At 73.0% G+C, this 115,343-nt stretch carries 99 protein-coding genes and 1 pseudogene (1 of these 100 running past the window's edge); 53 read left to right on the forward strand and 47 right to left on the reverse strand.

Going from position 1 to position 115,343, the window contains the following annotated elements; genetic code table 11:
- Positions 1-308, reverse strand: a pseudogene (locus L6E12_RS19740) (hypothetical protein); the annotation flags it as partial.
- Positions 309-544: 236 nt separating this feature from the next.
- On the opposite strand from L6E12_RS19740, the gene L6E12_RS19745 reads away from it, so the two are divergent.
- The 3 genes from L6E12_RS19745 to dapF are packed head-to-tail and all read left to right on the forward strand — an operon-like array spanning position 545 to position 3,009.
- Positions 545-1,270, forward strand: a complete 726-nt coding sequence (locus L6E12_RS19745; protein ID WP_236229405.1) for a hypothetical protein — start codon at positions 545-547, stop codon at positions 1,268-1,270.
- Complete coding sequence (gene miaA, locus L6E12_RS19750; protein WP_236229406.1) at positions 1,267-2,169, forward strand: tRNA (adenosine(37)-N6)-dimethylallyltransferase MiaA; 903 nt, start codon at positions 1,267-1,269, stop codon at positions 2,167-2,169. Before L6E12_RS19745 ends, miaA begins: the two co-directional genes overlap by 4 nt.
- 9 nt (positions 2,170-2,178) lie before the next feature.
- Positions 2,179-3,009, forward strand: coding sequence for a diaminopimelate epimerase (gene dapF, locus L6E12_RS19755; protein ID WP_236229407.1), 831 nt, complete (start codon positions 2,179-2,181; stop codon positions 3,007-3,009).
- Positions 3,010-3,094: 85 nt separating this feature from the next.
- On the opposite strand, the gene L6E12_RS19760 is transcribed toward dapF, so the two are convergent.
- Positions 3,095-4,330: an MFS transporter gene (locus L6E12_RS19760; protein WP_236229408.1), complete on the reverse strand. Its 1,236-nt coding sequence runs from the start codon at positions 4,328-4,330 to the stop codon at positions 3,095-3,097.
- 106 nt (positions 4,331-4,436) lie between these two features.
- On the opposite strand from L6E12_RS19760, the gene L6E12_RS19765 reads away from it, so the two are divergent.
- The 3 genes from L6E12_RS19765 (at position 4,437) to L6E12_RS19775 (ending at position 7,522) form a co-directional block, all read left to right on the forward strand.
- Positions 4,437-4,904, forward strand: coding sequence for a transcriptional regulator (locus tag L6E12_RS19765; protein ID WP_236229485.1), 468 nt, complete (start codon positions 4,437-4,439; stop codon positions 4,902-4,904).
- 93 nt (positions 4,905-4,997) lie between these two features.
- Positions 4,998-6,449: a GTPase HflX gene (gene hflX / locus L6E12_RS19770; RefSeq protein ID WP_374201910.1), complete on the forward strand. Its 1,452-nt coding sequence runs from the start codon at positions 4,998-5,000 to the stop codon at positions 6,447-6,449.
- Positions 6,450-6,457: 8 nt separating this feature from the next.
- Entirely contained in the window at positions 6,458-7,522 is a 1,065-nt protein-coding gene (locus L6E12_RS19775) for a hypothetical protein (RefSeq protein ID WP_374201911.1), read from the forward strand.
- A 73-nt stretch (positions 7,523-7,595) separates the two neighbouring features.
- Here the strand turns inward: L6E12_RS19775 and lexA are convergent, their stop codons facing one another.
- Positions 7,596-8,309 (reverse strand): transcriptional repressor LexA, encoded by a 714-nt coding sequence (lexA, locus tag L6E12_RS19780; protein WP_374201912.1) that lies wholly within the window; start codon positions 8,307-8,309, stop codon positions 7,596-7,598.
- A 279-nt stretch (positions 8,310-8,588) separates the two neighbouring features.
- On the opposite strand from lexA, the gene L6E12_RS19785 reads away from it, so the two are divergent.
- From L6E12_RS19785 to L6E12_RS19810, 6 genes are all read left to right on the forward strand, one after another.
- On the forward strand, positions 8,589-9,071 hold the full coding sequence (locus L6E12_RS19785; protein ID WP_236229409.1) for a LysM peptidoglycan-binding domain-containing protein: 483 nt from the start codon (positions 8,589-8,591) through the stop codon (positions 9,069-9,071).
- Between the two features lie 453 nt (positions 9,072-9,524).
- Positions 9,525-10,001, forward strand: a complete 477-nt coding sequence (nrdR, locus tag L6E12_RS19790; protein ID WP_236229410.1) for a transcriptional regulator NrdR — start codon at positions 9,525-9,527, stop codon at positions 9,999-10,001.
- Positions 10,002-10,152: 151 nt separating this feature from the next.
- Positions 10,153-12,954: a vitamin B12-dependent ribonucleotide reductase gene (locus L6E12_RS19795; RefSeq protein WP_236229411.1), complete on the forward strand. Its 2,802-nt coding sequence runs from the start codon at positions 10,153-10,155 to the stop codon at positions 12,952-12,954.
- 90 nt (positions 12,955-13,044) lie between these two features.
- Positions 13,045-13,614: a hypothetical protein gene (locus tag L6E12_RS19800; RefSeq protein WP_236229412.1), complete on the forward strand. Its 570-nt coding sequence runs from the start codon at positions 13,045-13,047 to the stop codon at positions 13,612-13,614.
- 132 nt (positions 13,615-13,746) lie between these two features.
- Positions 13,747-14,109, forward strand: a complete 363-nt coding sequence (locus L6E12_RS19805; protein ID WP_236229413.1) for a VOC family protein — start codon at positions 13,747-13,749, stop codon at positions 14,107-14,109.
- Positions 14,110-14,154: 45 nt separating this feature from the next.
- Complete coding sequence (locus L6E12_RS19810) at positions 14,155-15,036, forward strand: neutral zinc metallopeptidase (RefSeq protein ID WP_236229414.1); 882 nt, start codon at positions 14,155-14,157, stop codon at positions 15,034-15,036.
- 514 nt (positions 15,037-15,550) lie between these two features.
- On the opposite strand, the gene L6E12_RS19815 is transcribed toward L6E12_RS19810, so the two are convergent.
- From L6E12_RS19815 to L6E12_RS19845, 7 genes are all read right to left on the reverse strand, one after another.
- A complete protein-coding gene (locus tag L6E12_RS19815) occupies positions 15,551-16,588 on the reverse strand; it encodes a DUF2293 domain-containing protein (RefSeq protein WP_236229415.1) in 1,038 nt (345 codons plus the stop codon).
- Entirely contained in the window at positions 16,585-17,412 is an 828-nt protein-coding gene (locus tag L6E12_RS19820) for an SWIM zinc finger family protein (RefSeq protein ID WP_236229416.1), read from the reverse strand. The genes L6E12_RS19815 and L6E12_RS19820 overlap by 4 nt, the downstream gene beginning before the upstream one ends.
- A complete protein-coding gene (locus L6E12_RS19825) occupies positions 17,405-20,131 on the reverse strand; it encodes a DEAD/DEAH box helicase (RefSeq protein WP_308075063.1) in 2,727 nt (908 codons plus the stop codon). The genes L6E12_RS19820 and L6E12_RS19825 overlap by 8 nt, the downstream gene beginning before the upstream one ends.
- A gap of 1,108 nt (positions 20,132-21,239) precedes the next feature.
- The gene (locus L6E12_RS19830; protein ID WP_236229418.1) at positions 21,240-23,288 is read right to left on the reverse strand and encodes a prolyl oligopeptidase family protein; all 2,049 of its coding nucleotides are present in this window, start codon (positions 23,286-23,288) and stop codon (positions 21,240-21,242) included.
- A gap of 25 nt (positions 23,289-23,313) precedes the next feature.
- Positions 23,314-23,586 carry a hypothetical protein gene (locus L6E12_RS19835; protein WP_236229419.1) on the reverse strand — a complete coding sequence of 91 codons (273 nt, stop codon included), beginning with the start codon at positions 23,584-23,586 and terminating at the stop codon, positions 23,314-23,316.
- 36 nt (positions 23,587-23,622) lie between these two features.
- Positions 23,623-23,883 carry a 3'-5' exonuclease gene (locus tag L6E12_RS19840; protein ID WP_236229420.1) on the reverse strand — a complete coding sequence of 87 codons (261 nt, stop codon included), beginning with the start codon at positions 23,881-23,883 and terminating at the stop codon, positions 23,623-23,625.
- On the reverse strand, positions 23,883-25,439 hold the full coding sequence (locus L6E12_RS19845) for a mucoidy inhibitor MuiA family protein (RefSeq protein WP_236229421.1): 1,557 nt from the start codon (positions 25,437-25,439) through the stop codon (positions 23,883-23,885). Before L6E12_RS19845 ends, L6E12_RS19840 begins: the two co-directional genes overlap by 1 nt.
- Before the next feature lie 175 nt (positions 25,440-25,614).
- Between L6E12_RS19845 and L6E12_RS19850 the strand changes: the two genes are divergently transcribed.
- The gene (locus tag L6E12_RS19850; RefSeq protein WP_236229422.1) at positions 25,615-26,469 is read left to right on the forward strand and encodes a M23 family metallopeptidase; all 855 of its coding nucleotides are present in this window, start codon (positions 25,615-25,617) and stop codon (positions 26,467-26,469) included.
- Between the two features lie 170 nt (positions 26,470-26,639).
- Positions 26,640-27,632: a DUF4192 domain-containing protein gene (locus tag L6E12_RS19855; RefSeq protein WP_236229423.1), complete on the forward strand. Its 993-nt coding sequence runs from the start codon at positions 26,640-26,642 to the stop codon at positions 27,630-27,632.
- 68 nt (positions 27,633-27,700) lie between these two features.
- On the opposite strand, the gene galE is transcribed toward L6E12_RS19855, so the two are convergent.
- The 3 genes from galE to L6E12_RS19870 form a co-directional block, all read right to left on the reverse strand.
- Entirely contained in the window at positions 27,701-28,657 is a 957-nt protein-coding gene (gene galE / locus L6E12_RS19860; protein WP_236229424.1) for a UDP-glucose 4-epimerase GalE, read from the reverse strand.
- Positions 28,658-28,748: 91 nt separating this feature from the next.
- Positions 28,749-29,927, reverse strand: a complete 1,179-nt coding sequence (gene galK / locus L6E12_RS19865; RefSeq protein ID WP_236229425.1) for a galactokinase — start codon at positions 29,925-29,927, stop codon at positions 28,749-28,751.
- The gene (locus L6E12_RS19870) at positions 29,924-30,619 is read right to left on the reverse strand and encodes a metal-dependent transcriptional regulator (RefSeq protein WP_236229426.1); all 696 of its coding nucleotides are present in this window, start codon (positions 30,617-30,619) and stop codon (positions 29,924-29,926) included. Before L6E12_RS19870 ends, galK begins: the two co-directional genes overlap by 4 nt.
- Before the next feature lie 105 nt (positions 30,620-30,724).
- Between L6E12_RS19870 and L6E12_RS19875 the strand changes: the two genes are divergently transcribed.
- From L6E12_RS19875 to L6E12_RS19885, 3 genes are all read left to right on the forward strand, one after another.
- A complete protein-coding gene (locus tag L6E12_RS19875; protein ID WP_374201913.1) occupies positions 30,725-31,600 on the forward strand; it encodes a sulfurtransferase in 876 nt (291 codons plus the stop codon).
- Between the two features lie 648 nt (positions 31,601-32,248).
- A complete protein-coding gene (locus L6E12_RS19880; RefSeq protein ID WP_236229428.1) occupies positions 32,249-33,427 on the forward strand; it encodes an acetoin utilization protein AcuC in 1,179 nt (392 codons plus the stop codon).
- A gap of 1 nt (position 33,428) precedes the next feature.
- Positions 33,429-36,212, forward strand: a complete 2,784-nt coding sequence (locus L6E12_RS19885; RefSeq protein ID WP_236229429.1) for a bifunctional GNAT family N-acetyltransferase/acetate--CoA ligase family protein — start codon at positions 33,429-33,431, stop codon at positions 36,210-36,212.
- Positions 36,213-36,424: 212 nt separating this feature from the next.
- On the opposite strand, the gene L6E12_RS19890 is transcribed toward L6E12_RS19885, so the two are convergent.
- Both L6E12_RS19890 and L6E12_RS19895 read right to left on the reverse strand, forming a co-directional pair.
- Entirely contained in the window at positions 36,425-36,973 is a 549-nt protein-coding gene (locus L6E12_RS19890; protein ID WP_035280083.1) for a DUF6801 domain-containing protein, read from the reverse strand.
- A 304-nt stretch (positions 36,974-37,277) separates the two neighbouring features.
- Positions 37,278-38,456 (reverse strand): acetyl-CoA C-acyltransferase, encoded by a 1,179-nt coding sequence (locus L6E12_RS19895; protein WP_236229430.1) that lies wholly within the window; start codon positions 38,454-38,456, stop codon positions 37,278-37,280.
- A gap of 93 nt (positions 38,457-38,549) precedes the next feature.
- Between L6E12_RS19895 and L6E12_RS19900 the strand changes: the two genes are divergently transcribed.
- The 5 genes from L6E12_RS19900 (at position 38,550) to L6E12_RS19920 (ending at position 42,307) form a co-directional block, all read left to right on the forward strand.
- Positions 38,550-38,690 carry a hypothetical protein gene (locus tag L6E12_RS19900; protein WP_236229431.1) on the forward strand — a complete coding sequence of 47 codons (141 nt, stop codon included), beginning with the start codon at positions 38,550-38,552 and terminating at the stop codon, positions 38,688-38,690.
- A gap of 2 nt (positions 38,691-38,692) precedes the next feature.
- Positions 38,693-40,219: a carotenoid oxygenase family protein gene (locus L6E12_RS19905; RefSeq protein WP_236229432.1), complete on the forward strand. Its 1,527-nt coding sequence runs from the start codon at positions 38,693-38,695 to the stop codon at positions 40,217-40,219.
- Positions 40,219-41,157 (forward strand): helix-turn-helix domain-containing protein, encoded by a 939-nt coding sequence (locus L6E12_RS19910; protein WP_236229433.1) that lies wholly within the window; start codon positions 40,219-40,221, stop codon positions 41,155-41,157. The genes L6E12_RS19905 and L6E12_RS19910 overlap by 1 nt, the downstream gene beginning before the upstream one ends.
- A gap of 44 nt (positions 41,158-41,201) precedes the next feature.
- A complete protein-coding gene (locus L6E12_RS19915; RefSeq protein ID WP_236229434.1) occupies positions 41,202-41,687 on the forward strand; it encodes a hypothetical protein in 486 nt (161 codons plus the stop codon).
- Between the two features lie 92 nt (positions 41,688-41,779).
- Positions 41,780-42,307, forward strand: a complete 528-nt coding sequence (locus L6E12_RS19920; RefSeq protein ID WP_236229435.1) for a hypothetical protein — start codon at positions 41,780-41,782, stop codon at positions 42,305-42,307.
- A 10-nt stretch (positions 42,308-42,317) separates the two neighbouring features.
- Here the strand turns inward: L6E12_RS19920 and L6E12_RS19925 are convergent, their stop codons facing one another.
- The 6 genes from L6E12_RS19925 to L6E12_RS19950 form a co-directional block, all read right to left on the reverse strand.
- Complete coding sequence (locus L6E12_RS19925) at positions 42,318-42,698, reverse strand: VOC family protein (RefSeq protein WP_236229436.1); 381 nt, start codon at positions 42,696-42,698, stop codon at positions 42,318-42,320.
- A 134-nt stretch (positions 42,699-42,832) separates the two neighbouring features.
- The gene (locus L6E12_RS19930) at positions 42,833-44,494 is read right to left on the reverse strand and encodes a fumarate hydratase (protein WP_236229437.1); all 1,662 of its coding nucleotides are present in this window, start codon (positions 44,492-44,494) and stop codon (positions 42,833-42,835) included.
- A 501-nt stretch (positions 44,495-44,995) separates the two neighbouring features.
- Positions 44,996-45,970 carry a sigma-70 family RNA polymerase sigma factor gene (locus L6E12_RS19935; protein WP_035280058.1) on the reverse strand — a complete coding sequence of 325 codons (975 nt, stop codon included), beginning with the start codon at positions 45,968-45,970 and terminating at the stop codon, positions 44,996-44,998.
- A gap of 235 nt (positions 45,971-46,205) precedes the next feature.
- A complete protein-coding gene (dtd, locus tag L6E12_RS19940; protein ID WP_236229438.1) occupies positions 46,206-46,631 on the reverse strand; it encodes a D-aminoacyl-tRNA deacylase in 426 nt (141 codons plus the stop codon).
- Positions 46,628-48,112, reverse strand: coding sequence for a methyltransferase (locus tag L6E12_RS19945; protein WP_236229439.1), 1,485 nt, complete (start codon positions 48,110-48,112; stop codon positions 46,628-46,630). Before L6E12_RS19945 ends, dtd begins: the two co-directional genes overlap by 4 nt.
- Before the next feature lie 48 nt (positions 48,113-48,160).
- Complete coding sequence (locus tag L6E12_RS19950; protein ID WP_236229440.1) at positions 48,161-48,877, reverse strand: bifunctional 2-polyprenyl-6-hydroxyphenol methylase/3-demethylubiquinol 3-O-methyltransferase UbiG; 717 nt, start codon at positions 48,875-48,877, stop codon at positions 48,161-48,163.
- A 126-nt stretch (positions 48,878-49,003) separates the two neighbouring features.
- Between L6E12_RS19950 and L6E12_RS19955 the strand changes: the two genes are divergently transcribed.
- Positions 49,004-49,318: a DUF3099 domain-containing protein gene (locus tag L6E12_RS19955; RefSeq protein WP_035280055.1), complete on the forward strand. Its 315-nt coding sequence runs from the start codon at positions 49,004-49,006 to the stop codon at positions 49,316-49,318.
- On the opposite strand, the gene L6E12_RS19960 is transcribed toward L6E12_RS19955, so the two are convergent.
- Entirely contained in the window at positions 49,319-50,209 is an 891-nt protein-coding gene (locus tag L6E12_RS19960) for a carbohydrate kinase family protein (RefSeq protein ID WP_236229441.1), read from the reverse strand. It abuts the gene before it with no gap.
- 123 nt (positions 50,210-50,332) lie between these two features.
- Here L6E12_RS19960 and L6E12_RS19965 point away from each other — a divergent pair, with 123 nt between their 5' ends.
- From L6E12_RS19965 to L6E12_RS19975, 3 genes are read left to right on the forward strand one after another with little or no spacing between them, the layout of a single operon-like run.
- Positions 50,333-51,130: an ABC-2 family transporter protein gene (locus L6E12_RS19965; protein ID WP_236229442.1), complete on the forward strand. Its 798-nt coding sequence runs from the start codon at positions 50,333-50,335 to the stop codon at positions 51,128-51,130.
- Positions 51,123-51,923, forward strand: a complete 801-nt coding sequence (locus L6E12_RS19970) for an ABC transporter permease (protein ID WP_236229443.1) — start codon at positions 51,123-51,125, stop codon at positions 51,921-51,923. The genes L6E12_RS19965 and L6E12_RS19970 overlap by 8 nt, the downstream gene beginning before the upstream one ends.
- Complete coding sequence (locus tag L6E12_RS19975; RefSeq protein WP_236229444.1) at positions 51,920-52,870, forward strand: ATP-binding cassette domain-containing protein; 951 nt, start codon at positions 51,920-51,922, stop codon at positions 52,868-52,870. Before L6E12_RS19970 ends, L6E12_RS19975 begins: the two co-directional genes overlap by 4 nt.
- Here L6E12_RS19975 and L6E12_RS19980 read toward each other — a convergent pair.
- Positions 52,858-53,793, reverse strand: coding sequence for a pseudouridine-5'-phosphate glycosidase (locus L6E12_RS19980; RefSeq protein ID WP_236229445.1), 936 nt, complete (start codon positions 53,791-53,793; stop codon positions 52,858-52,860). The two genes, L6E12_RS19975 and L6E12_RS19980, sit on opposite strands and share 13 nt — an antisense overlap.
- A gap of 54 nt (positions 53,794-53,847) precedes the next feature.
- A complete protein-coding gene (locus L6E12_RS19985) occupies positions 53,848-54,645 on the reverse strand; it encodes a sporulation protein (protein ID WP_236229446.1) in 798 nt (265 codons plus the stop codon).
- 68 nt (positions 54,646-54,713) lie between these two features.
- Between L6E12_RS19985 and L6E12_RS19990 the strand changes: the two genes are divergently transcribed.
- Positions 54,714-54,956: a DUF3039 domain-containing protein gene (locus tag L6E12_RS19990; RefSeq protein ID WP_236229447.1), complete on the forward strand. Its 243-nt coding sequence runs from the start codon at positions 54,714-54,716 to the stop codon at positions 54,954-54,956.
- 98 nt (positions 54,957-55,054) lie between these two features.
- Here the strand turns inward: L6E12_RS19990 and L6E12_RS19995 are convergent, their stop codons facing one another.
- Both L6E12_RS19995 and L6E12_RS20000 read right to left on the reverse strand, forming a co-directional pair.
- The gene (locus L6E12_RS19995; RefSeq protein ID WP_236229448.1) at positions 55,055-58,171 is read right to left on the reverse strand and encodes an efflux RND transporter permease subunit; all 3,117 of its coding nucleotides are present in this window, start codon (positions 58,169-58,171) and stop codon (positions 55,055-55,057) included.
- Between the two features lie 120 nt (positions 58,172-58,291).
- Complete coding sequence (locus L6E12_RS20000) at positions 58,292-59,449, reverse strand: YihY/virulence factor BrkB family protein (RefSeq protein ID WP_236229449.1); 1,158 nt, start codon at positions 59,447-59,449, stop codon at positions 58,292-58,294.
- Between the two features lie 212 nt (positions 59,450-59,661).
- Between L6E12_RS20000 and L6E12_RS20005 the strand changes: the two genes are divergently transcribed.
- From L6E12_RS20005 to L6E12_RS20025, 5 genes are all read left to right on the forward strand, one after another.
- On the forward strand, positions 59,662-61,410 hold the full coding sequence (locus L6E12_RS20005) for a DEAD/DEAH box helicase (RefSeq protein WP_236229450.1): 1,749 nt from the start codon (positions 59,662-59,664) through the stop codon (positions 61,408-61,410).
- A gap of 328 nt (positions 61,411-61,738) precedes the next feature.
- Entirely contained in the window at positions 61,739-62,863 is a 1,125-nt protein-coding gene (locus L6E12_RS20010) for a sugar ABC transporter substrate-binding protein (protein ID WP_236229451.1), read from the forward strand.
- An 82-nt stretch (positions 62,864-62,945) separates the two neighbouring features.
- Positions 62,946-63,719 carry an ATP-binding cassette domain-containing protein gene (locus L6E12_RS20015; protein WP_035280042.1) on the forward strand — a complete coding sequence of 258 codons (774 nt, stop codon included), beginning with the start codon at positions 62,946-62,948 and terminating at the stop codon, positions 63,717-63,719.
- A 16-nt stretch (positions 63,720-63,735) separates the two neighbouring features.
- The gene (locus tag L6E12_RS20020) at positions 63,736-65,163 is read left to right on the forward strand and encodes a sugar ABC transporter permease (RefSeq protein WP_236229452.1); all 1,428 of its coding nucleotides are present in this window, start codon (positions 63,736-63,738) and stop codon (positions 65,161-65,163) included.
- A gap of 16 nt (positions 65,164-65,179) precedes the next feature.
- Positions 65,180-66,352 (forward strand): ROK family protein, encoded by a 1,173-nt coding sequence (locus tag L6E12_RS20025; RefSeq protein ID WP_236229453.1) that lies wholly within the window; start codon positions 65,180-65,182, stop codon positions 66,350-66,352.
- A gap of 135 nt (positions 66,353-66,487) precedes the next feature.
- On the opposite strand, the gene L6E12_RS20030 is transcribed toward L6E12_RS20025, so the two are convergent.
- From L6E12_RS20030 to ppgK, 3 genes are all read right to left on the reverse strand, one after another.
- Positions 66,488-66,673 carry a hypothetical protein gene (locus L6E12_RS20030; RefSeq protein WP_035280038.1) on the reverse strand — a complete coding sequence of 62 codons (186 nt, stop codon included), beginning with the start codon at positions 66,671-66,673 and terminating at the stop codon, positions 66,488-66,490.
- Between the two features lie 524 nt (positions 66,674-67,197).
- A complete protein-coding gene (locus L6E12_RS20035; RefSeq protein WP_308075079.1) occupies positions 67,198-68,520 on the reverse strand; it encodes an RNA polymerase sigma factor in 1,323 nt (440 codons plus the stop codon).
- Positions 68,521-68,707: 187 nt separating this feature from the next.
- On the reverse strand, positions 68,708-69,469 hold the full coding sequence (gene ppgK / locus L6E12_RS20040; protein ID WP_236229455.1) for a polyphosphate--glucose phosphotransferase: 762 nt from the start codon (positions 69,467-69,469) through the stop codon (positions 68,708-68,710).
- Positions 69,470-69,551: 82 nt separating this feature from the next.
- Here ppgK and L6E12_RS20045 point away from each other — a divergent pair, with 82 nt between their 5' ends.
- Complete coding sequence (locus L6E12_RS20045; protein WP_308075080.1) at positions 69,552-70,352, forward strand: inositol monophosphatase family protein; 801 nt, start codon at positions 69,552-69,554, stop codon at positions 70,350-70,352.
- Positions 70,353-70,716: 364 nt separating this feature from the next.
- Here the strand turns inward: L6E12_RS20045 and cei are convergent, their stop codons facing one another.
- On the reverse strand, positions 70,717-71,415 hold the full coding sequence (cei, locus tag L6E12_RS20050; protein WP_236229456.1) for an envelope integrity protein Cei: 699 nt from the start codon (positions 71,413-71,415) through the stop codon (positions 70,717-70,719).
- A gap of 501 nt (positions 71,416-71,916) precedes the next feature.
- Here cei and L6E12_RS20055 point away from each other — a divergent pair.
- Positions 71,917-72,225 carry a DUF4193 domain-containing protein gene (locus tag L6E12_RS20055; protein WP_035283018.1) on the forward strand — a complete coding sequence of 103 codons (309 nt, stop codon included), beginning with the start codon at positions 71,917-71,919 and terminating at the stop codon, positions 72,223-72,225.
- Between the two features lie 111 nt (positions 72,226-72,336).
- On the opposite strand, the gene L6E12_RS20060 is transcribed toward L6E12_RS20055, so the two are convergent.
- Complete coding sequence (locus L6E12_RS20060) at positions 72,337-72,816, reverse strand: DUF3093 domain-containing protein (protein ID WP_236229457.1); 480 nt, start codon at positions 72,814-72,816, stop codon at positions 72,337-72,339.
- 122 nt (positions 72,817-72,938) lie between these two features.
- On the opposite strand from L6E12_RS20060, the gene L6E12_RS20065 reads away from it, so the two are divergent.
- Positions 72,939-73,589: a DUF3710 domain-containing protein gene (locus tag L6E12_RS20065; RefSeq protein WP_236229458.1), complete on the forward strand. Its 651-nt coding sequence runs from the start codon at positions 72,939-72,941 to the stop codon at positions 73,587-73,589.
- A 22-nt stretch (positions 73,590-73,611) separates the two neighbouring features.
- Here the strand turns inward: L6E12_RS20065 and L6E12_RS20070 are convergent, their stop codons facing one another.
- The gene (locus tag L6E12_RS20070) at positions 73,612-74,331 is read right to left on the reverse strand and encodes an alpha/beta fold hydrolase (protein WP_236229459.1); all 720 of its coding nucleotides are present in this window, start codon (positions 74,329-74,331) and stop codon (positions 73,612-73,614) included.
- Positions 74,332-74,425: 94 nt separating this feature from the next.
- Here L6E12_RS20070 and L6E12_RS20075 point away from each other — a divergent pair, with 94 nt between their 5' ends.
- From L6E12_RS20075 to L6E12_RS20090, 4 genes are all read left to right on the forward strand, one after another.
- Positions 74,426-74,809, forward strand: a complete 384-nt coding sequence (locus L6E12_RS20075) for an OB-fold nucleic acid binding domain-containing protein (RefSeq protein ID WP_236229490.1) — start codon at positions 74,426-74,428, stop codon at positions 74,807-74,809.
- Positions 74,810-74,828: 19 nt separating this feature from the next.
- A complete protein-coding gene (locus tag L6E12_RS20080; RefSeq protein ID WP_374201914.1) occupies positions 74,829-75,593 on the forward strand; it encodes a DUF3159 domain-containing protein in 765 nt (254 codons plus the stop codon).
- Positions 75,594-75,742: 149 nt separating this feature from the next.
- On the forward strand, positions 75,743-76,681 hold the full coding sequence (locus tag L6E12_RS20085; RefSeq protein WP_236229460.1) for an acyl-CoA desaturase: 939 nt from the start codon (positions 75,743-75,745) through the stop codon (positions 76,679-76,681).
- 181 nt (positions 76,682-76,862) lie between these two features.
- Complete coding sequence (locus tag L6E12_RS20090) at positions 76,863-77,063, forward strand: hypothetical protein (RefSeq protein WP_236229461.1); 201 nt, start codon at positions 76,863-76,865, stop codon at positions 77,061-77,063.
- A 91-nt stretch (positions 77,064-77,154) separates the two neighbouring features.
- Here L6E12_RS20090 and L6E12_RS20095 read toward each other — a convergent pair whose 3' ends face one another.
- Both L6E12_RS20095 and L6E12_RS20100 read right to left on the reverse strand, forming a co-directional pair.
- Complete coding sequence (locus tag L6E12_RS20095) at positions 77,155-77,811, reverse strand: TrkA family potassium uptake protein (RefSeq protein WP_236229462.1); 657 nt, start codon at positions 77,809-77,811, stop codon at positions 77,155-77,157.
- Entirely contained in the window at positions 77,811-78,476 is a 666-nt protein-coding gene (locus L6E12_RS20100) for a TrkA family potassium uptake protein (protein ID WP_236229463.1), read from the reverse strand. The genes L6E12_RS20095 and L6E12_RS20100 overlap by 1 nt, the downstream gene beginning before the upstream one ends.
- Before the next feature lie 110 nt (positions 78,477-78,586).
- Here L6E12_RS20100 and L6E12_RS20105 point away from each other — a divergent pair, with 110 nt between their 5' ends.
- Both L6E12_RS20105 and L6E12_RS20110 read left to right on the forward strand, forming a co-directional pair.
- The gene (locus tag L6E12_RS20105; RefSeq protein ID WP_236229464.1) at positions 78,587-80,596 is read left to right on the forward strand and encodes an APC family permease; all 2,010 of its coding nucleotides are present in this window, start codon (positions 78,587-78,589) and stop codon (positions 80,594-80,596) included.
- A complete protein-coding gene (locus L6E12_RS20110) occupies positions 80,593-81,810 on the forward strand; it encodes a class I SAM-dependent RNA methyltransferase (protein WP_236229465.1) in 1,218 nt (405 codons plus the stop codon). The genes L6E12_RS20105 and L6E12_RS20110 overlap by 4 nt, the downstream gene beginning before the upstream one ends.
- Before the next feature lie 19 nt (positions 81,811-81,829).
- On the opposite strand, the gene L6E12_RS20115 is transcribed toward L6E12_RS20110, so the two are convergent.
- Both L6E12_RS20115 and L6E12_RS35135 read right to left on the reverse strand, forming a co-directional pair.
- Positions 81,830-83,452, reverse strand: a complete 1,623-nt coding sequence (locus L6E12_RS20115; protein WP_236229466.1) for a hypothetical protein — start codon at positions 83,450-83,452, stop codon at positions 81,830-81,832.
- Between the two features lie 41 nt (positions 83,453-83,493).
- Entirely contained in the window at positions 83,494-86,787 is a 3,294-nt protein-coding gene (locus L6E12_RS35135) for a hypothetical protein (protein WP_304523899.1), read from the reverse strand.
- A 3,132-nt stretch (positions 86,788-89,919) separates the two neighbouring features.
- Here L6E12_RS35135 and L6E12_RS20125 point away from each other — a divergent pair.
- The 3 genes from L6E12_RS20125 to L6E12_RS20135 all read left to right on the forward strand — a co-directional run bounded on the left by L6E12_RS20125 (position 89,920) and on the right by L6E12_RS20135 (position 92,754).
- Entirely contained in the window at positions 89,920-90,270 is a 351-nt protein-coding gene (locus L6E12_RS20125; RefSeq protein WP_236229467.1) for a hypothetical protein, read from the forward strand.
- Between the two features lie 219 nt (positions 90,271-90,489).
- Positions 90,490-92,409, forward strand: coding sequence for a 1-deoxy-D-xylulose-5-phosphate synthase (gene dxs, locus L6E12_RS20130; protein ID WP_236229468.1), 1,920 nt, complete (start codon positions 90,490-90,492; stop codon positions 92,407-92,409).
- Positions 92,410-92,493: 84 nt separating this feature from the next.
- On the forward strand, positions 92,494-92,754 hold the full coding sequence (locus tag L6E12_RS20135) for a hypothetical protein (RefSeq protein WP_236229469.1): 261 nt from the start codon (positions 92,494-92,496) through the stop codon (positions 92,752-92,754).
- 58 nt (positions 92,755-92,812) lie between these two features.
- Here L6E12_RS20135 and L6E12_RS20140 read toward each other — a convergent pair whose 3' ends face one another.
- Positions 92,813-93,475 (reverse strand): class II aldolase/adducin family protein, encoded by a 663-nt coding sequence (locus L6E12_RS20140; RefSeq protein WP_236229470.1) that lies wholly within the window; start codon positions 93,473-93,475, stop codon positions 92,813-92,815.
- 44 nt (positions 93,476-93,519) lie between these two features.
- Here L6E12_RS20140 and L6E12_RS20145 point away from each other — a divergent pair, with 44 nt between their 5' ends.
- Together L6E12_RS20145 and L6E12_RS20150 are read left to right on the forward strand one after the other, a co-directional pair.
- Positions 93,520-94,200, forward strand: coding sequence for a response regulator transcription factor (locus tag L6E12_RS20145; RefSeq protein ID WP_035283000.1), 681 nt, complete (start codon positions 93,520-93,522; stop codon positions 94,198-94,200).
- Positions 94,197-95,324: a HAMP domain-containing sensor histidine kinase gene (locus tag L6E12_RS20150; protein ID WP_236229471.1), complete on the forward strand. Its 1,128-nt coding sequence runs from the start codon at positions 94,197-94,199 to the stop codon at positions 95,322-95,324. The genes L6E12_RS20145 and L6E12_RS20150 overlap by 4 nt, the downstream gene beginning before the upstream one ends.
- Positions 95,325-95,327: 3 nt before the next feature.
- Here L6E12_RS20150 and L6E12_RS20155 read toward each other — a convergent pair whose 3' ends face one another.
- From L6E12_RS20155 to L6E12_RS20165, 3 genes are read right to left on the reverse strand one after another with little or no spacing between them, the layout of a single operon-like run.
- Positions 95,328-95,702, reverse strand: coding sequence for an HNH endonuclease (locus L6E12_RS20155; protein WP_236229472.1), 375 nt, complete (start codon positions 95,700-95,702; stop codon positions 95,328-95,330).
- A gap of 9 nt (positions 95,703-95,711) precedes the next feature.
- Positions 95,712-96,578, reverse strand: coding sequence for a DUF72 domain-containing protein (locus L6E12_RS20160; RefSeq protein WP_236229473.1), 867 nt, complete (start codon positions 96,576-96,578; stop codon positions 95,712-95,714).
- Between the two features lie 54 nt (positions 96,579-96,632).
- Positions 96,633-97,235 carry a TetR/AcrR family transcriptional regulator gene (locus L6E12_RS20165; RefSeq protein ID WP_236229474.1) on the reverse strand — a complete coding sequence of 201 codons (603 nt, stop codon included), beginning with the start codon at positions 97,233-97,235 and terminating at the stop codon, positions 96,633-96,635.
- 79 nt (positions 97,236-97,314) lie between these two features.
- Here L6E12_RS20165 and L6E12_RS20170 point away from each other — a divergent pair, with 79 nt between their 5' ends.
- Positions 97,315-98,160, forward strand: a complete 846-nt coding sequence (locus tag L6E12_RS20170; RefSeq protein WP_236229475.1) for an alpha/beta fold hydrolase — start codon at positions 97,315-97,317, stop codon at positions 98,158-98,160.
- A 70-nt stretch (positions 98,161-98,230) separates the two neighbouring features.
- On the opposite strand, the gene L6E12_RS20175 is transcribed toward L6E12_RS20170, so the two are convergent.
- The 3 genes from L6E12_RS20175 to L6E12_RS20185 all read right to left on the reverse strand — a co-directional run bounded on the left by L6E12_RS20175 (position 98,231) and on the right by L6E12_RS20185 (position 102,341).
- Entirely contained in the window at positions 98,231-100,339 is a 2,109-nt protein-coding gene (locus L6E12_RS20175) for a 3-hydroxyacyl-CoA dehydrogenase NAD-binding domain-containing protein (protein ID WP_374201915.1), read from the reverse strand.
- Complete coding sequence (locus L6E12_RS20180; RefSeq protein WP_236229476.1) at positions 100,339-101,568, reverse strand: thiolase family protein; 1,230 nt, start codon at positions 101,566-101,568, stop codon at positions 100,339-100,341. Before L6E12_RS20180 ends, L6E12_RS20175 begins: the two co-directional genes overlap by 1 nt.
- A 71-nt stretch (positions 101,569-101,639) precedes the next feature.
- Positions 101,640-102,341 carry a TetR/AcrR family transcriptional regulator gene (locus L6E12_RS20185; RefSeq protein WP_236229477.1) on the reverse strand — a complete coding sequence of 234 codons (702 nt, stop codon included), beginning with the start codon at positions 102,339-102,341 and terminating at the stop codon, positions 101,640-101,642.
- Positions 102,342-102,469: 128 nt separating this feature from the next.
- Between L6E12_RS20185 and L6E12_RS20190 the strand changes: the two genes are divergently transcribed.
- Positions 102,470-102,943, forward strand: coding sequence for a nitroreductase family deazaflavin-dependent oxidoreductase (locus L6E12_RS20190; RefSeq protein ID WP_236229478.1), 474 nt, complete (start codon positions 102,470-102,472; stop codon positions 102,941-102,943).
- A gap of 22 nt (positions 102,944-102,965) precedes the next feature.
- Here L6E12_RS20190 and L6E12_RS20195 read toward each other — a convergent pair whose 3' ends face one another.
- The 3 genes from L6E12_RS20195 to L6E12_RS20205 all read right to left on the reverse strand — a co-directional run bounded on the left by L6E12_RS20195 (position 102,966) and on the right by L6E12_RS20205 (position 106,272).
- The gene (locus L6E12_RS20195; protein WP_236229479.1) at positions 102,966-104,141 is read right to left on the reverse strand and encodes a cytochrome P450; all 1,176 of its coding nucleotides are present in this window, start codon (positions 104,139-104,141) and stop codon (positions 102,966-102,968) included.
- A 4-nt stretch (positions 104,142-104,145) separates the two neighbouring features.
- Positions 104,146-105,390, reverse strand: a complete 1,245-nt coding sequence (locus L6E12_RS20200; RefSeq protein WP_236229480.1) for a ribonuclease D — start codon at positions 105,388-105,390, stop codon at positions 104,146-104,148.
- Between the two features lie 165 nt (positions 105,391-105,555).
- Positions 105,556-106,272: a response regulator transcription factor gene (locus L6E12_RS20205; RefSeq protein ID WP_035282988.1), complete on the reverse strand. Its 717-nt coding sequence runs from the start codon at positions 106,270-106,272 to the stop codon at positions 105,556-105,558.
- Positions 106,273-106,514: 242 nt separating this feature from the next.
- On the opposite strand from L6E12_RS20205, the gene L6E12_RS20210 reads away from it, so the two are divergent.
- The 3 genes from L6E12_RS20210 to L6E12_RS20220 all read left to right on the forward strand — a co-directional run bounded on the left by L6E12_RS20210 (position 106,515) and on the right by L6E12_RS20220 (position 111,459).
- Positions 106,515-107,681 carry a dipeptidase gene (locus L6E12_RS20210; protein ID WP_236229481.1) on the forward strand — a complete coding sequence of 389 codons (1,167 nt, stop codon included), beginning with the start codon at positions 106,515-106,517 and terminating at the stop codon, positions 107,679-107,681.
- Positions 107,682-107,901: 220 nt separating this feature from the next.
- Positions 107,902-110,331, forward strand: coding sequence for a M14 family zinc carboxypeptidase (locus L6E12_RS20215; protein ID WP_374201916.1), 2,430 nt, complete (start codon positions 107,902-107,904; stop codon positions 110,329-110,331).
- 114 nt (positions 110,332-110,445) lie between these two features.
- Positions 110,446-111,459 carry an asparaginase domain-containing protein gene (locus L6E12_RS20220; protein WP_236229482.1) on the forward strand — a complete coding sequence of 338 codons (1,014 nt, stop codon included), beginning with the start codon at positions 110,446-110,448 and terminating at the stop codon, positions 111,457-111,459.
- Positions 111,460-112,054: 595 nt separating this feature from the next.
- Here L6E12_RS20220 and L6E12_RS20225 read toward each other — a convergent pair.
- Positions 112,055-112,618 (reverse strand): DUF3000 domain-containing protein, encoded by a 564-nt coding sequence (locus L6E12_RS20225; protein ID WP_035282985.1) that lies wholly within the window; start codon positions 112,616-112,618, stop codon positions 112,055-112,057.
- Between the two features lie 276 nt (positions 112,619-112,894).
- Between L6E12_RS20225 and hemE the strand changes: the two genes are divergently transcribed.
- Positions 112,895-113,989, forward strand: coding sequence for a uroporphyrinogen decarboxylase (hemE, locus tag L6E12_RS20230; protein ID WP_236229483.1), 1,095 nt, complete (start codon positions 112,895-112,897; stop codon positions 113,987-113,989).
- A 4-nt stretch (positions 113,990-113,993) separates the two neighbouring features.
- Positions 113,994-115,343: the 5' portion of a protoporphyrinogen oxidase gene (gene hemG, locus L6E12_RS20235; protein WP_236229484.1), read on the forward strand. The gene runs 123 nt beyond the window's last position; 1,350 of the gene's 1,473 nt are visible here — the first part of the coding sequence; its start codon is at positions 113,994-113,996; the stop codon falls past the right edge of the window.

A 115,343-nucleotide genomic window follows, 5' to 3' on the forward strand; every position in this document is an offset into this window, starting at 1 on the left:
GTCGCGGGGGTCGCCGAGGCCGGGCTGATCGAGGCCGGGCTCACCGGCGCCGGGCTCGGCGCGGTGGCGGGCGGCTCGCTCGCGGCCGCCTCGTCGGCCGGGGCCGCGTCCGGCGTCGCGTCGCCCGCTGCCGTGTCGTCGGTCGTGTCGTCCGCGGTCGCCTCGGGGGCGGTCTCGGCGGGTGCCCCGGCCGGGGCCGTCGTCTCGGTGGCGGTGGTGTCGACCGGCGCGGCGGCGGGGGCCGCGTCCGGGGTCGCGGTGGTGCCGTCCTCGGCCGCCACCTCGGCGCTCTCGTTGTTGTCGATCATACCCGGCTCCTCCCGCCTGCGTTGCCCGCGTACCCCGCGGGCGCCCCGCTCGCGCGGGGCCCAGCACTGTGCGTACGGCCCACGGGCCGTGCGGCTCTGGCGTACCCGGGCGCATTCAAACAGGTCAGGACGCGCCAGGGTACTTCGAGAGCCGCTGTGGTCATCATGGTGCCGTAAATCGTCCATCCGTGGGCTGCGGCGGCCAAGATAGTTCGACGGACAGTAACCTCGCCACCGTGATCTCGTGTGTCGCGGTGCTGCCGCAGCCGCCCCTCGTCGTCCCGGAACTGGTCGGTGGGGACGACCCGCGGGCGGCCGTCGTGCGCGCGGCGTGCGTCGAGGCGGCGAAGGCGCTGGCCGACAGCTCACCGCACTGGCTCGCCGTCGGCGCGCACCCCACCGCCGCGTGCTTCGACGCGGGGGTGTCGGGCACCTTCCGCGGTTTCGGCGTCGACGTCCCGGTCTCCCTCTCCCGGGTGAACCACACCGCGCCGGACCCGGAGCTGCCGCTGCCGGTCCTGGTCGCGGCCTGGCTGCGCGGCCAAGCGGACGCCGAGGACGTCGGCGTGCGGCTGGTCGCCGCCGACCTGGACCCCGCCCGCTGCGCCCACGACGGCGCCGCGCTGGCGGGAGACCTGGCCGGACCCGACCCGGTGGGCCTGCTGGTCCTCGGCGACGGCTCGCACCGCCACGGCGACCACGCGGTCGGCAGGCCGGACGAGCGGGCCGCCGACTTCGACGCCGCGGTCTCCCGCGCCTTGGCCGCGGCCGACCTCGACGCCCTCGACCGGCTCGACGCGCGGCTGGCCACCGAGCTGGGCGCGGTCGGCCGCGCCCCGTGGCAGGTGCTGGCCGCCGCCGTGCGCGCCGACGGCAGGCGCTGGCGCGGCACCCACTCGCGCACCCTCGTGCCCTTCGGGGTCGCCTACCACGTGGCCGTCTGGGCGCCGGTGACCGGATGAGCACCGCCCTGGCCCTGGTCGGACCGACCGCCACCGGCAAGTCCGACCTGGGTGTCGAGCTGGCCGAGCGCCTCGGCGGCGAGGTGGTCAACGCCGACGCCATGCAGCTCTACCGCGGCCTGGACATCGGCACCGCCAAGATCACCCCGGCCGAGCGGCGCGGGGTGCCGCACCACCAGCTCGACGTCCTCGACGTCACCGAGACCGCGTCCGTGGCCGCCTACCAGCGGCACGCGCGCGCGGCCGTCGAGGACGTGCTCGCCCGCGGCCGGGTGCCCATCCTGGTCGGCGGCTCCGGCCTCTACGTCCAGGCCGTCGTCGACGACCTGCGCTTCCCGGGCACCGACCCGGCGGTGCGGGCCCGGCTGGAGGGTGAACTCGTCTCCGTCGGTGCCGAGGCGCTGCACCGCAGGCTCGGCGGCCTCGACCCGGTGGCCGCCGACGCGATCCTGCCCAGCAACGGCAGGCGGGTCGTGCGGGCGCTGGAGGTCATCGAGCTGACCGGCGAGCCGTTCTCGGCGACCATGCCGAAACCCGGGCCGCCCCGCTACGGCACGGTCCTGCTCGGCCTGGACCGCGACCCGGCCGAACTCGACGCCCGCGTCGACCTGCGGGTCGAGCGCATGTTCGCCGGGGGCCTGGTCGAGGAGGTCCGCGCGCTCGACGCCCGCGGCCTGCGGGAGGGCCGCACGGCCTCGCGCGCGCTGGGCTACCAGCAGGTCCTCGCCGCTCTCGACGAGGGCACCCCGATGGCCGCGGCCGCCGAGGAGACCGCCCGCGCCACCCGCCGGTTCGTCCGCAGGCAGCGCTCCTGGTTCCGCCGCGACCGTCGCATCACCTGGCTCGACGCCGCCCGCCCCGACCTGGCCGCCGCCGCACTCGCCGCCGCCCGGCCGTAACCTGGTGCCGTGGCGATCGAGTTCCGCAAGGGGCACGGCACCGAGAACGACTTCGTGCTGCTGCCCGACCCCGACGGCGACCTGGACCTGACCGAGGCGAGGGTGCGCGCCCTGTGCGACCGCAGCCGGGGCCTCGGCGCCGACGGCGTCCTGCGCGTCGTCCGCACCAAGGCCCTGCCCGACGCCCCCGAGGGCATCGACGGCGACGTCTGGTTCATGGACTACCGCAACGCCGACGGCTCCCTCGCCGAGATGTGCGGCAACGGCGTCCGCGTCTTCGCCCGCCACCTCAGCGACCAAGGCCTGGCCGACGGCCCGGTGGTCCCGGTCGGCACCCGCGCGGGCCTGCGCCCGGCCACCATCCGCCCCGACGGGCAGGTGACCGTCGACATGGGACCGGTGCGCCGCACCGGCCGCTCCGCCACCACGGTCACCGGCCGCACCTACTCCGGCCTCGGCATCGACGTCGGCAACCCACACCTGGCCTGCGTCACCGAGGACGTGCCCACCCTGGACCTCACCACCCAGCCGGACTTCGACCGGGCGGCGTTCCCGAACGGCGTCAACCTGGAGTTCGTGCAACCCCTGGGCCCCGACGAGGTCCGGATGCGCGTGCACGAGCGCGGCGTCGGCGAGACCCGCTCCTGCGGCACCGGCACGGTCGCCGCCGCGGCTGCCGCACTGGAGGCCCAGGACCGCACCACCGGCACGGTCACCGTCCACATCCCCGGCGGCACGGTCACCGTCGAGATCACCGAGACCGGCAGCACCCTGACCGGCCCGGCCGTCTTCGTCGCCCAGGGCGAACTCGACCAGTCCTGGTGGGACGCCCAGGTCTGACCTGCGCGACCGAACCCACCGCCGGCCTCGCCACCGGTCCGGGCAGTTTCCGGGCTTCCCGCTGCGAACGCCCGCCGAAGATTCCCTAGGCCACCTCCTGCCCCGGGGTGTCGCGCATGCCGCGTAAAGGGGAGAACACCACCCACGCCGTGGCGGCCACCCACCCCACGACACCCACCCACAGGGTCGTGCGCACCCCCAGCCACTCGCCGAGCGCACCCCCGGCCAGCGCGCCCAACGGCAGCGTCCCCCACACGATGAACCGGATGCTGGCGTTCATCCGGCCGAGCAGGGCGTCCGGGCAGATCACCTGCCGGAAGCTGACCTGCGAGATGTTGTAGACCAGCACCCCGACGTTGACCACCACGTAGCCCGCCACCGCCACCACCAGCGGCCACCCCGGCGCCGCCAGCGGGATGAGCAGGCTGAACGGCATGGTGACGACAAGGCTGAGCCAGATCGCCCGCGCACCCCCGATCCGCCTGCCCACCCGACCGGCGATGAGGGCACCCAGCAACCCGCCCGCCGATTCCAGGCCCACGACCACACCGACCGCCCCCGCCGACAGGCCCACCACCTGGGTCAGGAAGAGCAGGTGGACCGCGGTCACCACGCCGTTGAAGAAGTTCGACGTGCCGGTGCACCCCACGATGGCGACCAGCAGTCGGTTGCCGAGCACGAACCGCAGCCCCTCCACCACCTCCGCGCGCAGGTCCGGCTTCCCCGGCCGCCGGACCACGGTCTCCTCCAACCGGATCCGGGACAGGAACAGCGCCGAGGCCAGGTAGCCGAAGCAGGTCGTGACCAGTGCCGCCGCCGCGCTGAGCCACTGGACGAGCAGGCCGCCCAGCGCCGGACCGGCCAACCCGGCCACTGACTGGCTGGCCTGGAGCTTGGCGTTGCCCTCCACCAGGTGCGCCCGGCCGACCAGCGCGGGCAGGTACGACTGGTAGCCCACGTCGAAGAACACCGTGCACAACCCGATTCCCAGGGCGACGACCACCAGGTGGGTCAGCGTCAGCACGCCGACCCAGGCCGCGATCGGCACGGTCAGCAGCAGCACCGCCCTGGCCAGGTCCATCCTGATCATCATCGGCCGCTTGCGCATCCGGTCCACCCACGCCCCGGCGGGCAGCCCGACCAGCAGGAAGGCCGCGTTCTCCGCCGCGGTCAGCACCCCCATCTCACCCGGGGTCACCTGCAGCACGGCGATCGCCAGCAGCGGTAGCACGAGGTTGCCGATCGACGTGCCGAACTGGGCGATCGTGTCGCCCGCCCAAAGCCGTCGGAAGCCCTGGTGCCCGCGGAGGGTGGTGGTCATGGCGAAGAGGTTCCCCCGACTGATTGGAAACTGTCAATCGGTCTGTCCACAGCCCTAGGCTGGGCAGGTGACGGAACGAGCGCGCAGGCCTGCCACCCCGGAGGAGATGCAGGTCCTGGGGTCGGCGGTGCGGCTGCGCATCCTCCGGTTGACCCACCAACGCCCGCTGACCAACAAGGAGATCGCCCAGCGGATCGACCGCGACCCGGCCACGACCCTGCACCACGTGCGCAGGCTCCACGCCGCGGGCTTCCTGGAGGCCCTCCCCGAGCGCCGCGGCACCCGGGGTGCCAAGGAGATCCCGTACCGGTCGACCGAGCTGTCCTGGCAGTTGCGGCTGCCCCGTGAGGACGTGGGCGTGGCGGAGGCGATGTTGCAGGCCTACCTGGGTGAGGTGACCGAGGTGGGGATCGCCTCCGTCGACCAGTCCCGCCTGGTCGTGCAGGTCGACGCGGAGACCCGCGCGGAGCTGGCGGTACGGGTCGGGGAGCTGCTGGAGGAGTTCGCCCGGCGCACCCCGCGCCCGGGCGCGGAGCGGACCGCCGTCTACGTCGCGCTCTACCCCGGTGGGTAACCAGGTCGAAATGGGAGCGCCATCGTGGGAAGATGGAGGTACGGCCCCTCGCGGGGCAGGCATGGCAACCGACACGAAGGACGGGTTCACCACGTGACTGAGGAAAGCATCCAGCGCGACATCCACGGCGACGGGACCGGTCCGGCTGAGCTCTCCCTCGGTGAACTCGAACTCGAGGAGCGCTCGTCGCTCCGGCGCGTCGTCGGACTCTCCACCGAACTCGAAGACATCACCGAGGTCGAGTACCGCCAGTTGCGGCTGGAGCGGGTCGTCTTGGTCGGCGTGTGGACCGAGGGCACGGCCCTGGAGTCCGAGTCGTCGCTGGCCGAGCTGGCCCGACTCGCCGAGACGGCGGGCTCGGAGGTCCTCGACGGCCTGGTGCAGCGGCGCGACCGGCCGGACCCGGCGACCTACATCGGCTCCGGCAAGGTCACCGAGCTGGCCGACGTCGTCCGCGCGACCGGCGCCGACACGGTGATCTGCGACGGTGAGCTGTCGCCGTCGCAACTGCAGCAGCTCGAGACCCGGCTCAAGGTCAAGGTCGTCGACCGCACCGCACTCATCCTGGACATCTTCGCCCAGCACGCCCGCTCGCGGGAGGGCAAGGCCCAGGTGGAGCTGGCCCAACTGCAGTACCTGCTGCCCCGGCTGCGCGGCTGGGGCGCCACCCTGTCCCGGCAGGCCGGTGGCCGGGCGGGCGGCGGCAACGGCGGCGTGGGTCTGCGCGGTCCCGGTGAGACCAAGATCGAGACCGACCGGCGCCGGATCCGGAACAAGATCTCCAAGCTGCGCAAGGACATCAAGGAGATGTCCGCCTTCCGCGACACCAAGCGCAGCCGCCGGGTGGCCAACGACGTGCCCAGCGTGGCCATCGCCGGCTACACCAACGCGGGCAAGTCGAGCCTGCTCAACGCGCTGACCGGCGCGGGGGTGCTGGTGGAGGACGCGCTGTTCGCCACCCTCGACGCGACCACCCGGCGCACCGAGACCGCCGAGGGCAACGTCTACACCCTCACCGACACCGTCGGCTTCGTCCGGCACCTGCCGCACCAGCTCGTCGAGGCGTTCCGCTCGACGCTGGACGAGGTCGCCGACGCGGACCTGGTCGTGCACGTCGTCGACGGCGCCGACCCGATGCCGGAGTGGCAGGTCACCGCCGTGCGCGAGGTGCTCAACGACATCGGCGACCGCCGCGACACGCGGATGCCGCCGGAGCTGGTGGTGGTCAACAAGGTCGACGCGAGCACCGAGATCGCGCTGGCCCGGCTGCGGCACCTGCTGCCCGGCGCGGTGTTCGTCTCCGCGCGGACCGGGCAGGGCATCGACGATCTGCGCGAGCGGATCGCCGAGCTCATCCCGCGGCCCGACGTCGAGGTCGACGTCCTCGTCCCCTACGACCGGGGCGAGGTCGTGGCCCGGGTCCACCGGGAGGGCGAGGTGCTCGACGAGCGGCACACCGAGACGGGCACGGCGCTGCACGCCAAGGTCAAGCCCGACCTCGCGGGAGCGCTGGAGCGCTTCGCGGTCAACGGCTCGTCGGCCTGACCCCGGCGGTGCGACCCGCGTCGACCCCGGTGCGGGCTGTGCTCGTCGCCCTGGCCACCACGGCACTCGCCGTGCTCTGGCCCGCGGTGGCGTCCGCGCAGCCCGCGCCGGTCGACGCCTGCGTGATGAACGACAAGCGGCTCAACGAGCTGTCCGGGCTCGTGTCCGACGGGGAGAACTGGTACGCGGTCAACGACGGTGGCACCAAGTCGACCGTCTACGTCCTCAGCCGCGAGACCTGCAAGGTCCAAGACGTCATCAGCGGCCCCGTGGACCCGTTCGACGTCGAGGACCTCGCGCGCGGCGCGGACGGCACGTTCTGGTTGTCCGACACCGGTGACAACGGCGGCAAGCGCGAGACGGTGGCGCTCATCGCCCTCACGCCCGGCGGCAAGGCCACCCTCCACCGACTGACCTACCCGGACGGTGCGCACGACACCGAGACGCTGCTCGTGGACAAGAACGGCGTCCCGTACCTGGTGGCCAAGAGCCCGTTCGGCGTCTCCGACGTCTACCGGCCCAAGGGTCCGCTGAGCAGCCCGGGACCGACCGTGCTGGAACACCTCGGGTCCGTGCAGATCGAGGGGACCGACACCAAGGGTGGACCCGTCAACCCGATCATCGGCTCGATGGCCGTGACCGGGGGGTCGGTCAGCGCCGACGGGAACCTCGTCGCCCTGCGCACCTACACCGACGCGTACGTCTTCTCGGCGCCCGGTGGTGACGTGGCCGCCGCGCTGTTGAAGGGCACAGCGGCTCGGATCCCGCTGGCGGGGGAGAAGCAGGGGGAGGCGATCGCGTTCCAACCGGACGGGTCGCTGGTCTCGGCGTCGGAGGGAGTCGGTCAGCCGATCCGGGTGGTCCCGGGCGCGGCGGCGCTCGCGCCCGCCGCGGGCGGGGGGTCCACAACGGCACCGAAGAGCAGCGAGGGTGCCGCGGCTGCCGCAGACGGGGTGCAGGCGGTGGCGAGCGAGGACAACGGGTTGTCGACGCTCCCGGCGCTCGGGGTGACCGCCGTGGCCGTCGGCGGCATCCTCTTCGTCATGCACCGGCGGGCGGTTCGGCGCTCGTAGGCGGGCAAGGTCCACTCGGGCAGCGGCACGACTGGGGGCCTGCGGTGTCCGGGTGACCGCAGGCCCCCAGGTGTCAGAGCCTGCGCAGCACCGCGACGACCTTGCCCAGGATGGTGGCCTCGTCACCGGGGATGGGGTCGTAGGCGTCGTTGTGCGGGAGCAGCCACACGTGGCCGTCCTCGCGGCGCTTGAAGGTCTTCACCGTGGCTTCGCCGTCGATCATGGCGGCGACGATCTCGCCGTTGTCCGCGGTCGGCTGCTGGCGCACCACGACCCAGTCGTCGTTGGCGATGGCGGCGTTGATCATCGAATCGCCCGCGACCTTGAGCATGAACAGCGAACCCTCGCCGACCAGCTCCTTGGGGAGCGGGAACACGTCCTCGATGGCCTGCTCGGCCAGGATCGGGCCACCGGCGGCGATCCGGCCGAGGACCGGTACGTAGGCGGGCACCGGGCCCTGGTCGGCCTGCTCGATGAGCACCGGGGCGACCTGCTCGCCGCGCAGCCGCGCCTGGCCCGCGTCCGCGGGGAGCACCCCGATCGCTCGCGGGCGGTTCGGGTCGCGGCGCAGGTAGCCCTTCTCCTCCAGCGCGCGCAGTTGGTAGGCGACGGAGGAGGTGGAGGTCAGACCGACGGCCTCACCGATCTCGCGCACGCTGGGCGGGTAGCCGAAGCGCTGGACCCAGGACCGGATGACCTCCAGCACCTGGCGCTGGCGCAGCGGCAGCTCCACGCCGTCGGGCGTCTGGTCGAGCTCGGGGAAGCTGCGCACGTTGCCCCCCGCCAACGGCTTCCTCTTCGGCGCCCCCGAGGGCTTCCGACCACCTGTGCCTGCCACTGCTGTGCCTCCCGTGCGTACCGGCGCGGCATCGCGCGCCGGGCTGAGTCCGAGCCGATCGCCGGTCGATCAACTGTCGATCATCTCCGAACCCGACGGTAGTCCGCCGACCTGCGGAGATCAAACACCTGTTCGAGCGACACGCCGGGCGGGTCTGGAATTCCACCGGTTCCGGGTGGTAGACATTCGCACGGACGTTCGATCGAACGACAGTTCGAGGAGGCAGCGATGGCGGCAGCGCCTGCGGCTGAGTCGGTCATCCCCGCCGGCGGGGAGTACGCGCAGCTCACCACCCCTGCGCGGACCATACCGGTGCCGCCGCTCGACCGCCCCGCGCGCCGCTCGGGGCAGGGTCGGCTGCGCCCGCCGACGCGCAGGCGGGCGGTCGGTGCGCCGCGCGTGGTGGCACCGGCCCGCTGTGCCCGGCGGGGACCCGTGCCGGTCCCCGTGCTGCTCGGCCTCGCCTCCCTCGCCGCCGCCGCGGTCTACGGCCTCGGCCTGTTCGCGGGTTCGGTCGCGGGCGGCGCGGACGTCCCGGTGACGACCACGGTGGTCCGCGTGCAGCCCGGGGAGGGCTTGTCGGACGTGGCCGCGCGGATGGCCCCCGGCAGCGACAACGCCGCCGTGGTCGCCAGGATCCGGGAGTTGAACCGGCTGCCCGACAGCTCCCTGCGGTCCGGCCAGCCGCTCACGGTCCCGTTCTCGCGCTGACCCGTTCCCACTTCGGTCGACCGCGGTGTCGACGCTCCCGCGACCTGGCATGATCATGCCCACTCGCGCGGGCCGGGGTGGCCGGGGTCACTCCTCGGTGTATTCACGGTCCGTGGTCGGCGATGCGGGACTGTCCGCTGTCGGTCGATGACCGCTTCGGGTGTGTTGGCAGGTCGCCGCCGGGTACCGCGGCGTCGAGGCCTCGTACCGGTGACTCCCGGGCCCCTGCATGCCCTGGTCGAGTCACGCGTGGTAGCGGATTTCCCGGGAACACGGCGGCGCGCCAATTTGTCTTCTCTGGTGGTGCCCTCTACTGTCCACCACAACATCTGGTAGTTACACCCCTGTAAGTAGTCCACAGGTTGTGGCAGTTGTACACAGGGTTGTCCACAGATTGATCACCATCCGTGGTCGTGGTGGCCGGGTGCAGGGACAGGGAAAAGGGGTAGGCCGGTGCGGTGTCCGTTCTGTCGTCACGCCGACTCGCGGGTCGTGGACTCGCGGGAGGTCGACGACGGCCAGGTGATCCGGCGCAGGAGGTCGTGCCCCGAGTGCGGGCGCAGGTTCACCACGGTCGAGGAGGCGATCCTCGCCGTGGTCAAGCGCTCCGGGGTGACCGAGCCGTTCAGCCGCGACAAGGTCGTGCGCGGCGTGGCCCGGGCCTGCCAGGGGCGGCCGGTCAACGAGGACCAGCTCCAGTTGCTCGCGCAGAAGGTCGAGGAGACCATCCGCGCCACCGGCAGCGCGGAGATCCCCAGTCACGAGGTGGGCCTGGCGATCCTGGGCCCGCTGCGCGAACTCGACGGGGTGGCGTACCTGCGCTTCGCCAGCGTGTACCGGTCTTTCTCCTCGGTGGAGGACTTCGAGAAGGAGATCGCCGACCTCCGCGCCGCCATGGCGGACGGGGCGGCGGAACAGGATGAGCAGTAGGCGGCAGACGAGGCGACGGCGCTCGGCGCCGCCCCACCCCCGCGGCGGGAACACCAGCGGGGACCACAGCAAGAGCACGGGGTCGCAGCGGACGGCGAGCACGGCCGTGGCCACAGCACAGCAGCGGACTGACGAACGAGAGGGAACGGTCATGACCGAGACCGTCGAGACCACGGCCGAGCGCGGCGGGGCGCCGCGCGAGCGGCTGCGCGTGCAGCGCGTCCACACCACCGAGGGAGTGCACCCCTACGACGAGGTGACCTGGGAGCACCGCGACGTCGTGATGACGAACTGGCGCGACGGCACGGTGAACTTCGAGCAGCGCGGCGTCGAGTTCCCGGACTTCTGGTCGGTCAACGCCACGAACATCGTCACCAGCAAGTACTTCCGCGGCGCCGCGGGCAGCGCGGCGCGCGAGAACTCCCTGCGCAGGCTGATCGACCGCGTGGTCGGCAAGTACGTCGCCGCGGGCATCGAGCACGGCTACTTCCAGTCCGGTCAGGACGCCGAGATCTTCGAGCACGAGCTGACCTGGATGCTGCTGCACCAGGTGTTCAGCTTCAACTCCCCGGTGTGGTTCAACGTCGGCACGTCCTCGCCGCAGCAGGTCAGCGCCTGCTTCATCCTCGCGGTGGACGACACGATGGACTCGATCCTCAACTGGTACAAGGAAGAGGGCCTGATCTTCAAGGGCGGTTCCGGCGCGGGCCTGAACCTGTCCCGGATCCGCTCGTCGAAGGAGCTGCTGTCCTCCGGCGGCACCGCCTCCGGCCCGGTCTCGTTCATGCGCGGCGCCGACGCGTCCGCGGGCACCATCAAGTCCGGCGGCGCCACCCGGCGCGCGGCGAAGATGGTCGTGCTCGACGTGGACCACCCCGACGTCGAGGAGTTCATCGAGACCAAGGCCAAGGAGGAGAAGAAGATCCGCGTGCTGCGCGACGCGGGCTTCGACATGGACCTGGGCGGCTCCGACATCACCTCGGTGCAGTACCAGAACGCCAACAACTCCATCCGCGTGTCCGACGAGTTCATGCACGCGGTCGAGTCCGGCGGCCAGTTCGGCCTCCGCTCGCGCACCACCGGCGAGATCATCGAGCAGGTCGACGCCAAGTCCCTGTTCGGCAAGCTGGCCAAGGCCGCCTGGGAGTGCGCCGACCCCGGCATCCAGTACGACGACACCATCAACGCCTGGCACACCTGCCCGGAGTCGGGCCGCATCACCGCGTCCAACCCGTGCAGCGAGTACATGCACCTGGACAACTCCAGTTGCAACCTGGCGTCGCTGAACCTGATGAAGTTCCTCGGCGACGACGGCGTCTTCCAGGCCGAGCGGTTCGCCAAGGCCGTCGAGATCATCATCACCGCGATGGACATCTCGATCTGCTTCGCCGACTTCCCGACCGAGCCGATCGCCGACACCACCCGCAAGTTCCGCCAGCTCGGCATCGGCTACGCCAACCTGGGCGCGCTGCTGATGGCCACCGGCCACGCCTACGACTCCGAGGGCGGCCGGGCGCTGGCCGCGGCCATCTCCTCGCTGATGACCGGCACCGCCTACCGCCGCTCCGCCGAGCTGGCGGGTGTCGTCGGCCCGTACGAGGGCTACGCCCGCAACGCCGACGCCCACCAGCGGGTCATGCGCAAGCACGCCGCCGCCAACGACCTCATCCGCACCTACGACCACCTCGACTCCGAGGTGCAGCGGATCGCCACCCGCGAGTGGCAGAACGCGCTGCTCATCGGCGCGGCCAACGGCTGGCGCAACGCGCAGGCCAGCGTGCTCGCCCCCACCGGCACCATCGGCCTGATGATGGACTGCGACACCACCGGTGTGGAGCCCGACCTGGCGCTGGTCAAGTTCAAGAAGCTGGTCGGCGGCGGCTCGATGCAGATCGTCAACCAGACCGTGCCGCGCGCCCTCAAGGCCCTGGGCTACCAGGACGAGCAGGTCGAGGCCATCGTCGAGTTCATCGCCGAGCACGGCCACGTGGTCGACGCCCCCGGCCTGCGCCGCGAGCACTACGAGGTGTTCGACTGCGCGATGGGCGAGCGCTCCATCGCCCCGCTGGGCCACGTCCGGATGATGGCCGCGGTGCAGCCGTTCATGTCCGGCGCCATCTCCAAGACGGTCAACATGCCGGAGTCGGCCACCGTCGAGGAGGTCGAGGACATCTACTTCCAGGGCTGGAAGATGGGCATCAAGGCCCTCGCCATCTACCGCGACAACTGCAAGGTCGGCCAGCCCCTGTCGGCGGGCAAGGGCAACGCGGCGTCGGCGAAGGCCGAGCCGGAGAAGGTCATCGAGTACCGGCCGGTCCGCAAGCGCCTGCCCAAGAAGCGCCCCAGCCAGACGGTCTCGTTCACCGTCGGCGGTGCCGAGGGCTACCTGCACGCGGGGTCCTACCCGGACGACGGCCTGGGCGAGATCTTCGTCAAGCTGGGCAAGCAGGGTTCCACCCTGGCGGGTGTGATGGACGCCTTCTCCATGTCCATCTCGGTCGGCCTGCAGTACGGGATCCCGCTGGAGTTCTACGTCTCGAAGTTCCAGAACCTCCGCTTCGAGCCCGCGGGCATGACCGACGACCCGGACGTCCGCATCGCCACCAGCGTCCTGGACTACCTGTTCCGCAGGCTCGCCCTGGACTACCTGCCGTACGAGAGCCGCGCCCAGCTCGGCATCTTCACCGCCGACGAGCGCTCCGCCCAGGTCGCCGTGGACTACGCCCCCGGCTCCGAGGTCGACCTCGAAGCCCTCCGCACCACGGTCGACGCCACCCCGACGACCGAGGTCGAGGCCAAGCCCACCGCGGCCCACAGCTCCACCGAGCTGCTGGAACTGCACCTGGGCAAGGCGGCCGACGCCCCGCTGTGCATGACCTGCGGCACGAAGATGCGCCCCGCGGGCTCCTGCTACGTCTGCGAGGGCTGCGGCTCCACCTCCGGCTGCAGCTGATCTGTGACGGTTCCGGCGGGGGAGGGCACATCGCCCTCCCCCGCCGGATTTCGTTTGTCCGGGCCTGCTCGGCCCGGGGACACTGGCCCGGTGGAGGGTTACGTCCTGGCTGGATACGTGGTCGCGGATCCGGTGGTGGGTGCCGACTGGGTGGATCGCGCCCTGGTGGGCCGTGAGATCACGTCGGTGAGCAACTGCCTGGTCGACGTGCGGGAGCTCGACGAGTGGTCCGCTTCGCCGGTGGGGGCGGAGGTGGCGGGCGAACTCGTGCGCAGGTACCCGGGCACCCGGGTCCTCGCGGTCGGGGTCGCCGATGCCGACGTCGACGGGCTGGTGGAGGACTTGGACGAGGCGTGCTGGGACCCCGACCTGCGGGACCGGCTCCGGCGGCGGGCACCGTTCCTGGCCGGGGCGCCGTTGGGGTTCGAGCCGGTCGGGCCCGACGGCGGGTCCTTCCACACCTGGCTGTGCCTGGGTGGTCTGGTCGACTCCGCGCGGCAGGTGGTGGGTGTGGAACCGGGGCGCCACGGCCTGGTCCAGGACGAGGGGCGGGCCAGGGCCGCCGCGGCGCACCTCACCGAGGCGTTCCCGTACGAGCACGAGGTCGCCCGGTGGTTCGCGCTGGTGCTGGCCGGGGTGGAACCGGGCTCGCTCGGGTGATGGTTCACCGGCTGCCGCGGTGGTTGGCGTGTGGTTCCCGGTGTGTGCGCAGATCCGGGGTGTCGCAGCGGGATGTCGGTCCCCGGTGCCAGGATGGGTGTCCGTCAGCACTCGAAACCCCGGAGGTGTCCCGTGACCGCGAGCCTGGCCATGGTCAGCCTGGACTGTCCCGACCCGCAGGCTCTCGCCGTGTTCTACAGCGAGTTGCTCGGGTGGAAGGTCGCGCACAGCGAGGAGCAGTACGCGATGATCACCGGCGAGGGCGCCCCGATCGGCTTCGGCCGGGTCGAGGGGTACGTCGCGCCGCAGTGGTCGGCCGACAGCCCGGACGCCAAGCGCTACCACCTGGACTTCTACGTCGACGACCTCGACACGGCCGAGGCCAGGGCCCTGGAACTGGGGGCGGCGAAGCCCGAGTTCCAGCCCGGTGAGACCTGGCGGGTCCTGCTCGACCCGGCCGGTCACCCGTTCTGCCTCTGCGTCCAGAGCGGCTGACCGTAGACTCGGCGGCGGATCGGGGAACCTGACGCTGGGGTGGTCATGAACAGTCCTCCGGAGCGCCGCAACTCACCGGTCGTGCTGGTGGCCGTGCTGGTCACCGTGATGGTCGGGGCGCTGCTGATCGCCGTGGTGGGCCGGGTGGTGTCGCGCGGCCTCACCACGGTCGTGCCGGGGACGGCGCTGGCGGTGGGGGAGGACGGCCCCGGCGCCCGCAACCGGGCAGGCGCGGTCACCCCCGAGGAGGTCGCCGCCAACCCACTGCTGAGCCCCGGCGCCACCCTGCCCGCCGTCGACTGCGCGCTGCCCGTCTTCAGCACCGGCCCCGACCAGCTACGGGCCTACTACCTGGCGGGCATCCGCTGCCTCGACGAGGCGTGGCGCCCCGCCCTGCGCGCCACCGGCCTGCCGTTCACCGCCCCATACCTCAACGTCAGCGACCGCCCCTCGGCGAAGTGCGGCTTCGCCCCGGCCGAGGACGAGGCCACCGCCTTCTACTGCCCCCGCGACACCACCATCTACATGCCCCGGACGCGCCTGCTGCGCGACGCGGGCCCGGAACCCGCCTACCACCTGGCCGTCCTGGCCCACGAGTACGGCCACCACGTCCAGTCGCTCAGCGGCATCCTCGACGACTCCGCGAAACTGGAGTCCGGTGTGGACGAGGCCGAGGTCCTCCGCCTGAGCAGGCGCACCGAACTGCAGGCCAACTGCTTCGCGGGTCTGTTCCTCGCCGCCGCCATCGGCCGCGCCGCGATCACCACGACCCTCGGCGACGAAGCCCTCCGCAGCTTCGCCGACACCTCCGGCACCGACACCCACGGCGCCCCCGACACCCAGGCCCGCTGGGCCACCCGGGGCTTCGAAGGCCGCAACACCAACGCCTGCGACACCTGGACCGCCCCCAACGCCGAGGTCAACTAGCGGGACGGGACACCAGCGGGCACCAAGCCGAACCCGGCGCCGCCCGCCCACGCCGGAGCACCCACCGATCCAGGGCCTGTCTGCAAAGCCAGCCGTCCACCCCACAGACCGTCGGCCGCCCACCCCACAGACCGCTGGCCGAGCACCAGCCACCTGAACCCCACCGGCGCAGCGACAACCGGCCACCCCGAAAACCGCCGGTCCGGCTACCCAACTGCCCGGGTGGGTGGATGTGTTTGGGTGGGGGTGGCGATCGTGTGCAAGCCTGTCCTGGCTGTGGGGCATCCCTTCAGCCCCACCCTGTCACGCTGGGCCGCATGATCGCCGTAGGGGCCCCGGCCAAGCACATCCACCCAGCCGGGCACACCAGCCAAACCCGGGCTTGAACGCGGGCACGCCCAGCCGAGCACCCCGCCCACCCGGGCACACCCACCAAGACCCAGGCTTGCAAGACATGCCCTGATCGCAGAACCGCCGCACACCACGCCCCGATCCAAGCGGCAAGAGACTGCGATCACCCCCGCCACAACGCCAGCACCCGGTCGATCTCCTCGCGGATCCGCTCCCGGGCCTCCGCCCGAGCCACCCCCGCCATCAGCATCGAGTCGTACTCCGTCTCCTCGTGCCGGATGGCCGCCACCACGGCCAGCGTCACGGCGTGTTCGTCCAGCGCCCGCCCCGCCGCCGATCGCCCCACCCGCCCACTGCTGCGCGTTCCCGCGTGCTCGGCGATCGCCCGCGCCCGCTCGGCCGCCAACCCCGGGAACAACTCGCCGATCCGCTCGGCGAACGCGGCCTGGAACTCCACGTCCTGCACGGCCCGCCGGTCCCGGTCGCGCACCCGCCGCCGCTCGCGCGCCTCCCCGTCGGCCAGGCACGAGGCTTCGGCCGCTTCCAACGCGGCCCGCTCCACCAGCAGCCCCCGCCGCTCGTACCGCTTCCGCGACCGGTTCCACCGGGCCACCACCGCGGCCAGCCCACTGCCCTTGCGCGCCCGCCGGGTCAACGCCGCGTCCCCAGACGGGAGGAACACCAGGTGCCCGAAGTCCGCGCAGTCCAGGCACACCGGCAGTTCGTCCTCGACGAAGTGGAACTCCCCGGTTTCCCGGCACTGCGAGCAGTACCACGGCCGCTCGGCCACCAAGACCATGAGTTCCGGTGCCTTCTGCGCCGTGACCCGGGCCCGCCTCGCCTCCGGCAGGGTCGGATCGGTCCACTGTGCCGTGAACAACCGTTCCACCGCCGCGTCACCCGATGCGGTGAAGCGCAGCGGGCGCCGGTCGCGCGTGCCGGACAGGTACTCCACATCGGACTGGAGCAGACCCCGGTCCGATGCCCACTTCGCCAGGCAGGCAGCCGCCTCGGCAAGGCGTTCGGCGGGAACCGCCGCGACCGCGTCCAGGCTCGGTGTCTTCCCCAGCTCCCAGGATTGCACCACCCGGCCGCTGACCCAGCCCAGACCGGTCACCACGTCCAGTGGTGACACGACCTTCTTGCGCCGCACCAACTCCTCGGCGATCGCCGCCACCCGGCGATCCAGCCGTGCACTCACTCCGACTCCTCCACCATGGCCCGGTACGCCGGGCGCAACAGGTCCACCAACGGTTTGCCGCGCACGATCACCGGCAGCGCGTCCAACTGGTCCAGCAACGCGTCGGGCGCGGTCACGGCGGGCTGCGCCACCGGCGCCGGGGGAGTGGTGGGCGGACCCCAGAACTCCTCCAGCAGTTCCGACAGCGGCGGTTCGCGTTCCTCCGCCGGTGCCGGGCCGGAGCGCTCGCGCAACCCGCGCAGGTTGTCCAGCAGTTCCTGCCTGCCCCGTCCGCGCCAGGCCAGGATCTCGAACGGGTCGGTGTCGAACGACTCCGCGAGCAGGTAGCAGGCGGCGGCGAGGTGCTTGCACGGCACCTGCCAGTCCGGGCACGTGCAGTCCATCGACAGGTCCTGCAGGTCGTCCGGGAACAGGCGCAGGCCCACCCCGTCGAAGACGGCCTCGATGTCGTCGGGCATGTCGCCCGCGAGGAGCTTCGCCAGGAACACCGCCTGCCCCGCAAGCGCTTGCTCCACCTGCTTCCACTGCTCGTCGGTGAACGCCCGCGCCACGATCCGCACCCGGTAGGGCTCCGGTCGGGTGCCCTGCACCTGCCCCACCACGATGCTCTTGGACAGCGACAGGCTCAGCACCTGCCCCTGCCGCGCGTAGCGCTTGCCACGGTCCAGCCGCCCGCTGAGCCCCAGCGACTCCAGCACCGACAGGAACCGCCGCGACCACCACGACCGCGCGATCTCCCCGCGCCGGCTGCGGGCGCGGACCCCGTCCTCGACCCGGATGACGGGCTTGGCCGGGGCGTCGCGCCACCACTCGTCGTCACTCACCGACGGCCTCCCCCGACAGGGTGACCAGCTCGCGCAGCTCGTCGGTCGACAGGTCGCCCAGCCAGCCCTCCCCTGCGCCCACGACGAGCTGCGCCAGGGCCTTCTTCTGCTCGATCATGGTGTCGATGCGCTCCTCCAGCGTGCCCACGCAGACGAACTTGCGCACCTGCACCGCCCGCCCCTGCCCGATGCGGTACGCGCGGTCGGTGGCCTGGTCCTCGACCGCCGGGTTCCACCACCGGTCCAGGTGCACCACGTGGTTCGCCGCCGTGAGCGTCAACCCGGTGCCGCCCGCCTTGAGCGACAGCAGCACCACCGACGGGCCGTCGCCGGACTGGAAGCGCTCCACCATGCGGTCGCGCTGCTTCTTCGGGGTGCCGCCGTGCAGAAAGGCGATCTCGGTGTCGAACCGGGCGGCCAGGTGCGGCACCAGCATCCCGCCGAACGCGGCGAACTGGGTGAAGCACAGCGCCCGGTCCCCGTCGGCGAGCACCTGCTCCAGGATCTCCTCCAGCCGCGCCAGTTTCCCGGATCGCCCGGCGACCCGGGAACCGTCGCCGAGGAACTGCGCCGGGTGGTTGCAGACCTGCTTGAGCTTGGTCATGGTGGCCAGCACCAGGCCCTTGCGCTGGATCCCGTCGCTCTCGGCGACCTTCTCCAGCATGTCGTCGACCACGGCCCGGTACAGCGAGGCCTGCTCCGCGGTGAGCGTGCAGAGCTGCTTCATCTCCAGCTTGTCCGGCAGGTCGTCGATCACGGTCGGGTCGGTCTTCACCCGGCGCAGCACGAACGGCCGGGTGATCCGCCGCAGTCGGGCGGCGGCGTCCTCGTCGCCGTGCCGCTCCACCGGCACCGCGTACCGGGCGCGGAACCTGCTCAGCGGCCCGAGCAGACCCGGGTTGGCGAAGTCCATCACCGACCACAGCTCCGCGAGCCGGTTCTCCACCGGCGTACCGGTCAGCGCGACCCGGTGCCGCGCGGGCAGCCCGCGCACCGCCTGCGACTGCCGGGCGGCGCTGTTCTTGATGTTCTGCGCCTCGTCGAGCACGATCCGGTCCCAGGTCAGCTCGGCCAGCTCGGCGGCGTCCCTGGTCGCCAGGGCGTAGGTGGTGATCACCAGGTCGGCGCCGCCCAGCGCCCCGGCCAGGGCCTCGCCGGTGGCCCGGTCGGCGCCGTGGTGGACGTGGACGCGCAGGTCCGGGGTGAACCGCTGGGCCTCGCGCAACCAGGTCCCCACCAGCGACATGGGGCAGATCAGCAGGGTCGGCGGCCGCCGTTCGCCGTGGCGCTTGAGCGCTTCCAGGGCCAACAGCTGCACGGTCTTGCCCAGGCCCATGTCGTCGGCCAGGCAGGCGCCCAGCCCGAGGCCGTCCAGGAACGCCAGCCACGCCAGCCCGCGCCGCTGGTACGGCCGCAGCACCGCCCCGAACCCGGGCGGCGGGTCGAGCGGCTCCAGCGCGTTCTCCACCCGCCCGGCCAGCAGGTCCGACACCCAGCCGCTGCCGCCGATCCCGACCACCGGAACCCCGAAGGTCTCGTCGTCGGCGGGCAGCCCGGCCACCTCCAGCACCTCGCCCACCGACATCCGCCCGGAGCCCGCCCTCTCCAGGAACGCCAGCCCCGCGGCGAGCCTGCGCCGGTCGACTTGCGCCCACTGCCCGCGCACCTTGACCAGCGGCACCTTTGCCTCGGCCAGCTCGCGCAGCTCCTCCTCGGTCAACGTCAGCTCGCCCAGCGCCACCTCCCACCGGTAGTCCACCAGCTCGTCGCGGCCCAGCACGCTGGTGCGGCTCACCGCGCCCGCGGTGCCCCGGCTGGTCGTGGTCAGCTTGAGGCCGACCGCGGAGGACGGCTTCCACCACGTCGGCACCAGCACGCCGAACCCCGCCTGGTCCAGCGCCGCCGCCCGGGTCAGGAAGTCGTGGGCGCCCGCGGTGTCGAGGTCCAGCCCCACCGGGTGCCGCTCCCGCAACGCCGCGTCGAGCGCGGGCAGCACCCGGGCCGCGCGGCCCAGGTCGGTGAGCAGCACCTCCTGCGGGCGGGCCACCCACCGGCGCAGCACCCCGCCCCGATCGCCGTGCCAGATCCGCGCGGCGGGCACCAGCACGCTCGGGTCGTCGGCGGCCTGGAGCAGGAACTCCAGCCGCCAGTGCTCCTCGGTGTCCTCGGGCGGGCGCAACCGGAAACACGCCCGCACCGGCCCGTTGTGCTCGGCGCCCGCGGCCCACGTGTCCAACACCCCGGTTAGCCGCCGCACCCGCTCCGCCGCCGCGTCCAGCGACGGATCCCCGACGAGCCCGCGCAGCAACGCCCCGGCCGCCTCGTCGGCGGCGAAGCGCCCGCTCGGCGCCAACCGCACCCCCGCCAACCGGGCCCGCACCATCCCGTCGACCATCCCGTCGAGCAGGTCGCGCAACACCTCCTCCCCGATCCGCCCCTCCAACAGCCCCGGATCGACCTGCTCAGCCCGCAGCGCGGGCGGCAACGCCTCACCCAGCCGCGCGTACCGAGCCGAGTCGGCCCCCGACAACGCGGGCCGCCACCGCGCCGCGGGCCCCGCCTCCTCAGCGGCGATGGCGGGCAGCACCCGCCCCCGGGACACCAAGTCCTCCGCCAGCGCGGCGAGCCGCCCGAGGAACCGCACCGCCGCACCCGGCCGCACGTCCTCCCCGTCGAAGGTCCCCGCCGCCACCGCCGCGGGCACCACCAGAGCGGGCACCAACCACGGCGCCAACCGCACTGCCCCCCGAGGCGCGGCCCCCGCCCCCAACGGATCCCGCACCAACTCCGGCGAAGCCACCGGCGCCGACGGATAGGACGGCAACAACACCCGCACCACCCGCACCACCGCAACCGGCCCACCGGCACCGGTCCCCGACCCCCGGCCCACCGATACCGGCCCACCGACACCAGACCCCGGCCTGAGGCTGGTCAGCGCGACCGCCGGGACCGCTCCGGCCGCCCGGGCTCCCTCGGCCTCCGGTGCTCGCCCACCGGTTCGAGGTGCCCCAGCCCCCGGGGCATCCCCGGCCACTGTGGACGCCCCGGACACAAGGCAGGTCCCGGATGCACCGACTTCCCCCGGCACCGACCCATCCCCGCCAGCGCCGCGCCGCCCACCGGCAACAGCACCGGATGACCCACTCCCCGGCTCGCGGCTGACAGCCCCCGACGATTCACCGTCCGGCTCGTCTCCGACAACCCCGGATGCCCCATCCCCGGGCTCGTCTCCGACAGCCCCGGGTGATCCGTTCCCCGGACCGTCCCCGACAGCTCTGGGTGCCCCAGCCTCCGTCTCGCCGCAGGCAACTCCGGGTGACTCATCCCCCGACGTGCCCCCGTCAGTCCCGAGCGGCCCGTTCCCGGAGCCGTCTCCGGCGTTGCCGGATACCCCAGTCCCAGGCTTGTCACCGACAAACTCGGGCGACTCGTTCCCCGGCTCGCCCCCGGCGATTCCACGTGCCCCAGCCCCCGGCTCGCCGCCGACAGCCCCGTGCGACTCGGGCCCCGGACCACCGGTGCCTCCGAAGCCGTCAGCCACCGGGACCACCCCGGCGACCCGGCCGGAACCACCAGCCGCCGGGAGCCCCCCGGCGCCCCGGGCGGCTTCCGCGGCTTCGGTCGCCGGGGCGGCGTGGGCCGCCCCGGCGACCAAGGCGAAGCCGAGTCGCTGGGCCAGTTCCTCCGCGGGCACCGCGAACGGGTGGGCGTCCGCGGTCCGGGAGGCCCGGCCGGGCCGTCGTGCGGGCAGTTCGGAGTCCTCGGCCCACAGCGCCACGTCGCCCGCGTCCGTGGCGAGGCAGTGCAGCGCCATCACCGCTCAGACACTACCCAGCGGCACCGACACCTCCTTCCGGCGCCAGCGTCCGCAGCAGGAACTCGTAGACGATCGCGGACATGAATGCGCGCTGGGCGTTGTCGGCCGCCGCGCCGTGACCGCCCTCGATGTTCTCGTAGTACAGCGGCTCGAAACCCAGTTCCCGCATCCGCGCGGCCATCTTGCGGGCGTGCCCGGGGTGCACCCGGTCGTCGCGGGTCGAGGTCACGAAGAACACCGGTGGGTACTTCGTTCCACTGTGGACGTTGTGGTACGGCGAGTACCCCTGCAGGTAGGCCCAGTCGGCGGGGTCGTCCGGGTCGCCCCACTCCGCCATCCAGGACGCGCCCGCCAGCAGCAGGTGGTAGCGGCGCAGGTCGAGCAGCGGCACCTGGCTGACGATCGCGCCGAACAGCTCCGGGTAGCGGGTCAGCATCACGCCCGCGAGCAGGCCGCCGTTGCTGCCGCCCTGCATGCCCAGCCGCTCCGGGGTGGTGATGCCGCGGGCGACCAGGTCCTTCGCCACCGCCGCCATGTCCTCGTAGGCGCGCGGCCGGTTCTCCCGCAGCGCGGCCCGGTGCCAGGCGGGCCCGTACTCGCCGCCGCCCCGGATGTTGGCCACCACGTAGGTGCCGCCCTGCTCCAGCCAGGCCCGGCCCAGGCCGCCGGAGTAGCCGGGGGTCAGCGAGACCTCGAAACCGCCGTAGCCGTAGAGCAGCGTGGGGCTGCCGGTCTGCTCGCCGCGCACCACGAAGTACGGCACCTTGGTGCCGTCGTCCGAGGTGGCGAAGTGCTGCTCGACGGTGAGGCCGTCGGTGTCGAAGAACGCCGGGGCGCGCCGCAGCACCTCGACCTCCCCGCCGATCTCGCCGCGCATCAGCGTGGACGGCTGGAGGTAGCCGCTGACGTTGAGCAGGTACTCGTCGGAGTTGTCCGGGTCGGTGTCCATCACGTCCGCCGAACCCAGTTCCGGCGCCCCCGGCAGGGGCTCGCGCGTCCAGCCGTCCGCACCGGGGGTGAGCACCTCCAGCCTGGTCTTGACGTCGGACAGCTCGTTGAGGATCAGGTGGTTGCGGGTCCAGGTGTACCCGCTGAGCGAGGTGTGCGCGTCCGGCTCGAACAGCACGGTCAGCTCGCGGGAGCCCGCGAGGTAGGCGTCGAAGTCGGCCGCGAGCAGGGCGCCGGTCGGGTAGGTCGTGCCGTTGACCTCCCAGTCCGAGCGCAGCGACACGAGCAGCCACTGCCGGTGCACGTCGGTCCTCGCGTCGTCCGGCACGTCGATCCTGGTCAGCGTGCCGTCCGGGGCGCGCAGGAACTCCTCGCTGCTGAAGAAGTCCGGGTGCCTGCCGACGAAGTCGCGTTCGAAGCCGGGGGTGCTGTCGTGGTAGGCGAAGGCGCTGACGTCGTCCGGCTTGCCCTCGAAGACGGTCTCCGCCTCCTCCAGCGGGGTGCCGCGCCGCCAGGACTTGATGACCCTGGGGTACCCGCTGGAGGTCATCGAGCCGTCGCCGAAGTCGGTGCCGACGTACACGGTGTCCGCGTCGATCCAGCCCACCCGGGACTTGGCCTCGGGCAGGGTGAAACCGTCGGCGACGAACTCGCGCGCCTCGACGTCGAACTCGCGGACCACCGCCGCGTCCGCCCCGCCGCGCGACAGCTCCACCAGCGCCAGCCGGTAGTCGGGCCGCAGCACGGCCGCGCCCGCCCACACCCAGTTCTCGCCCTCGGCCTCGGCGAGCGCGTCCACGTCCAGCAGCACCGTCCACTCCGGGTCGCCGCCGCGGTACTCCTCCAGGGTGGTCCGCCGCCACAGCCCGCGCGGGTGCGCCGCGTCCTGCCAGAAGTTGTAGAGGTGCTCCCCGCGGCGGCGGGGGTAGGCGATCCGGTCGTCGGCGTCGAGGACCTCGCGCAGCCGGCGCCTGGTCGTCTCGAACCGCTCGCCGCCGGTCAGCGCGGCGACGGCTTCGGCGTTGCGCTCCCGCACCCAGGCCAGGGCCTGCTCGCCGGTGACGTCCTCGAGCCAGAGGTGGGGGTCGTTGGTGGTGTCGGCGTCGGTCATGGGGCCAGTTTGCCACCGAGCCGGGTCAGCCCGGGGAAGTTGTCCACAGGCCCGATCGCAGCAGGGAGACGACCAGTGCGGCGATGTTCCACGCGTCGTCCTCGCCCCGGTGGTGGGTGCCCTCGGCGGGCAGTCCGGCGCGCCGGAGCGCCGCGGCCATGCCGGGTTCGCGGGGCAGCGCGCGGGCCCGGGCGAACTCCGCCTTGGCGTTGACGTGCCGGGCACCGAACGGGTAGGGCACTCCCGTGTCCCGGCACTGGCGCTCGAACTGCCGCCGGTCGTAGTCGCCCCAGCTCACCCAGGTGCGCGATCGCGAGCGGTGCTCATCGATCAGCTAGGCGCACGCCTCAGCCCAGGAGATCCCGCCGTCCACCTGGTCCTGGGTGAGGGTCGTCAGCTCGGTGCAGAACGCGCTCACCGACGACCGCGTGGGGCGGACCAGCACCCCGTGCCGCGCCACCCGTTCGCGGGTGCGGGTGTCGACCACGGACAGGCCGATCTCGATGACCTCGCTGACCTGCCCCGGCGGGGGGCGCTCCGACCAGCACGTCGCCTCGACGTCGACCACGTTGAGGAACCGGTGCGGTTCCTCCATCAGTCGCGCCAGCCGGTGATGGTCACGCCCTTGGCGATGTCCACGCGGAACCCGAAGGAGATCTCACCGGTCTGCCCCGGCGGCAACTCCACCCGCCAGGTCACCTCGCCCAGCTCCGTGGTCTCAGTGGGCTGCGGGTGCAGGGTCACGTCCCGCACGACCGCCGATTCGATGCGGGAGACCGGGAGCTGGTCGATGACGGTTACCCGGGCGGGGTGCGGACCGTAGTTGCCCACCCTGATCCGGTAGGACACCTCCTGCCTGCGCGTCCCGCCCATGACCGCCTTGCCCGCCGTGCGCCGGACCAGCTCGCGCTCCACCCGCACCCGGTCGTCGATGCCCAGGGTCAGCTCGATCTCCTCGCCCGGCGCCCACGGCGCCAGGTCCGTCACGCCGACGAACTCGCTGTCGTGGAAGATCGACGCCCGGCCCGGCCGCAGTGCGTGCTCGGAAGTGTTGACCACGGTGGCGCGCAGGTAGGCCTCGGGACCGCGCAGCGGGACCGTCACGTGGTCGACCGCCGCGGGCAGGTCCACCGCGGCCACGGTCGTGCGGTGCGCGCCGCCGTCCGAGGGCACCGCGACCGGCCGCGACGGGCGGTAGGTGGTCGAGGCGGTGCTGTGCTCGACCGCGGCCACCGCCTCGGTCATCGCCTTCGGGGCGGGGACCGCGCCACCGGGCGCCGCGGCCATCGGCATGGCTGCGCCATAGCTCGCCTGGGCGGCCATCCTCGGCGCGGGCGGGCGCGGTACGTCGAGGTACCACGGTGCCAGCTCCGGCACCTCGACGGTGGCCGCCGGGCGCGCGGTCGAGAGCCGCAGCTCGCACTCCGGCCAGTCCTCGCCGCTGTGCTGGGTGACGAGCCCGTACCAGGTCAGCCGCAGCGCGCCACCGGTCAGCCGCACGTCGTAGCGCGATTCCCACCCCGCCGCGTCGACCAGGTACGAGACCTCCAGCTCCACCTCGCCCGCCTGGTCGGTACCCAGCTCGACCTCGACGACCCGCCGGTCCGGGGCGCGTTCGCGGCCGCGGTCGGCGATCCGCCGCTGTGCCTCGTCGTATTCGGCCTGCACCCGCTGCCGGTTCTCGGTGAGGGCGCGCCGCTCGCGCAGCACGGCGGCCAACTGGCCCGCGAGCGCGTCGCCCACCTCGGCCACCCTCGCGGGTTCGGTCTCGCCCTTGGCCAGGGCCTGGGCGAACGTGCTGCCGGTGCGCGTGCCCAGCGCCGTCAGCAGGTCGGCCCTGGCGCCGAGGACGGTGTCCTGGTCGCTGAGCTCGTGCAGGCGGGCGCGCAGGGCGTCGCGGCCTTCCTCCAGCTCCGCCAAGGCGCCGTCCGGGGTGCGGGCGTTGTGCTCGTGGCGCACGTCCACGCCCAGCACGGTCGCCGGGCCGCGGCCGCTGACCCGGACCGAGTCGGGGTGCAGGCCCAGTGGCAGCCCGCCGACCCGCACCCGGTGCTCCCCGGACTCCACCGCCACCCTGCCGCGCCTGGTCACCCTGGCCTGTCCGGGGTAGACGGTCACGGCGACGATCGGGGCTTCCACGTGAGTCTCCACGTCGGGGGAGGCTACCCACCGGACCCGACACCTGTCCCCGGATCACCGGCGGCCGCGGGTCACCCGGACACCCCCTTGTTCGTCGAACCCCCACCCCTTAATCGGCTGGAAACGCTTTGGGCCTGCGCACGGAGCGTGGTCGTATCGCTCCGAATCGACGTTTGCGGAGGTGGAGATGGGTAAGGTACGGAAGCTCATGACCCTGGCGGGCACCGCCGTGGTGACCGCGGGTGTGCTCGTCGTCGGGGCCGGTGTCGCGTCCGCGGCGCCGTCGTTCCAGCTGCCGTTCCCGTGCAACCAGGTGTGGTCGGGGCAGACCCGCACCAACCACAGCCCGGCGAACGCGATCGACTTCAACCGGACCAACGACGACGGGGACCCGGTGGTCGCCGCCGCGGGCGGCACCGTGTCGCGGGTCGCCAACGAGGGCAGCACCAGCTACGGCCGGTGGATCGAGATCGACCACGGCTCCGGCTGGCGCACCCGGTACGCCCACCTCTCCGCGCAGCGCGTCTCGGTGGGCCAGAGCGTCGCCCAGGGCGCCCAGATCGGCAACGTCGGCAACACCGGCGGGTCGACCGGGGCGCACCTGCACTTCGAGGAACTGCTCAACGGCGTCGCCCAGCGGGTCGTGTTCAACGGCGCCACCGCGCTCTACTGGGGCACGAAGAACTACACGAGCAACAACAGGTGCTCCGGCAGCTCCAACCCGTACACCGCCGAGGAGGTCTGCGGCAGCGCGTTCAGCCAGATCGACTCCGCCGCGCTGGGCACCGCGGGCCGCGTCTACCTGATGTACAACGCGTCCACCGGCAGCAACTGCGTCGCCACGATCAAGTCCACCTCGATCGGCTCGGCGTCGTCGGTGTCGGCCTTCCTGGAGGTCCAGGGCGGCACCCGGACCACGGACTCCGGGTCGTTCGCCTACTACGCCGGACCGGTCACCAAGTCGGCCGCGGCCAAGTGCGTGAAGTGGGGTGGGTCCGCGGGTTCGTCGACCTACACCAGCGCTTTCGAGCACTGCGGCTAGGTATTGCTCTAGAAAGGATAGCCGGCCCGGCCGACGAAGGTTATCAGGAAGGCCCGACAGGCCCGCCGATCCGGCGGCCCCGTCGGGCCTTTTTGTCCACATGGGTCCAATTCATCCACAGGCGGGAAGACACCCTTTCGCCGCCACCGCCGCGGTCGCACTGTGGACCCATGACACCGACGCCACTGCGCACAACCCTGGCCCTGCACGACGGCGGCGACCTCGTGGCCGCCGTGCCGAACCTGCTCGGCTTCCACCCGGTCGACTCGCTCGTCCTGATCACGGTCGTCGAGCGCCCCGGCGGGGGCGACGCCGCCATCGGCACCGCGATCAGGGCCGACCTCCCGGCACCCGAGGACTACGGGGGGATGGCCGAACACCTCGCCGAGATCGCCACCGGCCACTCCGCGTCCGCCGCGTTCCTCGTGCTGGTGGGCGGTGAACGCCTGGCGCGCAAGGACTTGGTGCGGCGCGTGGTGGACAACCTGGAGGCCGTCTCCGTCACCGTCCCGCACGCCCTGTGGGCCCCGGCGACGGCGGAAGGCCAACCGTGGTGGTGCTACGCGGACTGCGCCTGCACCGGGAAGGTCGTCGACCCGGACACCTCGGCCCTGGCCGTGGCGATGACCGTGGCGGGGGCCGTGCGCTACCCCGACCGGCAGTCGCTCGCCGACACCCTGACCCAGGACCCCCGGGTCGACCTGGCCCGCCGCGCGGCGCTCATCCGGTCCGCCACCACGCCGCCCGACCCGTCGCTCGTCGACGAGACCATCTCGGAGATGGCGGCTGCCGGTGCGAGCGACCCGCCCGCACCGGAACCCGCGCTCGACGACGACCTGGTCGCCGGACTGGCGATCGCGCTGTCCGACGCGGACATCCGGGGCCACTGCCTGACCATCGCCCTCACCGAGCGCGCCGGGGTGGCCGAACGCCTGTGGACGCGCCTGGTCCGGATGCTCCCCGACCCGCACCGGTCGGTCCCCGCCTGCCTGCTGGCCGTGCACGCCTACCTGCGCGGCGACGGCGCCCTCGCCCAGATGGCCCTCGAGCTCGCGAACGCGGCCGACTCGGACAACAACCTCGCCGCGCTCCTGCGCGCCTGCCTGGAACGCGCCCTGCCGCCGGACGAGTTCCGCGACATGCTCACCCGGTCGATCGGCTGATGACCGGTCAGCGCGGCGCGGCCGGACCGGTCGGGGCCGCCGCACCCGGTGGCCCCGACCGGGGGTGGTCAGCCACGGGCCCGGGTGAACTCCCAGGCGTCGCTGATGATGGTGGTGAGGTCGGCGCGCTCGGGGGACCAGCCGAGGACCTCGGCGGCGGCGTCGGCGGAGGCGACCAGGACGGCCGGGTCGCCCGCGCGGCGGGCGGCGAACTCGGCGGGGATCGGGTGGCCGGTGACCTCGCGGCAGGTCTGCACGACCTGCCGGTTGGAGAAGCCGGTGCCGGTGCCCAGGTTGAAGACCTGGTGCTCGCCCTTGACCGCGTGCTCCAGTGCGAGCAGGTGCGCGGCGGCCAGGTCGAGCACGTGGATGTAGTCGCGCACGCAGGTGCCGTCGGCGGTGGGGTAGTCCTCGCCGTAGATCGAGATCTTGTCCCGGGTGCCCATGGCGACCTGCAACACGATCGGGATGAGGTGGGTCTCGGTGGTGTGCCGCTCGCCGAAGCCGCCGTAGGCGCCCGCGACGTTGAAGTACCGCAGGCTCACCGCGGCCAGGCCGTGCGCCTTGGCGTAGGAGGTGATCGCGTGGTCGATGGCCAGCTTGGTGGCGCCGTAGGTGTTGGTCGGGCGGGTGGGTGCCGTCTCCAGGATCGGCACCTGCTCCGGCTCGCCGTAGGTGGCCGCCGTGGAGGAGAAGACCAACCGGGGCGTGCCGTGCTCGCGCATGGCCGCCAGCAGCTTCAAGGAGGTGAGGACGTTGCCGTCCCAGTACTTCGCCGGGTCCACCATGGACTCGCCGACCAGTGACTTCGCCGCGAAGTGCAGCACACCGTCGTACCCCTCGGCCAGCAGGTCGCCCGCCGCCTCGCCGATGTCGGCGTGGACGAACCGGGCACCCTCGGGCACCGCGTCCTCGTGGCCGGTCGACAGGTCGTCCACCACGACCACGTCGTGGCCGGTCTCGACCAGTCGGGCCGCGCACACGCTGCCGACGTACCCGGCCCCACCCGTCACGAGCAGCTTCACCGTGTTCCTCGCCTTCGTTCGTCTGTTGTTCGGGATCTCTCGTCCGCGGGTGCCCCGAGTCCCCCGGCCCGGGCCCGGGGTCGAGCGGACGTCACGCGTCGCGGCGCGCGCCCGCGGACGGCACAGCCGTGAACATCCGCGGCGCGCCCAGGTCCGCGCGGTCGTAGGCGGTCGACACCGCCTCGCGCACCGCGTCGGAGCGGTCCACGGGCACCAGCGCGATCGCGGAGCCGCCGAAGCCGCCGCCGGTCATCCTGGCCCCCAGCGCGCCCGCGCCGACGGCGGCGTCCACCGCCACGTCGAGTTCGCGGCAGGAGACCCGGTAGTCGTCGCGGAGGCTGGTGTGCGAGGCGGTCAGGTGGGGGCCGATGTCGGCCAGCGCGCCCGCCCGCAGCGCCGTCACCACGGTCAGCACCCGTTCGTTCTCGGTGACCACGTGCCGCACCAGCGGCCGCAGGTCCTCCGGCAGTGCCGCCAGCGTCTCGGCCAGGCCCGCCGCGGGCACGTCGCGCAGGGCGGGCACGCCGAGCAGGGCGGCGGCGCGCTCACAGCCGCGCCTGCGCTCGCCGTAGGCGGAGTCGGCCAGCGAGTGCTTGGTCCTGGTGTCGATCACCAGCACCTCCAAGCCCGCGGCGGCCGCGTCGAACGGGACCTGCTCGCGGGCCCCGGAGCGGACGTCGAGGAACAGCGCGTGCGCGGCCACGCAGCACAGCGAGGCGGTCTGGTCGAGCAGGCCGGTGGGGGCGCCGACGAAGTCGTTCTCCGAGCGCTGCACCCACCGGGCGACCTCGGCCAGGGTGGGGGAGGAGTCCTCGTCCGGGGCCACCCCCGCCAGACCCAGCAGGGCCAGGGCGACCGCGCACTGCAGCGCGTGCGACGACGACAGTCCCGCCCCGGCCGGGACGTCGCCGGAGATGACCAGGTCGGCACCGCCCTCGGCGACACCCGCCTCGCGCAGCGCCCAAGCCACGCCGGAGGGGAAGGCCGCCCAGCCGGTCACCGAGCCGGGCTCCAGACCGGACACCGCGGCGGGGCGGGCGCGCTGCGGCACGCCGTCGTCCCCGACGGTGATCATGGTGAGCTGGCCGTCCGCGCGCGCGGCCGCGGCGACCGCCACCCGGTGCGGCAGGGCGAACGGCAGCACGAGGCCGTCGTTGTAGTCGGTGTGCTCCCCGATGAGGTTGACCCGCCCGGGGGCCGACCACACCCCGTCCGGGGTGTGGTCGAGGAGCCGCCGGAACCGCTCGGCGGCTCGATCGACCGGGCTCACCTCGCGCGGACCAGGACCGCGTGCAGGACCGCGGGCGCCAGCTCCGCGGAGTTGCCCGCGCCGGTCACCTCGATCGGGTTGCCGTCGCCCTTGGACGGGCCGACGTCGACGACGTTGCCGGGCAGGATCCCGACCGACTTGAGGTCGGCCATCAGGTCCGGGTCAAGCTGCACGTGCTCGGCGATCCGGCGGATCTCCACCTTGCCGCCGCCGCGCCGGGCCACCTCGTCGATGCGGACCAGGCCCGCCTCGACCGGCGGCGCGGGCTCCCCGTCGCCGAGCTTGTCCAGCCCGGGGATGGGGTTGCCGTACGGGGAGGTGGTGGGGTTGCCGAGCAGGCGCACCAGCTTGCGCTCGACCGCCTCGCTCATCACGTGCTCCCACCGGCACGCCTCGCTGTGCACGTGCTCCCACTCCAGGCCGATCACGTCGACCAGGAGGCGCTCGGCGAGCCGGTGCTTGCGCATGACCGCGACGGCCAGCGAGCGGCCGTGGTCGGTCAGCTCCAGGTGCCGGTCCCCGGCGACCACGAGCAGCCCGTCGCGCTCCATCCGGCCGACGGTCTGGCTCACGGTCGGACCGCTCTGCCCGAGGCGTTCGGCGATCCGGGCGCGCAGGGGGACGACGCCTTCCTCTTCGAGTTCGTAGATGGTGCGGAGGTACATCTCGGTGGTGTCGATGAGATCGTTCACGTCGGTTCCCCTTCGTCACCACCATGTTAGCCGCTCCCCCCTCCGGAGCAGCGCGGCCGTCGCGGTGGGTGACCGGCTCGGCCCCGGCGGGGCGGCTTCGGCAGGATGGGCGGCGTGGGTACCTTCACCAGTCCGCTCGTGTCCGCCGCCGACCTCGCCGCTTCCCTGGTCGGACCCCTCCCGCCGGTCCTGCTGGACGTCCGCTGGCGGCTCGGGGGCCCGCCGGGGCGTGAGGAGTACGACGCCGGGCACGTCCCCGGGGCGGTCTTCGTCGACCTGGACACCGAGCTGGCCTCCCCGCCGGGAACCGGGGGCAGGCACCCGCTGCCGGACCCCGCCGATCTGCAGCGCGTGCTGCGCGCGGCCGGGGTCGGCGCGGACCGGCCGGTGGTGGTCTACGACGCCGACAACGGGTCGGTCGCCGCCCGGGCCTGGTGGCTGCTGCGGTGGGCGGGCCACGCGGACGTGGCCGTCCTCGACGGCGGGTACGCGGCCTGGGTGGCCGAGGGCGGTGCGGTCGACACCGCGGTCCCGATGCCGGACCCGGGGGATGTCGTGGTGCGCCCGGGTGGGATGCCGGTGCTCGACGCGGACGGCGCCGCCGCGCTCGCCGGGACCGGGGTGCTGCTCGACGCGCGGGCACCGGAGCGCTACCGGGGTGACGTCGAACCGGTCGACCCCAGGGCCGGGCACGTGCCGGGAGCGGTCAACGCCCCGTTCGCCGGGCACGTGGGGCCGGACGGTCGGTGGTTGGCGCCCGAGGCGCTGGCCGCGCGGTTCGCCGGGCTCGGGGTCGTGCCGGGTGGTCAGGTCGGTGCCTACTGCGGGTCGGGGGTGACGGCGTCGTCGGTGGTGCTGGCGCTGGAGGTGGCCGGGGTGACCGGGCCACAGGCACCCGCCGCGCTGTACGCGGGCTCGTGGTCGGCCTGGTCGGCGGACCCGACCCGCCCCGCCGCGACGGGCGACGCCCCCGGGCACTGACACACCGGACACAGGTCCACCAGGCGCCGAGCACCGGGCCCGGATCCCGAGGTGCCGGACACCGGACACCGGACACCGAATACCGAGGCGCCGAACGCTGGACACCGCGTGCCGAGCACCGGGTGCCGAGCGATCGGGCACGGGGCGTCGGGTCCTGGATGCTGCTGGCGCTGGGCGTCCAGCGCCAGCCGGGACGATGGGAGACCGGCTGCCGGACACCGGGTGCCGGGTGCTGGACAACCGGGTGTCGGGCGCTGGCTGCTGGGCACCGGGTGCGGGATATCAAGCGGCTGGGTGCTGGGTACCGGGCGCCCCGGTATCCAGTTCGGATGATGGGCGCTGGATCCGGCCGCCGGGTGCCTGGGCGCCTGACTTGGGCGCTGCTTGCCGAACGTTGGGTGCTGGGCGTCGGTCCGGATGCCGGGCGTTGGGATCTCCGGGTGCTGGGTGTCGGTGTTCGACTGCCGGGGTCGGGGGTGCGCGGTGCTCGGGATTCTTTCCGGGCTCGTGCATCGTCGGCCCGTGGGTGAGGGGGTGCGGACTTGGCTCGGGGGTCCTCGGGCCGTGGTGGTGGTCGCGCGGAGGGTGCGCTCGGTGGCGCGGAGCACTCGTGGGTCCGGGAGGGAGGTGGGCCACTAGGGTGCTGGCATGGGTGATGGAGCCGCCACTGTCGTCTGGGATGCCGCGTTGCTCGACTACGACCTGGGCGGTGACCACCCGTTCAACCCCATCCGGCTGGAGCTGACCATGCGGTTGGCCCGGGCGCTCGGGGTGCTCGACGGGGTGGAGCTGCACGTGCCGGAGGCCGCGAGCGACGCCGACCTGGAACGCGTGCACGAGGTGTCCTACGTCGCCGCTGTTCGGGAGGCGCCGATGGCGTCGTGGGACGTCGGGCACGGGTTGGGGACCGCGGACAACCCCGTGTTCGACCGGATGCACGCCGCTTCCTCGTTGGTGGTGGGTGGGACGCTGTTGGCGGCGCAGCGGATCGCGGCGGGGGAGAGCCTGCGGGCGGTGAGCATCGCCGGTGGGCTGCACCACGCCATGCGGGACCGGGCGGCCGGGTTCTGCGTCTACAACGACTGCGCGGTGGCGATCTCCTGGCTGCTGGACAACGGGTTCGACCGCGTCGCCTACATCGACGTGGACGTGCACCACGGGGACGGTGTGCAGGCGGCGTTCTACGACGACCCCAGGGTGCTGACCATCTCGCTGCACCAGCACCCGGCGACGCTGTGGCCGGGGACCGGGTTCGTCACCGAGCTGGGCTCGCGGTCGGCGCAGGGCAGCGCGGTGAACGTGCCGCTGCCGCCGCGCACCCGCGACCCGGACTGGCAGCGGGCCTTCCACGCCGTGGTGCCCTCGCTGCTCGGGGCGTTCAAGCCGCAGGTGCTGGTCACCCAGTGCGGGGTGGACACCCACGAGGAGGACCCGCTGGCCGACCTGTCGCTGTCGGTGGACGGGCACCGGGCCACCTACCGGGCGCTGCGGGCGCTCGCCGAGGAGTACGCGGGCGGGCGCTGGTTGGCCACCGGCGGCGGGGGTTACCAGCTACTGCGCGTGGTACCCCGGTCGTGGACCCACCTGTTGGCGACCGTGCTGGACCGGGACCTCGACCCGGCGACGCGGGTGCCCACCGAGTGGCTAGACACCGTGCGGCGGGTCGCGCCCGACGCCGACCTGCCGTTGGCCATGGGGGAGGGCACCGACACCGCCTTCGCCCCGTGGGACGGGGCGTTGGAGACGCCGGTGGACGCGGCCATCCGCGACGTGCGCCGGGCGATCTTCCCGCTGCACGGCCTCGACCCGGACGACCCTAGGGACTGACATGGCGGACGCAGGCCAGGACGCGGGCAGAAGCACGACCCCGGCCTCGGGCCCCGGCATCGGTGTGCCCGCGGGTTCGGGTGGGGTGGCGGACGACCCGTACGACTACCCGCGTCGGTGGGAGGCCGATGTGGTGCTGTCGGACGGGGGGACCGTCCACCTGCGACCGATCGTGCCCAGCGACGCCGAGGTGCTGCGGGCGTTCCACGGGCGGCTGTCGCAGCGGACCCGGTACCTGCGCTACTTCGGGCCCTACCCGCGCATCCCCGACCGCGACCTCAAGCGCTTCAGCACCGTCAACCACCACAGCCGGGTCGCGTTCATCGCGCTGCTCGGCGACGAGATCATCGCCGTCGGGCGGTACGAGGGGCTGCCGGACGGGAACTCCGCGGAGGTGGCGTTCGTCGTGGAGGACGACCACCAGGGGCGGGGGCTCGGGTCGATCCTGCTGGAGCACCTGGCCGCCGCGGCCAGGGAGCGCGGGCTGGGCAAGTTCGTCGCCGAGGTGCTGTCGGACAACGCGCAGATGGTGCGGGTGTTCCGCGACGCCGGGTACGTGGTGAGCCGGGCGTTCGACGAGGGCGTGCTGCACCTGGAGTTCGACATCGACCCGACCGAGGCCTCGGTGGAGGTGGCGCACTCGCGGGAGCAGGCGGCCGAGGCGCGCAGCGTGCACAACCTGCTGCACCCGCGGTCGGTGGCGGTCATCGGCGCGTCCACCGACCCCACCAAGATCGGGTGGGCGGTGCTGGGGAACCTGCTGGCCGCCGACTTCGCCGGGCCGGTGTTCCCGGTCAACGCCGAGCACCGCTCGGTGCGCGGGGTGCGCGCCTACCCCTCCGTGCTGGACATCCCCGACCCGGTGGACCTGGCCGTGGTCACCGTGCCCGCGGCCAGCGTCGACGAGGTGATGGACGGGTGCCTGGCCAAGGGCGTGAAGACGCTGATGGTGGTGACCTCCGGGTTCGGCGAGACCGGGCCGGACGGGCGCGGGGCGGAGCGGCGGCTGGCCGAGGAGGCCAGGGCGCACGGGATGCGCCTCGTCGGACCCAACGCGCTCGGGGTGGTGAACCTCGACCCGGCGGTGCGGCTCAACGCGACGCTGGCGCCGACGCTGCCCGGGCCGGGGCGGACCGGGTTCTTCTGCCAGTCCGGCGCGCTGGGCACCGCCATCCTCGCCGACGCCGCCGCGCGCGGGCTGGGGCTGTCCACGTTCGTCTCGGCGGGCAACCGGGCCGACGTGTCCGGCAACGACCTGCTGCAGTACTGGCAGACCGACAGCGCGACCGACGTCGTGCTGCTGTACCTGGAGACCTTCGGCAACCCGCGCAAGTTCGCCCGGCTGGCGCGGCGGCTCAGCCGCACCAAGCCGGTGGTGGCGGTGAAGTCCGGGGCCCGCGGCGTGCTGCCCGCGCTGGCCGCGACCGGGGTCGCGGTGGACGAGAACAGCGTGCAGGCGCTGTTCGAGCAGGCCGGGGTGATCCGGGTCGAGTCGATCGCGCAGCTGTTCGACACCGCCCTGGTGCTGGCCCACCAGCCGCTGCCGCCGGGGGACCGGGTGGCGGTGGTCGGCAACTCCTCGGCGATCGGGCTGCTGGCCGCGGACGCCGCGGTGGGGCAGGGGCTGACCCTGGCCGGGGACCCGGTGGACGTGGGGGCGCAGGCCGGTCCGGACGTGTTCGCCTCGGCGGTGGCCGACGCGCTGCTGCGGTCCGACGTGGACGCGCTGATCGTGGTGTTCGTGCCGCCGCTGGCCATCCCGGGCACCGCCTACGCGCGGGCGCTGCGGGAGGCCGTGGCCGAGTCGGCCGAGGCGGCGGGCAAGCCGATCGTCAGCACGTTCCTGGCCGCCGAGGGCATCCCGGCCGAGCTGGTGGTGCCCGGTCCCGACGGCGCCCCCGGGCGGGGTTCGGTGCCCTCCTACCCCAGTCCGGAGCGGGCGGCGCTGGCGCTGGCGCGGGCCACCGCGTACGCGCGCTGGCGGCTGTCCCCGGCGGGGGCGTTCACCCGACCGGAGGGGATCGACCGGGCCGGGGCACTGGCCGTCGTCGCCGAGGCGCTGGCCGGTGGGGGCGGGGGTGTCGTGGAGCTGACCGACGACCAGGTGGTGCGGCTGCTGGCCTGCTACGGCATCGCCATGGTGCCGTTCCGGATCGTCGACAGCGCCGAGGCGGCCGTGGCGGCGGGGGTGGAGCTGGGGCTGCCGGTCGCGCTCAAGACCGCGAGCCGCAGGTTCCGGCACCGGGCCGACCTGGTGGGGGTGCGGCTGGACCTCACCAGCGCCGACGCCATCCGCAGCGCGTACGCCGACCTGCGCGCCGTCTCCGGCGAGGACGGGGTCTACGTGCAGCGCATGGCGCCCAAGGGCAACTCCTGCACCGTCGGGCTGCAGGACGACCCCTCCTTCGGCACCCTGGTCTCCTTCGGGCTGTCCGGCATGGTCAGCGACCTGCTGGGGGACCGGGCGCACCGGGCGGTGCCGATGACCGACTCCGACGCCGCCGCGCTGGTGCGCGCGCCCCGGGCGGCGCCGCTGCTGGCCGGGTACGGCGGTGGGGAGCCCGCGGACCTGGCCGCGCTGGAGCGGCTCGTGCTGCGGGTGGCGGCCCTGGCCGAGGACGTCCCGGAGGTGCGGGCGGCCGCGGTGGAGCCGATCCTCGTCTCGGCCGCGGGGGCGTTCGTCACCGGCGGCCGGGTCACCGTGGGGCCGCCGCCCTCGCGGCACGACACCGGCCCGCGCAGGCTGCTCGCCATTCCCGACGCCGCGGGTGGGGGCTGGGGCTGATCCGCCCGCCCGAGATCACAACGAGATCGCAACCCCGAGATCGACAATGCGCCGGGGAATACCGGTGGAATCCGCGTAGGGATATCCGCTGCCCGGCAGACGAAAGCGGCGGACATGGTTTCCCATGTCCGCCGCTGCCGTCGGAATCACTCACGCACTCTCGTACTCATATCCCGTATCGCTGAATCCCGTGTCCCTCGACAACCCGGGGGTCAGCCAACGGTGGTGGTGCCCAGGGTGGTGTCCTGGTCGGTCGGGTCGAGCGACAGGTTCACGTCGAACTCACCCAGCGAGCTGTCGGTCACGATGTGCGACACCGCGGCCGGGTCGACGCTCACCGTGGCGTCACCGGCGGCGACACCGGTCGGGACGGTGAAGTCGACGGAGCCCTCGGCGGTGAAGGTCAGCGAACCGGTGGCCGGGACCGGGGTCTCGGCGATGGGCAGCTCGACCGGGATGGAGACGGACTGGCCGTCGCTGAGGGTCACGACGCTCGCGGCCTTGATGTTGCCGGAGATCTTGGTGGCCCCGACCAGGCGGAGGCCGTCGGAGGCGGAGGCGCCCGCGTCCACATCGATGCTGAACGGCACCGACACGGTCTGGCCGGGGGTGGCCGTCGCGGGGATGTCCACGTGCACCACGGTCGAGACCTGCTGCTTGCCGATCAGCGGGAACTCGCCGGAGAAGGTGAGCGTCTTGTCCGCGGCGAGGGCGTTGCCCGAGCCGAACAGGAACAGCGCGAGCGCGGCGAGAGCTGCCACCACTCCGCCACCGGTCACCGCACGCTTCGTCCTGCTAGCCATGGCTGTCGTCACTGGCAGTTCCTCTCATCGTTGAGATCGACGAACAAGTGAATCCCAGTAGTTCCGGCAGTTCTGGAGAACCGGGGCTACTGAAATCGACGCTAGTGCGTTATTCCCCAACGTCGCAACCCGGGAACAGGCAATTCGGCGGATGATCTGAGAATTTGTCACCGAAGCCGAGTAGGACGGCCGTCACACTGCGCGCGGATGAGTGGACAGTTCGCCACCTTCCCACTGGGTGGGAGCCGAGTCCGGCATCCGGTCAGCCGCGGTCGAGCAGGACGGCCGCGCCGAGGCCCGCGCCACCGCCGATCCCGGCGACGCCGAGCCGCCCGCCCGCGCGTTCCAGCGACTCCAGCAGCCCACCCAGCACGATCGCCCCGGCCGCCCCCGCCGCGTGCCCGGTGGCCAGCTCGCCACCCGCCGGGTTGAGCCGGTCGGGGCCCGCGTCGAAGTCCCGCCGCACCCGCAGGCACGGGGCGGCGAACACCTCGGCGAGGGCCAGCACCGCCATCCGGTCCGGGGGGAACCGGGCGCGGCGCAGGACCTCGGCCATCGCCGCCGGGCCGGTGAACGGCGCGGTCGCCGGGTCGCCCGCCACCAGCGCCGAGGCGACCACCCGCGCCCGGGGTGCCCGACCCAGGGCGTGCGCGGCACGGGCGCTGCCGACCAGCAGCAGCGCCGCGCCGTCGGCGGGGGCCGCCGAGGTGGCCGCGGTGTGCACGTGCTCGACCGACACCGGTCCGCCGCGCCCGGCGAGGGCGAGCGCGTCCTGGCCGTTCGCGCCCAGGGCGGCGTACGCGGGCGGCAGGCGGGCCAGGACCGCGGCCGAGGTGGCGCCGTCGACCAGTTCGTCCCGGGCCAGCCCGGCGAACGGGACCAGGGACGGGCTGGTGACCGCCGCCGCCCTGCGGTGCGAGGCCGCGGCGTAGGCGTCGAGGTCCTCGCGGGTGAAGCCGTCGAGGGTGGCGGTCAGGTCGGCGGCCACCCCCGGGTGCACGGCCCCGGTGCGCCGCACCAGCTCCGCGTCGTCCCACTGGGGGGCGCGGTCGGCGCGCGGCGCGACCCGCGACGGGCTCTCCACACCACCGGCGACCACCAGGTCGGCCTCGCCCGCGCGGATCCTGGCCGCGGCTTGGGTGACTGCGTCCAGGCCGGAGACCGAGGAGCGGTTCACGGTCGCGCCGGGCACCCGGTCGCCCCAGCCCGCCAGCAGCGTCGCGGTCCGCGCCGGGTTGCCGCCCTGCTCGCCGACCTGGGCGGCGCAGCCGAGCACCACGTCGTCGACCCGGCCGGGGTCCAGCGCCGGGGCGCGCGCGGCCAGTGCCCGCAGCAGGCCGCTGACCAGGTCCAACGGGCTCAGCCGGTGCAGCCCGCCGCCCGGTCGGCCGCGGCCCAGCGGCGTGCGGACGTAGTCGAGCAGGTAGACCTCGTCGCCCATGCCGTCGACACCCCCCTCGTTCCCGGGGCTGGCCTGGGAACTTCGCCAGTTGTAGCCTCGATTTCCCGGCAGGGGCAAGGAGGCGGTCGGCACATGGCAGGCGCTCGGCTCCCCGTGCCCGTGGACGAACCCGCGCGGGCGGGGGCCGCCCGGTCCCCCGGCGCGGGTGGGGTCGACGCGGGCGGCAGCACCGCGACACCCGTCGCGCTCGTGCGGGAACGGCAGGGGGAGTAGGCGTGGACGTGGAGATCCTGGGTCGGGTGCTGAGCACGTTGCCCGACGGCGACGACCACCCCTACCGCAGCGGGCCGTGGCGCCCGCAGTCGGTGGAGTGGGCGGTGGGCGAGTGCGAGGTCATCGGGGAGCTGCCCACCGACCTCGACGGGGTGTACCTGCGCAACACCGAGAACCCGGTGCACCCGGCGCGGACCGACTACCACCCGTTCGACGGCGACTCGATGGTGCACGTGGTCGGCTTCCGCGACGGGAAGGCCTTCTACCGCAACAGGTTCGTGCGCACCGACGGGTTCCTCGCCGAGCAGGACGCGGGCAAGTCGCTGTGGGCCGGGGTGGCCGAGCGCCCGGAGGACGCGCTGCGCCAGGACGGGTGGGGTGCCCGCGGTCGGATGAAGGACGCCTCCAGCACCGACGTGGTCGTGCACGCGGGCGTCGCGCTCACCAGCTTCTACCAGTGCGGCGACCTCTACCGGCTGGACCCGCTCACCCTCGACACCGTCGGCAAGGCCGACTGGGGCGGGGCGTTCCCCGCGGAGGGGGTGTCCGCGCACCCCAAGGTCGACCCGGTGAGCGGTGAGCTGCTGTTCTTCAACTACGGCACGGAGTCGCCGTACATGCACTACGGCGTCATCAGCCCCGACGACAAGCTCGTGCACTACACCGACGTCGAGCTGCCCGGCCCCCGGCTGCCGCACGACATGGCCTTCACCGAGAACTACACGATCCTCAACGACTGCCCACTGTTCTGGAAGCCCGAACTCCTCGCCCAAGGGGTGCACTCCGCCCGCTTCCACCGGGACATGCCGATGCGCCTGGGGGTGCTCCCCAGGCGCGCGGACGGCGGTGACGTCCGCTGGTTCGAGGCGGAGTCGACGTTCGTGCTGCACTTCGTCAACGCCTACGAGGACGGTGACGAGATCGTGCTGGACGGCTTCTTCCAGTCCGACCCGGAGGGACGCGGCAGCGTGTTCCCCGGCGACCAGTCCTACGCCAGGATGTTCCGGATGCTCTCCCTCGACGGCTTGCAGACCCGGTTGCACCGGTGGCGGCTGAACCTGGTGACGGGGCGGACCACCGAGGAGCGGCTCACCGACTCGATCACCGAGTTCGGCATGGTCAACGCCGGTCACGCGGGCCGCCCCTACCGCTACACCTACGCCTCCACCGGGGTCCCCGGGTGGTTCCTGTTCGACGGCTTCGTCAAGCACGACCTGCTGACCGGCACCCAGGAGCGCTACCGCTACGGCGACGGGGTGTTCGGCAGCGAGACCGCGGTGGCCCCCAGGGTGGGTTCGCGCGGCGAGGACGACGGCTACGTGATCACCATGACGACCGATATGACCGAGGACCGGTCCGAGTGCCTGGTCTTCGACGCCACCCGGGTCGGCGATGGGCCGGTGGCCAGGGTCCGACTGCCCGAGCGGGTCTCCAGCGGCACGCACAGCACCTGGGCGGCGGGCGCGCAGCTCCCCGGCTGGCGCACCGCCGAGGACCCGGCGGCGGCTGTGGGGCTGTCCACCCCGTGATGCACCCACCGGACCGCCCGACCCGACTGGGCGCGGGCGGCGACAACGCCATCGCGTTCGCCATCGGTGTGGCCGCCGACGAGTGGACGCTGCTGGTCCTGCGGCACGCCATGCAGGACGGTGTGCGCCGCCCCGAGCGGTGGCGGGAACTGCTGCCGATCTCCGAGGCGGTGCTGACCTCGCGGCTGCGCCGGATGTCCGAGCTGGGCATCCTCGACCCGGTCGAGTACGACCGGGACCCGCCGCGGTGCGAGTACCACCTGACCCCGCGCGGGGCGGCGCTGTGGCCGGTGCTGGTCACCATCTGGGCCTGGGAGGTGCGCTGGGCGGGCGGGCACCCCGAGCACCTGCCCCGGATGCGCCACCTGACCTGCGGCAACCTGTTCGACCCGCTGATGGCCTGCCGCGAGTGCGGCGACGTGGTGTCGCCGCGGGAGGTGACCGGCGCGTTCGGGCCGAGCGGCTCGTGGCCCCGGTCGGCGCCGAACACCACCATGCGCAGGCGCTCCAGCGGCTCGGCGAACCTGGGGCCGGGGTTCTTCCCGGAGAGCCGGGCGCTGATCGGCAACCGCTGGTCGGCGGCGATGCTCGGTGCGGCCTACCTCGGCGCGCACCGGTTCTCGGAGTTCCAGCGCAGGCTCGGCGCCCCCGCCACGGTCATCGCCGACCGGCTGCGCACCTTCTGCTCGCTGGGGGTGCTGGAGGCCTTCGGCGACGCCGACCGCGCCGACCGGCACGACTACCGGCTGACCGACAAGGGCCGCGCGTTCTTCCCGGTGGTCATGTCGGCGATCGAGTGGGGCCAGCGCTGGTTCCTCGCCCCGGAGGGCCCCGCGGTCGTCTTCCGGCACCGCGACTCGGACCACCCGTTCTCCGTGCTGCTGCTGTGCTCGGCCTGTTCGCAGCCGCTGAGCGGCAAGCAGATGTCGGTCGTCTGACGAACCCGTGCAACCCCGGTCCCGGTGACCTCCGTCCCCTGGGCATGAAGCGCCTCAACACCCTCAAGACCATTGTCGGAGCGGGCGTTCTGCTGGCCGCGCTGTCCGCTTGCGGTTCCGGTGCGAGCCCGGCGGGACCCGAGGCCGCACCCCCGCCCGCCACCGCGACCCAGGCACCGGACGCCGAACCCGACCGGCAGCCCGCCCGCACGCCCCCGGAGGGCGGCGTGCAGGTGGCCACCGCGCAGGTCGACACCACCGGGTTGCAGGAGAACTACCCGGTGATGGTGTGGACGCTCGACAACGGGTCCACCCTCGGCGTCGTCGCCCAGGAGGGCGGCTGCGGCAAGGCGAGCGCGGAGGTCACCGAGCAGTCCGAGAGCAAGGTGGCGGTCACCCTGGTGGAGACCACGCCCGCCGAGGCGCAGATGTGCACGATGGACCTGCGCTACCCGAAGCTGACCGTCGAACTGGCGCAGCCGCTGGGCGAGCGCCCGGTGGTGCTCAAGAACGAACAGCGCAAGGGCTGACAGACCCCTTTCCCGGTGCCCCGGTCGGTGTTGCCCCGCCGACCGGGGCGCCTCCGTGCAACCGCAACGGCCGGTGGGTCCGTCTTCCGGGTATGACACGAAGACTGCTGTCGGCGCTGGTCACGGGTTCCGCCCTGGCGCTGCTCGCGGCCTGCGGGGCCGCCGGTGAGACGACGGTGCTCCCGGCGGGTCCGCTGGCGCAGACCGCGGTGCCCGTCGTCCCGTCGATCGACAAGCCGACCGGCAGACCCGCGCCGTCGGTCGCGATCGTGCCGCCGACCGCGACCGACGCCCCTCCGGGCTACACCGAACTGCCCGCCGACCGGTTGGACACCCGGGCGCTGCCCGCGGAGTACCGGCAGCAGCGGCGGGCGTGGGTCGCCGCGGACGGGCTGGCGCTGCGCGTGGTCGGGGTGGCCAGGGACAGCTGCGCCGGGGTCGGCGGTACGGCCCTGGAGTCGGCGGACGAGGTCCGGGTGCTGCTGGCGCCGAGGACCACCCCGCAGGGCGGTCCGGTGGACGGGCCGATCTGCACGCAGGTGCTCACCGAGGAGGTGGTCACCGTCGCGTTGTCGGCGCCGTTGGGCCTCCGGACCGTGGTGGTCGAGGCCACCGGGTGACGGTCCGGGGTCACCAACCGCCGTAGGGGACGGTGATGGCTTCGAGGTAGTGGCCGCTGGGGTCGAGGAAGTAGACGCCTCGGCCGCCGTCGTTGTGGTTGATCTGGTTCACGCCCTGCTGCCGGGGATCGGCCCAGTGGTCCAGGCCCAGTTCGGTGATCCGGCCGTGGACGTGGTCGAACTCCTCCTCGGAGACGAGGAAGGCGTAGTGCTGCGGGGCGACCTCGCCCGGTGACTGGGCGAAGTCGAGCGTGCAGCCGTTGGCGAGGCGCACGGCCAGGAACGGGCCGAACTCGACCGGGTCGGGCAGGGCGAACATGTCGGTGAAGAAGCGCGCGGACTTCTCCCGGTCGACGGCGTGCACGATGGTGTGGTTGAACTGGATCGTCATCGGATCCCCCAAGGATCGGATCACTGCCTCCATGCCCCGAGCGAGACGCCCCTGGGACACGCGACGGCGACGATCAAACACCGAGGGGGCCGCGCCCGTCAAGGCGCAACCCCCTCGGGTGTCCACTCAGGACGTCAGCGGCGGAACGAGATCTGCAGCGTCGGCGCGGAGGTGCCCGCGAAGAAGTCGTTGCCCTTGTCGTCCACCACGACGAAGGCCGGGAAGTCCTCCACCTCGATCTTCCACACCGCCTCCATGCCCAGTTCGGCGTACTCCAGCACGTCGACCTTGCGGATGCAGTCCTGCGCCAGCCGCGCGGCCGGGCCGCCGATGGAACCGAGGTAGAAGCCGCCGTGCGCCTGGCAGGCGTCGGTCACCTGCTTGGAGCGGTTCCCCTTGGCCAGCATGACCATCGACCCGCCCGCGGCCTGGAACTGCTCGACGTAGGAGTCCATCCGCCCGGCGGTGGTCGGCCCGAACGACCCGGAAGCGTAGCCCTCGGGGGTCTTGGCCGGGCCTGCGTAGTAGACCGGGTGGTCCTTGAGGTACTGCGGCATCCCCTCGCCCGCGTCCAGGCGCTCCTTGATCTTGGCGTGGGCGATGTCGCGGGCGACCACCAGCGGACCGGTCAGCGACAGCCGCGTCTTGACCGGCAGCGTCGCCAGCAGCTCGCGGATCTCCGACATGGGCCGGGTCAGGTCGACCTGGACCACCTCGTCGGACAGCTCCTCGCCGTGCACCTCGGGCAGGAACCGGGCCGGGTCGCGCTCCAGCGCCTCCAGGAACACCCCGTCCGGGGTGATCTTCGCCTTGGCCTGCCGGTCCGCCGAGCAGGACACCGCGAGCCCGACCGGGCAGGAGGCGCCGTGCCGGGGCAGCCGGATCACCCGCACGTCGTGGCAGAAGTACTTGCCGCCGAACTGGGCGCCGATGCCGAACTGCCGGGTCATGTCCAGCACCTGCCGCTCCAGGTCCACGTCCCGGAAGGCGTGGCCCAGGGCGGAGCCCTCGGTGGGCAGGTTGTCCAGGTAGCGGGCGGAGGCCAGCTTCGCCGTCTTGAGGTTCTGCTCGGCGCTGAGGCCGCCGACGACGATCGCCAGGTGGTACGGCGGGCAGGCGGCGGTGCCCAGGGAGCGCAGCTTCTCGTCGAGGAACTTCGCCAGCCGCGTCGGGTTCAGGACGGCCTTGGTCTCCTGGTAGAGGAAGGTCTTGTTCGCCGAACCGCCGCCCTTGGCCATGAACAGGAACTCGTAGCCGGGGTCGGTGCCCGGCTTCGTGTGGATGTCGATCTGGGCGGGCAGGTTGCTGCCGGTGTTCTTCTCGTCCCAGAAGGTGACCGGGGCCATCTGCGAGTACCGCAGGTTCAGCTCCTGGTAGGCCTCGAAGATGCCCCGGGAGAGCGCCTGCTCGTCGGTGCCGCCGGTCAGCACGTTCTCGCTGCGCTTGCCCATGACGATCGCGGTGCCGGTGTCCTGGCACATCGGCAGCACGCCGCCCGCGGCGATGCACGCGTTGCGCAGCAGGTCCATGGCCACGAACCGGTCGTTGCCGCTGGCCTCGGGGTCGTCGACGATCGCGCGGAGCTGGGCGAGGTGGCTGGTGCGCAGCAGGTGCTGGATGTCCTTGATCGCCTCCTTGGCGAGCAGGGTCAGCGCCTCCGGCTCGACCTGGAGGAACCGGCGCCCGGCGGCCTCGACCACGCTGACCCCGTCCGGGCTGACGAGCCGGTACTCGGTGGTGGTGTCGGGCGCGAGCGGCAGGACGTCGGTGTACTCGAAGTTCGTGGTGGCGGTCACGATGAGCGGGCTCCCTTGCGCGCGAGATGTGCCAAGGAACCTACCCCCGCCCCCACGCGGGCTCCCTGTGATCCGGACCCCGCGTAACCGCCGCCACACCCAGCCCCAAGCCGCAGCCTGCGAAGCCCGCCACGACCACGCTGGTTCAGGAACCCACCGCACCGTGGGGGTCTGGGGGGTCGCCCCCCAGGTACGACCCTGGAGGCAAGGGGGAAGCGCGAAGCGCGAACACCCCCCGGGATGCCGGAAGGCCGGGGCGGCCCCCGGCCGTCCCGACCTCCCGTCGCAGGCGGATGCCGGGGTCGCCGGTCCGCCAAGATTGTGGGTCACTCAGGTTCTCGTGACCGGGGTCACATGTCAACGCTGCTGTTCGGGTGACTCGCATACCAGGACGGCGTGGAGGGAGCGAAGGTTGCTCGTTTTCTGGAAGTTCCCCCAAAACGATCAGGCCGGTCCGCGGGGGGACCGGCCTGATCTCGGAGCTGTAGGTGATCGGTTGGGCTAGCTGGCGTAGGCGCGGAGCTTCTCGGCCCGCTCGCCCTGGCGGAGCTTGGACATGACCTCGCGCTCGATCTGGCGGACCCGCTCGCGGGAGAGGCCGAAGCTCTTGCCGATCTGGTCAAGGGTGCGCGGCTGGCCGTCGTCGAGGCCGTAGCGCAGGCGGATGACGGACTGCTCGCGGTCGTCCAGGGTGGCCAGGACGCGGCGCATGTCGTCCTGCAGCAGGCCGGAGATGACCGCGCTCTCGGCGTCGGTCGCTTCGCCGTCCTGGATGAAGTCGCCCAGCGGGGCGTCCTCCTCGGCACCGACCGGCATGTCCAGGCTCACCGGGTCGCGGGCGTGGTCGAGCAGGTCGGCGACCTTCTCCGGGGTCAGGCCCGCTTCCTTGGCCAGCTCGTCCTTGGTGGCCTCGCGGCCCAGGGACTGGTGCAGGTCGCGCTTGATCCTGGCGAGCTTGTTGACCTGCTCGACCAGGTGGACCGGGAGCCGGATGGTGCGGCCCTGGTCGGCCATGCCTCGGGTGATGGCCTGGCGGATCCACCACGTGGCGTAGGTGGAGAACTTGAAACCCTTGGTGTAGTCGAACTTCTCGACCGCGCGGATGAGCCCGAGGTTGCCCTCCTGGATCAGGTCGAGCAGCGGCATCCCGCGGCCGGTGTAGCGCTTGGCCAGCGACACGACCAGCCGCAGGTTCGCCTCGAGCAGGTGGTTCTTGGCGGAGAGCCCGTCGGCCACCAGCGCGCGCAACTCGGCGCGGCGCGCGGGGGACAGCGCGGGCGCGGTGTCGAGCATGTGCTGCGCGAAGACCCCCGCCTCGATGCGCTTGGCCAGCTCCACCTCCTGCGCCGCGGTGAGCAGTGCCGTGCGGCCGATTCCGTTGAGGTACACCCGGACGAGGTCGGCGGCGGGCCCTTGGGCGTCGAGGTCGGCTTCGTAGGTGAGCTGCTCGGACTCGCGCTGCTGCGGGACCGTCATGGTGCTCCCTCCCCCTGTCGCGGTGGTTCTGACTGTGGAAACGCCGTGGGGACCGGATTCGTTCCCGCTCTCCCACATGGATGACGCCACGTCGACCTGCGCGGTTGCTCAGGTTTGCCTGAGCTTTGGCTGAGAACTCCGGGGGTACCCGGGAACCGGGGGAACGAACAGGGACTTCGGTCACCCGCCGACCGCCACCGTCCACCGCAGACGGTTCGAGGTGCGCGCGGGTGCCTCAGATGTCCAGGACCACGGTGAAGGGGCCGTCATTGACGCTCTCGACCGCCATCTCGGCGCCGAACCGACCGGTCTGCACCCGGGCACCGCGGGCCCGGAGGTCGGCCACGGTCGCGGTCACGAGCGGTTCGGCGACCTCCGGCCGGGCGGCCGCGGTCCACGACGGGCGGCGGCCCTTGCGGGCATCGCCGTAGAGTGTGAATTGGCTCACCACCAGCAGCGGGGCCCCGGTGTCGGCGCATGACTCCTCGTCCCGGAGCAGCCGCAGCTCGTGCAGCTTGCGCGCCATGGTGGCGGCCTGCGCCGCGGTGTCCTCCACGTGCACCCCGAGCAGGACCAGCAGCCCCGGTTCGTCGATCGCGCCGACGGTCTCGCCGTCGACCACGACCGACGCCCGGGTCACGCGGGCGACGACCGCCCTCACGCCAGGTCCACCGGCAGCAGCATCCCGTGCGTGACCAGGTCCGCCACGACCGGGACCGCCGCGGCCACGACCTCCCCGGCGGGCACCCCGTGCCCGGCGGCCAGCAGCGCCAGCAGTTCGCCCATCGGCAGCGCGCCCCGGCAGCCCGCCAGCAGGGCGGTCACCAGCTCGTCGGTCTCCTGCTGCCAGCCCGGCCCGTCGGTGCGGTGCAGCCTGCGGACCAGCTCGCGCCAGCCGTCGTCGCCCGGCTCGGCGACCCGCTCCAGCACCACCGTCGGCGCCACCACGTAGGTCGCGGCCAGCAGGGCCTCGGCGGAGGCGTGCGCGCGCAGCCAGGCCACCCGGTCCAGCCAGCGGCCCGCCTCCTCGCCCAGCGGGTCGTCGTAGTGGTGGCGCAGGTCCTCGCAGGCCACCTCGGTGTCGCTGTCGGTGGCGCGCAGCGTCACGAAGCCGAAGCCGACACCGGAGACGCCGTTCTCGTCGAACCAGTCCAACCACGCCGATGCCTTGGCCGAGCCCTCCGCCGAGCGGGGGTCGATGCCCGCGTCGCGCAGCCAGGTGCCGACGTAGAGCGCGGGTTCGGCGACGTCGCGCTGCACGAACCAGGCGTCCACGCCCTCGTCGGGCAGCCAGGACGTCACCCGGTCGGCCCAGTCCTCGCCGCGCCGGTGCAGCCAGGAGGCCAGGAACTGCCCGGTACCGCCGGGGTTGAGCACCTTCGGCACCCCGCGCACCACCAGCGCGCTGGCGTCGTCGCCCGCGAGCCCGGAGTCGCGGTAGACGTAGTCCACCCGGGGCGGCCCGACGACGAACGGCGGGTTGCACACCACCTGGTCGAACGTGCGGCCCTCGACCGGCTCGAACCACGACCCGCGCAGCGTCTCCACCTTGAGCGCGTTGAGCCGGAAGGTCGCCGAGGCCAACGCCAGCGCCCGCGAGGACAGGTCGGTGGCGGTGATGGCGCCCGCGTGCCTGCTCGCGTGCAGCGCCTGCACGCCGCAGCCGGTGCCCAGGTCGAGCACGGTGCCGACCGGGCGGCGGGTGGTGGCCCTGGCCAGGCTGAGCGAGGCGTGCCCGATGCCGAGCACGTGGTCAGTGCCGACCGGGCCGCCGAGCTGGTCGGAGTCGAGGTCGGCGAGCACCCACCAGGAGCCGTCCTCGTCGGCGTGCGGGCGCAGGTCCAGCCCGGCGCGCACGGTGCCGCCGTCGACGCGCAGCAGGCCGGTGGCGGTGGCCTCGTCCAGGTCGACGCCGGTCAGGGCCGCCGCGACGCGCTCGCGGGGCTGGGCGTCGCCGACGAGGAACAGCCGGATCAGCGTCTCCACCGGGGAGCCGCCGCGGGTGGCGCGGCGGGCGGGCTCGGGTTCGTTGCGGCCCAGGGCGGCGTGCGCCTGCTCACCGAGGGCGGCCACCACCCCGTCGCCGTCGTAGTCGGCCTCGCGCAGTGAGTCGGCGAGGCGCAGGCAGAAGTCGTCGGTCATGACGGGAAGCCGGTTGGACACCGGGGCATGTTCGCACGCCCCGCCCGATCAGCCCCGGCGGGCGAGCAGGTGGAAGAAGCGGGCGAGCAGCGGGTAGGGCATCCGGTCGGCGAGGGCCAGCTCCAGGACCTCCAGCGCGTCCGGGTCGACCCGGGGCGGCACCAGGTCGGCGACGCAGCGGATGCCGTAGTGCGCGATCGGCTCTGCGCCCAGCGCGGTGAGGTCGGCGCGGACGTCGTCGGCGGAGCAGGCGGGCAGCGCGGCCCGCACCCCGTCCACCCAGACCCGGCCGGAGCCTGCGAGGGCGAGCGCGCGGTCGAGGTCGCCCGCGTCCGCGGCGATGAGCGGGTCGGCGGCCGGGTTGGGGCCGACGACCGACAGCAGGCCACCGGGGCGCAGCGGGGCGGTCACCGCGCGCAGCAGCGCCACCCGGTCGTCGACGTGGTGCAGCAGGCCGTGGCAGAGCACCACGTCGAAGGCGGCGGCGGTGAACAGGTGCGGCACGTCCTCGGCGTGGGCCTGCACCACGTGCACCCGGCCGGGCAGGCCCTCGGCGTGGGTGCGGGCGCACTCCAGCAGGGCGCCCGCCGGGTCGAGGACGGTGACCTCGTGGCCGAGCGCGGCCAGCGGCAGCGCGTCGCCGCCCGCGCCGCCCGCCACGTCCAGCACCCGGCACGGCTCCCCGGGCAGGTGGCGCGCGAGGTTGGCGGCCGCGACGCGATACCGCAGCCGGGCGAGCGGACTCTCCCGGCGGGTCTGGGCCATGGCTCCTTTTCTACCGGGGGACACCGAATGCGCTTCGACTCACGTGGCCATGTCCACCCGGATGGCGCAAGCTGGGGATGCGGTGCTAGTACTACCGCGTTCTACGATGAGCGAGGAGGTGGTGTCGTGAAGGACTCCGACCGTGGCGGCACCCCGGTTCTGATCACCGAGGCCGAGCCGTCGTACGAAGACCAGTTCGCGGCCCGCAAGCGCAAGTACATGATCATGATGAGCCTGCGCATCCCCTGCCTGCTGCTGGCGGGGTTGACCTACCACACCTGGTGGCTGGCCCTGGGGTTCGTCGCGCTGTCGGTCCCGCTGCCCTGGATCGCGGTGCTGATCGCCAACGACCGGCCGCCGCGCAAGGCGGAGAAGGTCAACCGCTACCGGCGCGAGGCCACCGCGATCGAGGCGAAGAACCACGAGGTGATCGAGGGCTGATCAGCCGCGGACGAGCGGTCGTGCGCCCACCCGGCCCACGGCCGCGCTCCCCGCGGCCACACCCGCCCGCAGCGCTTCCTCCGGGCCCGCCCCGGACAGCCACGCCACCAGCAGACCCGCGTCGAACGCGTCCCCGGCCCCGGTCGAGTCCACGCAGGTGGCCTCCCCCGCCGGGACCGACACCACCGTGTCCGGTGACACCCAGCACGCACCCCGCGGCCCGTCCGTGACCGCCACCGCGCCCACGGCGTCGAGCAGCGACTTCGCGCTCAGCGGGTCGCGCGAGCCGGTCAGGGCGTGCAGTTCGTCGTTGTTGGGCAGCAGCAGGTCGGTGCCGCGCACCCAGTCCAGGAACGCCGCCGGGTCCTCGATCAGCGCGGCCGACTGCGGGTCCACCGAGGTGCTCAGGCCCGCCGCCCGCGCCGCCGCCAGCACGTCCAGGCCGCCCTGGCGCGAGGTCTCGTCGAGCAGCACGTACCCGGACAGGTGCAGGTGGTCCGCGGCGGCGAGCACGGCCGGGTGCGCGTCGGCGCCCACCAGACCGGTGTTGGCGCCCCGGTCGGGCAGCATGCTGCGCTGGCCGGTGTCGTCGACCAGCACGACCACGCAGCCGGTGGCCGCTGTCGGGTCGACCGCGAAGGCGCAGGCCACGCCCATCGCCTCCAGTTCGGCCCGGACCTGCTGCCCGGCGGTGTCCGCGCCGACCCTGGCGACCAGGGTGGTCGCCGCCCCGGCGTGCGCGAGCCAGGCGGCGGTGTTCGCGCCCGCCCCGCCGGGGGTGATCCGCACCCGGGCCCGGGTGTCGCCGCCGTGCGCGATCGGGTCGCGGTGGCGGGCGAGCACGTCCAGCGCGGCGTCGCCGACCACGACCACGGCGGGGGCGTCGGGCATGCGGTCCTCCAGCGGGGCGAACTGCGTCGGTGCGGAAACCGGGTCGCGGGCGCCCGGCGCCCTAGGGTAGAAAGCCCCTTCGGCCGCCCCGTCCGCGGCCACGACCCCCGGAGGAGGCAGGCAGTGTCGCGCGCCCCGCTGGCCCTCCTCGCGGCCGGGTTCCGCCGCTACTCCACCTACCGCCAGGCCACCGTCGCCGGGATCTTCACCAACAGCGTCTTCGGCTTCCTGCGCTGCTACCTGCTGCTCTCGGTCGCCGCGGAGGCGGGCACGGTGGCGGGCTACAGCGGCCCGGAGCTGGTCACCTACGTCTGGCTCGGGCAGGGGATGCTCGCCGTGGTCAACAGCTGGACGCCGCTGGACCTGGCCGAGCGGGTGCGGACCGGGGACGTGGTCGCCGACCTGCTGCGCCCGATCGATCCACTGTGGACCTACCTGTGGACCGACCTGGGCCGGGCCTGCTTCGCCGTGCTGACCCGGCTCGCCGTCCCGCTGGCGGTGGGCGCGGTCGCGTTCGGGCTGTACGTGCCGGACAACCCGCTGGTGTACCCGGTCCTGCTCCTGTCGCTGGTGCTGGCGGTGGTCACCGGCTTCGCCTGCCGCTACCTGATCGGCCTCACCGCGTTCTGGCTGCTCGACATCCGCGGGCTGAACATGGTGTGGGTGTTCTTCTCCGGCTTCGCCAGCGGCCTGTACTTCCCGCTGGCGGTGTTGCCGGAGTGGCTCTCGACGCTGCTGTGGGTGGCCACGCCGTTCCCGGTGCTGATGCAGTCCTCGATCGACATCGCGGTCGAGCGCGGCGGGCTCGGGCACGGGCTGCTGGTGCTCGCCGGGCAGGCCGCGTGGGCCCTTCTGCTGCTCTGGGCCTGCCGGGTGGTGCAGCGGCGCGGGGTGCGCAGGCTGGTGGTGCAGGGTGGCTAGCGCCCGCGTCTACGCGCACGTCGTCCGGGCGCAGATCCGCTCCCAGGCGCAGTACCGGGCCTCGTTCCTGATCGACCTGTTCGGCAGCATGGCGGTCAACGCCCTCGACATCGCCACGGTCTTCGTGCTGTTCTCGGTGACCGGGGGACTCGGCGGGTTCGGCGGCGGGCCGGTGCTGCTCATGGCGGCGCTGTCGGCGTCGTCGTTCTCCCTGGCCGACATGGCCGTGGGCACCGCCGACCGGCTGCGCGAGTACGTGCGCAGCGGGCAGTTCGACTCGCTGCTGCTGCGACCGCTGTCGACGCTGGCGCAGCTCGTGGCGGTGAACTTCGCCTTCCGCCGGGTCGGCCGCGTCGTGCAGGGGCTCGTGCTCTACGTCGTCGCGCTGGCCGTCGCGGGGGTGCACTGGACCGTCGGCGCGGCCGTGCTGGCGGTGGTCGCGCCGCTGGTGGGCGGGGTCTTCTTCGGCAGCCTGTTCGTCGCCGGGGCCACCGTGGCGTTCTGGTGGATCGAGTCCGGGGAGGTCGCCAACGCGTTCACCTACGGCGGCCGGGACTTCACCTCCTACCCGGTCACCATGTTCGGCGGCTGGTTCCGCGACCTGTTCGCCATCGCCCTGGGGTTCGCGTTCGTGGCGTACCTGCCCGCCCTCGCCCTGCTCGGCCGCTCGGACCCGCTCGGCCTGCCGGACTGGCTGCGCTGGTGTTCGCCGGTGGTCGCGCTCGTCGCCGCCTGCCTCGCCGCGCTGTTCTGGCGCGCGGGGGTCCGCAACTACCGGAGCACGGGATCATGATCATCGAGGTTTCCGGTCTGCGCAAGGACTTCACCGTCACCACCAAGGCAGGGCGACTGCGCCGCGAGCGCACCGTCGTGTCCGCTGTGGACGGGGTGGACCTGGTCGTCGGGCGCGGTGAGCTGATCGGCTACATCGGGCCCAACGGCGCGGGGAAGTCCACCACCCTCAAGGTGCTCACCGGTGTGCTGACCCCCAGCGCCGGCCGGGTGCGGGTGTGCGGGCTGGACCCGGTGGCCGACCGCACGACGCTGGCCCGCCGGATCGGGGTGGTGTTCGGGCAGCGCTCGCAGCTGTGGTGGGACCTGCCGCTGGGGGAGTCCTTCGAACTGCTGCGCCACATCTACCGGGTGCCCGCCGCCGAGCACACCGCCCGGCTGCGCACCTGCTCCGACCTGCTCGGCCTCGACGAGTTCACCCGCACCCCGGTCCGCCAGCTCTCCCTCGGGCAGCGGATGCGCGGCGAGCTGACCGCGGCGCTGCTGCACGGCCCGGAGGTGCTGTTCCTCGACGAGCCGACCATCGGCCTCGACGTGCTGAGCAAACAGGCCGTCCGCGGGTTCCTCACCGAGCTGGACCGCCGCGGCGACACCACCGTCGTGCTGACCACGCACGACCTCGCCGACATCGAGAAGCTGTGCGAGCGGCTGGTGGTGATCGACCACGGCCGGGTCGTGCACGACGGCTCCCTCGACGCCCTGCACACCCGCTACGGCTCGCGCCGCACGATCGTCGCCGACCTCGACGCGCCCTGGCCCGTCGGGCAGACCGTGCCGGGCGCCGCGGTGACGGCGGTGGAGGCCGACGGCACCCGGGTCACGCTGACCCTCGACGGCCGGGCGGCGGGCGAGGTGGTCGCCGCGCTCGCCAGGATCGTGCCGCTGCGCGACCTGTCCGTGCAGGAACCCGACATCGAGGACGTCGTGGCCAGGATCTACCGGGGCTGAGCCAGCTCCACCGCGACCTCGGCGGCCACCCTGGCGTTGTCGGCGACCAGTTCGATGTTGGCGGTGAGGCTGGCGCCGCCACTGCCGCGGTGGAAGTGGTCGAGCAGCACCGGGGTGACGTCCTTGCCGCGGACGTCGCGCTCGCGCAGCAGGTCCATGCCCTCCAGCAGCAGCCGGTCGTGCAGCTCCCGGTCCAGCTCGTGCTCCGCCGGGATCGGGTTCACCAGCAGCACGCCCGCACCGCCGGGCACGTGGTCGCGGTGCGCGGCGATCGCGGCGGCGGCCTGCTTCGGGTCCTCGACCCGCCACGGCACCTCGAAGGCGGACACCCGCAGGTAGAAGCTGGGGAAGGAGTCCGTGCGGTAGCCCAGGACCGGGATCGACCGGGTCTCCAGCACCTCCACCGTCGCGGCGATGTCGAGGACCGACTTCACCCCGGAGCACACCACCGTCACCGGGGTCGCCGACAGCACGTCGAGGTCGGCGGAGACGTCCCAGGCCGCCGCGCCGCGCGGCACGGTCAGGTGCACGCCGCCGAGGCCGCCGGTGGCGAACACGCCGATGCCCGCCTGGGCGGCCAGGGTCGCGGTCGCGGCCACCGTGGTCGCCCCGTCGTGGCCCAGGGCCAGCGCCGGGCCCAGGTCGCGGCGGGAGAGCTTGCGCAGGCCGGAGTCGTCGGCGCACAGCCGCTCCAACTGCCCGCCGTCGAGGCCGACCCTGGCCCGGCCGTCGAGCACGGCGATGGTCGCCGGGACCGCCCCGGCCGCCCGGACGACGTCCTCCAGCCGCCTGCCGACGTCCAGGCTCACCGACGCGGGCAGCCCGTGCGCCAGCAGGGTGCTCTCCAGCGCGACGACGCCGCGGCCCTCGGCCAGCGCGTCGGCGACCTCTTCGGCCAGGACCAGGTGCTCGGTTCCACTCACGCCGGGCATCATGCGTCAGCCCCAGCCCGCCCGCGCGCCCGGGGTCGGCCGGGCTCAGTCGAAGATGCCGCGCGGGGCCGCGACCTGCCGCAACCAGCCCTCCAGCCGCTGCTCCCAGTTCGCCCCGACCGCCGCGTGGGCCACGGTGAACGAGCCGAGGAACGCCTGCCCGCGGTTGCCCAGGCCACCGCCCCTGGCCACCCGCACCCGCTTGGTCACCTCCAGCACCACCTGCACGTCGGCGGGCCGGGCCAGGAACGTCACCACCACCCGGTCGAAGACCCGCTCGAACGCGGGGGAGGGGCCGAAGGCGATCTCCTGCAAGAACGGGAGCTGCTGGTCGACGCCGTCGAGCCGGTCGCGCTCCATGCCCGCCTCGCGGAAGGTGAAGCCGAGCCTGCTCACCGCGTCCAGGACCCGGTGCTGGGCGGGCAGCGGCTCGACCGCCACCGCGTCCACGTCCTGCGGGTCGACCACCGCGCCCGCCAGGTCGAGGTTGGTCTGCAGGCCCACCGCCATGCCGGTCAGGTGCTTGCCGAACACCGTGGTCACCGGCGTCTCCCAGGGCAGGTGCACCTCGAACGGCACCCGGAGCTGACTGCCAGCCCGAACCGTCTCGTGGTCGGCCAGCCGCACGGTCTGCACCGGCAGGTCGGCGGTCTTGCCGCCGTCGCCGGTCTCCACCCTGGTCAGCAGGGTGACGCCGAGCGCGTCGACCTCCTGGTCGACCTGCCCGCCGAGGAGCAGCACCTCGCCGTGCAGGACGCCGCCCGGCCGGACGGCGCGGTCGAGGAGGCGGGCGTCGACCTTCGCCCCACCGGAGCCGAAACCGGCCAGCACCTTCTGGAACATGCCCGGCATCCTGCCGCACGGCGCCACCGCCCGAGCGGGTTTTCGGCGCGGTGTTGCATCATGGAGCCATGAGCGCACCCACCCAGACCCTCCCCGAGGTCGACACCCGCCCGGAGGGCACCGAGACCACCGGCGACGACACGCCGAAGATGTTCCACTACGTCCGCAAGAACAAGATCGCCGAGAGCGCGGTCATGGGCAACATGGTCGTGGCCCTGTGCGGCGAGGTCTTCCCGGTGACGAAGAGCCCCAAGCCCGGCTCCCCGGTCTGCCCCGACTGCAAGAAGATCTACGAGCAGATGAAGGACTGAGCGGCGTTCGCTCCCCCCGCGGCCGCTGCGCCTGGAGTGGGAAGGCCGCAGGGACGGCGAAGGGCCCCGCACGCGCGGGGCCCTTCGCCGTCCGGGGGTCAGGCGGAGCTGGTGACGGGCTCCGGTGACGGCTCGACCGGGGCCTGCGGCGGTGGGAGCTTCTTCGCCCGCCTGCGCTCCTTGAGGTCCTCGACCACCGTGTAGAGGGTCGGCACCAGGACCAGGGTCAGGAGGGTCGAGCTGATCAGCCCGCCGATGACCACGATGGCCAGCGGCTTGCCGATGAACCCGCCCTCCCCGGTGATGCCCAGCGCCATCGGGACCAGGGCGAAGATGGTCGCCGCGGCGGTCATCAGGATGGGCCGCAGCCTGCGGCGACCGCCCTCCACGACCGCGTCCGCGACGGACATGCCGTCGGCCCGGTACTGGTTGACCAGGTCGATCAGGACGATCGCGTTGGTGACCACGATGCCCACCAGCATCAGCATCCCGATCAGCGACGGCAGGCCCAGCGGGGTGCCGGTGGCCAGCAGCAGGCCGATCGCGCCGGTGGCGGCGAACGGGATGGACACCAGCAGGATCAGCGGCTGCACCAGGCTGCGGAACGTGGCCACCATGATCATGAAGACGATGGCGATGGCCGCCAGCACGGCCAGCCCGAGGTCCTGGAACGTCGAGGCCTGATCGGCGCTGACCCCGCCGATCTCGTACTCCGCGCCCCCGGCGAGGGGGGTCGCGTCCAGCCGGGCGGTCAGGTCGGCGGTGACCGCGCCCAGGTCGGCACCGGTCGCCTTGGCCGAGACGGTGGTGCTGCGCTCGCCCCCGGTGCGCCGGACCTGGGCCGGACCGTCGACTGTGGACACCTGCGCCACCTCGCCCAGCGTCACCACGCCGCCCGCGCCGGGCAGCGGGAGGGCGCGCAGGGCGTTGACGTCACCGGGCGCGGTCCCGGTGCGCAGCACGACCTGCTGCCGGGTGCCGCCGATCACCGGCTCCGCGACCGGGATGCCGCGCAGCGCCTGGGTGGCGAACTGGGCGACGGTCTGCGTGCTCAGCCCGCGCGCCGCGGCGGCCCGCTGGTCGACGAGCACCTGCACCCGGGGCGCGCTGACCGCGAGGTCGTTGCTGACCTCGGCCAGCCCCGGGGTCCCCGAGACGACCCGCTGCACGGCGTCCGCGGCGGTCTTGAGCGACGCCGCGTCCGGGGCGGTGACGACGACCTGCACGGTGTCGGAGGCGAAGCCGGCCGCCGCCGCGCCGAACTTCACCGTGCCGCTACCGGGCACGCCGGCCAGCCGCTCGGTCAGCCGGTCCTGCAACGCGGTCAGGTCGGTGCCCTCGCGGACGGTGGCGTTCGCCGAGGTGGCCCCGTTGCCGCCGAGGCCGAAGGCCGCGAACTGCCGGTCGCCGCCGACGGTCACCTGGTAGGTCTCGACCTCCTCGGCCTCGCCGAGCACGGCCTCCAGCTCGCGCGCCGCCTCGTCGCGGGCGGCCAGGCTCGCGCCGGGCGGCAGCTCCTGGGTCAGCCGCAGCGCGGTGTTGCCGGACTGGTCGAGGAAGTTGGTCGTCAACTGGCCCGCCAGCACGCCCGTGCCTGCGAAGATCAGCAGGGCCACGAGCACCGTCACCCCGCGCTTGCGGGTGGCGAACCGCAGCACCGGCACGTAAGCGCGTTGCAGCGGGCTCCTGCGCTCCTCGGCGATCGCGGCCTCGCGGGCGGCCTCGGCCGCGGCGGCGTCGGCGGGGACCGCGGGCGGCTTGAGGAACCAGTACGCCACCACCGGCACCACCGTCAGCGACACGACCAGCGAGGCCAGCAGCGCCACCGTCACGGTGATCGAGAACGGCCCGAACAGCTCACCGGCGATGCCGCCGACGAACGCGATCGGCAGGAACACCGCCACCGTGGTCAGCGTCGACGCGGTCACCGCGCCCGCCACCTCCCGGGTACCGTCGAGCACCGCCCGCTGCTTGGGCTCGCCGTAACCCAGGTGTCGCTTGATGTTCTCCAGCACCACGATCGAGTCGTCGACGACCCGGCCGATGGCGATGGTCAGCGCCCCCAGCGTCAGCAGGTTCAGCGACAGGTCGCCGATCCACAGCGCCAGCAGCGCCACCAGCACCGACAGCGGGATCGACACCGCCGTCACCAGCGTCGAGCGCAGCGACAGCAGGAACAGCAGGATCACGACCACCGCGAACAGCAGCCCCAGCAGCCCCTCGGTGGTCAGGCCGCTGATCGCCTTCTCCACCTGCGGTCCCTGGTCGGAGACGACGGTCAGCTTCGTGCCCGCCGACCGGCCCAGCTCGTCGAGCTTGCCGCGCACCGCCCGGGAGATGTCCACGGCGTTGCCGTCGGCGGTCATGGTCATCGACACGCCGAGGGTGGCCTGGCCGTCGGTGCGGGTGATCGCGGTCGGGGCGGCCAGGCCCTGCTCGACGGTGGCGATGTCGGCCAGCCGCACCGGGCCCGCGCGGCCGGGAACGGTCAGCGCCCGCAGGTCGTCCACCGACCCCAGCGGGCCGCCCACCTGCACCGACAGCGTGTTGTCGCCCTCGCTGAGGGTTCCCGCGGGCGTCGAGCGGCCCGCGGCGGAGAGCGCGGCGGTCAGCGCCGTCGGCTCCACCCCGGCCGCGGCGAGCTTCGCGTAGTCGAGGGTCACGGTGACCGTCTGCTCCCGCGCGCCGGTCAGCGACACCTCCCGCACACCGGGGATCTCCTCCAGGCCGGGCAGCACCTCCGCGCGCAGCCGGGCCGCCGTGGCGGCCTCGTCGGCGCCCACCGTGGCGGCCAGCGTGACGACCGGGATGTCGTCGGTGCTGCCCTGCGTGACGGTCGGCTCCACGTCCTCCGGCAACTGCGGGCGCAGCCGGTTGACCGCCTGCTGGATCTGCGCGACCCCGCCGTCGAGGTCGGTGCCGTAGACGAACTGCACCTGCACCGTCGCTGAGCCCTCGGCGGAGCGGGTGGTGACCTGCTCGACACCGGGGATGCCCCGGGCGGCCGCGGCGATCGGCTCGGCGATCTCGCTGTCGACCACGTCGGGCGAGGCGCCCGGGTAGGGCGCGACGACCACCGCGGCGGGCAGCTCGATGGACGGGAAGAGCTGTTGGCGCAGCGACGGCAGGGCGATGACGCCGAACCCGATGACCAGCAGGCTGAGCAACCCCACCAGTCCCCGGTTGCCCAGGCTCAGTCTTGCCAGCACGGACATGGCTGTGTGTGTCCCCTCGGTGTGACCCCGGTGAAACCCCGGCGGCACCGCTGCCCGCGCGGGGTGGCGTCAGCCTGGCACACCGAACCTGAGAGCCTTTCCGGTCCACCGGGAACGCCGTCAGGACGAGGTCTCACCCCGCGTGTGCGACGTCCGGTGCACCCCGTTCTCCTTGGTGTCCAACGGTTCCGATCCGTCCACAGTGTCGACGGGGGGAGGTGGGGTCGACCTGTCCACTGAGTCGGGTCCCCGGGTGCCGTTCCCGGTCCGGGCGTCCGGGTCCTCGTCGCGCCAGGCCCGGGCGCTCTCCCCGGAGCGGATCTGCTCGGCCGCCCGATCCAGCTCCAGCCGCTGCCAGCGCCGCCGCTCCCGCCGGGTCATCTTCGCGGGCCACAGCTCCTGGATGGCGGAGTTGAAGTAGGCGCCGATCACCACCGCGAGCCCGATGAAGTAGGCGAACAGCAGGAACGCGATCGGGGTGGCCAGCGCGCCGTAGGTGTAGCCGGTGGAGGTGATGGCGCCGATGTAGAACCGCAGGCCGATGCTGGAGAAGATGAAGAACACCATCGCCAGCAGCGCACCGGGGACCCCGCGGTGCCAGGGCAGCTTGCGCGGCAGGGCCAGCTTGTAGAGCGTGGCCAGCGCCAGCACGATCAACAGCCCGATCGCCGGGTAGTAGGTGAACGACAGGTAACCGATGATGGTCGGCCGCCAGGACACCGGGAACAGGTTCGGCAACAGGTCCGGTCCCAGCGCCAGCACCGGCAGCCCCACGATCAGCAGCACCAGGCTGGCCATGTAGATCAGCAGCGAGAAGATCCGCTGCCACACCTCGTTGCGCACCCCGTACTGGTCGTGCGCCACGGTGATCGCGTCGACGAACGACGACATCGCCGACGAGCCCGCCCACAGCGAGATGAGGAAGCCGATCGAGACGATCTCACCGCGCCCGACGGTGAGGATGTCGCTGACCGTGGGCTCGATGATCTGCGTCACCACGTTGCCGCTGAACGCGGTGCGGGAGATGTCGATGATGCTGGCCTGCACCGATTGGATGACGTCGCGGCCGAACCACTCCGCCACGTAACCGAGGCTGCCGAGCAGTCCCAGCAGCAGCGGCGGCAGCGACAGGACCTGCCAGAACGCCGACTCCGCAGCCTCGGAGAAGATGTTCCCGCCCCACGCCTTGCCCAGGGTGCGCTTGACCAGCCGCCACGGTCCCCGGCGCCGCGGGGGCGCGCCGTCGCGGCCGGTCGGGTGTCCGGACAGCGGGTTCATCGCGCCCAGCATGGCTCATCAGTGGTGATCCGGCCGCACGGCCCGGGCGATCGTTACCCGCGTGTCGCGTCAGGCGGCGATCACCGACGGGGGCCGGGTAGTCTCACGGACGCCCTCACACCGGGACCGACCGCCGCGCACCGCCGCCCGGCGCGAGCCGATTGAGGGCGTTCGCATGTGCGCCGAGTGGCTGGAAGGAGCTGGGGCATCCCGTGACCCGGGCCGAGGTTGAACCGGACACCCAGGAACAGCGGACCCCACCCGCCCGACCGCTGCGGGCCTGGCAGCGCCGCGCGCTGACGATGTACCTCACCCGCAGGCCCAAGGACTTCCTCGCGGTGGCCACGCCGGGCGCGGGCAAGACGGTCTTCGGGCTGCGGGTCGCCGCCGAGCTGCTCGCCGACCGCACGGTCGAGCGGATCACCGTCGTCGCCCCGACCGAGCACCTCAAGCACCAGTGGGCGGCCTCGGCCGCGGCGGCGGGCATCCCGATCGACCCGAACTTCACCAACTCGATGGGCCAGACCTCCAGCGACTACCTGGGCGTCGCGGTCACCTACGCGCAGGTCGCCGCGCACCCCGCGCTGCACCGGGTGCGCACCGAGCAGCGCAAGACGCTGGTGATCCTCGACGAAATCCACCACGGCGGCGACGCCAAGAGCTGGGGCGACGCGGTCCGCGAGGCGTTCACCCCGGCGACCAGGCGGCTGGCGCTGACCGGGACGCCGTTCCGCTCCGACGACTCGCCGATCCCGTTCATCCAGTACGAGCCGGACGGCGCGGGCTTCCAGCGCTCCAAGGCCGACCACACCTACGGCTACTCCGACGCGCTGCGCGACGGCGTGGTCCGACCGGTGATCTTCCTGGCCTACTCCGGTGAGGCGAGCTGGCGCACCAGCGCGGGCGAGGAGTTCTCCGCCCGCCTCGGCGAGCCGCTGACCGCCGAGCAGACCGCCCGGGCCTGGCGCACGGCGCTGGACCCGTCGGGGGAGTGGATCCCGTCGGTGCTGGGCGCGGCGAACGTGCGGCTGACCCAGTTGCGCGAGGGCGGCATCCCGGACGCGGGCGGGCTGGTCATCGCCTCCGACCACGTCACCGCCAAGGCCTACGCCAAGATCCTGCACACCATGACCGGCGAGGAACCGGCCCTGGTGCTCTCCGACGACCCGAAGGCGTCGGGCCGCATCCAGGAGTTCTCCGAGGGCACCGCCCGCTGGCTGGTCGCGGTCCGGATGGTCAGCGAGGGCGTCGACGTGCCCCGGCTGGCCGTGGGCGTCTACGCCACCAGCGCCTCGACGCCGCTGTTCTTCGCCCAGGCCATCGGCCGCTACGTGCGCGCCAGGCGCCCGGGGGAGACCGCGAGCATCTTCCTGCCGTCGGTGCCGGTGCTGCTCGACCTCGCCAGCGAGCTGGAGGCCGAGCGCGACCACGTCCTGGGCAAGCCGCACCGGGAGGAGGAGGGCTGGGCCGACGGCCTGCTCGCCGACGCCAACCGCACCAAGGACGAACCGGGCGAGGAGGAGAAGGCGTTCACCTCCCTGGGCGCCTCGGCGGAGCTGGACCAGGTCATCTTCGACGGCTCCTCGTTCGGCACCTCGGCGTTCTCCGGCTCCGACGAGGAGCAGGAGTACCTCGGCCTGCCCGGCCTGCTCGAACCCGACCAGGTCCGCGCCCTGCTCAAGCAGCGCCAGGACGACCAGCTCCAGGCCCGCTCGCGCAAGGCGGCGGAGGAGGCGGCCAAGCCCAGGGAGGTCCCGGTCGCCCGCCCGCAGTCGGTCCAGGAGCGCCTGGCGACGCTGCGCAAGGAGCTCAACGCCCTGGTCGGCATGGCCCACCACCGCACCGGCAAGCCGCACGGCATGATCCACGGCGAGCTGCGCCGCACCTGCGGCGGCCCGCCCACCGCGATGGCCACCGTGGAGCAGCTCGAAGAGCGCATCGCCACCCTGCGCTCCTGGTAGCGGTCCCCGCTCGAACTCCCCGCGTCAGGTACTGCCCGCGTCCCGGGTCGACTCGGTGACCTGCGGAAGCGGTCCGATGAGCGGGTGTCCCGGTGTGCGCGCCTACGGTCCGCACCCGATCGGACGCGATCCGTACACCCGTTCGGACGCATTGCGCGCAGATGTCCACTCCGTTGCCAAACCGTGTCCCACCGAAGGGACCTGAATCGAGTCAGTCCGGTTTCCGACGTCGGTCGAACGGCATATGTTGTGGCCCACAACATTTGGAACGGACAGCTCGCCCCGGGCCCAGGCGGCACCGTCCAGCGGCATCGAAAGGGACATCGTGATGCGCAGCAAGACTCTGGCATTCCTGGCCGCGGGGCTGGGTACGGCCCTGACCCTGACGGCGTGCGGGGCCAACCAGGCCACCCCGCCCGCTTCCGGCGGTTCCAGCGACACCGCGAGCAGTGGCGGCGGCATCCCGGTGGGCGTGATCCTGCCGGAGACCGCGACGTCCGCCCGCTGGGAGGGCTTCGACAAGCCCATGCTGGAAGCGGCGATGAGGGCCAAGGGCCTCGACCCCGACATCCAGAACGCCCAGGGCGACGTGCAGAAGTTCACCACCCTCGCGGACGGCATGATCAGCCAGGGCGTCAAGGTCCTGGTCATCGCCTCGATCAACTCCGAGGTCGGCACCGCGGTGGCGACCAAGGCCAAGGCCCGCGGCATCCCCACCATCGACTACGACCGCCTCAACCTCGGCGGCAGCTCCGACTACTACGTGTCCTTCGACAACGTGAAGGTCGGCGAACTCCAGGGCCAGGGGCTGGCCGACGCGCTCAAGGACAAGCCGGGCGCGCAGGTCATCGAGATCGAGGGCGCCCCGACCGACAACAACGCGACCCTGTTCTACAACGGCCAGCAGAACGTCCTGAAGCCGCTGTACGACGCGGGCACGCTCAAGCTGGTGCAGAAGCAGGCCATCGACGGGTGGGACAACCAGAAGGGCGGCACCACCTTCGAGCAGATCCTGACCGGCAACGGCGGCAAGGTCGACGGCGTCGTGGCCGCCAACGACGGCCTCGCAGGCGCGGTGATCACCGTGCTGCGCAAGAACGGCCTCAACGGCAAGGTCCCGGTGACCGGCCAGGACGCGACCGCGGACGGCCTGATGGCGATCCTGCGCGGCGACCAGTACATGACCGTGTTCAAGCCGATCAAGGAAGAGGCGGAGAACACCGCCGCGCTGGCCGCCCTGCTGGCCAAGGGCGACACCGCGGGCGCCGACGCGCTGGCCAAGCAGAGCAGCGACGACACCAAGGCCAACCGCAAGGTGAAGTCGGTGCTGCTGGAGCCGAAGCTGACCACCAAGGACACCGTCAAGGAGGTCGTGACGCAGGGCTACGTGAAGGCGTCGGAGATCTGCGGCGGCGACCTCGCCCCGGTGTGCTCGCAGCTCGGCATCAGCTGACCGAAGTCCTCCGCCCCCGGCGCGGCGCGTCTCCCCCCACGCGCCGGGCCGGGGGCGGTCCCTCCCCGTAGGAGATCGCGCCATGAGCGAACCCATTCTGGAGATCACCGGGCTCAACAAGAGCTTCGGACCCGTGCACGTGCTGCACGACGTGGACTTCACCGTGCGCGCCGGTGAGGTCACCGCACTCGTCGGTGACAACGGCGCGGGCAAGTCGACCCTGGTCAAGTGCGTGGCGGGCATCCACCCGACCGACTCCGGGCAGGTGTCCTTCAACGGCAGGCCGGTGACGATCAACGGCCCGCGCGACGCCGCCGACCTGGGCATCGAGGTCGTCTACCAGGACCTCGCGCTGGCCGACAACCTCGACATCGTGCAGAACATGTTCCTCGGCCGCGAGCGCGGCAGCGCCTGGATGCTCGACGAGGCCAGCATGGAGAAGGCCGCCCGCGACACCCTGGCCTCGCTGTCGGTGCGCACGGTCAAGTCGGTGCGCACCCCGGTCTCCTCGCTCTCCGGCGGGCAGCGGCAGACCGTGGCCATCGCCAAGTCGGTGCTGTGGGAGAGCAAGGTCGTGCTGCTCGACGAGCCGACCGCCGCGCTCGGCGTCGCCCAGACCCGGCAGGTGCTCGACCTGGTGCGCAGGCTGGCCGAGCAGGGCCTGGGTGTGGTGCTGATCAGCCACAACATGGCCGACGTGTTCGAGGTGGCCGACCGGATCGCCACCCTCTACCTGGGCCGCATGGTCGCCCAGGTGCCGACCAGGGACGTCACGCACGGCCAGGTCGTCGAGCTGATCACCGCGGGCCGATCCGGAGACCTCGGGCTGGCCCGCCCCGAGTCCGCGACAGTCTGATCACTGAGGCACACCAATGACTGAAACCCCGGCCACCGAGAAGATCGACACCGGCGGCGCCATCTCCGACTTCGGCATCGACACCACCACCCAGTCCAGCGGCGAGGCGCTGCGCGACTACTTCGCGCGGCTGCGCGGCGGCGAGCTGGGCTCGCTGCCCGCCGTCCTCGGCCTGGCCGCGATGGTGCTGGTGTTCTGGGTGCTGTCCGACAGCTTCCTCACCCTGGACAACACCGCGAACCTGCTCGCCCAGGGCGCGGGCAAGATGATCATCGCCATGGGGCTGGTGTTCGTCCTGCTGCTCGGCGAGATCGACCTGTCCGCGGGCACCGCCTCCGGTGTGGCCGCGGCGGTGATGGCCATGCACTACGTGCGCTCGGGCAACCTGCTCGGCGGCATGGGCTCCACCGTGTTCTACGTGTTCGTCGCGGGCCTGGTCGTCGCGGCGGGCCTGGCGCTGTTCATGCGCATCTGGGCGGGCGCGGTCATGGCCGGGATCGCCATCGTCATCGCCATGGTCGGTGCGGCGCCGAACCCGTGGATCGAGATGCTGCTGGCGGTCTGCGTCGGCACCGCGATCGGCGTGGTCACCGGCTTCCTGGTCTCCAAGATCGGCATGCCGTCGTTCGTGGTGACCCTGGCGCTGTTCATCACCTGGCAGGGCGTCATCCTGCAGTTCATCGGCGACGGCGGCGTGTTCGGCATCGGCACCCAGCCGGTGCTGTTCTCCGTCGCCAACGGCAACCTGCCCGTGCTCGGGAGCTGGGTCCTGTTCGTCGTCGCGGCGGGCGGCTACGCCGCGGTTGTGCTCGGCGAGCACTTCAGCAGGCTCAAGCGCGGCCTGGTCACCATGCCCACGCCGCTGGTGCTGGCCAAGGCAGGCGCGGTCGCGCTGGTCGGCGCGGTGGCCACCTTCGCGCTGACGCTCAACCGCTCACCCAACGAGTCCATCGTCATCCAGGGCGTCCCGTACGTGGTGCCGATCGTGCTCGTGGTGCTGGTCATCGGCACCTACGTGCTCAACCGCACCCGCTACGGCCGCCACATCTACGCCGTCGGCGGCAACGCCGAGGCGGCCCGGCGCGCGGGCATCAACGTGGGCAAGATCCGGGCCAGCGTGTTCGTCGTCACCTCCTCCCTGGCCGCCCTGGGTGCGATCGTGTACTCGTCGAAGGTCGGCTCGGTCGACCCGCAGGCCGGTGGCCTCAACACCCTGCTGTTCGCGGTCGGCGCGGCCGTCATCGGCGGCACGTCGCTGTTCGGCGGGCGGGGCAAGGTGTTCCACGCGGTGGTCGGCGGCCTGGTGCTGGCGGTCGTGGAGAACGGCCTCGGCCTGCTCAAGCAGCCCGCCGCCGTGGTCAACATCGTCACCGGCCTCGTACTGTTGCTGGCGGCCACCGTCGACGCCCTCTCGCGCAGGCGGGCAGCGGTCTCCACCAGGTAAACCGGAAGGCAGGAACGTGACCAGCACGCCCACGGCGGGAGCCCGTCCCGACGAGGTGCGCAGGCACAACCGGACCGCGCTGCTGCGCAGGCTGCACGTGGCGGGCCCCACCACCCGGGCGTCCCTGGCGACGGAACTGGGGCTCAACCGCAGCACCATCAAGGCACTGGTCGACGGGCTGGCGGAGTCCGGGGTGGTCGAGGAACGACTGCCCCGGGCCCGCACCGGCGCGGGCAGGCCGTCGCTGCTGGTCCTCCCGCAGGCGCACGCCGCGGTGGTCGTCGCGGTCGACATCCGGGTCGAGCAGGTGGCGATCGCCCTGGTCGGCCTGGGCGGGGAGATGCTCGGCCGCAACAGCTGGAACCTGCACGGCCGCGCCAGCGAACCGGACGAGGTCATCACCCACGTCATCGAGTCCACCCAGGTCCTCGCCGCCGAACTGGGCGTGCGGCTGGTCGGGGCGGGCGTGTCGGTCCCGGGTGTCGTCCGCCGCTCCGACGGCTTCGTCCACGAGGCCCCGAACCTCCAGTGGACCAACGTCCCCCTGGGCGACCGCCTTGGCGGCGCCCTCTCTGTCCCCATCCGCATCGCCAACGACGCGGAGATCGCCGCCCTCGCCGAACACCTCCGCGGCGCCGCCCGCGGCTCCCTCGATGCCGTCTACGTCTCCGCGGACGTGGGCGTCGGCGGCGGCGTCATCTCCGACGGCTCGGCCCTGCGCGGCACCGCCGGGTACGTGGGCGAACTCGGCCACATGGTGGTCAACCCGCGCGGCCGCCCCTGCTACTGCGGCAGCCGGGGGTGCTGGGAGACCGAGGTGGGCGAACTGGCCCTGTGCCGCGCCCTCAAGCTCCCGGAGGGCACACCGCGCGGCGCGGTCGTCGCCGAACTGCGCTCCCTGACCACCCCCGAGCGGATCACCGCCGTCCTGGGCGACTTCCGCGAGTTCCTGACCATCGGCCTGGTCAACATCGTCAACGTGTTCGGCCCGGAACTGGTCGTCCTGGGCGACCTGTTCACCGCCCTGCCCCCGCCGCTGATCTCCGCCGTGGGCGCCGAGGTCAGCCGCCGCTCCCTGGTGAGCCGGGCGGTGGGCGGCACCAGGGTCCTCACCTCGGCGATGGGCTCGGACGTGAAGCTGATCGGCGCCGCCGAACTGGCCTTCGAACCGGTCCTCGACATGGTCTGAACCCCCGCGTCCGGGGCTCCGGCTCGCCCACACGCCTCCCGGCAGCGTCCCAGGTGCTGATCCGTCGATCGGACAACGAGAAGGGCCGGTACCCCGCAGCGGGATACCGGCCCTCCTCGTGATCAGGCGCGACTGTCAGCCCTTCTGGAGCTCGGCCGCCAGCTCGCGCAAACGGTCCTCGTGCGCCCGAGCGTGGTGGCCGCAGAACAGGAGCTCTCCTCCGGAGGAAAGTACGGCGCGAACCTGAGCGGCCGCGCCGCACCGGTCGCAGCGGTCGGCAGCGGTCAGCTCGGGGCGGGTGAGCGTCGTAGTCGTCGTCATGGGAGTTCTCCCTCCGTCCCGGCACCGGATGGATCCGGTGCCCTCATCGGCTGCGGTCACGGAGGCGGAAACTCCGCCGTGGTCGCACTTCCTACTCTTACAGACGTTTGGGCCCCCGGCAGTGTTCCCGTATCCAGAGTTAAAGCCGGTAACCGGGGTTTTACTCGCCGAGGTAGGCAAAAAAGGCCCTGGAGCTGGGCTTACGCCACGCAAACGGAAGCTGAATCCCCGATGATCTGAGATGCTGTTCACCACGGGCGAACGCTCCGGACGACCACATCCTGGACTTGATCGGCCGAACGGGCGGATTTCCCCGAGGCGCCACCCCGGCGAGGCGATTCGCGCAACGGTGACGAGGTCACCCGAGGTGGTCGAGCGACTACACAGGACCCCGCGTCGTCCCGCAGTGCTTCCGAGGGGGACTCCTCCTCCGAGGACGGCGATGTCTCCCCGTCGACGTCCACGGGCACATCACACGTCGAGGCGTGCCCCCGCGGGGACACGCCTCGACGCCGATCAGCCGTTTATTCCAGGTAGTCGCGCAGGACCTGCGAGCGCGACGGGTGGCGCAGCTTCGACATGGTCTTGGACTCGATCTGGCGGATGCGCTCGCGGGTGACCCCGTAGACCTGACCGATCTCGTCCAGGGTGCGCGGCTGGCCGTCGGTGAGGCCGAAGCGGAGGCGGACGACACCCGCCTCGCGCTCGGAGAGCGTGGCCAGGACCGACTGGAGCTGGTCCTGCAGGAGCGTGAACGACACCGCGTCCACCGCGACCACGGCCTCGGAGTCCTCGATGAAGTCACCGAGCTGGCTGTCGCCCTCGTCGCCGATGGTCTGGTCCAGGGAGATGGGTTCCCGGGCGTACTGCTGGATCTCCAGCACCTTCTCCGGGGTGATGTCCATCTCCTTGGCGAGCTCCTCCGGGGTGGGCTCGCGGCCCAGGTCCTGGAGCAGTTCGCGCTGGATGCGGCCGAGCTTGTTGATGACCTCGACCATGTGCACCGGGATGCGGATGGTGCGGGCCTGGTCGGCCATGGCGCGGGTGATCGCCTGGCGGATCCACCAGGTGGCGTACGTGGAGAACTTGTAGCCCTTGGTGTAGTCGAACTTCTCCACCGCGCGGATCAGGCCGAGGTTGCCCTCCTGGATCAGGTCCAGGAACGCCATGCCGCGGCCGGTGTAGCGCTTGGCCAGCGACACCACGAGGCGCAGGTTGGCCTCGAGCAGGTGGTTCTTGGCCCGCTCGCCGTCGCGCACGATCCAGCGGAGGTCGCGGCGCATCTGCGGCTGGAGCTTCTCGTTCTCGTCCTCGGACTTGCGCACGCGCTCGGCGGCGTAGAGCCCGGCCTCGATGCGCTTGGCGAGTTCGACCTCCTCCTCGGCGTTGAGGAGGGCGACCTTGCCGATCTGCTTGAGGTAGGCGCGGACCGAGTCGGCGGAGGCGGTGAGCTCGGCGTCCTTGCGGGCCTGCCGCAGCGCCTCGGACTCCTCCTCGTCCCAGACGAAGTCGCCGTCCTTGGTCTCCTTGCCGCCGGTGTCCTTCTCCTCCGGCTCCTCCACGGCCTCCTCGACCGGGTCGACCTCGACCTCTTCGAGGTCGGCGAGATCGGGGGCGTCCTCGTCCGGCTCCTCGCCGTCGGGACCGTCCCCGGCCTTCTTGGGGCCGGACTTGGCCGCGGTCTTCTTCGGCGCGCGTGGGGCCTTGGCCCCGGCGGCCTTCCGCGCCGTCGTCTTGGTCCCGTTCACGCCCGCCAGCTCTTCGTCCTCTGCCGGTGCGCTCTTGGTCGTCTTGGCGGCGCTCGCCGACGCGGTGGAGCGTCGGGTTGCGGTTCGTGCGGCTGCCACGTACGCCCTTTCACAACTGTCCATCACGGCTGCGTCCGAGTGTGGAAACGCCTGGTCACTGCCGGAGTTCGGGGGAGTGCCCGGTGGGCTTCTCAGCCGCGGGCCTGTTCCATTGTAGCGACGGGCGGCGTGTCCCGAGGACACGCCAAGCCCGAAATGTGCTCGTGCACCCGCTCAGGGGGCGGTTTCAGGGGTTGGCCCCCGCCGCAGCGGCCACCGCTGCCCCCACGATGCCCGCGTCGTTGCGCAGTTCGGCGGCCACGACCTTGGTCCGGACGTCGAGCAGCGGCAGCCACTTGTCGGCCTTCTTGCTCACCCCGCCACCGGCGATGATGAGGTCCGGCCAGATCAGGTTCTCCAGGCCGTGGACGTAGCGGGTCACCCGCTTGGCCCACTGCTCCCAGGACAGGTCCTCCTCCTCCTTGGCCGAGGCCGCCGCGCGCTTCTCCGCGTCGTGGCCGTCGATCTCGAGGTGGCCGAACTCGGTGTTCGGGACGAGCTTGCCGTCGAGGAACAGCGCGCTGCCGATGCCGGTGCCGAAGGTCAGCAGCACCACCACACCGGTCTGGTCGTGCGGCTGGCCGTAGCGGACCTCGGCGATGCCCGCCGCGTCCGCGTCGTTGAGCACGGTCACCTGGTCCGCGGGCAGGCCGAGGCGGCCCGCGAACAGCGCGGCGGCGTCGGTGCCGATCCAGCTCTTGTCGATGTTGGCCGCCGAGTGCGCCACCCCGCGCTTGACCACCGACGGCAGGGTGACCCCGACCGGCCCGGTCCACCCGAAGTCCTTCACGATCGAGGTGACCACCTCCGACACCGCCTCCGGCGTCGACGGGGTCGGGGTGGGGATCCTGATCCGCTCGCCCTCGAGCTTCCCCCCATCGAGGTCCACCACGCATCCCTTGATGCCGGAACCGCCGATGTCCACTCCGAAGCCGCGGGCTGCACCCATCCCCGGTTCCTTTCAAATTCGATTCAGTGGCCGTCGAGCGGTGACATTAGCCGTCCGGTCCCGGCTGTGGTCGGATGGACGGGTGGGCACCTCTGAACGCGACCTCGCGGAGATCGCCGAGACCGTGGCCGTGGCCGCCGCGGCACTGGCCGAGTCGACCAGGGCCGCGGCCATCCGCGACGTCGGCACCAAGAGCACCCGCACCGACGTGGTCACCGCGGGCGACCGGGCCGCCGAGGACCTCGTCCGAGCCCGGCTGGCCGAACTGCGACCGGGCGACGCGGTGCTGGGTGAGGAGGGCGGCGGGGCGGCCGGACCGGGCCTGACCTGGGTCGTCGACCCCATCGACGGGACGGTGAACTACCTCTACGGCTACCCCTGGTACGCGGTGTCGCTGGCCGCCCAGGTCGACGGGGTGTCGGTCGCCGGGGCGGTCGTGGAGCCGGTCAGCGGCAGGCGCTGGACCGCCGCCCGCGGGCACGGCGCCTGGCTCGACGGGCGCAGGCTGCGGGTCGCGGAACCCGCGGGACTGGACGTGTCGCTGGTCGCCACCGGGTTCTCCTACTCGGCGCAGCGCCGCCGCGACCACGCCGCGGTGGTCGCCCGGCTGCTGGGCCGGGTGCGCGACATCCGGCGGGCCGGGGCGGCGTCGCTGGACCTGTGCGCGGTCGCGGCGGGGTGGGTGGACGGGTACTGCGAGCGCGGGCTCTCCCGGTGGGACTGGGCGGCGGGGGCGCTGATCGCCGAGGAGGCGGGGGCGGTGGTGTCGCTGCCGGGGGAGGCGCCCGAGCTGGGGGCGGACGCGGTGTTCGCGTGCGCGCCCGCGGTGGCGGGGGAGTTGCGGGCGGCGCTCGTGGAGTGCGGGATCGGCGGGTACGAGTAGCGGCTGGAGTTGCCGTGGCGTGCTCGTGGATCAGCCGTGGGTCTTGGCTTGCAAACCCGGTCGCTTGTTGAAGTGCCCGGCTGGGTGGATGTGTTCGGGCGGGGCCCCTATGGCGATCATGTGCCCAGTGTGACCGAGTGGGGCTGAAGAGATGCCCCACAGCCCAAGCAGGCTTGCACATGATCGCCACCCCCACCCAAACACATCCACCCACCCGGGCAGTTGGGCAGCCGGGCAGGCGGTTTCGGGGGCGGCTGGCTGTCGCTGCGCCGGTGGGGTTCTGGGTGGCTGGGATCGGACAGGCGGGGTGGTCGGCTGCTGTGCCCTGCGCCTGCGGGTTCGGGGTGACCGGCGTTGAGGGGGTCTAGCAGCGGGTCTTCTCGATGGCGGCCAGCAGGGCCGGGTCCAGGGCGGGGCCGGTGCCCTCGGCGTTCTGCAAGCCGCCCTGCGGGCCGTTCTGCGCCCAGTCGCTCAGTTGTTCCAGGATGCGGCGGGAGGCCGTGGTGGGCTCCAGGTGCGTGTAGCGCTGGCCGATGGCCAGGTCGACGGTGGCGTCCTGGCGCTCGTCGCGGACGAGTTCGGCGCAGGGTTCGATCAGGCTGAGGGTGCGGGCGGCGGGCATCCCCTGCTGGCCGAAGCGGATCTGGGCCCGGCAGGTGAGTGACCCGTTGGTGTAGACGGTGTCGTTGGCCGGGTCGGTGACCTGGGTGAAGCCCAGTTCTCGCAGGGCCTCGGTGACCGCTCCGGCCTGGCGCCGCTGGCCGCTGGCGTTGACCACGCGCAGCAGGCTGCCCCCCGGGGCGGCCGGGGTGGTGCGGTCGAGCGCGTCGTCCGGGAGGGGTTGGCCGAGCGCCGGGGCGGGCCTGCCGTCGGCGGCGGGTACCGGGGTGGGCGGCGGGGCGCAGGCGTTGGCGGCGTCGGCCTCGCTGTCGGAGCCGAGGACCTGGAACCACACGACCGTCGCCACCAGGCAGAGGACGGCCAGGAAGATCAACGCAGGCAGTGGCCTGCGCTTGCGGTACGGGGCCTGGACCCCGGCTGCGCTCAGCTCAGCGGCGGCCACGTGCGGACCCTCCCAACGGACCCCATGGCCCCACCCCCGGGCGTCGGAACCGGGTCTCCCCGACTCGATCGTCGTTGCAGTTCAGCCTATTGGTTTCGCCCGGATTCACCGCACCCGGGCGAAGGGGTGTGCGTCACCTGCCGTGATCGCCCCGTGCAACGGCGGCGTGGCGCACGGTCACCTCCCCGGTAAATCGGACCACGGGCGCACGCCGCCGACAAGGCCATTGCGGGCACAGCGCCCGATCGTGGCACCCCGTGCCGGTCCGGTGACACGGATCGGACACGCCCCGGGGGTGAGGGTGTGCGCGGACCCGGCGGGCATGGGCTACCCTCTGGCCGCTCCGGTGGCCGAGAACCCCACGCCGAATCGATTCCGTCGGCTGGGATTTCACCGCCACCGGCGAGACCTCCGTCACGCAATGGGCGGGCACAAACTGGGGCCGTGGATCGTTGACCAGCGGCACGACCCACATCCTGAACGACCGCAGGGGTGAACTAGATGGCGACCGACTACGACGCACCACGGCGCAGCGAGGCCGACGATCTCGCTGAGGACTCCCTCGAGGAGCTCAAGGCCCGGCGCAACGAGAACCAGTCCGGCGTCGTGGACGTGGACGAGACCGACACCGCGGAGAGCTTCGAACTCCCCGGCGCCGACCTCTCCGCGCTCTCCGGCGAGGACCTGACCGTCCGCGTCGTCCCCAAGCAGGCTGACGAGTTCACCTGCTCCAAGTGCTTCCTGGTCCACCACCGCAGCAGGCTGGCGGAGGACAACGGCGGCACCTTCGTCTGCCGCGACTGCGCCTGAGCCAGGCTCGGCGCCTGCCGAGAACCCGACTGCGGACGTCAGGAACAGCACGTCACCGGAGCCGGACACCCACCGCGGGGTGTCCGGCTCCGGTCTATGTCCGGGAGGTGTCTATGTCCGGGAGGTGGAGCGCAGCGCCGCGGCCACCCGCTCCGGGTGCCGGGTGCTGAACAACCAGTACGGCGTGGGGTCCTCCGGGTCGGTGACCCGCACCCGCACGACCGGGCCCACCCAGCCGCGGTGCACCACGAACGCCGCCGGGTCCAGGTGCGGCCCGAGCACCCGCCGCTTGTCCTTGGCCTCGACCACCTGCACCTCGCCCACGTGCTCCAGCGGCAGGTTCGCGTCGGCCACCAGCAGCTTCCCGTCGCGCACCGCCACCGGGGTGCGCCCGGCCCGCCAGAGCATCAGCACCGCCAGCGGCACGACCACCGCGTACGGCAGCCAGCTGCGCACGCCGGGGTGGCCCATGTGGATCTCCGCGGCGAGGATGCCCGCCGCCAGCAGTGGCAGCGGCCACCAGTACCAGGTGACGTGGAGCCGCTCGGCGTAGGAGGGGTCGACGCGCGTGGCGCCCGAGGAGTCCGTCACGACCTCAGGGTAGTCTCGCCGCTCGTGCCCAGCGTGGAGGTCCTCCCCATCCGGACCGATCCGGACGGGTCGACCGGCGGGCACGCGGTGCTCACCGGGCCAGGGAAGGGGTCGGAGGACTAGTGGGACTGTTCGGACGCCGCAAGGGCGACGCCGGGGGTCGCCGGGGATCGGCGGAGACCCCCGAGGACGACTTCGACCAGGACGACCTCGACGGGGACGGACCCGGCGCGGCGGGGCCCTACGACGAGTCCGACGCGCCCGAGGACGAGTTCGCCCGGCTCGACCTGGGCTCGGTCCGCATCCCGGTGCCCGAGGGCGCCCAGTTGCAGGTCGAGATGGACCCGGCGGGTCCGGTGCGCGCGGTGCACATCCTCACCCAGCTCGGCCAGCTCACCCTCAACGCCTACGCCGCCCCCAAGTCCGGCGGCCTGTGGAAAGAGGTCTGCGGCGAGCTGGCGGAGCAGCTACGCGCCGACGGCGCCAAGGTCCGCAGCGTGGTCGGCGACTGGGGCCAGGAGCTGGCCGCGACGGCGGGTGAGGTGCAACTGCGCTTCGTCGGCGTCGACGGCCCCCGGTGGATGCTGCGCGGTGTTGTCGCCGGTCCCCAGGAGCTGGCCGAGCACAGCGCGAGCGCGCTGCGCGAACTGGTCCGCAACACCGTGGTCGTGCGCGGCACGCAGCCGATGCCGGTGCGCACCCCGCTGCAGATCGACCTGCCGCAGGCGATCGTCGAGCACATCGCCGCCGCCCAGCAGGGCGAGCAGGGCTGAGGCCCCGCGGTCCCGGGTGGCCTCAGGCCGCCCGGGCCCGCAGCAGGCCCAGGACCGCGGCCCGGCCGAGCGCCGCGCGGTCCACCCCCACGACCTCCAGGCGCGTCGTGCACAGCGCGGCGTTGGGCAGCGCCCGTACCCACGCCCGCGCCACGTCGCTGGGGTGCACCGGGTCGTCCAGGCAGGTCGCCACCCCGGCGGGGACGTCGAGGGTCGCCAGTTGCTCCTCGGTCGGGGCGGCGCGGTCCGCCGCGGCGGCCAGGGAGTCGGCCAGGCCGTCGCCGTGGCCGGTCCAGGCGCGGGTCAGCTCGTCGGCCAACCACGCGTCGACCCCCGCCACCGCCGATCGCAGTGCGGCCTCCGTCCCGCGGGCCCGGACGTCCGCCGCGCCGTGGGCGGCGGTGGCGGCCCCCGGAGCGCCCTCCGCCGCGCCCGTCCAGCCCGGCAGGGCCAGCAGCAGCCCCGCGCACCGGTTCAGGTTGTCCACCGCCCACTCGGCCGCCACGTGGGCGCCCAGGGAGATCCCGCCGACGATCACCGGACCCCGCCGCGCGGCCTCGTCCAGGGCCGCCAGGTGAGCCGTGACCAGGTCCGGACCCGGCACCGGGGCGGGGGCCAGCAACCGCACCCCGACGGCCGCCAGGGCCTCGGTGAACACCTCCCGGACGAAGTGGTCGTCGGACCCCGTGCCGGGCAGCAGCACAGCCGTGTGACCGGCGTCGGACGGCTGGGTGACACTCAAGTTCCGATCCTTGTCCTCATGGGGCCGTAGCACGGTTACGCTGATTGTGCATGGATCGGTGTCGGGGCCGATCCCCACCACCGGGAGCGAGCACATGGGCACCACCACCAGGGGGGACGGGTACTGGCACCGTCTCGTCAAGAAGCTGACCACGGACGTGGACCAGCTCGACGCGGCCGACCTGTCCGTCAACGCCGAGGCCCAGGGCGCCCGGCGCGCGTGCGACTGCAGCTCCGGTGAAGAGGTGACCGTCTACGGCAGGCTCCGCAGCGTGGAGATGTGCCCGAGGGACGCGGCCGCCACGCTGGAGGCGGAGCTGTTCGACGGGACCGAGGGTGTGACATTAGTCTGGCTGGGACGGCGCCGGATCGCGGGCATCGAGCCCGGCCGCACCGTCAAGGCCAAGGGCAGGCTCGCGGTGCGCGACGGCCGCAAGGTGCTCTACAACCCGTACTACGAGCTGCAGACGGCTCCCTGACGAACACGAAACCGGTGACATGACGCAACCGGCCCCCGAGGTCAACACCGCGGCCGACAACCCCAAGAGCGACGACCCCGCAGCGGAGGACACCGCGGTGGACGCCGCGGCGGAGGAGGAGCGCCCACCGACGCTGCTGGAGCAGATGGGCGGCATCAGCGGCCTGATCTACTCCTCGGTGCCGGTCGTCGTGTTCGTCCTCGCCAATGCCTTCTTCGGCCTGACCGTCGGCATCTGGAGCTCGATCGGGGTGGCGGTGGCGATCACCGTGGCCCGGATCGTGCGCAAGGAGCCGCTGCAACCGGCCATCTCCGGCTTCTTCGGCGTGGCCATCGCGGCGTTCATCGCCTACCGCACCGGCTCGGCCAAGGGCTTCTTCCTGTTCGGCATCTGGACCAGCCTCGCCTACGGCGGGGTGTTCCTGGCCTCGGTGCTGGTCCGCTGGCCGCTGGTCGGGGTGATCTGGTCGACCCTGAACGGGCACGGCCAGGGCTGGCGCCAGGACAAGAAGTCCCGCACCGCCTACGACATCGCCACGCTGACCTTCGTGGCCGTGTTCGCGGCGCGCTACGTCGTGCAGAAGTGGCTCTACGACGAGGACGCCACCGGCTGGCTGGCCTTCGCCCGCCTGGCCATGGGCTACCCGCTGTTCGCGGTGGCCCTGGGCGTCACGGTGTGGGCCGTGCGCCGCGCGCAGGTGCGGCACAAGGAACTTGAGGTCGACGACGACAGCGACGCCGCGGTCGAGGCGCGCCTGCGGGAGAAGTACGCCGACCCGGCGTGACCCGCGCTCGACCCGTGAGGGAGGCCCCTGCCCGTTCGGCAGGGGCCTTTTCTCATGCGCACCTCAGGAACCTCCCGTAGCCTACGGTTACGTAACCGTAGGTACGTCGTCTTGGGGGGAAGACGCTCGTCGAGCGAGGAGCCCCGCCAGTGACAGCAACCCTCGAAGCGCCGCAGCGCGGCGCGAAGCCCATCCTCGGCCGCCGCCGCGGCGGTGCCGAGCAGGTCGGTGTCGTCCTGTTCGTCACCACCCCGCTGCTGGCCGTCGCCGCCGCCGTCCCGTTCGCCTGGGGCTGGGGCCTGGGCTGGTCCGACGTGGCCATCGGGGCGGTGTTCTTCGTCTTCACCGGCCTGGGCGTGACGGTCGGCTACCACCGCTTCTTCACCCACGGCGCGTTCAAGGCCACCCGCTGGCTCAAGGTCGTGCTGGCCCTCGCGGGCGGCATGTCGCTGCAGGGCTCGGTCACCGAGTGGGTCGCCGACCACCGCCGCCACCACGCCTTCTCCGACAAGGAGGGCGACCCGCACTCCCCGTGGCTGTTCGGCACCGGCCCGCTCGCCGTCGCCAAGGGCTTCTGGCACTCGCACATGGGCTGGCTGTTCGACCGCGACCGCACCAACGCCGAGCGCTTCGCCCCCGACCTGCTCGCCGACGCCGACCTGCGCCGCGTTGACCGGCTGTTCCCGGTGCTCACCGTCGTCAGCCTGCTGCTGCCCGCCGCGATCGGTGGCCTGGTCACCTGGTCCTGGCAGGGCGCGCTCACGGCCTTCTTCTGGGCGGGCATCATCCGCGTCGCCCTGCTGCACCACACCACCTGGTCGGTCAACTCCATCTGCCACATGATCGGCGAGCGCCCGTTCAAGTCCCGCGACCGCGCCGCCAACTTCTGGCCGATGGCCCTGATCAGCTTCGGCGAGTCCTGGCACAACTCCCACCACGCCGACCCCACCTCGGCCCGGCACGGCGTGCTGCGCGGCCAGTTGGACATCTCGGCGCGGCTGATCTGGTTCTTCGAGAAGCTCGGCTGGGCCTGGGACGTCCGCTGGCCCACCCCGGCCCGCATCGCCAAGCTCCGCGCCACCGCCTGACCCCGGTCGACTCGACGTCGGGGTGACCCCCGCTCGCGGCCGCGGAATCACCCGGTCCCGATGTCCGGCCCCCTGGGTGGAAGCATCCAGGGGGCCGGATTCGTTTCGCCGCCGATCCCGACGCGCGGTCGGCGGGTCCGGCAGGCAGACAGACGGATTCGTCCGAGAAGGGGCGGCTGAGATGAGCTACACCGCGACGGCGGTCCGAGAAGGCTGCTTCTGGGTCGTCGACGTGCCCGCCGTGGGACGCACACAGGGGCGCACCGCCGCCGAGGCGCGGGCCATGGCGGTGGACCTCATCGCCACCATGGCCGATGAGGACCCCGCGGGCATCGACCTGGCGATGCGGTTCGCGCCGGGAACGCCCAGCTCATCTGGGTGATTGCGGCTTGCGTGGCCGCCGCCGCACCTGCGCGTGGTCCCACTGCTGTCTCGTACGGGGCCACGCGCCACCGCCAGGCACCCCGGCCGCCTCAGTGGCTGAAGGCCCTGCGGATCTCGCCCTCGACGTCGGCTGAGGCGACGAACAGCAGTTCGTCCCCGGCCTCCAGCGGGTCGTCCGGTTGCGGCACGATCACCCGGCCGCCGCGCAGGATGGTGACCAGGGCGGCGTCCCGGGGCAGCTTCACGTCGCGGACCGGGCGCCCGGCCCACCGCGTGTCCGCGGGCAGGGTCATCTCCACCAGGTTCGCCTGGCCCTGGCGCAGGGTCAGCAACTGCACCAGCCCGCCGACGCTCACCGCCTCCTCGACCATCGCGGCCAGCACGCGCGGGGTCGACACCGCCACGTCCACGCCCCAGGCCGAGTTGAACAGCCACTCGTTGGCCGGGTGGTTGACCCTGGCCACCACCCGGCGCACGGCGAACACCGTCTTCGCCAGCAGCGACACCACGAGGTTGACCTTGTCGTCGCCGGTGGCGGCGATGACGCAGTCGCACAGTTGCAGGCCCGCGTCCTCCAGCGAGGCCAGCTCGCAGGCGTCGGCGAGGACCCACTCGGCCTGCTCGACGGTGTGCGGCTCGAACTGCTTGGCCTCGCGCTCGATCAGCATGACCTGGTGCTCGCCCGCGATCAGCTCGGCGGCGATGGACCGGCCCACGGCCCCGGCCCCGGCGATGGCGACCCGCATCAGTGCCCCTCCTCCGGTGCCTGCGCCGCCGCGGCGGTCACGTCGCTGACCGTGCCGGACAGCGTGGCGACGTACACCTGGTCGTCGGCCTGGATGACGGTCTTGGTCTGCGGGAGCACGGCGGTGCCGAACCGCATGATGAACGCCACCCTGGCGCCGGTGGTCTGCTGGAACTCGCGCACGGTGTGCCCGACCCAGCCCTCGTCGAGGGGGACCTGGAGCAGGGCGACCTTGCCCGTGGGGTCCCGCCAGGCCGAGCCGACGCCGTCGGGCAGCAGGGTGCGCAGCAGCCGGTCGGTGGTCCACGGCACGGTCGCCACCGTGGGGATGCCCAGCCGCTCGTACACCTCGGCGCGCTTGGGGTCGTAGATGCGGGCCACGACGTGCTCGACGCCGAAGGTCTCGCGGGCCACCCGGGCGGAGATGATGTTGGAGTTGTCGCCGCTGGAGACCGCCGCGAAGGCACCCGCCCGCTCGACCCCGGCCTCGATCAGCACCTGCCGGTCGAACCCGGGCCCCACCACCTGCTGGCCGTGGAAGTCCGAGCCCAGCCTGCGGAAGGCCTGCGCGTCCTTGTCGATGACGGCCACGGTGTGGTCCAGCCGCTCCAGGGCGGCGGCCATCGAGGCCCCCACCCGGCCGCAGCCCATGATCACCACGTGCACGACCATCCTCCTGTCGGAAAATCTGAAAACGGACACCGTCGCGGGTGACTGCGACGAACCTACCGGTGGCTGCTCCGAAACGGTGACGGGACCGCCTACGCTGTGCCCCCGTGTCCAAGTTCTCCACGGCGGCGAAACGTCTGGTGGTCGGCAGGCCGTTTCGCAGCGACCGGTTGGCCCACACGCTGCTGCCCAAGCGCATCGCCCTGCCGGTCTTCGCCTCCGACGCCATGTCGTCGGTCGCCTACGCCCCCGAAGAGATCTTCCTGGTCCTGTCCGTGGCGGGCCTGTCCGCCTACACCATGGCGCCCTGGGTGGGCGTCGTGGTGGTCGTCGTCATGCTGACGGTGGTGGCCAGCTACCGGCAGAACGTCCGCGCCTACCCCTCCGGCGGCGGCGACTACGAGGTCGCCACGGTGAACCTGGGCAAGCGGGCCGGGCTGACCGTGGCCAGCGCGCTGCTGGTCGACTACGTGCTGACCGTGGCGGTGTCGATCGCCTCGGCGATGGCCAACATCGGCTCGGCGATCCCGTTCGTGGCCAACCACAAGGTGGAGTTCGCCGTCATCGCCATCGTGGTGCTGACCGCGATCAACCTGCGCGGCATCCGGGAGTCCGGTGGTGCCTTCGCCGTGCCCACCTACGCCTTCATGGTCGGCATCATCCTGATGATCCTGTTCGGCCTGTTCCGCGGCCTGGTCCTCGGCGAGGACATGCCCGCCGAGAGCTCCGGCTTCCAGGTCGAGTCCGAGCACGGCGAGCTGGCCGGGCTGGCGCTGGTGTTCCTGGTCCTGCGCGCCTTCTCCTCCGGCTGCGCGGCGCTGACCGGTGTCGAGGCGATCAGCAACGGCGTGCCCGCCTTCCGCAAGCCCAAGTCCAAGAACGCGGCCACCACGCTGCTGCTGATGGGCGCGTTCGCCGTGGTCATGCTGATGGGCCTGATCGTGCTCGCCCAGCTCACCAACGTGCGCGTCGCCGAGGACCCCGCCCACCAGCTCGTCGGCGCCCCGCCCGGGTACGAGCAGAAGACGATGGTCGCCCAGATCGCCGAGGCGGTCTTCTCCGGCTTCCCGATCGGCTTCTTCTTCATCACCGTGGTCACCGCGCTGATCCTCGTGCTGGCCGCGAACACCGCGTTCAACGGCTTCCCGGTGCTCGGCTCGATCCTCGCCCAGGACCGCTACCTGCCCCGGCAACTGCACACCCGCGGCGACCGGCTGGCGTTCTCCAACGGCATCGTCGGCCTGGCGGGCTTCGCCATCGTGCTCGTCATCGCCTTCGACGCCGAGGTCACCAAGCTCATCCAGCTCTACATCGTCGGCGTGTTCGTGTCCTTCACCATGAGCCAGACCGGCATGATCCGGCACTGGAACCGCCACCTGGCCACCGAGACCGACCCGGCCGAGCGCCGCCGGATGCGCCGCTCGCAGTTGATCAACACCTTCGGGTTGGTGATGACCGGCTCGGTGCTGGTGGTCGTGCTGATCACCAAGTTCCTGCTCGGCGCCTGGATCGCCATCGTCGCCATGGTCGCGATCTACGTGCTGATGACCGGCATCCGCCGCCACTACGACCGGGTCGCCGACGAGCTGGCCACCGCCGAGGGCGAGCGCGTGTTCGTGCTGCCCTCGCGCATCCACTCCATCGTCCTGGTCTCCAAGCTGCACCTGCCCACCCGCCGCGCGCTGGCCTACGCCCGCGCGACCCGCCCGGACGTCCTGGAGGCGATCACCGTCAACGTCGACGACGTGGACACCAAACGACTGGTCTCGGCCTGGGAGAAGGAGGACTTCCCGGTGCCGCTGAAGGTCGTCGAGTCCCCCTACCGGGAGATCACCAAGCCGGTGCTGGACTACGTGAAGCGCATCCGCACCGACAACCCGCGCGACGTGGTCACCGTGTTCATCCCCGAGTACGTGGTCGGCCGCTGGTGGGAGCAGGTGCTGCACAACCAGAGCGCGCTGCGGCTCAAGAGCAGGCTGCTGTTCCAGCCGGGGGTGATGGTGACCAGCGTGCCGTGGCAGTTGGTGTCCTCGGAGAAGGTCACCGACCACGACGTGCTGGTGCCGGGTGCGGTGCGGCGCGGGTTCACCGCAACGGACAAGGAGCCCGGCAAGTGACCGACTGGACCGGACGTCGATTCGAGGTCGAGGTGGGCGCCGTCGCCCACGGCGGGCACTGCGTGGCCCGCGCCGAGGGCCGGGTGGTCTTCGTCCGCCACGCCCTCCCCGGTGAACGCGTGGTCGTCGCCATCACCGAGGACAGGGGCGGCTCCTTCTGCCGGGGCGACGCGGTGGAGGTCCTGGAGGCATCCCCGGAGCGGGTCGAGCCCCCCTGCCCGGTCGCCGTCCCCGGCGGCTGCGGCGGCTGCGACTGGCAGCACGCCTCGGCGGCCGAACAGCGCAGGCTCAAGGCGGTCGTGGTCGCCGAGCAACTGCACCGGCTCGCCGGGGTGGACCGCGAGGTCGAGGTGGAGGAACTGGCGGGCGGGCTCGCCCACTGGCGCACCCGCGTCCGCCTCGCCGTCGACCGCACCGGGCAGCTTGGCTTCCACGCCCACCGCAGCTCCCGGATCGTGCCGGTCGCCGACTGCGTCATCGCCGCCCCCGGCACCGTCGACGTCCTCGTCGGTCGCGAGTGGACACCCGGCGCCGAACTCGACGTGTCGGTCGACGCCACCGGGCGCACCCACGCCAGCGAACTGGTCCCGGACAAGGGCAGGCGGCGCAGCGGGAAACCGGTGCTGCGGTCCGAGCGCGTGCTCGGCTCGGCGGTCGCGGTCGAACAGGCCGCCCGCCGCGAGTGGGAACTCGACGCCCAGGGCTTCTGGCAGGTCCACCCGGACGCCGCCGACGTCCTGGCCGAGGCGGTGCAGCTGTGGTCCGCGGCCCGACCGGGGCAGGTCGCGTGGGACCTCTACGCCGGGGTCGGGCTGTTCGCCTCCGTCCTCGCCGGGCAGGTCGGTCCGGAAGGGACGGTCATCGCGGTCGAATCCGGCCGCCGGGCGGCGGAGGACGCGGCGGACAACCTCGCCGACCTGCCCTCGGTGCGGGTCTTCGCGGGCAAGGTCGAGCACGTCATCACCGACCCCGACCTGCCGGACCCGGACGTGGTCGTCCTGGACCCACCGCGCAAGGGCGCCGGGAAGGACGTCGTGACGGCGATCGCCGACCGCGCACCGTCCCGGGTGGTCTACGTGGCCTGCGACCCGGCAGCCCTGGCCCGGGACATCGCCCTGTTCGCCGATCGCGGCTACCGGCTGGCGGACCTGCGCGCGTTCGACACGTTCCCGATGACGCACCACGTGGAGTGCGTGGCGCTGCTGGAGAACTGAGGCGCGGGCGACCCGGCGGTCAGCGCTGCGGGCCCTGCGGCCGGGGTGGGGGGTTCCCGCCCCGGCCGGGGGCGGGCCGCAGCGGCGGCGCGGCGTGGCGCGGGCCGGGCGGGCGCTGGTCCTGACCGGTGGCGCCGGGGTACTGCTGGGCCGGGTCGCCTGCGGGGGTGCGGCCGGTGCCGCCGGGTTGGTGCGGGGCGGGATCGCCCGGTTGGTGCTGGCCTGTGGTGTTGAAGTGGCTCTGGGTGGTGTGGTCGGTGAGGTTTGGCCGGTGCTGGGCTGGGCCGCTTGCCGGGTTGTGGCTGAAGCTGCCGGGGCGGTGCCCGCCTGGCGTACCCGGCGGGGTGTGCCCCGTGGGGCCGGGGTGGGTCTGGGCTGGGCCACCCGGTGGGGTGTGGGGGTGGTTCTGCCCAGCGGTGCCGGGGTGGTGTCGGGCAGGGCCGGTCGGCGGGTTGTGGTCTGCGGTGCCGGGCTGGTGCTGCGGGGGGTTTCCCGGCCGGGGGTGGCTGCTCGCACCTGGTTGCCGGTGGGCGTTGCCCGGTGCGGTGCCTGGCTGGTGGGCGGGGTTGCCCGGCTGGTCGGGAGCGGGTGCGCCGGGCTGGTGTCGGGCCTGCGGGTTCGGGCCGGGGCGGTGGGTACCCGGGTACTGGGGCGCGGGGCCGCTTCCCGGTCGTGGGCCGCTTTCGGTGGGGTCGGGCGCCTGGTGTGGTGGGAGACCAGGGTGGTGTGGGCTGGTGTGGTGTTGCGGTCCGGTGGCCTGGCCGCCTGCGTGGCGGGGGCCGGTGGTCCGGCCGGGGTCGCCTTCCGGGGACGAGTCGTCCGGGTGCGTGTGCCTGCCGGGGTGCCCGGGTGCGGGGTTCTGGGCTGTGGTGCTCCGGTCGCCCGCGTGCTTCGGGCCGGTGTGGCCCGGGGTGGGCGGCTGGTGTCCCGCGGTCCCGGCGCTTGGCGCCGGGGTGCCGGGGTGGTGTGGTGCCGGGTTCTGGCCGGTGTGGCCGCTGGGGGCCTGCGGTCCCGTGGTGGCCGGGTGCGGTACCGGGGGAGCGCCGGTGCTGCTCGGTGCGGAGCCCTCCGGGACACCGGGGTGCTCCTGGGGGACGGCGTTCGGGCTGCCGGGGGCAGCGGCGTTCGGGTCTGCGGCGCCGGGTGCGGCGGGCTGGCCGGGGGCCGTCGAGACCGGGGGCTGCGGAGTGGGTGGGGTGGGCGGGGGAGGGGCGGGCGGGAGGCCCGCGCGGGCGCGCAGCCAGTCGGGGAGGTGGGCGTCGGTGCGGGGGTGGGCGCGGAGTTCGTCCTGGAAGCCGATCTGCGGCGGCACCCGGCGCCAGACCGGTTCGACGTCGGGTTCGAAGTCGCAGGTGAAGGCGCCGGGCGGTTCGATCTCGTAGACCGCGCGCAACCAGGTGCCCCGGCCCGGCTCGTACATGGCCTCGCGGATGCGGCCCAAGCCCTCGACCACCTCGAGCGGTGGGCGGATCGCCAGCGGCCTGCCGTCCGGCCCGGCGATCAGCACGTCCACCTCGATGTGCCTGCCCGCCGCCCGGTACTCGGCCCGGATCAGCGTCCAGCCGTCCCCGGCCGCGCGGACCAGTGCCCGACCGACCCGCTTGGTCAGCCGGGGCAGGTCGACCTCGTCCGGCGCGCTCATCCCCGTCCCCCCGGATCGTCCCCCCACGTGCCCGGCCGACCCTACCCGGTCGGTTCCGCCGCCAGTGTCGGGTTCGGACCGAAGGACAGGCCCAGTTCGAACGGGTGGCTGCCCCACGCGTCGATGGCGAACCCGGTCAGCGGTCCGGCCGCGCGCAGCGCCACGTCGGTGACCGGGGAGGCGAGCACCTGCCCCTTGGTGGACACCGGCTGCCGGTCCACCCAGATCGGTGCGCCCTCGGGTACCGGGGAGGCCTCGACCACGGAGAACGACTCGCCCTCCGGGCCCGGCCGCACCATGATCAGCACGCACGGGCGCAGCGGCACGTCCCAGCCACCGGTCTCCACCGCGAGGTATTCGCCCCGCTCGGCAGCGGCGCGCACGGTCTCCCCGAGCCACGAGTACAGCTCCGCCCGCGCCGTCGGGGTCGCCGCCGCGAACGCCTGCTCCTCGGTGGCCTCCCGCAGTTCGACGCTCTCGCCGATGATCCCGCCGTCGGAGTTGCGGTACCGGTCCATCAGCAGCATCGTCCGACTCGCCAGGTCGACCGCCGCCACCTCCCGGAACCGCCGCCTGTCGATCTCGGTCCGGGACACGGTGCCCCGCCCCAGCCGCGACAGCACCCGCCCGGGGTTGTCCAGCCGCCAGTGGCTCACCCGACCGTCGTGGTGCCACAGCGGCAGGTACCCGCCCACGGGCAGCCCCAGCGCCACGATCTCCAGCGAGCTGCCGACCCGGGCCGCGGGCCCGCTGACGACGTGCTCGACCCGCTCCGCCTCGGGCTCCCCGCCGCCGACCGCCGCCTGCTCGGAGTCGCCCACGGGGGAATCCGGCGCAGGTTCGGGTTCGCTGCGGCCGGACTGCGGTGCCGGGCCGGATTCACCGCCGCCGGTCGCCGGTGCTGGTTCGCTGCGGTCGGAACGCTGTGCCGCACCAGGTTCGTCGTCGCCGGACCCCGGTGCCGAATCGGGTTCGCCGCGGCCGGGACGCGGTGCCGCAGCAGGTTCATCGTCACCTGATCCCCGTGCCGGGCTGGGGTTGCTCCGGCTGGGCCGCGGAGCAGGGCCGGGTTCGTCGCCCGCGGACTTCGGTGCCGGAGCGGGTTCGCTCCGGGCAGCCTCCGCAGCCATGCTGGGTTCGCTCCCGCTGGACTCCGGTGCCAGGTCGGGCTCGCTCCGGTCGGACTCCTGAGCCGGGGCGGGCTCGTCGGTCACCAGGTTGTCCGTGGGGGCGGGCTCGTCGTTCGCCGGTGCCGGTGTGGGCGCGGGGCTCCCGGCTGTGGAGTTCGGTGTGGGTTCCTGCTCCGGGGCGGGCGGTGCCTCGGCCGGTTCTCGGTCTGTGGGCTCCGGGGCCGTGCTCGGGGAGGCGGCGGCCTGCTCAGTGGCGCCGGGTGCCGGGGTGCCCTCCACGGAGGTGCGGCGGGATTCGGCTCGGAAGCCGTTCCGGAATGGTGTGAGCGTTTCCCCCTGCACCGTGGGGAATTCGGTGTCCGGCGCGTGGCCGTTCGTGGCGGGTGCGTGCTCGGGGCCGGTGATCGGTGCCGAACCCTTGGCGGACAGGTGGCGCGGGGTGGGGCCGTCGGTGTTGTGCCCGTTGTGCCATTCCGGTCCTGCGGTCGGCTTGTTTGCGTCCCGCTTGGGTGCTTTGGCCCGCCGGTGGGTACCCCGGACCGGCGGCGTCGGCTTGTCCCGCTTGGGGTTCTCGGTCTCCTGGACCACGTGAACGTCGGTCGGTTCCGGCGACTGGACCGGGGCGGACGGCTCCTCCGTGCCCGCGTTCCGCGTCCGATCGGAGTCCCGGGGGCCCTCGGGCGCGTCAACGGCCTTGTCCTTGTCGGACCGGGACAGTCGCACGGGGCGCAGGATCCGCGTCGGCGACTGGTCTGCCTCGGGCTGGGTCTTCTCGGCCGGGGTCGAGCGCGCAGCCCCGGCGCGGGCGCCGGGCTTGGCGCTCCGCTCGGTGCCGGACGACGGGGTGGTGCCTTTGCCCTTGGTGCGGGCGGGCCGGTCCGTGGTGTCGCGGACCAGTTCCCCCTGCCGGGGGTGCCACGGCCGGTTGCGCCGGTCACTCGCCCGCGCGGACCGTGCGACGGGCGGCGCCTTCTCCGGTTGCTGGCTCTCGGGCTGCTGCTCCTCCGGCTCCGAGCCCGCCTGCTCACCGTCCCCACCCAGCACGTCACCGGTCGAGGTGGGGAACGCGATGCGCACCCCACCCGCTCGCCACGGGTGCCACGGCCGCGGGGGCCCGGCTTCCTCCGGAACAACCGGCTCTGGTTCGACCGGCGGCGCGGGCTCCGACTTCTTCTTCTGCGCGGGCGGCAACGCCAACGGGATCGTCGCCCGCTGCCGCACCGGCAACGGCGCCTGCTCCCCGGTCTTCAACACCAGTGGCGGCTTCCCCTCCACCACCGGTGCCCCCTCAACCGCAGGCTTCCCGCCTGTCGTCGGCTTCCCGCCTGTCGTCGGCTTCCCGCCTGTCGTCGGCTTCCCGCCTGTCGTCGGCTTCCCGCCTGTCGTCGGCTTCCCGCCTGTCGTCGGCTTCCCGCCTGTCGTCGGCTTCCCGCCTGACGGTGTGTCGCCCACCGCAGGCTTCCCAGCCGACGGTGACTTCCCGCTCGCCGGCGTCTTCCCGGTTGCTGACGTCCTCCTGCTCACCGGCGGCTTCCCACTCGGCGGTGACGTCCCGTCCGCGGGCGACTTCCCCCGCGGCAGGGACCTCCTGCCCGACAGCGGCGGCGACCCGGCCGAGGGTGCCAGGCCCGAGGGCGGTCCCCCGTCCGGCACCGGCTCCGCGAGCAGCGCCTCCTCGGCCAACTGGTGTGAATCCCCGAGCTGCACCACCGGCACCGGCTGCCCACCCGGTTGCAGCGCCCAACTGGGCCGCGTCACCGGCTGCTCGCCCACCTGCGGGCGGGCCTGCTTCGCCGAGGTGAAGAACGTGCCCACCTGGGTGGCCCGGATCGCGTTGCTGGTCGAGTTCGACTGCCCGGGGGCGCCGTCGGGGCCGGACGCGTCGGACCGGTCGCGCTTCTTGCCGATCGCCACGGCCAACCACTGCCGGAAACCCCGTTCCCGCTTGCGGTGCGCGGGCTGGCGGATCCCGAACCGCGTCTTGCCCTCGTCCTCCTCGCCCGCGTCCGGCCCGGGCTCCTCGACCACGGCGCCGGGGAAGGCCTTGCTGGGGGCGTCGGGGTCGTGGAACGGGTTGGGCAGGTTGGCCGCCAAGAACGGGTTCGGCTGACCGGGCCTGCTGACGCCATAGGGGTGCTGCTGCCCCGGCGCGCCGGGGTAGGCGGGCGTTTGCGTCGGGAAAACCGCCGCCGGGGCACTCGGCACCTGGTTCGGCGCAGCCTGGGCGGGGGTGCCCGGCGTGTGCGCCTGGCTCGGCGAAGCCTGCGCTTGGTCCGAGGGTGCCGGGGTGCCGGGCGCTTGCACCTGGTGCAGGGGTGCCTGCGGGGTGGCCTCTGGCGCCTGGGACAGGGGTTCCTGCGTCGCGATGCCCGGCGCAGGGGTTTGGTGCGAAGGTGGCTGCGCTGCGGTGGTGTGTTCTGTGACGCCTGGGGTTGCCGCTTGGTTCGGGGGTGCCTGCGCTGCGGCACCTGGAGCTTGTGCTTGGTTCGAGGGGGTTCGCGGTGGGGTGGTCTGCGCCGCGACTGAGACGCCTGGGGCCTGCGCTTGGTTCGGGGAGGCTTGCGCGGTGGTGCTCTGCGCCGGCATGCCCGGTGCCTGCGCCGTGGGCACCTGTGGTGTGGTGGCCTGCCCCGGGATGTCCGGCGCTTGGCTCGGGTAAGCCTGCGGGGATGTGGTCTGTGCTGGCGTGCCCGGTGCCTGCGGTGTGGTGGGAGTCGGGGTGCTCGGTGTCTGTGCTTGGTTCGGGGCGCCTTGGGCGGTTGGCGTGCCTGGTGCTTCCGCCTGGTTGGTGGCGGTCTGCGCCGTCGAGGTGGGGTCTGCGGTGGGCTGCTGGGGCGGGATCGCCTGCACGGGAGCACCTTGCGGCCCCACAGGCCGCATCCGCAGCGTCTGCTCGGAGGGCGATGCCTCGTGCCCAGCGGCTGCCTCGGCGGCCTCGCCTGCGGCTGCCTGCTGTGCGGCGGCTTCCTGCGCGGACGCTTCCCGGGCCGCGGCTTCCCTGGTGGCGGCTTCGCGCTCGGCCGCGCCCATGCTAGGGGCCACCAGGTCCGGGGTCCGGAACGGCTGCCACGGCAGTACCCGGCTCTCCCACTCCCGCGGGTTGATCCGGAACGGGCGCGGCGTGAAGTCCGGCCCGGTGTAGTCCTCGGCCGCTCCTGCGGCTGCTCCCTCCGCGGACCCGGGAGGAGCGGACTGCTCGGCTTCACCAGCGGCGGCGGCGAGTTCGGCCGCCGCCTCCGGGGTCGGTGCACTCACCGACATGTCTGCCAGCGGTTGCGCGGCGGTCGCTCCCGCCTCGGAGGGCGGTCCGGCGGGTACGGCCTGCTCGGTCGATCCCGCCGAAGCGGTTGGGCCTGCCTGCTGGGCCGCCGCTGCTGCCTGCTCGGCCCGGGTTGCTTGCGCGGCCGGGGTCGGGGGCGTCGTCTGGTCCGCTGCGGGTGGGCTCGCGACGGTCGTGGCTTCCGGTTCGGGCTTGCCTGCTGTGCGAGCCACCATGTTTGCCGGAGTGGCCGGAGTCGACGGGGTGGCGGGGAGGGCGGTGGCCGGGTCGGCAGGTGGGGTCGCGGGTGCGGGGGCTGCTGATGTGCTGGGTGCGTCGGCTGGTGCGGGCGGGGTTGCGTTGGCTTGCGCCACTCCGGTCGCCTGCGGTGCCGGTGCCGTGGATGGGGACGACGGCGGTGCGGTGGGGGTGCTTTCCGGGTGCGGGAGCCTGGGGATGACCGCCGTTGGCTGCGGCTCTGCGGTCGGTGGGTGCGGGGCGTGTCCGGCTGGTGCGGTCGTGGGTTGCGGGGACGGGGTGGGCTGGTGGGTGCCCGGTGCGTCAGCGTGCGGTCGGGTTTGCGCGGGCTGCTCGGCATCCGGCTGGACTTCGCTCGGTTGCGCGGGGCGGTCCGGTGCGGCTGCGGCGGCTGAGTGGCTCGTGGTGGGCTGCGTCCGGCTGTCCGGGGCCGTCTGCGCGGCGGCGCCTTCCGGAGCGGCGGTGGCCGGTGTGGGTGCCTCTGCGGGCTCCTGGGCGGACACGCGAAGCGCGATGGCCTCGGTCGGCTGGGCGGACGCCTGCGGGGTGCCGGACGGCAGGGCGCCCTCCACCACGGGCTTCGCCGGGTCGGACGCCACGGCTGGAGCCGCCTGCGTCGCCGGGTCCGGCTCGACGGCCGCAGTGGCGTGCGATGCCGGAGCAGGCTCGGCGGTTGGAATGGCGTCGGTGGCTGAGGCCTGCCCGGTGGTTGGGATGGCATCGGTGGCCGGGACCGGCCTGGTGGTTGGAACGGGGTCCTTCGCCGGGTTCGGCTCAGTGGCCGGGGTGGCGTTCGAGGCCGGGGCAGGCTCAGTGGCTGGGGTGGAGGCCGCTGCCGGGGCTGGCTCAGTGGCCGGGGCGGCAGGCGTCGCCGGGGCCGGTTCGATGGCTGGGGCGGCGGGCGTCGCCGGGGCCGGTTCGGTGGCTGGAGTGCCGTGTGTCGCCCGGGCAGGCTCGGTGGCCGAGGCGCCGTGTACCGCCGGGGGCGGTTCGGTGGCCGGAGCGGTGTGGGTCGTCGGGTCCGGCTTGGCGGCTGGAGCGGCTTCTGGCGCTGGAGTGGGCTCAGCGGTTGAGGTGGTGCGCGTTGCTGAGGCGAGTGTGGCAGGTGTGGCTGTGTGCGGTGCCGCGTTCGCTTCGACCGTCTGGGCAGGCGCGGCAGGCGCGGCAGGCGCGGCAGGTGCGGCAGGTGCGGCAGGTGCGGCGGGTGCCGCCGTTGCCGCCGTTGCCGCCGTTGCCGGTGCCGCGTTCGCCTCGGGTTCCTGGGTGGGCGGCGCGGGTGTGGTTGCTGCCCGTGTCGAGTCGTGCTCGGCGGGTGGGAGCGCCTGGGTCGGCTGGGGTTCCGTGGTCGCGGGTGGTGCTGGTTCGGGGCTGGCGGCCGGGGCCGACCGCCCGGCCGCCTGCTGTCTGGCCGTTGGCTGCTCAGCCGCGGGCGATGCGGTGGTGGGCCGGTCGGTGTGGGGCCCGGTTTTTGTGGAGAGCGGACCTGCCGCCGGTGGGGTGTGCCCGGGTCCGGGGGATTTCTGCTGCTCAGGGATGCCGGTGGCGAGTTCCTTGGTGGCACCCTCGGGGATGGGGCGGGGATCGCCACCTTGCGTAATCGGGTCACTCGTTGTGGTTGTCCCCGGCGGGGTGATCTGGGGGCGGTTCGTCACCGGGTGGAAGGGGGTCAGGCGGGCGAAGCCGGGGTGCACCCTGGCCGTCGCGACCGTGTGGCGCGCCCAGGACCGGATGCGGGTCAGCGGGTGGTCGGGGAACTGCGGGTCCCACTGGGCGTCGTCGGCGAAACTGGTGGTGACCTGGGGGAGGTCGGGGGTGTACGGGTGCCGGACGGTGAGCGGGTGGTCGCCGATGAGGCGGGCGACCGCCAGTTCCCGGGCGTCCCCCTCGGCACCGGTGACCGACTGGAGCTTGAGGACCGCGCTGCACTGCGCCTTGGGCAGGATGAAGCTGCCGATGTACACCGTCTCGCCCGCGCGGGACGGGTGCGGGATGCGCACGATCTGGAACAGCGCCGGGGACGTGTCGATCAACAGGGCCCACGCCTCGACGAGCGTTCCGCCCTCTGCCGCGCAGGTCAGGGCCATCGCGCGGCGGAGCGCGGGGAGGTCCTCCAGCGGGGCGGGCAGGTCCGGCACCAGGTCGAAGTAGCTGAGCACGACGAGGTCGTCTGACCCGCCGACCTGCCAGGTCGACTGGTCGACCTGGCGGAGGCCGGTGGTGTCGAACGCGATGGGCACTTGAAGAGGATAGGCAGAACGGGTGACGAAGCTGTGTGGATCGGGGTATGTGGGCCACGCCTCGCCGAGCCCCGCCGCCGGACACTCGTATGCTGGATCGAGCCGGCGGGATGGCGGGCCTGCGAATCGACGACAGGACGAGGTGACGACAGGGTGACCCTGCTCGAGTCCGTTAACGGACCGGCTGATCTGCGACGCATGTCCCACGAGGAACTCGACCGGCTGAGCGTGGAGATCCGCTCCTTCCTGGTCGACAAGGTGACCAGGACCGGTGGTCACCTCGGCCCCAACCTCGGTGTCGTCGAACTCACCATCGCCCTGCACCGGGTGTTCGACTCGCCCGCCGACCCGATCGTCTTCGACGTCGGCCACCAAGGCTACGTGCACAAGGTCCTCACCGGCCGCCGCGAGGCGTTCGACGACCTGCGCAAGCAGGACGGCGTGTCCGGGTACCCGTGCCGGGCCGAGAGCGACCACGACCACGTCGAGAACAGCCACGCCTCGACCGCGCTGTCCTACGCCGACGGACTGGCCAAGGCCTACCAGTTGCGCGGCGAGCGGCGCAGCGTCGTCGCCGTCGTCGGGGACGGGGCGTTGACCGGGGGCATGTGCTGGGAGGCGTTGAACAACATCGCCGCGGGCACCGACCGGTCGGTCGTCATCGTTGTCAACGACAACGGCCGCTCCTACTCCCCGACCATCGGCGGTCTGGCCGACCACCTGGCCACGCTGCGGTTGCGCCCCGGCTACGAGCGCGCGCTGGAGGGCGGCAAGCGGGTCTTGCAGGGCACCCCCGTCGTCGGCAAGCCGCTCTACACCGCGTTGCACGCCGCCAAGCGCGGCATCAAGGACGTGCTGAGCCCGCAGGCGATGTTCGAGGACCTCGGCCTGAAGTACCTGGGCCCGGTCGACGGGCACGACTTCGAGTCGCTGGAGGGCGCGCTGCGCCGGGCCAAGGACTTCGGCGGGCCGGTGATCGTGCACGCGGTGACCCGCAAGGGCAACGGCTACCCGCTGGCCGAGAACGACGTGCTCGACCAGATGCACCAGACCGACCCGATCGACCCGGTGACCGGCAAGCCGCGCACCTCCAAGGGCACGGTGTGGACCTCGGTGTTCGCCGACGAGCTGGCCGCGATCGGCGCCGAGCGCGAGGACGTGGTGGCGATCACCGCCGCCATGCTGCGCTCGACCGGGCTGGCGCCGTTCGCCGAGCGGTTCCCCGAGCGCGTGTTCGACGTGGGCATCGCCGAGCAGCACGCGATCACCTCCGCCGCGGGCATGGCGATGGCCGGGCTGCACCCGGTGGTGGCGATCTACTCCACGTTCCTCAACCGCGCCTTCGACCAGATGCTGATGGACGTGGCCCTGCACAGGCAGCCCGTCACGGTCGTGCTGGACCGGGCGGGCATCACCGGCCCGGACGGCGCCAGCCACCACGGCATGTGGGACCTGTCGATCCTCGGTGTCATCCCGGGCATCCACATCGCCGCCCCGCGCGACGCGGCGACCCTGCGCGAGGAGCTGCGCGAGGCGGTGGCCATCGACGACGGGCCGTCGGTGCTGCGCTTCCCGAAGGCGACCGTGGGCGCGGACATCGCCTCGGTCGAGCGGATCGGCACGGTCGACGTGCTGCGCAGGCCCGCCGCGGGCGAGTCGGCGGACGTCCTGCTGGTCACCGTGGGCTCGTTCGCCGAGCTGGGGTTGGCGGCGGCGGAGCGGTTGTCGGCGCAGGGCATCGGTGTGACCGTGGCCGACCCGCGCTGGGTGGCCCCGGTGCCTACCGAGCTGGCCGAGCTGGCCGCGGACCACCGCTTGGTGATCACGGTGGAGGACAGCGGTCGCCACGGCGGGTTCGGCTGGGCGCTGGCCGCCCTGCTGCGCGACCACGACGTGGACGTCCCGCTGCGCGACCTGGGCATCCCCAACGAGTTCCACGCCCACGGCACCCGAGACGAGGTCCTGGTCCGCTTGGGCCTCACCGCCCAGGACGTCGCCCGCCGGGTCACCGGCTGGGCGTCGCACCTGCTGGGGCGCGACCACGTCGAGGCGAAGGTCTCCGACACGGCCTGACCCGTGGTCGGGTGCGGTCCCCCCCCCGGGGCCGCACCCTGGTGGCCCTGTTTCGCAGGACCCGGCGTAGGGCATGTTGTACCCATGAACGAGACGATCGAACATGGAATCGATCCCGCGCTGGTCGAAGCTCTCCTGGCGGCTGCGGCGCACCCCACCGAGCCCGCGGGTGCGCTGAGCACGGTGCTGCACCTGGCCACCGCCGCGGGGCGCACCCCGGCGGGCCTGCGCGCGAGCGTCCAGGCGGCGCACGACACGGCGACCGGGGAACGGGCCCGCCAAGCCCTCCACGCCTCCCTCGGCGGCCTGACCGGCCCGGTGCTCGCACCGCGCCCCTACCTCTGACCTCGATCCGGCGGAGGTGCCCTCCCGACCGGGCGGGCACCTCCGCCGCGCCGGGGGCTCAGCGGAGGGGGCGGGTGCTCCCGTAGGACTTGGCGCTCACCTGGGCCTCGTACTCGGCGCGCTGGGCCCGGTCGAGGGTCCGCGGGACGCCCAGCGACGACGCCCGCCAGTACAGCTCGCAGCCCCACTCCAGCAGCAGCGTCCGGTGCAGCGCGGACTCCAGGTCCGGGCCGTGCGCGATGCCGCCGTGGTTGGCCATCAGCGCGGCCGTGCCGTTCTCCAGCGCGTCCAGCACCGCCTCGGCCAGCTCCGGGGTGCCGAAGGTGCGGTACGGCGCCACCGGCACGGTCCCGCCCAGCTCCACCAACTGGTAGTGCACGCACGGCAGCTCGTCGAGCACCAGGGACATCGCGGTGGCCATCGGCGCGTGCGTGTGCACCACCGCGCCCGCCCGGTAGCGGCGGTAGATCCCCAGGTGCAGGTCCAGTTCCGAGGTCGGCGCGAGCGCCCCGTCGACCGGGTGGCCGTCCGGGTCGACCACGGTGACCTGCTCGGCCCGCAGCTCGGCCAGGCGGGCCCCGGTGGGGGTGATGGCGATGAGGTCGCCCTGGCGGGCGCTGACGTTGCCCGCCGTGCCCAGCACCAGCCCCTCGGTGGCGAGCCGACGGGAGGAGGAGGCCACCTGTTCGCGCAACGCCCGCAGCACCATGGGGTCGATCATGCCCAATCGGGACGCCCCGGGGGCGGGTGTGGCACGGTTGTGGTGTGCGGATTCTGATAGTGGAGGACGAGGAACCCCTCGCCGAGGCAGTGGCCAGGGGTCTGCGGCGCGAGGGGATGGCCGTCGACGTCGCGCTGGACGGGAACGAGGGCCACGAGAAGGCGACCGTCACCCGCTACGACGTGGTCGTGCTGGACCGGGACCTGCCCGGCATGCACGGCGACGAGCTGTGCCGGGAGATTGTCGCCTCCGGGGCGCTGACCAGGGTGCTGATGCTCACCGCCAGCGACGCGGTCGCCGATCGGGTCGAGGGCCTGTCGCTGGGCGCCGACGACTACCTGGCCAAGCCGTTCGCGTTCCCCGAGCTGGTGGCCAGGGTGCGCGCGCTGGCCCGCCGGGCGACCCCGGTCACCCCGCCGGTGCTGGTCGCCGGGGACGTGGAGCTGGACCCGGCGCGGCGCACGGTGGCGCGCGCGGGCAAGCCGGTGGAGCTGACCCGCAAGGAGTTCGGCGTGCTGGAGGTGCTGCTGGCCGCCCGCGGCTCGGTGGTGAGCAGCGAGGAACTGCTGGAGCGGGTGTGGGACGAGAACGCCGACCCGTTCACCACCACCGTCCGGGTCACGGTGATGACCCTGCGCAAGAAGCTCGGCGACCCCGGTGTGATCGACACCGTGGTGGGGTCCGGCTACCGGGTGCCCGCGTCGGCGGCCGAGAGCGGGGGGTGACGGCCGCACCCCGGCGCGGTCGGGGGCTGCGCGCCCGGATCACCCTGCTCGCCACCGGCCTGGTCGCCGCGGTCAGCGCGCTGCTGCTGTGGCTGGGCTGGCTGCTCGCCGGTGGGGTCGTCGCGTCCGTGCCGTCGCTGCCGAAGGGGACCACGGTGGTGGTCAACGGCGTCCGGGTCGACGCCGAGCGGCTCGCCGAGGCGCTCGCCGACGACGCCCGCGAGCGGGTGCTGCTGGCCGGGTCGGTCGCCTTCGTCTGCGTGGTGCTGGCCACCGCCATGCTGGCCTGGGTGATCACCGGGCACGTGCTGCGGCCGCTGCGCGAGGTCACCGTCACCGCCCAGCGGCTGTCGGTGGAGTCGCTGGAGGAGCGCATCGGCCACCGCGGCGCCCGCGACGAGGTCGCCGAACTGGCCGACACCTTCGACGCCATGCTCGACCGGTTGCAGGCGGCGTTCTCCGCGCAGCGGCAGTTCGTCGCCAACGCCAGCCACGAGCTGCGCACCCCGCTCGCCGTCATCCGCACCGAGCTGGACGTCACCCTGGCCGACCCGGACGCCGACACCGCGGAGCTGCGCCGGATGGCCGACGTCGTCCGCGCGGCCACCCTGCGCGCGGGCCAGTTGGTCGAGGCACTGCTGGTGCTCGCCCGCACCGACGGCCTCGGCGTGGGCGCCACCGGCCCGGTCGACCTCGCCACCGTCGTCACCGGCGCCTGGCGCTCCACCCGCGCCGAAGCCGAGCGCCGCGGCATCACCGCCACCTTCCACCACGGCCACGCCACCGTCCTCGGCGACGCCGCCCTGCTGGAACGCGTCGCCGGGAACCTGTTGGAGAACGCCGTCCGCCACAACACCGACGGCGGCTGGATCGATGCCAGGACCACCAGTGGTCCACAGTGGACGACGTTGTCGGTGGCCTCCTCCGGCCCCCCGATCGACCCGGACCGCGTCCCGGAGCTGTTCGAACCCTTCCGCCGCGGCGCCGTCGACCGCACCGGCACCGGCACCGGCCTGGGCCTGTCCATCGTCCGCGCGGTCGCCAGGGCCCACGGCGGCACCGTCGCCGCCGAACCCGTCCCCGGCGGCGGCCTCCGCGTCGAGGTCACCTTCCCGTCGGTCTGAGCCTCAGCGCTTGGCCACCCGGCGAAGCTGGGCGTCGAGGTAGGCGCGGGCCCGCCGCTGCCCGCCGCGCTCGGCGATGGCCGACTCCAGGGCCAGCAGGACGCGGCTGACCCGCTCGGCGTCGGCGGGCCAGCCGCGGCGCAGGCACTCGGCGAGCCAGTCGGCCGGGCTGGTGTGCCCGCGCAGGCGGTTGCAGCGGCGGCAGGCGGCGACCTCGTTCTCCAGCCACGACGGGCCGCCCTTGACCCTCGGCACCAGGTGGTCGGTGGTGGCCGGGACGCGGCCGGACACGTCCAGGCCGCACCAGGCGCAGGTGGGGCCGTCCCTGGTCAGGATCAGCCGCATCCGCTCGGCGCGGCCGGGTTGCCGGTGCTGCACGGGGTCGCCTCAGCGGAACCGGTCGGCCAGGGCGCGCGCGTCACCGGGGGCCTTGACCTTGGCGTCGTTGTCGAAGTAGACGTAGACGTCGCGCGGTTCCGTGGCCCCGGCCGGACCGGCGACGGTGAACTCCGACTCCACGTCGCCGCCGTCGCGCCAGGTGCGGACCTTCGCGGCCCACTCGTCGAGGGCGGCGTCGCCGTAGCCGCTGGCGTACAGCTCGGTGTCGCCGTGCAGGCGGACGTAGGCGAAGTCGGCGGTCACGTCCTCCAGGCGCGGCCAGGTGCCCGCCGTGTCGGCGGCGACCAGGGCGACGCCGTGCGCGCGCAGCAGGTCGACGAACGCGGGCGTGGCGAAGCCGGGGTGGCGGACCTCCAGCGCGTGCCGCACCGGGCGGTCGGCGTCGGTCTCCGTCCACGCGCGACCGTCCAACCGGGAGTCGTGTGCCTTGGCCAGGGCCGCCGCCTCCGCTGTGCTGCGCGGTAGCTGCCGGAGGAACGCCGTCAGCACGTCGGGTTCGAACGGCAGGTTCGCCGGGGTCTGCCACAGGATCGGCCCCAGCTTCCCGCGCAGCGCCAGCACGCCCGAGGCGAAGAAGTTCGCCAGCGGGGTGTGCGCGTCCTTGAGCCGCTTCATGTGCGTGATGAACCGGGGCCCCTTCACCGAGAACACGAAGTCCCCCGGTGTCTCGTCGCGCCAGCGGGCATAGCTCTCCGGGCGTTGCAGCGAGTAGAACGAGCCGTTGACCTCCACCGAACCGAGCTGCCCGGCGAGGTAGGCCAACTCCTTGCGCTGCACCAGTCCCTCGGGGTAGAACACCCCGCGCCACGGCGGGTACACCCACCCCGAGGTCCCGATGCGCACTCTCCCGCCCATGCCTCCATGGTGCGCCACCGCGTGCCGGAGCGCTCGACGTGCGCGGGGGCGGGCTCAGGTGCCGGTGAAGATCCGGTCGAGCCGGTAGTCGACGATGCCCGTGGCCTGGTCCACGTCGTAGGCGCCGGTCAGCATCGCGCTGACGAGACCGGCGGCCATGACCGCGAGGGTGTCGGCTTCCAGTCGCGGGTCGAGGTGCGCCGGGACCGCCCCCTTCGCCTGGGCTCGGCCGAGTTGCTCGGCCAGTGCCCGGACCAGGTGGGGGCCGAGTGCTTCCTGGTCGCCCGCCTGGCCGCCGCGGGTGACGTCGACGGCGAAGTAGGCGATCTGGACCGCGCACAGCACGCGGCTGCGCTCGTCGGTCGGCAGGACGCCGAACAGGTAGGCCCGCACGACCGCGCGCTCGTCCCCGGTCCGCAGCGCCCGGAGGACGCCCTCCCCGGCGCGTTCACCGCTCAGCTCGACCATCCGCTGCCAGGCGAACCGCAGCATCTCCTCCTTGGTGGGGAAGTAGTACTGCACCAGGTTCATCGAGATGCCCGCCTCGGCGGCGACCGCACGCAACGTGACCGCGGGCAGGCCCTGGGCCGCGGCGATCCGGTACAGCGCCTCCGCGATCTCGTGCCTCCTCTGCTGGTGGTCGACGCGCTTGGGCACGCGGACACTCTGCCACACCCTGGTCGGGGCGTGCACGCACTGTTATAGTGCAGTTGCACCATAAAAATGAGGAGGGGCTGTGCTGGGGGAGTTCACCGATGAGAAGGCGCGGGAGCGCTACTTCGCCGTCTACGAGACCGTGCTGCGGAAGTGGCCCGTTCCCGCCGAGGAGCTGGACGTCGACACCCGCTTCGGCGCCACCCGCGTCCGGCGGAGCGGCGCGGGCCCCGGCACGCCGGTCGTGCTGCTGTCCGGCATCTTCGGCACGTCGCTGTCGTGGTACCCGCACATCGCCGACCTGGCCGCGCGGCACCCGGTCTACGCCGTCGACACCATCGGCGAACCGGGGCGCTCGACGCAGACCGAGCCGGTCCAGACCCCGGAGGACTGCGCGGACTGGCTCACCGACGTCCTCGCCGGTCTCGGCCACGCGGAGGTCCACCTGGCGGGCGTGTCCCGTGGCGGCTGGTTCGCGCTGAACCTGGCCGCCCGCTCGTCGGACGGGCTCGCCGGTGTCACCGCGTTCGAGCCCGCGGGGTTCTCCCTGCTCGGCAAGCGGTTCATGCTCTGGGGCCTCGCCGAGCTGGTCCGGTCGCTCGCACCGGAGGCGGTCCTCCGCCTGATCGGCTCCGGGGACCCGGCGGTGCGGCGGACCCTGCGCCCGCTGCTCTCCCGTGGTCTCAAGTACCGGATGCACTTGCCGCCACAGCACGTGTTCACCGACGACGAGCTGGGCGCGATCGCCGTGCCCACCCGGATCGTCCTCGGTGAACGCAGCGTCGTCCACCGCTCCCGGGAGGTGCTCGCCCGCCTCGGGGCGGTCAACCCCCGCATCCGCGTGGAGATCGTGCCCGGCACGACCCACTCCCTGTCCCTGGAGGAGCCCGGGCTCGTCACCGCCCGCATCCTGGAGACCGCGGGATGAGCGGGGCTCCCCGGTGAAAGGACTGGGCCCCCGGCCGGAAGCCGGGGGCCCAGTGCGCGGTCCTACCGCGTCACGCCACCGGCACCGAGGCGACGCCCGGGGCCAGGAACGGCTTGCCGTTGACCTTCTCCGAGATGCCCTCGCGGTCCAGGTACGGGGTGATGCCGCCCAGCCAGAACGGCCAGCCGCCGCCGAGGATCATGCACAGGTCGATGTCCTGCGCCTCGGCCACCACGCCCTCGTCGAGCATGATCCGGATCTCCTCGGCCACGCCCTCCAGCACGCGGCGGCGCACCTCCTCCGAGGTCAGCTCCACCGAACCGAACTCCCAGAGCGCCTGCACCTCGGGGTCGACCGACTGGTTGCCCGCGGCGTCCCAGACGTAGACCGAGGACTTGCCCGCGTCCACGAACTTCTTCATGTTCGGGCTGGCGCCGAAGCGGTCCGGGAACGCGCCGTGCATGGTCTCGGCGACGTGCAGGGCCACCGGGGCGCCCACGAGCTGCAGCAGCACCAGCGGGCTCATCGGCAGGCCGAGCGGCTCGGTCGCCTTGTCGGCCACCTCGAACGGGGTGCCCTCGTCGATCGCCTTGACGACCTCGCCCATGAAGCGGGTGAGCAGCCGGTTGACCACGAACGCCGGGGCGTCCTTGACCAGGACCGACGACTTCTTCAGCGACTTGCCGACCGAGAACGCCGTCGCCAGGGTGGCGTCGTCGGTCTTCTCCGCGCGGACGATCTCCAGCAGCGGCATGACCGCGACCGGGTTGAAGAAGTGGAAGCCGACCACGCGCTCGGGGTGCTTGAGGCCCGCGGCCATGTCCGTGATCGACAGCGACGAGGTGTTGGTGGCCAGCACGCACTCGGCCGAGACGTGCTCCTCGACCTCGGCGAACACCTTCTGCTTGACGCCCAGCTCCTCGAACACCGCCTCGATGACGAAGTCGGCGTCGGCGAAGGCGGCCTTGTCCAGCGAACCGGTCACCAGCGCCTTGAGGCGGTTGGCGGCGTCGGGGTTCAGGCGGCCCTTGCCCTGGAGCTTGTCGATCTCGGTGTGCACGTAGGACACACCCTTGTCGACCCTGGCCTGGTCGATGTCGGTCAGCACGACCGGCACCTTGAGCTGGCGGGCGAACAGCAGCGCCATCTGCGAGGCCATCAGGCCCGCGCCGACGATGCCGACCTTGCCCACCTTGCGCGCCAGGGACTTGTCCGGGGCGCCCGCGGGCTTGCGCGCGCGCTTCTGGACCAGGTTGAACGAGTACAGCCCGGCCCGCAGCGGGTCGGTCATCAGCACGTCGGCCAGCGCCTGCGTCTCGGCCGCGTAGCCCGCGTCCAAGTCGTTGCCGCGCGCGAGCTCCAGCAGTTCCAGGGCCTTCTGCGCGCCCGGGGACGCGCCCTTGGTCTTGCCGTGCACGATCGCCTTGGCGCGCTCGACGGCCGCGTCCCAGCCCGCGCCGCGGTCGATCTCGCGGCGGGCCGGGGTGACTCGGCCGTTGACCACGTCGGCCAGCCAGAGCAGCGACTGCTCCAGGTAGTCCGCCGAGCCCAGCAGCACGTCGGTGATGCCCAGCTCCGCGGCCTGCTTCGGCTTGAGCATCCGGTTCTGCGACAGCGCGTTCTCGAAGATCACCGTCACGGCCGCGTCCGGGCCGATCAGGTTCGGCAGGAGCTGCGTGCCGCCCCAGCCCGGGAACAGGCCGAGGAAGACCTCGGGCAGCGCGATGGCCGCGGTGTTGTCCGACAGGGTGCGGTAGTGGCAGGACAGCGCCAGCTCCAGGCCGCCGCCCATGACCGCGCCATTGACGAACGCGAAGGTCGGGATCGTCGACTCGGTGAACCGGCGGAACACGTCGTGGCCGGTCTGGGCGATGTCGAGGGCCAGCGAGCGGTCCGCGATCTGCTCCACGCCGGACAGGTCGGCGCCGACGGCGAAGATGAACGGCTTGCCGGTGACCGCGATCGCCGCCGGGTCGGCCGCCACCGCCGCGTCGAACGCGGCGTTGAGGCTGACCAGGCTCTGCGGCCCGAAGGTCGAGGGCCGGGTGTGGTCGAAGCCGTTGTCGATGGTGATCAGCGCGACGGGCTTGTCCAGGCCCGGCACCTTGACGACGCGGGTGACGGCCTTGGTCACGACCTCGTCGGGGAAGGCCTTCTCGGCCTGCTCCTGCGTCAGCATCAGTTGTCGCCCCCGGTGTAGTGCGGGTTCTCCCAGATCACGGTGCCGCCCATGCCGATGCCGATGCACATCGAGGTCAGGCCGTAGCGGACCTCGGGGTGCTCGGCGAACTGGCGCGAGAGCTGCGTCATCAGCCGCACGCCGGAGGAGGCCAGCGGGTGGCCGCAGGCGATGGCGCCGCCCCACATGTTGACCCTGGGGTCGTCGTCATCGATGCCGAAGTGGTCGAGGAACGCCAGCACCTGCACGGCGAACGCCTCGTTCAGCTCGAACAGGCCGATGTCGGAGATGGACAGCCCGGCGCGCTTGAGCGCCTTCTCCGTGGCCGGGACCGGGCCGATGCCCATGACCTCGGGCTCGACGCCGACGAAGGAGTAGCCCACCAGGCGCATGCCGATCGGCAGGCCCAGCTCCTTGGCGGTCTCCTCCTCGGCCAGGATGCAGCCGGTCGCGCCGTCGTTGAGGCCCGCGGCGTTGCCCGCGGTGACCCGGCCGTGCGGGCGGAACGGGGTCTTGAGGGCGGCGAGCTGCTCGACCGTGGTGCCCGGCCGCGGCGGCTCGTCCTCGGTGGCCAGGCCCCAGCCCAGCTCGGCCGAGCGGGTGGAGACGGGGACCAGCTCGGGGCCGATCTTGCCCGCCTTCACCGCGTCGGCGTACTTCTCCTGGCTGCGCGCGGCGTAGGCGTCGCAGCGCTCCTTGGTCAACTGCGGGAAGCGGTCGTGCACGTTCTCCGCGGTCTGGCCCATGACCAGGGCGGTCGGGTCGACGAGCTTGTCGGCCACGATCCGCGGGTTCGGGTCGACGCCCTCGCCCATCGGGTGGCGGCCCATGTGCTCGACGCCGCCCGCGATGGCGATGTCGTAGGCGCCGAAGGCGATGCCGCCCGCGAGGGTGGTCACCGAGGTCATCGCGCCCGCGCACATCCGGTCGATGGCGTAGCCGGGGACGGTCTTGGGCAGGCCGGACAGCAGCGCGGCGGTGCGGCCGATGGTCAGGCCCTGGTCGCCGATCTGCGTGGTCGCGGCGACGGCGACCTCGTCCACCCGCTCCGGGGGCAGCTCGGGGTGCCTGCGCAGGAGTTCACGGATGACCTTGACGACGAGGTCGTCGGCACGGGTCTCCGCGTAGATGCCCTTCGGGCCTGCCTTGCCGAACGGTGTGCGGACACCGTCGACGAAGACCACGTTCCGAACGGCGCGCGCGGCTGCGTCAGCAGCGGGTGCGGCCACGAGGGTGCTCCTTAGTCGGGATTGGGCTACCAGTTGGTAACCCCACTCTAGCCCTTGTTACCCGTTGGTAACTACGGCTGTGACCCTATGGCGTGGGCCACATTCGGCGACCGGAGACCCAGGAACGCCGCCATCTCGCGCACGGTGTGGTCGAAGAACGCGTCGGCCGGGTCGGCGCTGCCCACCAGTTGGCCGAACAGCTCGAAGCCGATCATCCCGAACAACTGGGTCCAGGTGATCATCACCCGCGCCATCGCCCCCGGGGTCAGCGTCGAGCCGGTCATCCCGAGCAGGTGCTCCACCTGCGCGCGCAGCTCCGCGGGCAGCTCGCCGTCGGGCAGGTCCGCCGCCTCGGCGACGCGCACCAGGGCCAGCGGGATGCGCGCGGCGGGCGCCACGGTGTCGTGCGGGGCGCGGTAGCCGGGCACGGGGGAGCCGAAGATCAGCGCGTACTCGTGCCGGTTGGCCAGCGCCCAGTCGCGCACGGCGGTGCACACCGCGTGCCACCACAGCGCCGGGTCCGCCGCGGGTTCCACCGCCTCCACGGCCTCGCCGAGCGCGTCGTAGGCGTCGATGATCAGCGCCGTCAGCAGCTCGTCGCGGCTGGGGAAGTAGCGGTAGATGGCGGAGGAGGCCATCCCGAGCGCCCTGGCCACCGCGCGCAGGGACAGCCGGTGCGCGCCGTCGACCGCGAGCTGGCGCCGGGCCTCGTCCTTGATCGCACCCGTCAGCTCGGCCCTGGCCCGTTCCCGCGCGGTCTGTCCGGCAGTCATGCGGTCGAGTGTGACACGCAAGAGCACTGCTCGCAGATGAGAGCACTGCTCTTGACTCCGGGGCGGCCGGGCGATTCACTGGGAACACGCCGAGAGCGGTGCTCTCGCTTCGGAACGAGGAGACGACCATGACCACGGCGAACGAGAACGCCCAGGCCCGCTACCTGCGCCCCGGCCCGATCGCGCGGGCCCTGCACTTCGACGACCTCGTCGCCTTCCTGGTCAAGCGCGGCGTCAACGTCTGGGGCTCCCGGGTCCTGACCGTCCGCGGCCGCAAGAGCGGCGAACCGCGCTCCACCCCGGTCAACCTGCTCCGGTTCGAGGGCGCCGCCTACCTCATCGCCCCCCGCGGCCACACCCAGTGGGTCCGCAACCTCCGCGCCGCGGGCGAGGGCGAACTGCGCGTCGGCAAGACCGTCCAGAAGTTCACCGCGGTCGAACTCGACGACGCCGTGAAGCCGCCGCTGCTGCGCGCCTACCTCAAGCGCTGGGCCTTCGAGACCGGCGCCTTCTTCGACGGCCTCACCCACAGGTCCACCGAGGACGAACTGCTCGCCGCGGGCCCCAAGCACCCGGCGTTCCGCATCACCACGGTGTCCTGAGCGCCCACACCGCAGCCGCGGCTCAGTCCACGACGACCGGCAGGCTCCGCAGACCGCGGATGCGGAAGCCCTCGGCCCACTCCGCGGTGAAGTCCGGGTCCGCCAGGCGCAGGCGCGGGAACCGGGTCAGCAGCGCGGTGAACGCGATCTCGCCCTCCACCCTGGCCAGCGGCGCCCCGAGGCAGTGGTGGATGCCGTGGCCGAACGCCAGGTGCCCCGCCGTGGGGCGGGACAGGTCCAGGGTGTCCGGGTCGGGGAAGCGGGCCGGGTCGCGGTTGGCGGCGGTGAGGGCGACGTGGACGAACTCGCCCTCGGCGACCTCGACCCCGGCGATCTCCAGGGCCTCGCCCGCGTAGCGCAGGGTGGCGAAGCCGACCGGGCCGTCGTGGCGGAGGAACTCCTCGACCGCCGCGGGCACCAGCGCCGGGTCGGCGCGCAGGGCGGCGAGCCGGTCGGGGGCGCGCAGCAGCGCGTGGACGCCGTTGCCGATCAGGTTCACCGTGGTCTCGTGGCCCGCGAACAGCAGCAGGAACGCCATCCTGGTCAGTTCGAGGTCGTCCAGGCCGTCCTCGTCGTCGCGGGCGCGGACCAGGGCGGAGAGGATGTCCTCGGCCGGGGCCGCCTGCTTGGCGGTGACCAGGGCGGACAGGAAGGTCATCAGCGGCGCCACGGTCTCCGGGGTCGGGCCCTGGGCCATGGCGTCGGTGAGCCTGCGGAACTCGATGCGGTCGGCCTCGGCCACCCCGAGCAGTTCGCCGATGACCGTGATGGGCAGCGGCAGCGCGAACGCGGGCAGCAGGTCCACCTCACCGGACATCCGGTCGAGCAGGCCCTCGGTGATCTCGCTGATCCTGGGCCGCAGCGCCTCGACCGCGCCCGCGGTGAACGCCTTGGTGACCAGCCTGCGCAGCCGGGTGTGGTCCGGCGGGTCGGCGTCGAGCATGTGGGTGTTGCGCGGCGACCCGGACGGCATCGGCGGCCCGCCCGGCGCCGACGCCATCCACCGGGCGTTCGCCCCGGACTTGCGCAGCCGCGGGTCGGCCAGGGCCGCGCGGGCTTCGGCGTAGCCGGTCACCACCCAGCCGACCCTGCCGTCCGGGAAGCGGACCCGGTGGACCGGGCCGTCCTCGGACCACCGGCGGTAGAACCGGTGCGGGTCGGCGAAGAACTCCGGGCTCAGCTCGACTGTGGGCTCCACACCCTCAGCTTGCCGTGGCCCGCAGTGCCGTCGCCACCGCCTCGGCGACCAAATTCGTCTGCCAGGTGCGGGCGCCGCCCGCGTGCAGGGTCTCGGTGACCGCCTCGACGTCGAGGTCGGCGGGCGGGGTCCAGCACGTGCGGCGCAGCAGGTCCGGTTGCAGCAGGTTCTCCACCGGCAGCCGGTTCTCCTCGGCGATCTTGCCCAGGGCCGTGCGGGCCGCGGACAGCCGGGCGGCGGCCTCCGGGTCCTTGTCCGCCCACCGGTTGGCGGGGGGCGGGCCGTCGGTCGCGGGCGCCGGGTCGGGCAGCTCGGACTTGGGCAGCTCGGCGGCGGCGCGCAGCGCGCGCATCCAGGTGCCCACCTGCCGCCGCTGCGCCCGGCCCTTGAAGACCGGTAGCTGCAGCAGCGCCGACTCGTCGGCCGGGTTCACCGACGCGGCCTGGATGATCGCGCTGTCCGGCAGCACCCGGCCCGGGGCGATGTCGCGTTCGCGGGCGAGGGTGTCGCGGGCCTCCCACAGCGCCCGGATGCCCGCCAGCCCGCGCTGGGTGCGCACGCTGTGGATGCCCGACGTGCGCCGCCACGGCTCCTTGCGCGGCGGGGCGGGCGGGGCGGTGCGCAGCGCCTCGAACTCCTCCAGCGCCCACTCCAGCTTGCCCTGCTCGCGCAGCTCGGCCTCCAGCGCGTCGCGTAGCTGCACCAGCAGCTCGACGTCCAGGGCGGCGTAGTTGAGCCAGTCGACCGGCAGCGGTCTGCGCGACCAGTCGGCGGCGCCGTGGCCCTTCTCCAGGTGGTAGCCCAGCAGAAGCTCGACCAGGGTGCCCAGGGCGACCCGCTCGAAGCCTGCGAGCCTGCCCGCCAGCTCGGTGTCGAACAGCTTGGCCGGGTGCAGGCCCAGGTCGGCCAGGCAGGGGAGGTCCTGGGAGGCCGCGTGCAGCACCCACTCATCGGTGCCCAGCGCCTCGACCAGCGGTTCGACCCGGTCGTCCACGGCGACGGGGTCGATCAGGAAGGTGCCCGCGCCCTCGCGGCGGACCTGCACGAGGTAGGCGCGTTGCGAGTAGCGGTAGCCGGAGGCGCGCTCGGTGTCCACGGCGATGGGGCCGGTCCCGGCGGCGATGCGACGGGCGGCACGCTCGAGGGTGTCGAGGTCGGCCACCACGTCGGGGGTGCCCTCCGCAGGCTCGGTGAGCAGCACCGGAGCAGGCGGTTCGGACCCGGGCGGTCCTGAGGCGGGGGTAGTCACGGCCGATCACCCTACGGCACGGCGACCGGTCCCCGTGGGCAGATCAACAGCCGTGTCCGGTTGTGATTCGGCGTCGGTTCGGCGACGGAGCGGTACGCGGGCTGCCAGATCAGCAGCAGTCGTGTGGCTGGGCCATGCCCAGCCCAGCCACACGACTGCTGTTGTCTAGCGGATGACGCCTGCCCGCATCGCGAGCGCGACCATCTGTGCCCGGTCGCCGGTGCCCAACTTGCGGCCGATCCGCGACAGGTGAGACTTCACCGTGAGCGCCGAGAGGTTCAGCGCCTCGCCGATCTCCTTGTTGGACTGACCGTCCGCGACCAGCTGGAGCACCTCGACCTCGCGCGCCGACAGCTCGCGCGGGGTGTTGTCGGTGCCCGGGACCCTGGTTCCCGTGGCGAGGACCGGCGCGACGCTCGGGTCGGCGTAGACGCCGCCCTCGAGCACCCGGCGGACCCCGTCGGTCACCACGACCGGTGAGGCGGACTTCAGCAGGTACGCCTGAGCACCTGCCTGGAAGGCCGACCGCACCGCGTACGGGTCGTCGGACGAGGCCAGCACGACGATCCGCGGCCAACCGTGGCTGCGGAGCTCCGTGACCAGCTCGATCCCGCTGCCGTCCGGCAGTCCGAGGTCCAGGATCGCGAGGTCGCACGGGCCGGTGGCCTGTGCGCGCGCCCTTGCCTCGGCCACCGTGGCGGCCTCGTGCACTGTGCCCGCGCCCATCTGCGTGAGCCGAGCAGCTATCGCCTCCCTCAACAGTGGGTGGTCGTCGACCACCAGCACTGAGAACAGCTCCTCCCGCGGGTGCGGGACCATGTTCGCCGGCAAAGAGCCGGCAGGCGTGGTTCGAACGGCCTGACCTAAGCCGACGGCAGCCACGTCACTACCTCCCTGGAGTCGGTCGTTGCCCCCCGACCGGCACTGGGACTTTCGACCAAACAGCCGCGCCGCCGTTGGACCGAAAGTGGTGTCGACGAAGGCAGCCTAGCCGCCCAAGCGGGTTAGCGGGACGATCAATCGGGTAAGTATCCGAATGGGTTGTGACTGAGGGCCCGTTCGGTCACACGATCGGGTGAGTCTCCGATCGGTGACGTAACGGATCCGACTCAGCACTCGATGAAATGGGGTCACCGGTAGTGCACAACTCCGCCGACGCCCGCGTTCGCGCGCTCCTCGCCCGCTCCCCGCTGATCGACGGTCACAACGACCTCCCGTGGGCGCTGCGCGAGCGGACGGGCCCCGATCCCCGGGCGGCCGTCACCGGCACCGACCTCACCGCCGAACAGCCTGACCTGCACACGGACCTGGTCAAGCTGCGCCGCGGCCAGGTGGGCGGCCAGTTCTGGTCGGTGTACGTGCCCGCCCAGTTCGAAGGTCACGCCGCGGTCACCGCCGTGCTGGAGCAGATAGAGATCGTGCACGCGCTGATCGACCGCCACCCCGACCACCTGGCCCTGGCCACCACCGCTGACCAGGCGGAATCCGCGTTCACCTCCGGTCGGATCGCCTCGCTGCTCGGTGCTGAGGGCGGGCACTGCATTGCCGAGTCCCTCGGCGCCCTGCGCGCACTGCACCGCCTCGGTGTGCGATACATGACGTTGACACACAACGACAGCACCTCCTGGGCCGATTCGGCCACCGACGAGCCACGGGCGGGCGGCCTCTCCGAGTTCGGGGAGGAGGTCGTCGCCGAGATGAACCGCCTGGGGATGCTCGTCGACCTCTCGCACGTCGCCGACACCACCATGCACGCCGCCCTGGACGTCTCCACGGCGCCGGTCGTGTTCAGCCACTCGTCCTGCCGGGCGGTCACCGACCACCCCCGCAACGTGCCCGATGACGTGCTGGAACGCGTCCCCGGCAACGGCGGCGTGGTCATGGTCACCTTCGTGCCGAGGTTCGTCTCCACCGCCATCGCCGACTGGGACGCGGAACTGGCCGAGGCGATGGCCGCGGCCGGGGAGAAGCACACCGACCTGGCGGCGCGCGAGCGGTTCCACGCCTCCTGGAGCGGTCGGGACAGGGAGCCGGAAGCCACCTCGGCGGACGTCGTGGCGCACCTGGAGCACGCCCGCGAGGTCCTCGGCATCGACCACGTGGGCATCGGCGGGGACTACGACGGCTGCGCCAGGCTGCCGCGGGGGCTGGCCGACGTCGGCACCTACCCCGCCTTGTTCAGCCTGCTGCTGGATCGCGGGTGGAGCGAGGCGGACTGCGAAAAAGTTGCAGGGCGTAACGTCCTACGTGTGCTCCGCTCGGCCGAAGAGGTGGCCCGCCCGCACTCTTAACTGGCAAAAGTTAATAACCCGGAGTCATCACCGATGCACAGAGAGCCCCCTTGTCCCGCGTGGGCCGTTCGGCCCAGTGGGTCGCCAACTGGCAACGGGTAAGGACCCGGGGGCCCCGCACCCGTGACAGCGTCCCCTCCGGAGCCCTCACCGGACCCGGGGCTCCGGAGGGGAGTGCGCAGTGAGGGCATCGGTCAGACGCGGGCGAACGGGCCTCGCGATCGGGTCGGGACTGGCGCTGGTCGCCGGTCTCAGCACGGTCGCGGCCACCACCGCCACCGCGGCGGACAACATCTTGCGGGCCGACCAGGCGGTCGCCCGCTCCTGCTTCGCCGAACCCCTGCCGCGGGGCACCCGGGGAGTCGACCGCCGGGAGGTGACCTCCGGCGTCGACGGGCTGCTCCAAGCCCGGCTCAGCGCGGCCGCCGCGGGCGCGGGTGACTGGGACCTGGCGGTGTTCGACCAGGTCAGCGGCGCGGTGCTGGCCGCATCGGCCGGGCTGCGCGACGTCGAACTCGCCGAGGGCTTCGTCACCGCGGGGCAGAAGCTGCTGGTGCAGGCCTGCCGGTACGGCGGCTCGACCCGCACGGTGAAGCTCGGCGTCGACTTCCTGGCGCTGACCCCGCAGGGCGGCCCGAGCACCGCCCAGGTCGTGCGGGTGCAGACGCCGACCAAGGCGGACAAGGACACCCTGCTCGGCCTCGACCTCGACGTCACCGAGAAGGCCGACGCCACCGGGGTCGAGGTCGTGCTGGCCGACGACGCCGACCGCAAGACCCTCGCCGACAGCGGCCTGCGCAGCAGCGTCGTCCAGGCGGACCTCTCGGCCAAGTCCGTGGCCAACGCCCGGCAGGACCGGACCTACGCGGCCAAGGCGCCCCGGTCGGCGCTCCCGTCCGGTCGCACGAGCTACCGCCACCTCTACGACTACCAGTTCGAGGCGAAGGAACTGGCGCGGGCCAACCCCCGGCTCGTGCGCGCCTTCACGCTGCCCGAACCCAGTTGGGAGGGCCGCGACGTCATCGGCCTGGAGATCGCCACCGGCCTCGACACGCCGGACGACGGCAAGGCGGTCAACGTGGTCATGGGCGTGCACCACGCCCGCGAGTGGCCCGCGGGCGAGCACGCGATGGAGTGGGCCGTCGAACTGGTCAACGGGTACAAGGCGGGCGGGGCGATCAAGGCCCTCGTCGGCAAGACCCGCAACGTCGTCGTCCCCGTCGTCAACGTTGACGGGTTCTCCATCTCCCGCGAGGCCGAGCCCAAGGGCGACTTCAGCCGCTTCGACTACGAGATGAAGCGCAAGAATTGCAACGTCAACGATTCGCCCGCGCAATTGCGTACCGGTGTGTGCGCGGCCAACCCCGCCGGTCGCACCCGCGGCACCGACCCCAACCGCAACTACGCTGGCTTCTGGGGCGGCGCGGGCGCCTCGGCGAACTGGAGCAGCGACACCTTCCGCGGCAGCGGGCCGTTCTCCGAACCGGAGACGCGCAACATCCGCTGGCTCGTCTCCACCCGGCAGGTCACCAACCTGATCACCCTGCACACCTACTCGAACCTGGTCCTGCGCGTCCCCGGCGTCGCCGCCGTCCGCCCGCCGCTGGACGAACCGGTCTACCAGGCGCTCGGCGACAGGATGGCCTCCCGCAACGGCTACACCAGCCAGCCGTCCTGGGCCCTCTACGACACCACCGGCTCCACAGAGGACTGGTCGTACTTCGCCACCGGCGGCTTCGGCTTCACCTTCGAGATCGGCAGCACCGAGTTCCACCCGCCGTTCGAGACCGGTGTCGTCGCCGAGTACGCGGGCCTGGCACCCGCGGCGGGCGCGGGCAAGGGCGGCAACCGGCAGGCGTTCCTCGACATGCTGGGCAACGCCGCCGACCCCGCCGCGCACTCCACGCTCGTCGGCTCCGCGCCCAAGGGTCACCGGCTGACCCTGCGCAAGGCGTTCCAGACCCCCACCTCGCCGGTGCTCAACCCCGACGGCACGGTCGGACCGCCGCTCTACGTCGCCGACACGCTGACCTCGTCGCTGGCCTCCACCGGCGGCCGGTTCAGCTGGGCGGTCAACCCGTCCACCCGCCCCTACGTCGCGGGCCGCTACGGCCGCGACCCGAAGGGCCCCGCCCAGGCCCCCATCGCCCTGGTCAACCCGCCCGGCGTCCCGCCGCGCAACCAGGACTTCCCGAACGACCCCACCGCCGAGGTCATCCCGTTCCACGTGGACGGCCTGCCCGCGGTCGACAACGGGAAGATGACCGTCTCCACGAGCTGGGCCACCGAGAACACCGACTGGGACCTCTACGTCTACGACGCGGCGGGCAACCTGGTCTCCTCCTCGGCCAGCGGCGGCACCACCTCGGAAAACGCAGTGCTCTACGACCCGCCCGCCGGGGACTACACGGCGGTGCTGGTCAACTACGACCAGGCGGACCCGGCAGCGCCGGACGACTACACCGCCCCGCGGGTGGAGTTCTCCTCACCGATCCCCGCCACCTACGGGCCCAAGGAGCCCTACCAGCTGACCTGCGCGGACAAGCGCGGCCGGATCGTCGGCCTGGCCGACGTCTACGTCGACCGGGGCCAGACGGTCGACGTCGGCGAGGTCTGCTCCGGCACGGCGCGGGCGGGCAAGCGCCGCTGAGGCCACGGGCAGGCACCCCGCAGGGGTATATGTGGGGTGCCAGCCCGTCGCCCGGAGGTGCCCCCTGTCCGAGACCACCGCCCGCCCGCCCCACCCCGGGGCGGGGAACACCTGATGCCCCGCCTCCTCCTGCTGGCCACCGGCGACACCCTCGCCCAGGTCCGCCACAGCTCACCGCCCCGCATCGCCGACGGCGCCGAACTCCTGACCCGCGTCGCCGCCCCCGAGGGCACCGAGGTGGAGGACGTGCGCGCCGAACCCTCCTGGGACACCAGCCCCGGCACCCAACTCCTGCTCGCCCGCCGCGCCCGCAGCGCCCTCCTCGACGACGGCTACGACGGCGTGGTCGTCACCCACGGCCTCGACACGGTCGAGGAGACGGCCTTCCTCACCGACGTCCTGCTCGGCCCCGCGGCCGACCTGGGCGCGGTCGTGTTCACCGGCGCCACCCGCTGCCTCGACGACCCGGCCACCGACGGCCCGATCAACCTCGCCGCCGCCCTCACCGCGGCGGCCGACCCGGTCACCCCCGGCCTCGGCGCGGTCCTGTGCCTGGACGGGGAACTGCACGCCGCCCGCCGGGCCCACCTCGCCGACACCACCCGCTCGCCGTCGATCACCTCGGCACCGCACCCGCGCCTCGGCCACATCGCGAGCGGCCGGGTCGTGCTCACCGACAAGGCGCCACCCCGGCCGCCGGTGATCACCGACCTGCCGGAGACGAACGTGGCGCTGGTCAAGACGTACCCGGGGATGCCCACCTCGCTGCTGACCGCGGTCACCGACGCGGGGGCGCTCGGGGTGGTGGTCGAGGGGACCGGGCGGGGGAACGTGCCGGTGGAGCTGCTGATGCCGATCCGGGAACTGCTGTCGTGGGACATCCCGGTGGTGGTGGCGTCTCGGGCGCACTCGGCGGGATTCGACGTGGTGGGGGGTTGGGAGGTGGCTTCGCCTGCTGCGGGTGGGCCGCCCGGGGTGTTGGGGATGGACGCGGTGGATCTGGCCGGGCGGGTCGGTGCGATCAGTGCCGGTGGGCTGCGGCCCGGTCAGGCGCGGGTGGCGCTCATGGCTGCTCTTGCCTCGGGTGGGGGTGTTGCCGCGGCCAGGGCTTACTTCGCCGGTCTGTGACCGGGGCGGCTCTTGGGCCGTGTGCTCTCGGTCGCCGGGGCTCGGTGGGTGCCCGACTTGGTGGGTGTGCCCGGCTGGGTGGGAATGCCCGGTCTTTGTGTGGGGGTGCCCGGCTGGGTGAATGTGCTTGGCCGGGGCCCCTACGGCGATCATGTGCCCAGTGTGACCGAGTGGGGCTGAAGGGATGCCCCACAGCCCAGGCAGGCTTGCACATGATCGCCCCCCCCGGCCAAACACATCCACCCAGCCGGGCATCTGCATAGCCGGGCCGGCGGTTTCGAGGTGGTCGCTCGCTGAGCGCATCCACCCACCCGGGGAGTCGGGTAGCCGGGCAGCCGGTTGCGAGGGTGGTCGTCCGCTGAGCGCATCCACCCACCCGGGCATTTGCTCGCCGGGCTGGCGGTTGCGAGGGTGGTTGCCCGCCGAATACATCCACCCACCCGGGCAGTTGGGTAGCCGGGCCTGCGGTTTTCGGGGTGGTCGGTTGTTGCTGCGCCGGTGGGGTTTCGCGGTGGCTGGTGGGCGGGCCGCCGGGTTCAGGGGTGGCTCGCCGGGCAGGCGATTTCGAGGGGGTGGCCGCCCTGGGAGGTGGTGGTCAGTCGCCGTGGCGTTGGCTGAAGAGGGTGACGCCGACCGGGGGGAGGCCGACCACGCTGGCCATCAGGTCGCAGAAGGCCTCGCCGTGCGGGGCCAGGTCGGGGCTCCGGGGGGTCCAGGAGGCGCGCAGTTCCAGGTCGTCGGTGCGGGCGGGGCCCGCTATGTCGCCGAAGCGGGCCGAGGAGGTGTCGGTGACCGTTCCGCCCAGGGCGGTGAAGTCCGCCTCGGCGGCTGCCAGGGCGTCGGTGAGCCAGGACCAGCCGACGTTGGGCAGCAGGGGGTCGTCGGCGAGTTCGGCGTCCAGTTCGGCGCGGACGTAGGCGACCAACCGCAGCACCCCGTCCCAGGTCTCCTGGCCGTCGGGGTCGTGCAGGAGGATGAGCCTGCCGGTGGCGTGCACGTCGGCGGGGCCGGTCGCCTCGGCGGTCAGGGCGAACGCGTACGGTGCCAGCCGCTGCGGGGGCCGCACCTCGGCCAGTGTCAGTTCGGCCCGAGGCCGCAATGACTTCAGCGCCTCGACAGCCTGGACGAACAACTCAGGCGCAGTCGACGTTCCGGTCACGACTGGTAACTGTAGGACCACCCGAGTCGGTGAGCCCGTACGCCGCGCCGAGCACCCCTGGCCCGTTTCCACCACCGTCAGTACGACTGTGCACCATCTGTCCCCTTTGTCACAGGAGTAACGGTCTCCCTCGTCGTGCACGGTCGAATGCCGGCGGGGGCTGCGCAAGTTCGGCTTCCCGGCGGCGGGCAGCCCCCGGTGGCCTGGGGTGGTGCCGCTGGTGCCGGGGGGCTCCGCGGAGTGCGGTGCGGGTGGGCGTGGGACGATGGGGAGGCGATGACTGAACTCATTCACCCGGCCACGGCGCCCGCTGCCGCTCGCCGGGAACTCGTGGACGCTCCATTCCTGGTGGCCGCTCGTGGGGGTGTGCCCCGGCGGGTGCCGGTGTGGTTCATGCGCCAGGCGGGGCGGTCGCTGCCGGAGTACCGGGAGCTGCGGGCCGGGACCGGGATGCTGGCCGCCTGCTTCGACCCGGAGATGGTCCGGGAGATCACGCTGCAACCCGTGCGCAGGCACGATGTGGACGCGGCGATCCTGTTCAGCGACATCGTGGTGCCCCTGGTCGCGGCCGGGGTGGACCTGGACATCGTGGCGGGCACCGGGCCGGTGGTGGCGCAGCCGATCCGCTCGGCCGCCGACGTCGCCGGGTTGCCCGAGCTGGACGCCGGGCAGGTCGAACCGGTGGCCGAGGCGGTGCGGCTGCTGGTCGCCGCGCTGGGGCAGACGCCGCTGATCGGGTTCGCCGGGGCGCCGTTCACCCTGGCCTCCTACCTGGTCGAGGGCGGCCCGAGCCGCAACCACGAGCGGACCAAGGCGCTCATGTACGCCGACCCCGGGACCTGGCACGCGCTGCTCGACCGGCTCGCCGACATCGCGCTGACGTTCCTGCGCGCGCAGGTGGCCGCCGGGGTGGACGCCGTGCAGCTCTTCGACTCGTGGGCCGGGGCGCTGTCCCCGCGCGACTACCGCGAGTACGTGCTGCCGCACTCGGCCAAGGTCCTCGGCGGGCTCGCGGACGCGGGCGTGCCGCGCACCCACTTCGGCGTCGGCACCGGCGCCCTGCTCGGTGCCATGCGGGAGGCGGGCGCCGACGTCGTCGGCGTCGACTGGCGCACCCCGCTGGACGAGGCCGCCCGCCGCGTCGAGGCCGAGACCGGCCGGGGCGGCGTGGTCGTGCAGGGCAACCTCGACCCGGCCACCCTCTTCGCGGGCGACGACGTCGTCCGGCGCGAGGCGACCCGCATCGTGGACGAGGGCCGGGCGGCCGCGGGCCACGTCTTCAACCTCGGGCACGGGGTCCTCCCGGACACCGACCCGGACGTCCTCACCCGCCTCGTCACCTACCTGCACACCCTCACCCCCGGGAAGTGACCTGATGACCGGCCGTCGCGGCGGGCCCGGTGGCGCGACCGGCGAACCGGGGCGCGCGCCGCGGGTCGCCGTGGTGGGGGCCGGGATCTCCGGGCTCACCGCCGCGCACCGGCTGCGCACCCTGCTCGGCCCGGCCGCCGAGGTCGTCGTCGTCGAGCAGGGCGACCGGGTGGGCGGCAAGCTGCGCACCGCCGAGGTGGGCGGGGTGCGGTACGACGTGGGCGCGGAGGCCTACCTGGCGCGCAGGCCGGAGGTCACCGACCTGCTCACCGAACTGGGCCTCGCCGACCAGGTCGTGCACCCGGCCAAGGCGCGCTCCACCGTCCGCGCGGGCGGGGTCACCAGGCTGATCCCCGGCCGCACGGTGATGGGTGTGCCCACGGCCGCCGACGCCGTCACCGACCTGCTCACCGACGAGGGCGCGCGGCGCGTCGCCGCCGAACCCGGCCTGCCACCGATCGACTGGGACGGCGACGCCGCCCTCGGCGCCCTGCTGCGCGACCGCTTCGGCGACGAACTGCCGGACCGGCTGGTCGACCCGCTGCTCGGCGGTGTCTACGCGGGCAGCGTGGACGGCCTCGGCCTGCGCGCCACCATGCCGGGCCTGGCCGAGGCCCTCGACGACGGCGCCCCGTCGTTGACCGCCGCCGCTGCCACCGCCACCCCGGTGCCGACCGGGGGACCGGTCTTCGGCACTGTCGCCACCGGCCTGGGCACCCTCGTCGACCGGCTCGTCGACTCCGCCGCGGCCGACCTGCGGCTGGGCGTCCCGGTGCGCGCGCTCGAACGCCGCGAGCACGGGTGGCGGCTGCACCTGGGCGCGGCGACCCCGGCGCACGCCCCCGAGGACCCGGTGCTCGACGTGGACGCGGTCGTGCTGGCCGTGCCCGCACCCGCCGCGCGTCGCCTGCTCGCCGAGCCGGTGCCCGCCGCGTCCGCCGCCTACGGGCGGGTCGAGGTCGCCTCGATGGCCGTGGTCGCCCTGGCGCTGCCCGGGGGTGCCGAACTGCCCGGTACCTCCGGGGTCCTGCTCGGCGCGGGCGAACGACGGCTCGACGGCACCCGGTTCGCGGTGAAGGCCTTCACCTTCTCCGCGACCAAGTGGCCACACCTGGCCGACCGCGACGTCGTGGTGGTGCGCGGGTCCGTGGGCAGGCACGGCGACCCCGGCGCCCTGCACAACGACGACGACGAACTGGTCCGGCTGGTGCGCGCCGACCTCGTGGAGCTGACCGGGGTCACCGCCCCACCGGTCGACGCCGCGGTGACCCGCTGGGGCGGCGGGCTGCCGCAGTACGCGGTCGGGCACACCGCACTGGTCGAGGAGATCGAACGCGCGGTCTCCCACCACCCC

This window comes from Actinokineospora sp. PR83, assembly GCF_021056305.1.
In the GTDB taxonomy this organism is placed as follows: domain Bacteria; phylum Actinomycetota; class Actinomycetes; order Mycobacteriales; family Pseudonocardiaceae; genus Actinokineospora; species Actinokineospora spheciospongiae.

What these genes read in the sequence shown, in the direction of transcription:
- L6E12_RS20135 (WP_236229469.1), top strand. Translation starts at nt 92,494, where the DNA reads ATGAACGAGACGATCGAACATGGAATCGATCCCGCGCTGGTCGAAGCT.
- L6E12_RS19875 (WP_374201913.1), top strand. Translation starts at nt 30,725, where the DNA reads ATGGGCGGCGTGGGTACCTTCACCAGTCCGCTCGTGTCCGCCGCCGAC.
- L6E12_RS20015 (WP_035280042.1), top strand. Translation starts at nt 62,946, where the DNA reads ATGAGCGAACCCATTCTGGAGATCACCGGGCTCAACAAGAGCTTCGGA.
- L6E12_RS19760 (WP_236229408.1), bottom strand. Translation starts at nt 4,330, where the DNA reads ATGACCACCACCCTCCGCGGGCACCAGGGCTTCCGACGGCTTTGGGCG.
- L6E12_RS19950 (WP_236229440.1), bottom strand. Translation starts at nt 48,877, where the DNA reads ATGGCCCAGACCCGCCGGGAGAGTCCGCTCGCCCGGCTGCGGTATCGC.
- L6E12_RS19880 (WP_236229428.1), top strand. Translation starts at nt 32,249, where the DNA reads ATGGGTGATGGAGCCGCCACTGTCGTCTGGGATGCCGCGTTGCTCGAC.
- L6E12_RS19945 (WP_236229439.1), bottom strand. Translation starts at nt 48,112, where the DNA reads ATGACCGACGACTTCTGCCTGCGCCTCGCCGACTCACTGCGCGAGGCC.
- L6E12_RS20140 (WP_236229470.1), bottom strand. Translation starts at nt 93,475, where the DNA reads ATGATCGACCCCATGGTGCTGCGGGCGTTGCGCGAACAGGTGGCCTCC.
- L6E12_RS19990 (WP_236229447.1), top strand. Translation starts at nt 54,714, where the DNA reads ATGAGCGCACCCACCCAGACCCTCCCCGAGGTCGACACCCGCCCGGAG.
- L6E12_RS19765 (WP_236229485.1), top strand. Translation starts at nt 4,437, where the DNA reads ATGCAGGTCCTGGGGTCGGCGGTGCGGCTGCGCATCCTCCGGTTGACC.
- L6E12_RS19985 (WP_236229446.1), bottom strand. Translation starts at nt 54,645, where the DNA reads ATGTTCCAGAAGGTGCTGGCCGGTTTCGGCTCCGGTGGGGCGAAGGTC.
- L6E12_RS20010 (WP_236229451.1), top strand. Translation starts at nt 61,739, where the DNA reads ATGCGCAGCAAGACTCTGGCATTCCTGGCCGCGGGGCTGGGTACGGCC.
- L6E12_RS19810 (WP_236229414.1), top strand. Translation starts at nt 14,155, where the DNA reads ATGAACAGTCCTCCGGAGCGCCGCAACTCACCGGTCGTGCTGGTGGCC.
- L6E12_RS20190 (WP_236229478.1), top strand. Translation starts at nt 102,470, where the DNA reads ATGACCACGGCGAACGAGAACGCCCAGGCCCGCTACCTGCGCCCCGGC.
- L6E12_RS19975 (WP_236229444.1), top strand. Translation starts at nt 51,920, where the DNA reads ATGATCATCGAGGTTTCCGGTCTGCGCAAGGACTTCACCGTCACCACC.
- L6E12_RS19995 (WP_236229448.1), bottom strand. Translation starts at nt 58,171, where the DNA reads ATGTCCGTGCTGGCAAGACTGAGCCTGGGCAACCGGGGACTGGTGGGG.
- L6E12_RS19885 (WP_236229429.1), top strand. Translation starts at nt 33,429, where the DNA reads ATGGCGGACGCAGGCCAGGACGCGGGCAGAAGCACGACCCCGGCCTCG.
- L6E12_RS20080 (WP_374201914.1), top strand. Translation starts at nt 74,829, where the DNA reads ATGACGCAACCGGCCCCCGAGGTCAACACCGCGGCCGACAACCCCAAG.
- L6E12_RS19915 (WP_236229434.1), top strand. Translation starts at nt 41,202, where the DNA reads ATGAAGCGCCTCAACACCCTCAAGACCATTGTCGGAGCGGGCGTTCTG.
- L6E12_RS20020 (WP_236229452.1), top strand. Translation starts at nt 63,736, where the DNA reads ATGACTGAAACCCCGGCCACCGAGAAGATCGACACCGGCGGCGCCATC.
- L6E12_RS19910 (WP_236229433.1), top strand. Translation starts at nt 40,219, where the DNA reads ATGCACCCACCGGACCGCCCGACCCGACTGGGCGCGGGCGGCGACAAC.
- ppgK (WP_236229455.1), bottom strand. Translation starts at nt 69,469, where the DNA reads ATGGGTGCAGCCCGCGGCTTCGGAGTGGACATCGGCGGTTCCGGCATC.
- L6E12_RS19895 (WP_236229430.1), bottom strand. Translation starts at nt 38,456, where the DNA reads ATGGGCGACGAGGTCTACCTGCTCGACTACGTCCGCACGCCGCTGGGC.
- miaA (WP_236229406.1), top strand. Translation starts at nt 1,267, where the DNA reads ATGAGCACCGCCCTGGCCCTGGTCGGACCGACCGCCACCGGCAAGTCC.
- L6E12_RS20090 (WP_236229461.1), top strand. Translation starts at nt 76,863, where the DNA reads ATGAGCTACACCGCGACGGCGGTCCGAGAAGGCTGCTTCTGGGTCGTC.
- L6E12_RS19830 (WP_236229418.1), bottom strand. Translation starts at nt 23,288, where the DNA reads ATGACCGACGCCGACACCACCAACGACCCCCACCTCTGGCTCGAGGAC.
- L6E12_RS19925 (WP_236229436.1), bottom strand. Translation starts at nt 42,698, where the DNA reads ATGACGATCCAGTTCAACCACACCATCGTGCACGCCGTCGACCGGGAG.
- L6E12_RS19785 (WP_236229409.1), top strand. Translation starts at nt 8,589, where the DNA reads ATGGCGGCAGCGCCTGCGGCTGAGTCGGTCATCCCCGCCGGCGGGGAG.
- L6E12_RS19855 (WP_236229423.1), top strand. Translation starts at nt 26,640, where the DNA reads ATGACACCGACGCCACTGCGCACAACCCTGGCCCTGCACGACGGCGGC.
- L6E12_RS20030 (WP_035280038.1), bottom strand. Translation starts at nt 66,673, where the DNA reads ATGACGACGACTACGACGCTCACCCGCCCCGAGCTGACCGCTGCCGAC.
- hemE (WP_236229483.1), top strand. Translation starts at nt 112,895, where the DNA reads ATGACTGAACTCATTCACCCGGCCACGGCGCCCGCTGCCGCTCGCCGG.
- L6E12_RS20220 (WP_236229482.1), top strand. Translation starts at nt 110,446, where the DNA reads ATGCCCCGCCTCCTCCTGCTGGCCACCGGCGACACCCTCGCCCAGGTC.
- L6E12_RS20000 (WP_236229449.1), bottom strand. Translation starts at nt 59,449, where the DNA reads ATGAACCCGCTGTCCGGACACCCGACCGGCCGCGACGGCGCGCCCCCG.
- L6E12_RS20075 (WP_236229490.1), top strand. Translation starts at nt 74,426, where the DNA reads ATGGGCACCACCACCAGGGGGGACGGGTACTGGCACCGTCTCGTCAAG.
- L6E12_RS19795 (WP_236229411.1), top strand. Translation starts at nt 10,153, where the DNA reads ATGACCGAGACCGTCGAGACCACGGCCGAGCGCGGCGGGGCGCCGCGC.
- L6E12_RS20115 (WP_236229466.1), bottom strand. Translation starts at nt 83,452, where the DNA reads ATGAGCGCGCCGGACGAGGTCGACCTGCCCCGGCTGACCAAGCGGGTC.
- L6E12_RS20160 (WP_236229473.1), bottom strand. Translation starts at nt 96,578, where the DNA reads ATGGGCGGGAGAGTGCGCATCGGGACCTCGGGGTGGGTGTACCCGCCG.
- L6E12_RS19960 (WP_236229441.1), bottom strand. Translation starts at nt 50,209, where the DNA reads ATGCCCGACGCCCCCGCCGTGGTCGTGGTCGGCGACGCCGCGCTGGAC.
- L6E12_RS20175 (WP_374201915.1), bottom strand. Translation starts at nt 100,339, where the DNA reads ATGCTGACGCAGGAGCAGGCCGAGAAGGCCTTCCCCGACGAGGTCGTG.
- L6E12_RS20055 (WP_035283018.1), top strand. Translation starts at nt 71,917, where the DNA reads ATGGCGACCGACTACGACGCACCACGGCGCAGCGAGGCCGACGATCTC.
- L6E12_RS20185 (WP_236229477.1), bottom strand. Translation starts at nt 102,341, where the DNA reads ATGACTGCCGGACAGACCGCGCGGGAACGGGCCAGGGCCGAGCTGACG.
- L6E12_RS20210 (WP_236229481.1), top strand. Translation starts at nt 106,515, where the DNA reads ATGGGGTCACCGGTAGTGCACAACTCCGCCGACGCCCGCGTTCGCGCG.
- L6E12_RS19900 (WP_236229431.1), top strand. Translation starts at nt 38,550, where the DNA reads ATGGCAGGCGCTCGGCTCCCCGTGCCCGTGGACGAACCCGCGCGGGCG.
- L6E12_RS19935 (WP_035280058.1), bottom strand. Translation starts at nt 45,970, where the DNA reads ATGACGGTCCCGCAGCAGCGCGAGTCCGAGCAGCTCACCTACGAAGCC.
- L6E12_RS20095 (WP_236229462.1), bottom strand. Translation starts at nt 77,811, where the DNA reads ATGCGGGTCGCCATCGCCGGGGCCGGGGCCGTGGGCCGGTCCATCGCC.
- L6E12_RS19840 (WP_236229420.1), bottom strand. Translation starts at nt 23,883, where the DNA reads ATGGAGGAACCGCACCGGTTCCTCAACGTGGTCGACGTCGAGGCGACG.
- L6E12_RS19850 (WP_236229422.1), top strand. Translation starts at nt 25,615, where the DNA reads ATGGGTAAGGTACGGAAGCTCATGACCCTGGCGGGCACCGCCGTGGTG.
- L6E12_RS19920 (WP_236229435.1), top strand. Translation starts at nt 41,780, where the DNA reads ATGACACGAAGACTGCTGTCGGCGCTGGTCACGGGTTCCGCCCTGGCG.